Origin of the sequence: Rubripirellula amarantea, assembly GCF_007859865.1 — a bacterium.
Classification (GTDB): domain Bacteria; phylum Planctomycetota; class Planctomycetia; order Pirellulales; family Pirellulaceae; genus Rubripirellula; species Rubripirellula amarantea.
Window position 1 is genome coordinate 173,015 of the sequence record NZ_SJPI01000001.1, and the last position, 115,343, is coordinate 288,357.

Genomic DNA, 115,343 nt, shown 5'->3' on the forward strand with positions numbered 1-115,343 from the left:
ATACGTCGGTTCAAAACAACACGCATCTTGGCCGAGCGCGGTAGGGCTCAACGAAACTGGTCCGATCGCGCAATTCATCGCCGCCGACATTCCCACAGCGCAAAGGGTTGGCAACAGTTTGGACTTAGTGAAACGAATCATTTTGCAAATACACCTTGAATGGCTCGACAGTCGCTCGATGGGGGCGTCCAAGTATCCGTGAATCTTGAACATCGAGCAACAAATAGGGGCGCGCAGATCCTGCCAAAGCAGACAGCTAGCGCCACAATCAAGAGTACGCAAGAGTTAAGCCGAATGTGAAGAAAAGCCCGCAAAAAGTCACAATTTGAGGCTCAGGTAGCCGGGAAAATTCACCATCTTTCCCGGCCTGTTTATTTGACGCTGCGAGCGTTGCATTTTTGCCACGTCGGACACTTTGCCCAACTGTCAAAGGTGCCATCGTTACAAGCGTCACAAGTGGTACATCCGTTGCAATCGCTATTGGAAGCCAACGCTACGCTAGCTTCCCATCAACTAAAGTTTTCCTCATTCGTCCGCGACCGAGAACTCTCGCGAATACACGATTAGCCTGCTAAAGCAACAGGAATGAAAACCCGCTGATCACAGCCAATTCGGCAAGCGTCGCACATCCGTCGAATTCACCATCGCAGAAATGGTGGATTCCCCGGTCATGCGGATAGGATTCGCCACATCGACAATCACCCAACGAGGACACTTCGCATTGAGGCCGTTGACGAACCATTTGGTAAGGCAGCAATAACGCATCTCCAAGAAAGCGAACTGCAGAGACTGGATTTTGCAAACAGCCCCATCCCTTGCCGCAACGTTCGAGGTTCGGATCCTCGAAGTACAAGGGTCGATGACAAAAACGAATGGTTTGGCGAGAGTAAATAGGGAACGTCGATCCCGTCGACATCACCCATTCGGGTTCGCTGTGATTCATCAATGACGCCGCGACGCTAGCGGGTGTATCGACCGAAGAAGTGGAGTTGGAACCAAACTTTCGTTTGCCATCCGTTTCAGCATCCAGCGTTGTCGTGACAGCAATCTCGTGAAGTGGACGCTGCAACCGCCGAAGGGCGTCGACAGACCCCGTGTGTCGATTTGGCTTATCCAAAGAGCGAGAGTCGCGCTGATTGTCTTCATCAATGTCTGATAACGAGGCTGATACTTCATCCTCTTCATCATCTACGGATTCTAAAGCTCGATCACGATTGTTACGTCGCTTTGGCTCCGGCCGCTGTGGATCGTCTGCATTCGCTTCGGCCTCGAACTCATCTAGCATCAAATCACGAAGGGTCATGTCGTCCTCGACTAACTCCCCTAAGGTTGGTTGGTCGTCACGGGATGATTGAGAATCCTGACCATGGCTGGGTGCTGCTAATGCAAAAATGTTCGCTGCAATGATTGTCACCAAAACGACGTGGCGAACGACTGCCGAACAGGGGTAGCGACGGGTTAATGACATAGCAGCACTGCGAGTGGATCGTAGGGTCGTTTGCAAACGGTTGTTCGCTAGCGAGGGCCTGAGGTACAGACAGAGACCTGAAAAATGAGCGAAGGCCCGAGAAGCAGATCGCAATTCGGGCATAAAATTGCCGCGGCATAACCGCTTCAATCGGAATGATCGACCTGCAGGGCTGTCGGACAACAGAAAAACCGGTGGGACAAAGGTCCCTGGAATCGGTGCAGCTTTTCTGAACCGCGTAATCGGAAAACCCTCACACTTGGACTAAGATGACTATCAGGTGTCACCTGTGCACCTCCGACACCTTTTCCACCGAGTTTTGCTCGCATTCATGCCGAATTCCTCTCCCAAACCGTTGCTCCTTCGCGGGTCGCGTTATCGTGCCGGACAGAATCGTCTGAAGGAACTCATTACTGGCACAAAGGCCATGTTTTGGCGACGCCATCGAGAACCTCGTCGAGTCCCGCCAAACGTGAAGTCGACTTGGGTCCCCATGGTGCGGGTGCTCGAACCACGCCTGGTGCTAAACGCGTCAGCGGAACTTAACCCTTTGGGGCAACTGCTGATCTCGGGAACCAATTCAGCAGACTTCGTTCAACTAGCCATCAACGTCAACGACGAGCTAATTCTTCGTGACCAAGGTGGCGATCCCATCCCTATTGCAAACCATCCGGACGGAAGTGGATTTGAAACTAATCCGCTGGACCTAGACGACATCACTAGCAAACTAATTTCGATTGACCTTGGCGATGGTGACGATGACGTTGTGATGCGTGTCGTGCCTGGGATTAACGTTCAAGTGGCGGAATCTGGCGGAACCGACACGACCACTCTCCAGTCGATCCGTTCTCTATCGCCGGACGCTGGTCGACTTCGCGTTGATACTGAAAACATCGAACTGTCGGCTCCCGCATCGACGTTCCGCTTCGGTAACACGGACACTCGTTTAACGGGCAACGTCTCGATCTCAGATCCCGCTACAACGTACGTCGTACAAGCGGATGCTCCGTTGGCTATCGAAGGAACCTTAACTCTAGACAACGATCTAACCATTCGCGGGAACGGCTCGCTCAACCTTTCAACGGCAACACTTTCGGCTTCTCAGTCCTCGATTGATTTTCAAATCACACTTCCGCAAGGTGAAGTTCGGTTGGGTGAAGTGAATGAGACAGCAGGAAGCACCATCGAAAATCTTACGATTGAATCTGCGTCAGCGGTGCGATTGCTAGGGAATGAAGTAATCGTCAACAACGAGTTCATTGTTCGCGACGTAGAGTCTTTGCTTCGGACCGAATCGTCGATCGATGCCGAGTTTGTTTCCCTCACATCAAATCAACAAATCACGCTACTTGGTGACATCGATTCGGCACTGTCGACAAGTCTGAAGTCTGAAGTTGTGATCGTTGGCGCGGACATCGCATCGACTGACGGCGATATCACAATTCACAGCGGCCAGCGTTTTGAACTCATTCGTTCAGCAACTCTTTCGACGGCCGATGCTGGATTGATTCGAATCGATGGTGGCGGTGGGACGATTAGCACAATCGACGGTCACCTTGTCGATACTGGCACCGACAAGTCGTTTGTCTTAACCAATGCGTCTGAAGTATCGCTCGGTTCGCTTTCCGCATCTGACGGGACATTGAAACTCGGTGCACTGACAAGCCCTGTCGGAACAGTCGATCAGGCTGCTGGATCGCCGATCACGGTTAGCAGCATCGAGGGTGTCATCAGCCAAGACTTGAACCTAAGAAACACCAATAATCAAATTGGTTCGATTCGTCAGTTATCCGTCGCTGGCAACGTCAATTTGAACGACGCTATAGGAGATTTGTTCATTGATTCGTTGGTAGTTGGTGGCACCGAAGTTGAAATCGTAGCGGCGGGGGTGATTTCGCTTGGCCGAGTGGATGCACGTCAAGCGACTGTGCGTTTCCAGTCCGACAGGCTCATCGACGCAGCGACAGATCAAGCCACGGATATCTTCGCAACACGTCTGGACATTGATACCCAAACAGGCATGAACCGGTCTCTAGGAATTGAACTGGAAGGCGTTTCCGAACTTGCGATGCGGGTTGCTCAAGGCAATGTGTTCATTGAGTCGCTGGGTGACCAATTGCTCGATCTCACCAACGTCGCGCTTCAGAACGGTTCCTTTGAACTAATCGCAGAGGGCAACGTTGATGTATCACAGGTCGACCTTGTATCCGGAGACGCCAACATTCGCGCGACAGGAGAGTTGAGTATCAGTCGCCTTAACGCAAGTGCCGGTGAAGTCTGGCTAGACGGGCTAACGATTAACGATGCAGAGAGCGACGAGTTAACGGATATAACCGCGACAAGAATTACACTGGCTGCAATCAATGGGATCGGAGACCAACGAATTGTTGAGATTGATCAAGCGACCGAGCTAATTTCTGCGACGGACAATGGGGACATTCGTGTCGATTCGCTGACCCCTTCGTTGCTCGATGTGACTCAGACAAACGCGGGATCTGGTTTGATTCAAATTAACGCAGCCGGCGATCTGTTTGCTCGACAAATTGATTCTGCCGCCGGTAGGGTGACGCTCAAATCACTGGGTTCTCTTTCCATCGGTACTATCGAAGCGACCGACGGCTTGGTGAACCTTTGCGGCAACACGATTGATGATGCGGCGACCGATGACATCGCTGACGTGGTGGCGGGACAAATTGAGTTCGATGCTTCCGAAGGTATTGGGAGCGTTCGATCCATAGAAATCGAACAAGCAAGTTCGCTTTCTGCAGTTACGGCGACCGGAAACATCGACCTGATTTCGTTGGGTACGAATCCCCTTGTGGTCACCAACGGAAAGTCCGGTGATGGCTCGATACGGCTACAAATTGCTGGCGACGTTCGCACGGACCATTTAGCTGCGACCAACGGAGACGTTTCCCTGGTTTCAGACGGCTCTGCCGGCGTCGGTTCGATCGAAGCTCTGGCGGGAACCATCGAAGTTACCAGCCTTTCAATCAACGATGCGCAGAACGACACTGACGCGGACTTAACCGCGGCCAATGTCGTCCTGAATTCTGAAGAAGGTATCGGAAATCAACAGGCGATCGAGATTGACGACGCAAGCATTTTGGTTGCAAGTACGGTGACTGGGAATGTGGCGATCAATTCACTAGGATTTGGTCCAATCGATGTGACTCTATCCAACGCGAGTGACGGCACCGTCGAGATCACTGCCATTGGCGACGTGTACGCACGCGATATTCAATCAGCGGGGGGCGAAGTCTCGCTCACCGCACTTGGTGGTATCTCGATCGAAGAAATTCAATCGCTTGATGGTGAGATCATCTTAGATGGGCTAGCAGTGAATGATGCAATGGACGACGAAATTGCGGATTTGGTTGCCCAGCGAATCACCATCAATGCTGTGCAAGGCATCGGAAATGATCAAACCATCGAAGTCGATCAAGCGAAATCCCTCACCACGACTACGCAAGAGGGAAACATTCAATTGCAATCCCTTGGTGTCGACGGCCTCGTTCTTGAGAAGGGAACGACTGGCGACGGTTCAGTGTCGCTTTTGACACGTAGCGATCTTCGCGTCGATGAACTGACCGCGAATAACGGCGATGTGCGATTGACTGCCGGCGGATTGATTACTGTCGGCTCGATCGAAGCGTCTTCGGGAACCATTGAACTTACGGCGACATCCATCAACGATGCGCAAGCCGACCTTGATGCTGACTTGACCGCGACAAATATAATCTTGACTGCTGATCAGGGAATTGGCGAACAACGTGCGATTGAGATTGATGGCGCCAGCGTCCTCACGGCAACCACGACAAGTGGTGAAATTGAGATCAATTCGTTGGGTTCTTCGTTACTAGATGTAACTCAGACCATCGCAAACGAAGGACCAATTCGGATCGTTGCTGTTGGTGATGTTCGAGCCTCTCAAGTTTCATCGACCTTGGGAAACATTTCGATTCAATCGCAAGAGAACATATTCGTCGGTTCGATTGATAGCCAAGAAGGAATCGTTCGCTTAGATGGAAAAAGCATCGATGATGCAACCAATGACCAGGTCGCTGATATCTTCGCTAGCCGAGTTGATTTGACGGCTGAGGAAGGCATCGGTAGCGAACAAACGATCGAGATCGACCAAGTTCGTTTTCTAACCGCAGCGACGCTTTCCGGAAACATCCAGCTCGTATCTTTAGGCAGCGATAGTCTCGTGATCGAGGACGCGATATCGGGCAATGGTTCGGTCGAGATCGTGGCCAGCAGCGACGTTCGCATTGATCAAATCATTGCACGCGGCGGCGATGTTAGCTTGACCACGACCGGAACCGTTGACATTGGATCAATCGAAGCTTCCACCGGGACCATCGAGCTATTGGGTGCGTCGATCAATGATAACTTCGACGATTTGGAAGCAGATCTTGTTGCCGTCAATGTAGTGTTGACTGCCGGCACGGGCATCGGCAACGTGAGAGCTGTGGAACTAGATCAGGTCAGCTTCCTGACTGCGAAAAACACATCAGGCGACGTGAATCTTCGCTCGCTAGGCCAAGGCATTCTGACTATGGAAGAAGTCAGCACATCGATTGGCTCAATTGATATCGTTGCGACAGGCACGGTGGTAGCTGAGATCGTCAGGTTGGGAAGCCCCGACGCTACCGGTATGAACACGAACAATCCGTGTTCCATTTCGACTACCGATGTCGATGAAAACGAAATTCAGATCACGTTGACCGGATTGAACAGTGACTTGCTTGTCGGCAACATTTCCGCGTTTGGTGAAGCCGATGTAACTTTGACAGTGGGTGATGACATCCGTCACATAGACGCGGCCAGCGTGGATCAGCGAGTGATTGCGGATGACCTAAAACTGCTATCTTTCAATCGTAGCGATGACACCGATTCTGGGATTGAATTGCGAACCACCGTCAATCAATTGGTCGCATCGATCTCAGGGGCGAACCCCGGTGATCTAACCATTGTGGAATCAGACTCGATTTGCTTGGCAAGTTCTGATGAACACCTAGATTCCATTGTTGAAACCGGCAATGGTTTGATCAGTGTTACCGCAGCCAATGCCATTCGTGTCATTGACCATGCCAATACGGATCAAGACTCGAACTTGAAGGGTGACCCCGAATTGGTCGCCAATGGAGCAGCGAACGGTTCCGTATTCCTAATCGCTCCATCTGTCATCCTCGACGACAACGTGCAGATCCATGGATTCAAGGATGTCATGTCGCTAACGTCCGCAATGACGCGCAACTCTTTAGATGAACCTACCCTTGATTCGACTGAGCGAGCAATTTCGATCCGAACGAATGAACTCACCGTCGGCGACAACGTAGAACTATACACAGGCGAACAACAGGGTACGGCTCGCCAGTTCACCCAGCGTCCTATCGATGCCAGTGCTGCTTCATTCGCATTCTTCGATCCTAATTCGGTCAAAGTCAATGTGCTGACCCAGGCTTTGCAGAACGACGCGACGGGAGTTCTTACGTTCGACATTGGGACTCAGGGCGAACGGGGAATAACGGTCGTTGTGGATTGGGGCGATTCCAACCCACGACGCTTCCAACAAATCGACGGTTTGTCCGCTGACACCGGGTACTTCGTTGACATTGCTAAGAATGCTTCGGGCACTCCACTGGATCCGGTTGTCACCTCGGCCAACGCCAACCAACTCCAATTGACCCATTTGTACTTGCAGCAAGATGTCCTTAATAGCCAAGAGAATGGACGCAATGCAGCGACAAGCCCTTTCAATGTGCGTTTTGCCGTACGGTATCACGAGTCCATTATGGTTCAGAGTTTGGCTGAGGGTGAGGCGGCAACGGTCAACCAGAACGGTGTCAACAACACAGCCGTTGGCGGTGTGCTTTCGAGCACTGACAATCCCCTTACTCAACTGCAACTTAGCATCGGTACAAGTCCAGCACTTGAATCGGGAACCGCGTCCTTCATCATCCCCGCCCTGACGATTCCTTTGGCATTCGTTCCCGTGCGCGATGTGATCCCTGAACTTGAGACGACTGAGGTCGTGATTGTGGCCGAGACTTCCGTCGAGGTAACGTCTTCTAGCGTTGAGACTGTGGAAAGCCCTACCGCAAGCACGGTCACTCCGGAAGAGTTCCTTCAGTTGCGAGTGCTGTCGCCAGATCCCGATGGCGAAGATCTTGCTCGCCCCCAGAAACTCCCAAAAGACATTCTTGATGGCGACAAACTAACTGATTTGTTCTCGCGGTTGCCCGACGGTGCCTACGAAATCGAGTACGTCATTAGCGAAGGTGACGAGCGTTCGATCTTGCGCGTTAATGTTCGTGATGGCGAGGCAACCATCCCGGACAGCGAACTCGACGAAGGGTTATTGAGACTTCGCGAATTGAAGGACGACGATCGTCAGGAAGACCAATCTAGCGAGGATAACACAACCGACCAGACGAAGTCAGCAGTATCGGAAGACAGTCAGCCGATCAACGTTTCGGTCGAATTTGGTGCAATAGAAATGAACCAGAGCACGTCCAACAGCGTGTCGTCTTCACGATTGACCGCGGCCAGTCGATTTGCGAGGCGCCAATATGCCTAATAACAATGGCGATGATATGCCAAACGACGGCGAAGACGTCAACGATGGCGACGACTTGGACAAGACGCTGCCAGCGATCGAGAAAACTACCCCGGACATCGGGAATTCCAAAACCGGTGAACTGGACGCTACCGTCGTGTTCCCAATGCCGCCGAATTCGGAATTGGATCAAACCGTAGACGTTCCACCGTCGATCCTAACGAGCGAGAACATTGGTGCAACGATCAACCCTCGTGAACTGGGCCCCAGCGAAGCGAAAGCTTGGCAATCGATTGTGGGATCATCAGAGCCGAGTACGACTGCAACAACGCAACTGACGTTCAGTGAAAATCGTGAGGACATCAATAAAACGAAGATCTCCGAGACGCGAGTTGTACGTGGTAAAGGTCTCGCATCGAGCAAACCCGATGACCCGCCAACCTCAGGAATGGAAACGGCGGACATCGGTGACATGTCGCGGGGATCGGACAGCGGCATGCACATCGCGCAAACGAGCCAAGCTTTCGATTCGAGCTTGATGAAACAAACACCGGCGATTGAACGCACCGTTTCGGACAAGGCGTTTGGTCGGCTTCGCACCTGTGATGTCGTCGATTCCCGCACAAGCCCGCAGGTCAATTGCGATTACCAACTGGTCAAGAAGCTAGGCCAAGGCGGAATGGGTGACGTTTACGTTGCTCGTCAAAAGTCTTTGGATCGCTTACTCGCGCTAAAGCTCATCAAGCCGATTGTTGGCGACCGTAAGAAACGACTTGAACAAACGGGGCGATTAGAAGAAGTCGAATCGGAACGGCGACAGCAGTTTTTGTCCGAAGCCGAAGTGACCGGTGACCTTGATCACCCTAACATCGTCCCCATTCATGATATTGCGGTGACGACTAACGGTGAGCTCTTCTATTCGATGAAGAAGGTCGACGGGATCCCCTGGTCCGAGAAGATCCAGTCCTTCGACCTCGCCCACAACATCGAAGTGCTGCTAAAGGTTTGTGATGCGATCGCGCTTGCTCACCATCGAGGCGTTGTGCATCGCGATATCAAGCCAGAGAACATCATGCTGGGCGACTACGGCGTTGTCATGGTCATGGACTGGGGACTCGCGCTTCCAACGTCGTCCTACCCTAAAGAACGCCAAGAATCCATTTTGGCAACTTCCGGTCTTGGTGGCACGCCTGCCTTCATGGCGCCGGAAATGGCCATTGGACCGCTCACGAAAATCGGTCCCGCTGCAGACATATATCTGCTCGGAGCGACCTTGTTCATGGTCATCACAGGAAAACCGCCTCACCACGCAGCCAACGTAACAGAGTGCCTGCATGCGGTTCGATCCAATGCGATACGTGAAGTAGCACCGGACAAGCGCGGGGAGCTATTGGATATTGCGTTGAAGGCAATGGCGACTGATCCATCGGATCGGTACGCCGGCGTGCTTGAATTCCAACAAGCCATACGCGACTATCTCGAGCACGCTGACAGTATCCGACGAAGTCGCGAAGCACGGCTTCTGCTTCTCGCTGCGAGCGAAAATGGCTCCTACGAAACGTTCTCGCGTGCAACGTTCAAATTTCAAGAAGCCATCGAATCTTGGCCGGGCAATCAGGATGCGATTGAGGGTCTAGCAGACGCCAAATTGATGCACGCCGAGGCGGCACATTCGAAGGGCGACTTCGATCTCGGATTCTCACTGGTCGATGCCGAGAATGAAAGTCATGGCCCGATCATCAAGAAGCTTCAAGAAGGTGTTTGGCAACGTGAGTCTCGCGTAACAAGACTGAAGTTAATGCGACGCGTGGCGGCTGCGATGTTAATTTTCATATTGGTCGGCGGCACGTTTTCGTGGTTAAAGATTCGATCCGAAAAACAAAACGCAATCGCCGCCCGCGATCAAGAGAAGGTAGCCAAAGACGCTGCATTGGAAGCTCGAGATCGTGAGGAAAGTGCGAAACGTGACGCAATCAAAGCTCGAGATCGCGAAGTGGAAGCGACGAAGGAAGCGGTGCTTGCGAAACAAAATGCCGAGCAGGCCGAACAATCTGCCAGGATGTCAGCCGAACAAGAAAGATTGGCCAAGGAAGATGCCGTGGCTCAAAAACGGCGGGCTGAGATTTTGGCCGAAAGTGAGAAAGAAGCACGTCGAACTGCGGATGAAGAAAAGCAACGGGCAATCGCAGCCAAAGCACTCGCGGAAAAATCCGAACAGCGTGCTAGTTACGAAGAATACATATCTAAGATTGCCTTGGCCAAAGCCAGCTTGGAACGAAACGACACCGCCAACGCGAGAAAGATCCTCGACAGCCTAAGGGATTCGCAACACGCGAACGGTTGGGAATGGCGTTGGCTTTGGAAACAAACGAGCGGGGCAGAGTCCGAGTTTGACACGCATTCGGGTGTCAAGAAGTCCTCGATCTCGAAGGATGGCCGCGCGGTCGCGATCCTTGATGACAATGGACGAGTGTTTGTCATTGAACCTTCGAAGTCGATCGATGGTCAACAGCGCAAGCGTTTCATTCCTATTCCCGCTGACTTAATTGGCAAAGCGACTTGTGTTGCGATCGCTAAGCGTTCGAATATGGTTGCCGTTGGCTTTGATGACGGAACTGTGCTTATTAGCGACGGCCAAGAGCAGCAAACATTTTCGTCGCATTCGGATCGAGTGAACGATCTGCAATGGCTTGGAAACGATGTGCTTGTCAGTAGTTCATCAGACCGCACCGTACGGATCTTCGACAATCGTCGTGGGATCGAATTAACAGAGGAGAAGGCTCTTTGGCATCTCTCGTCAGTTGACTCACTGGCGGTCACTGGCGACTCGGAACAAGCGATGATTGCAGCGGTCATGTCGTCTGAATCTGCGGGGCGAGTAGCCGTCTGGCAGGTCACTCTTACAACGCCGCTAAAGTTTGAACAACAAGGCGTGTTTGCCGGACATGACCATCCAATCGCCGCCATCACAATCCGTGATGATGGCACCCTGGCTGCGTCGGGTGATATCGATGGAGAACTTCTTCTCTGGGACCCTCGAAAACTCACTAACACCAAGTACGAAGACGCAGTTCAGCGAGCTGTCTCGGCCATGACCGATGAAAAGCCCCGAGCGAAGCAGCGCCGAACCGAGAGCGAACGAGGAACGCGACTATCGGACCCTCAAATCGAGAGAAGCAGCTCTTTTGTTTCGACAATCGCTCCCTCGGCAGCCGACCCATCCGATTCAAAACTCGCTCACCGCGACACGATTCAAACGTTGGACTTTGATGACTCTGGTACGAAACTGCTTTCGGGATCGGATGACTTCACGATGAAAAGCTGGGACGTCGCTGCTGGGAAACTTCTCACCAAGTATCGAGGTCACGGCGGTTGGGTCATGAGCGCGGCATTCCGAGAAGATGATCCCGAACGGATCATGTCGGTGTCAGCGGATGGCAACGTCTTGGACTGGAACGCGAAAACCTACGTCAGCGATTCAGTAGCTCAAACGTTGGTGCAAGAAACGGATGGCGACGCGGCCGATCAATCTCGAACGAAGCCTGCCCATGCGTTTCCTATTTCGTCCGCATCTTTTTCGCCCGATGGTCGCCGAATCGTCACTGCTAGTGTCGACCATTCCGCGAAGATACTGTCGATCGATCCAACAACATTGGCATTCTTCGACGAAATCGAATTGAAAGACCAAACGTTGAGTGAAGGAACTTCGTTCGTTGCGATGTCAATGCAAACCAACCGTGCCGCCAGTGCCTTGTTCATCGGCAGCGCCGACGCAACCGTGCGCATCTGGGACGTGGCCAAAGGTGTCCAGAAGTCAGAGATTCGTGGAACGGGACTCAATGGAACCATTGCGGTCTCGCGATCGGGAAATCTGCTACTGACGGGATCGAGTTCGCCAGACTTCAAAACGATTCTTTGGCAAGTGGACCCGACCGGGGCGGTTAAACCGAGACGCCTCGCTCGAATGGTCGGACATGATCAAGCCGTCACCGCGATGGACATATCGCCCGATGAGTCAAGATTGTTCACCATCGACTCCATCGGCTTCGGAATTTTGTGGGACGCAAGAACGGGGAAAGCGATCGGCAAACCCTACGAAAACATTCGTGGCTTCCGAGCTTCGACGGCAACGTTTTCACCTTCTGGGAAGCAGATTTGGATCGGCGGCGATGATGGCCAGCTTACTGAAATCGACTTGCAAACCAAACAAACCCTTCGGCGACTGGATCACGACGGAGGATTGCGTGATGTTCACTTTGACGCCGAGCATTCTTACGCCGTCACCGTCAGTGAACTTTCTACGCTTACCGCCCGGACGTCCGTTGCAACGCTTTGGAATCTTCGCACAGGCAATTCAGTGGAGCTAGATCGGGCTGTGGACGCGATCGAAGGTGATCAGGGCCAATCGAAGCGTATCATGGCCGCTCGTATGGCTCCGGATGCCAGCACAGTTGTTGTGTCTCGACGTGAAACGTCCGGGCAATCGTCTTTGAGCGTCTGGCAAGACATTGCATCGATCACGTCGACAACCAGGCCTCAGCGTGTTCTTGGACTACCGAAACAACTCCAAACGACTCAGGCTATGGTTTTGCCAAATCAAGGTCAGTGCATCACGATGAACAAATCGGGTGCGTTTCGCTGGGAACTAGACACTGGCAAACTTGTTCGCAGCTATCGAGAGCACGCTGCTTTGACACACGCTTGTTTTTCGCCCGACGGAAAGTACGTGGCGACCGGCAGTCGTTCGGTCAAGATTTGGGATGCTACCAACGGGAAAGCAGTTGCCAAAATCGAGAGTCCTCACTTGGGTCCCGTTCGAACGCTTTCGTTTCTGGCACAACCCACGCGTGAGAACACGATTGCTTACGACCTAGTGACCGGTGGCGACGATGGAGTGGCACGGCAGTGGAAAGTGACTCCGACGATGGGCACCACACAACCTGTTCGTCAGTGGTTGGCAAACAATAACGGAGCCGTGCGAGCCGTAGCTACATCCCCGTCGGGGCAACGGTTACTCATCGCTGGCGACAACGGGCTGGCTCAAGTCATCGACACTGACGACTCGAGTATTCAATGGCGCATTGATCTGAATCAAACTGACGGGACCGAAGAGAGTCCTGCCGACTTCATGTGTGGCGCGTTTAGCGATGACGAGCAATTTGTCGTGCTAGGCGGCTCCGACAATCTCGTTCGCATGTATGCCATCAATGATCACAACCAGAACGGTGACGATTCACTCCGACAACTCACTTCCGTCCCCATTGAGTTTTCTGGCCATGCAGGCAACATCGATGATGTAAAAATTTTGGGAACCATTGATTCCGGCTTGCGAGTTTTCAGCGCATCGAGTGACGATTCTGCAAGAATCTGGGATTCGATGATCCGATTGGTCAACGGTAAGGCGGAAGTCACATCGAACGAAGGTAGGGAAGTCCTTTCACTCCAAAAGCACCGTGGCGACGTGACCGCGATTGATGTCACCGACGACGGCAGGCTCATGATGACGGCAGGCCGCGATGGGCAAGTGATCCTATGGCCGGCGACGGCCCCCGAGAACTTGTTTGAAGCAGTTCCCTAACGTCCGCCGAAGGACTCGCGAAGGGCTGCTTTCATCCGATCCCAAACGGATGCACGGTCCACCTCGATTGCTACCTTGGACTTACGATGCACCGGAAGAACTCTATCTCCGTTTGCAATGCGGATCCTCACGCGATATTGCGGGTCTAATGTCAGTCCATTCGAATGACGCTCTACCGGCGATGGGCTAATGGCGACGACAATTCCAGTCACTGCTCGCTTGCCATGATCTTTCAGTATCAATGAAGCTGCTTGTCCGTCACGCAGCAAGGCAACTTGGCTTTGATCAACCAGTGCAACCGCTTCTCGAGCGTGCGCGTGCCCAACGGATCCCAACACCGTTCCGACCGGAAGCCACATTCCCGATTTGAACGACTTCTTCATTTGAACCTTTGTCGAATCCGAGGAATACGAGACAGTTGAAATGGATGGTGACGGACTAGGTGGTGGGTAAAACACACCCGTCACCGGCGACCGCACGTCAAGCGATGACGCCTGACGCGTCAACAAATCAACACGGTCGGTACTGCTGCGAAGCGACTCTGCGATAGCGGGAATCTGTTCGCTCCATTGCGAATTCACATGCCGTGTTTGCTGGAAGACTCGCAATCGAGTTTGCCAGACAGACTGCTGAGAAACCGCTTCCGCATGTTTGCGTTGAGTCTCGCCATTATAGAGTTGGACAAGCGATTGCCCATCAGCGACGGTCGCACCGTGGCGTAGATCTTCAGTCAAGTAACCTGCTGTCGAAACGAACACGTCCTGTGATCCCGCTGCAACAATGTCAGCTGGCGCGACTACGAAGCGGGGTAGCGGTATTAGACAACCGGCAACAATGCATGCAGCACCCAGCAACCAGGAAATCCGAGCCAAACCCGAGGGACTCGCGACACTATTTCGCGATCTGTTCTGCCTTAGGAGCCTGACCAACTTGGACGCCAGCCCCAAAGCGATTGCTCCCACCACGGCAGCGCCGAGTCCAATCGAGTTCGCAGCCGAATAGAGCAATCCCACAATCACCGCGAGGATAACGACTCGGTACGCCATGCTAAGTGCAGCGTAGATTGACATTAGTATTGCCCTCCCCATTGCCACACCTGCCACACCCTCGCCTCCCCAATGATTTCGACGATCGAACCAACCACGAAGGATACGACGAGACTCGCTGGCAAGATTGGGCGTGCCGGTAGCGTCGGAAAGCAGGTAGTACCCGTCATAACGCAGCAAAGGATTACCGTTGATTAACAGCGTCGAAACCGAGCAAACCAGCATCAATACGATGCTGACGTGATGGATCACTCCGCTATCAGTTGCCAACCAGAAGAATGTGGCAAGTGTTGCGATCCAGCATTCCGCCAGGATCCCAGCCGCTGAGACCAACATTCGATCGCGTGTTTTTCGCAGGAGCCAAGCATCGGAAACATCAACATACATGCATGGGATTCCACACAGCAGCATCACACCGACTTCGCGGCAATCGCATCGAACGTGTCGGCATGCTAACGCGTGAGCAGTCTCGTGTACGAGCTTGGCTATGGACACCGCGATGGCAACAACAATCCAATTTGTTGTTGGGGTCAGGGTCGCATTTGCGACTTCCTTCATCCAAACGTCAAGTCGACTGAAGGTTAGCAATAGTGCCAGCGGACCGAGCACCCAAAGTAGGCGCCACGACCAAGGACTGAAAAAACAGGGTGTCAAAAAATCTAATCGCTCGAGTAGGCGATCGGGCGAAACACCAGGAAAGCGAACTGCCAGTAATCGTGACCACCACGGCGACGCAACAACTTCCGTTTGACCGCCGGCTCCTTCAAGCAAATGGCATACTTTGACTTGGTGGAAAAAGTTGGCAATCGATTGTTTCGAGATGATTTGGTCCGGAGATCGACTGCTGACCTTTGCATAAATCTCCGCGATGTCTCGCGTACCATCAGCCAGCATCAACAAGTCGTACTCTTCTTGCGAAAAATGGAAATAGCTTCCCGCGATGGGATCATAGACGACCCAACGCAACGAATCCCCCATTTCGATTTGGCGGCGTACTAAGTCAACTCGGACTTTAGGATTAGCACTCATCCCGTTCACGGCGTTCCTTTAGCCGCAGACGCTTTACGGGTTCCAACTACATTGGCTTGCATTCCCGGTCGAGCGGAAAAGTCTTGATTGTCAAACTCGATCCAGACTCGCACTTCCTGGTTGACCGGGTCCACCGTGGGGGCAACAAATATCACTTCGCCAACTCTTTGAATCGTCCGGGTTCCCGCCTGTACTTCAAGCTCTACCTCATCGCCCAACTGAATCGACGAAAGATCGTCGAGAGCGAGGTAGCCATCAACCCGAAGACGATCCAATCGAATGAGCTTCATCACTGGATCACCCGCATTCACCCAACCGCCGGAATGCTGGTGGCGTTCCACGATCGTCCCGGCGAATGGGGCTGTGAAGTGATGCTGATCAAGGCGAGTTTGAGCCAGTTCAAGTTGCTGTTTTCGAGCAAGGCTTTGCAACCGCTGGATGTCTTGCCCGGACTTTGCCGCAGCGATTTCGGTTTGCGATTGTTCAACATTTGCGTCGAATCGTTTGGCAGCCTCTACTTCCGCCTGGGCTTGCAGAACCGCGACGCGTTGTTCGAACTCTGCCTGCTTCGTTTCGAGTCGACTCTTTTCAAATGCAAGTCTTAGCCCTTCAATCTCCGATTGCGAAACACTCTCGCTATAGGAGTTGCGGGATTGGATCGCTCGTTCGAGTTCGTTCTTGCTTACCGCTTCCGCTTTTCTCGCCGCCTGGATACGTGTCTCGTTCTCGGACTGCTGCTCGGCAATTCGCCGCAAGATTTGTTGCTGACGAGATTGTTGGCGATCGGCCTTTAGCTTCGCTTCCGCATAGTCGATTCCCGAGTGATCCATGGTTCTTGCCTGGGCCACAGCGAGTTCTGTCTTGGCGAGTTCAACCGCAATCATAGCTTCACGATCGTCAAGCTTGCCGAGCACTTGGCCTGCTTGAACGATATCGCCCTCCCTAACATCGAGCGAAGCAATCTTCCCACTTCGCATGGACGGGACATCAACAGTGTCGATAGCAACGACCGAGAGGGACTTAAGCTGAATATCACCTTGGGCGATCGCCGCTGTGTCTGCGTGCGACAACCAAGACATGGCGAAGGCCGCCACGATGTTCACGGTTGTGTTCGACATCACTTTCATTCTTAAATCCAAACCAAAGTCCGCCACCATTCGACGAAGCCACGAAAGAGTACAAAGGCAACCGATCGTTCATCGCAGGGGACTCGCGCGATCACACCCGCACCCGGACGCAAAGATTCAGCGGACTGGGCATCAACTTCAAGCGTCACCTCGACCACGGATTCACCTTGCTCGTTTATCTTCGATGCGGACGCGATCTCACTTAATTTGCCGATGTGTGAAATCGTTGGCGACGAGAGCACACGGAACGAGCAGCTTCGCGTTCGATTGGTTGCTTTCGATGAATCGCTCAGGTAGCCGATCTCGTGGTCAGGAACTTCCAACTTCACTCGCCAACCGTCGTTTTCATTGACAAGATCCATCAGATGATGTCCGTGTGTGACGGGACGGCCAACCATCGAGTTTCGCGTGTCCCATTGATCCACGACACCCACGATGGGACTTCGCAAGAGCAGGCGATCTCTTTGCTTCGAGATGATCTTTAGTTGTTGCTTGAGACCGTTAATTTCGGCCTTCAGCACTTCCGCTTCTGCGGTCGCAAAAGAGTGGGAATCGCGTTTTGACGCCACCGTCGAACTCAGCTTAGTTTGCGCGGCTGCCAATCGAGACCGCGTGTCTTGATCGACAAGTTCCAACGCGGGACTCGTCAATTGCATCAACGGCGTGCCTTCAACAACTCGCTCGCCATCTTCCACGAAGACTTCGGAGATGAGTCCTTGATCCGGTGCATACACCGATGCGAAACCCACGGGTTCAACTTTCCCTTTGACAGCGATGGAAAAAGGAACAGGCAACCAGCACAAAATTGCACAAGCGACGATGAAGGTCGCCAGCAGAGCGGCAAGGAAAGCAGGACTCAAGCTGGTTCGCATCCGCTGGATCAAACCGGCGGTGGACTCTTCTCGCCGCATCGCCAACATTGTGGCTCTCGAAACCATAGGCAAGGCCACAGCAAGTTTCGACAACGCAACCTCCGGCTCAGCACGCTCATCGCTTTCGATCGAATCGGCGAACCATTCCAACACAACGTAAGCGAAAGACCCACCATCAGACCCACCATCGCAGGCTTGCAAGTCAACAACTCGCAAATCCAGAATCCCGAAGGTACTCATGTATTCGGATTTGTCCGCGTCGTTACTTACCACACGTTTGATGCTGCGGATCGTCCGGGCATCCTGATCAATTTTGGCAGCGGCAGAGCTCCCGACTACACGCAGCGAACTACCGCATTGAAGTACCAACGTTGCTCTTGGGGCTCCGCTCACCCGTGCGACCGTTGCGGCGATGGCGTGGTAGCTTTCGGTGGGGGAACCTCCCGAAAACAACTGCTCGCACTCGGATGCACGGTCTCGTGCCGCAATGAGTTCGCTTCGCAACAGTATCGGAATCGCGAGCCCGGTAAGTGCGTGCTGAAGTTCTGCCACAGGTTTGCGAACGTTCAATGCAACCGAGTCGTCAAATCGCTGTTCAATAAAAACATAGTCGTTTGAGGTAAGCGACTGGGTAGTTCGACAGATCTCGCCTTTGCCTTTGCCTTCTGGCTCGACGATCCAGTGCAAGGACGGATCGATTTCGAAATTGGCGTCAACAGGATCGGTAGTGGCAACGCAAACTCCGCTGCGACCAAGCGACTCAATCTGAAAACGGCCTTCGGAATCGCGGTGAGTTCGTCCGATCGTCGTCAACCGAGCCCCACAAATCGTCCGCAGGCGAACAACTAGTTCGTCGAATCCTCGTGTTTGGTCAAGCTGGTCCCCGTTCAGCTTTCCTCGTTCAAGCTGGTCAAGCAAGTCTTCGCCTTCTCGCCAAATTCGCTCGGCATCGAGTGAACGTTCCGTTGGGGGAATGCGGGACTGTGACATGACCGAGAGCGATTTACGAATTGAACGGAACAGGGCGAGGTTCCGTTCTAGTTTACCTAGAAACCCATTGATTCTCTCATTTCAACGAGGCGAAACGCGTGTGTTGGATGCAGTTTCACGCCCGAATGTTCCTGCGGATAGGCGAGTTGGGGAGGACTATTACGGTTATTCCGGTCGAATTGATTGAAACGAATGATCCGCGCCATGGTGACGGTACGAAAAAAGAGAACGTGCACGAATGCGCCCGGTTCACGCCATCGATGCGTGGCGTCATCCGTGAAACTTCACTTTTGCTTCGCTTCCTCCCAATCGTTCTTAGCCCGTGTCAAAACGTCACGATGTCTCACGATCGCAAAGAAGTGTCCCAGAGCGGACGCTGGCGGTGGTCTGTGCGCTAGGAATCGTAGTTCTTGGTTCGACCATGACGATAGGATGCCGAAGCTACCGAGACACCAAGAGCACGATCAAGAATGACACCGCCTGCTTAGATAGTTTGATGTGCAATGTGGATGCTGGCACCCCCGCCGCCGAGCCCATGCAAACCACTGCACCACCACTGACGCTGAAAACCAGTGACCTGGATACCATCGCCTACCGCGAAATGTCACTGAGCGAGGCAATTCAACTTGCGATGCAGAATTCACAGGTACTTCGCGATCTCGGGGGCACGATCTTAAGAGCCCCAGTGAATCTAGCAACGAACGAAACTCGTCCGTTGGCGGAAACAGATCCGCAGGCAAGTGTCGAAGCGGCGCTATCAGCATTTGATGCCCAGTTTTATGCACTCGGGAAATGGCAAAACAACGATCGACAATTCAACAACCGTTTTTTCGGTGGCGGAGCGAATGCGTTCAAACAAGACACCCATGACTATGTGTTCCAGTTGTCAAAACGTACGGCCACGGGCGCGCAACTGGCAATTCGAAGTGTCACCGACTACGACGCTAACAATGCGACCGGAAACGAATTCCCGAGTGCTTGGCAGACACAACTGCATGCCGAAGCTAGGCAACCGTTGCTGCAGGGCGGCGGGTTGTCGTTTAATCGAATCGCAGGTCCCGATGCTCAACCGGGCGTCTACAACGGGATCGTGATCGCGAAGGTCAACAACGACATCACAGCCGCCGAGTTCCGCAAGCAAACGCGAGACTACGTCAGCAACGTCATCAATGCGTATTGGGACTTGTACTTCGCTTATCGTGACCTCGATTCCAAACGCGATGCACTTGATCGAAGTCGTCAGACGTGGCAAAGCTACGAAGCTCAAAAGACTAGCAACCGACGCACGGGCGCTGCGGAAGCGTTAGCCCGCGAGCAGTACTTTCGGTTCGAGTCCGAAGTACAAGATGCAGTCGCCGGCAAACTGGTTCAACGCACCCAAGTCAACAACTCGACCACCGGTGGCACATTTGCCGGTGTCGGTGGCGTGTTGACTGCTGAACGACGGTTGAGATTGTTGATCGGACTACCGATTAGCGAATCAATGCTTTTACGGCCTGCTGACGAACCCCACGATGCGCCGCTGATCTTTGACTGGGAATCCATTTCGGTCGAAGCCATTCAGATGCGAACTGAACTGCACCAACAGCGATTGGAATTGAAGCGAAAAGAGCTTGAGTTGCTCGCCGCCAAGAATTACTTGATGCCTTCGCTCGATCTGGTGACAATTTACCGACTCAGAGGCCTCGATCAAAGCTTGGCTGGCGACGACAGTGCGTTTAGTGAAGTCGGCAGCTTGGAATACCAGGAATACGAGGCCAATCTTGAACTGCGGATGCCGATTGGTTTTCGCCAAGCACACGCCGCCGTCCGACATGCGAAGTTTGAAATCGCTCGAGCCAAGGCATTGTTGATGGAGCAGGAGCGGCAGATCTTGCATGACCTAGCCGCGGTGGTGGCCGAATGCGACCGAGCGCACGTTCAGATGGAAACGAACCTGAACCGATTCTTGGCCGCCAGTGATGCACTGAACGTACTGGAAGCCAACCGCGAAGCGGGCTTGCCAGTGAATTTGGAACAACTGCTGGACGCTCAGCGTCGCACGAGCGAGGCTCAAAGTCGGTACTATTTGTCGTTGGTTGAATACACGATTGCGGCGAAGAATGTGCAACTCGAAAAGGGCACACTTCTTGATACGGTAGAACTTTTTGTCGTCGATGAGTTCAGCAGTGTTTCAATCAACGAGAGCGGAATGAATCATTCCGAATTGCCCATTGTCGACCAAGCAGAGTTCACGGTTGAACAGCCTGACTGAATAGGCAGCGTTTTTCCGGTGACTGCCCCAGCATCGCGGTAGACTACACGAAGCACGATAGCCCGCTTTGAGTGATTTCTGGTACCAGGGCAACACTGCCTGCTGTGGTGATCTTGCCGGGGCGATATGCTGTTTCATCATGAGTACATCTGAACTAATACGTCAAATTCACCTGAAATCACCCTTCAATGCAGATCCGTCTTCGACAGATGAGGATGATGCTGCCAACGCTGATTCGTTGATAGGATTGTTCCAGAACTTCCGCCCTGACGGCAAAGGCCTGCAGGGTATTTTTAGCGACCTTGAGCCTCACCTTGATCGTGAAGTCGGGATACAACTGGAAGAGCGACTTGATCAATTGTTCACGGCAGCCGGCGACGATCGTCGGCCGCAGGGAGGCCGAGACGCTTACTTCGTCGTCAGGCAACCTCCTGAAGTTTCAGTCGCGCAAGCGTCGGCCTGGGCAACTCAGTGGATGGAGCAGCTCGCCGAGCTTGCAAACAATGTTGGTGATGCGGAAACAGCATCGGTACTCGATCCAATACCGAGCGTTCGCGTCCTTGAAGGAATCCCGCCCAAGCATCCCAAGCTGGATGAAGAAAAAACGTTGTTTTTGACAACGATGCAGCAAGACGTCTCGATCTTGTTGGAACGCATGGATGCTGGTCCCGCACCCGCCGCTTTGCGACAGGCGTACTATTTCATTTCCTGCGATGCGATGCTGCGGGACTACTTGATGTGGCCAATTTATAGGTCAGTATCGGCAGTCGAGGATCCGTTCCTGCCATACTTCGAGCTTTGGCGGCATGGAGTAAAGTACCGCATTTTCCAAGAGAAACAGATGGACTTGTACCTTCCGAGACGCTGAATGCATTGGCGGACCAGACGCCGAGACGGGTATCCCAACGATACCGTGTTCCTTTTGTGATCGCGGCCCGGTAAGGTGCCTTCTTCGATGTTCTGGTGACTGCACTTTTCTACTCCACGATCCAACGCTTGCCGATGCAACCTTTCGATTTTCAACCGCGAACACGGATCATCTTCGGTGAAGGCTCCATCTCTCGACTCGGTGAATTAGCAGCGTCCTACCGTCCGTCTTGCGTGTTGGTCGTCAGTGATCGAGGAATCATGGAAGCCGGGCACGATGCCGCGGCGGTAGGTTCCCTTCGCGATGCAGGATTGAGAGTCGAATCGTTTCATGACTTTGCCGAGAACCCTACGTCCGACATGGTTGACGCAGGCGTTCGCAAGGCGGCAGACGTCAAACCAGACTTGTTGGTCGGGCTCGGTGGCGGGTCGAGTATGGATTGTTGCAAGGGCATCAACTTCGTTTATTCCTGCGGCGGAACGATTCATGACTATCACGGCGTTGGTAAAGCCACCAGCGACTTGTTGCCGATGATCGCAATTCCCACCACTTCCGGCACAGGCAGTGAAGCTCAATCGTTTGCGTTGATCAGCGACGCCAAGACTCATGTGAAGATGCCCTGTGGAGACGCCCGTGCCGCATGCAAGGTCGCCATCCTGGACCCCGTGCTCACCATGACTCAGCCTGCTCGAGTGACGGCCTTAACTGGCATCGATGCCATTTCACATGCTCTTGAAACCTTTGTTACGCGGCGGCGAAACCTGATGTCCGTCACGTTCAGCAAACGTGCGATTGGAATGTTGGCAGAGGGCTTTCCCAAGGTTCTATCGAATCCCAAAGACCTGCAAGCTCGAGGCCAAATGCAACTGGGTGCTTGTTTAGCTGGCATGGCGATCGAGACCTCGATGCTCGGCGCCGCTCACGCAACGGCTAATCCGTTAACGGCCCGTTACAACATCACCCATGGACAAGCGGTTGGCATGATGTTGCCACCGGTGATTCGGATGAACGCGAGCGAGCACGCGGATTGGTATGCTGAAATTGTGCAAGAGATCGCGCCGAGTATCGCTCGAACCGATGCGACCGAATACCTCGCAACTCAGGTGACTCGTTGGCTAGAACTAGCTGGCTTGGCGACGACCCTGACGCAGTTAGATATCCAGGAATCTTCGATTGAAGCGATGGCTCAGGATGCTCTTCAACAGTGGACGGGGACTTTCAACCCGGTTTCGCTAACATCAGAGCGAGTTACGGAACTCTATCGCTCGGTTCTCTAGCGGACAACAAATTTCTAGCCAACGCCAAAAAAAACGCTGAGGCGTTTGCGGTCGGCAGCCAACTGGTTCACAATAAGGAAGCACGGTTCGCTTTCTGGCAACCAGGTCTCTTTGGTCAACCATGTCCGCAATCGATCCCCCCGAAACGAAAGTCTCCGTCGACAAGCTCGACCCTAAAGAGTCGTTCAATGGGGACCGAAAAACCGAGACTCATGCTGGCAAGCCTGGACACTGGCAAACGGTTCGCGTTTCCGACTTGAAACGAAAGCATGTCGATCCCGAAGCCGAACCCGAACAGAAGAAAACTCCGGCTGAACCCGATCGCAAGGTGGCACTGCACCGGCGGCAAGAACTGGAACATCACCTCAAAAGCAACCCCACGGATTTGTCGTCATTCCTGGAATTGGCGAGAATCTATCGTGCCGAACACAAGCCGATTGAAGCCAAACGAGTTCTTCAGCAAGCTATTCAGATTTTCCCCGACGATGCATCACTAGTCTGGGAACTTGAAGAAGCAATCCTGGCTCGTTCGCTACAGCAACTTCGTGAGGTAAGCGATCTAGCGAGTCGTTTGGATACGGCAGAGACGGATCGCGAACTTAAGCGGTGTCAGCAAGACTGGGCTCGCCAACGAATCGAAGTTTGTCGAGCACGACTCCGTCGTGAACCGAGCCATGTTCACCTGCGGCTTGCGCTAGGTGAGGCTTTGCACGATGCTGGAATGTACGAGAACTCAATCGAAGAACTCGAATCGGTTTTGCAAGACGACGAACATTCACCGGCGGCATATCTCATCCAAGGCAAGTGCTTGCTTGCGATGAAGAAAGAACTCGACGCCATGGTGAAACTACGAGCTTGCGCGTTGCGGCGCAGTGTCATCGCGCCGGTTCGCACTCGAGTCTTGGCACTCAAACTACTTTGCGAAACGGCTGAACGTTTGGGGATCACGCTGACGGCCAAACGATATCGTCAGCAACTTATCATCGCCGAAGAAGAACTTGCCAAATTGACTCCCGTTAACAGCTAGCCTCTGAGGATCGATTCGCAATGAATCAAGCTATCGTCGACCCCGAACAACTGCGCCAATTCGCTGCCCATTTGCATCGTTTCGCCGATGAATTGAAGCAGCAGTCGACGGGCCTAGCGACTCAGATGAATCAACTCGAGCAAACTTGGCGGGACGAGCAACAACGTAAGTTCAGCGAAGAGTTCACTGGGCAAATGCGGCAACTTGCTCGATTGATTAAAACGACCGAAGAGCATGTCCCTTATCTGCTTCGCAAAGCCGAGCAGATTGACGCTTACTTGGGGCGATAGCTCAGTGAGCAGCAGCAATGTCCGCAATATCGAATCCCTTGAAGCCTTCCAGGCTGGACTGATTCGTCTATCGAGCGATTGGGAACAAGCGATCCAAGAAGTTCGCATGATGGTTCACCGGGCGGAAGAATACTTTTCCAGTGATCGCCCCGCTTATTGGCGTCGACAAACGCAACTTGCCGAACGCGAATTGACGCAAGCCAAGGATGATCTTGTTGTAAAACGGTCTGCACCTCGGGCCGAAGACCGACCGGCAGCTACGGAAGCGGTCAAACGAGTCAAATTAGCCGAAGCTCGCCTCAGACTCTGCGAAGCGAAGAAACGGGCCGCGAAAAAGTGGTCATTGGAGGTCAAACAGCAATGCGACGACCTGCTTGGTCCCATTGCGGATGTGGCAGAACATTGCGAAGTGTTGCTTCCTAGTGCCGCAGCGGAATTGCGTCAATTGATCGAGCAGCTCAAACTCTACGCTGACAAGTCCGATACTTAGAGCCATATTTTGATGACGAATACCTCAACTGATTCTTCCCCTTCCGAAATCTTCGCTTCGCTCGACGACCATCGCGACCAGCCTGATGAAATGCTTGACCAGGCGATTGAGCATTTTCGCCAGAGTCGGCGAGCGATGGAAATGTTCGAGGCAATGAAGATGCGTGTTCGGCATCGTCTTGGTCTTCCGCTGATTGTCACCGAGCATGATTCGCCTAATTCAGATGCCATTGAACGACAACTCGAAGCTGGACTGCTTGATGCTTGCCGGGCGGCCGGTGCGATGCTGATTGAAGATGGTCATGTCGGCGAAGGTTGGATGTATTTGCGTCCGGTAGCCGACCTGCAACTCGCTCGCGATCTGATCAACAAGGTTGAGATCAACGAAGAGAACTACGACGAAATGCTACAGGTGCTGCTGCACGAAGGCGTGGATGTCGGACGAGGATTTCAGGCGATTCTTGAAAATCAAGGCACATGCAATAGCATCACTCTTTTCGAGCAGCAACTTGTCAGCCGCAGCAAGAGTGATCGTAGCGCCGCGGCAGCACGCCTGCTTGATCACTTTTACAGCGAGTTGTTAACGCTTGTATTGGCAGACGTGGAAAATCGTGATCAAGAAAACCCGAAAGCATTGAAAGCTGACGGCACTACTGAATCGCTTGCTGAAATCGTTCAATCAAGACCCTGGTTGCTGCAAGATAGTGGGTACCACCTTGATACCACTCACCTAGCCGCAACCGTTCGGATTGCGTCTGTTTTAGAGACTCCCGAGCAATGGGAAAAGGCTCGCGAATTAGCAGTCTACGGACGGAAACTAGATCACCGATTCCAGTATCCCGGCGAAGAGCCGTTCAAGGATTTTTATCCAACTTACGCTGCATACTACGATGTCTTGCTAGGAAACAACGTCGAGGCAGGGCTGAAACTGTTTGAACGCAAAGCGAGAACCATGGACGTCGCCGAACACGGCACGACGTGCATTGAAACCTATGTGGACCTTCTTGATCGAGTGGGGCGTCAACGCGAAGCCATCGAGGTTGCAATTTCGCTTGTGCCCGCTGATATTCCGGCTCAGCGTATCGTGCCTATGCTTTTGGAAATTGCAGGACGGGCTACCGATGTGTCCGCGTTTGATCCGATCCTGAACTACTGCCAAAGCAAGGACGATGTGCTTGGTTACGCAGCAGTGTTGCACGCGAAAGCTAAAGCGTAAGCGTAGAGGACACAGTCAAAGGCTTCTCCTCGTCCCACATTTCAAACCAGCTTCGAACCTGCGGCTTAAAATTGCGAGCAGTGCACTTTGCATGATGAGGCAGGGACATAGCTGCGAAGCAAAATTATCGAAACGGGTTTTGCTAACCCTCCAACATCGTTTCCCGAACCCGCCGGTATCGACCTAGCGGCGGCGTTTTACTTTTCGGTGCATCGGATTGAGCTTGGTGGGGACCTGCTTTTCCTTTTCCTTCACGACAGCAACGGGAACAGGGGCTGCTTCAAATCCGTCAATCTGGTCACGCTTAAGCTGCTTGTTGATGCGCTGCTCGATGCTGGTCAAGAATTCACCTTCGCCAGGAACGATAAAGGTAAATGCGATACCATCGCGTCCCATTCGGCCCGTACGGCCGACACGGTGGACATAGTCGTCGCAATCTTGCGGGACGTCGTAGTTGATAATGTGCGAGATCGTGCTGATGTCGATTCCACGACCGACGACATCGGTTGCCACCAGTATCTTTAGCTTCCCATCACGCAACCGCTGCAGCACTCGATCTCGCTCACGTTGCTGCATATCGCCGTGCATGCTACCGCATTCATCGAATTGGTGACTCAGTTGTCGACATAGTCGATCGGTACCGCGCTTGGTCCGACAAAAGACGATCGCTTGAGAAGGTTTTTCTCGGTGCAATAACTTTTCGAGCAGATCGGATTTCTTATTCTGATCGACCGTGAAATAGTGCTGCTCGATGGTCTCGACAGCCATTTCATTCTTGCTGCAATCAATCACCTCTGGTTCGACCATGTAGGATTCAGCGAGTCTGCGGACCGTGGTGGGTAGCGTCGCCGAGAGCAGCAACGTTTGTCGATCTCGTGGGCAATTTCGCAGAATGCGTTCAATTTGCGGGCGGAATCCGATATCAAGCATGCGATCAGCTTCATCGAGCACCACGCACCAAACCTTATTGGTTCGAAGTGATTTACGTTGCAGGTGGTCATGCAAGCGACCTGGCGTACCGACGACAATTTGCACGCCGTTTTCCAGTTGCCGAAGCTGACGGGTAATATTCTTACCGCCGGCCAGAACAGCAATTTCCGTGGGCTCACCATACGCCAGCCTAGCGGCTTCAGCACCGACCTGATCGGCCAGTTCGCGGGTCGGCACGACGATGATCGCCTGCGGATCACGACAATCTTCTAAGGAATCGAGCTGTTCCAAGATCGGAATGGAAAAGGCGGCGGTTTTTCCGGTACCCGTGCGAGCTTGGCCGATGACATCAAGACCATCAAGCGCCAAGGGAATGAGCGCGTGCTGAATCGGCGACGGCTTTTCAAAGCCTGCTTTCTTAAGGGCCCGACGCATCACGGGCGAAAGATCGAGGTCGTCAAACGACGCTTCTTGCGTTTGTTGTTCCTTATTCATAGCGAAAGTCTAACGTGATCGAGGCCCGGAGGTAAGCTCGCGTCGTATCTTCACATCGCGACTTTCCGTTCTGGAACCGCGAATCAGGTCGATTTTCGGCGGGCTGCATAGCGTTTGACCAATTCGTCGATGGTCACGCCGCCCAAAATCACGAGTCCAATGACCGCATATTCGACGGTCGTCGGCAACCAATCCACCAGCGTGATCGTGTTCTTGAGCACCTGCATGACCCCCGCCCCAATCACAACGCCGATCATTGTTCCCTCCCCGCCTCGGAGGCTACATCCGCCGAGCACGGCGCCAGCAATCGCATAAAGTTCGAAAAAACTGCCAAAGTCGACTGGCTGGGCACTGCCGATATCGAGCACCCAGAGGAGTCCGCCTAAACCGCTCATCAAACCGCAAATGACATAGGCCAAGATCGTGATACGGTCGGTCGCGATGCCACTGTAACGAGCTGCCTTTTCGTTTTGTCCGATCGCCAGCATGTAGCGACCATAAATCGTGTAGTTCAGAAAGATTACCGCTAGCACAACCAGTCCAGCCAAAATCAAACACGGGATCGGGATTCCAAAGTCGGTTCCGGGCAGGTCCAGCTTCCCCTGCGAAAGCCACCGCAAGGACTTGTACCCGCCCTGAAACCCTTGAGTCTGGTCCTGAACGATGCCACGAGTCGCACCGCGGTAAATCAGCAACCCGCATAGCGTCACGATGAAAGGCTGTAGCCGCAGCTTTGTGATCAATAATCCATGGAACAACCCTAGTGATAGTGAAATCAGCGTGACCAGCAACAGCACGACCGGGACGGGCAATTCATAGTCCACCAAAAACCATGGCGTTAAACATCCCACGAGGCACACCATCGATCCGATGGACAAATCAATGCCACCGGTGATGATCACGAACGCCGCTCCAATCGATAGAATGCCAAACAAGGCACTTCGTCGGATTAGGTTTTCGATGTTGTATTCCGTAAGAAACCGATCGCTCATCATGGCTGTGATGAGGCAAACGAAAACGAGCAAGCCAAAAATGCCAAGGATTTTTTTCATAAGTGCGTGAACTTTTTCTTAGTCTTCGTTAACGGCCAACGTGTGATTCATGCCCGTCGCCAAACGCATGACCGACTCTTCACTGGCTTCATCGCGAGACAGCTCGCCCGACAACTGGCCTTCATGCATGACCAACACCCGGTCGGACATGCTAAGCACCTCTTCAAGTTCGCTTGACACAAATAGGATCGCAACACCTTTTTCTGCGAGCTCTTCCATCAAGCGATAGATTTCCTGCTTCGCACCGATGTCGACGCCGCGGGTCGGTTCGTCGAGTAAAAGCACCTTCGGTTGCATGGCCAGCCATTTGCCAATCACAACCTTCTGCTGATTACCACCCGACATGTCTTCAACGGGCTGAAAGTCGTCGGATGCTTTGATTCGCATTTCAGCAGTCATGCGGCGAGACGTTTCTCGTTCTTGCGAAAGATTGATTCCGATGCCCGCTCGCTTGTTCGCTTCGAGCCCGGGCAGCGAAACGTTTTGCCGGGTTCCCCAAGCTAAGATCAAGCCCTGCTGCTTTCGATCTTCGGGAACCATAGCTAGTCCCGCATTGATCGCTGCGCGGCAGGACCCGAGCACCAAGTCTTTACCGGCGATACGAATGCTACCCGAAATCGCTGGTTCCACTCCGAAAATCGCAGCAAGCATCTCGGACCGTCCGGCCCCCACCAATCCCGCAACACCGACCATTTCACCAGCTCGAACGTCAAAGTTGACTTCATGTTCCGGTGACCGAGTGGTTCTTAGCCCACGGACTTCTAACACCGTGTCACCTACTTCATGGTCACGGCGAGCGTAGAACTGCGAAATGTCACGTCCCACCATGCCTTGAACCATCGCATCGTGGTTGATCTCATGCTTGTCGAGCGAACCGACAAAACGACCATCACGCAGAAAGCTGACTCGGTCAGCCAGTCTTGAAACTTCGTTGAGTCGGTGAGAAATATAAATCACCGTCACATTATCACGCCGAAGCTTTTCGACCACTTCAAACAACGCGTCGGTTTCGTGCTGCGACAAACTACTCGTTGGCTCATCCATGATCAGCACACGAGCGCGAGTGGATAACGCTTTGGCGATTTCGACAAGCTGCTGCAGCCCAATGGTCAGATCGCCGACCTTCGTCGCAGGATCGACATCAAGACCGACCATGTTCAAGAACTCTCGTGAGCGTTTGGTAATCTCAGCGAAATCAATCAACCCGAATTTGCGAGGCTCCCGTCCAAGAAAGATATTCGCGCCCACGTCCAAGTTGTCAGCAAGATTCAATTCTTGATGAATCAGTGCAACTCCGGTGGAAAGCGCATCTTGCACACTTCCCAATTCTACCGGTTTTCCATCGTACAGAATCTCGCCTTGATCGGGCGGTTGTACTCCGGCCATGATCTTCATCAGTGTGCTTTTGCCCGCACCATTCTCGCCGATCACAGCGTGCACTTCGCCACCGCGAAACGCGAGCGATACATCGTCAAGCGCCGTCACTCCAGCAAATCGCTTGGACAGATGACGGACTTCAAGGCGGGCGGGCTGGTCGGTATTCAAGTTCGCGATCGCTATTCTTGCCCGAGCGTCTTCTTGAGGTCCGCCCAATACTGATCGACATTCTCTTTGCGAATTTGCTCGGCGGGAATGTTCAAGAATTTGGAATTGGGAATTCCTAGCTCTTCAAGCGATTGCCCACGAGCAAGCCCCGCTAGAACGCGAACGGATTGTCTTCCGTACTCAAAGGGGTTCTGGACCACTGTCCCAAAAACGTGCCCGGCCTGGATTCCGGCGAGTGTTTCATCGGCTTCATCAAACGCGATGACTTGAATCTTCCCGAGCTTGTCAGCCTGCGTTAACGCTTCCAAAATCAGCGGTGGATTGTACGCGAACAAACCAACCATCCCTTGGATATCAGGGTGCCGCGACATCACGTCCTCAACATTAGCTTTGGCGGCACTGAAATTGGTCTTATCAGTGTACGTGCCAACGATGTTCCATTTGCCTTCAACGATTGCAGCATCTGGTGGATCCATTCGAGAAGCATCCTCGCTACGATCGAGCATTGCATCGATCACACCTTGTCGGCGACGACGGGCATTGTCTTGGTCCATGCGACCGATAAACAGCGCAACCTTTCCACCTTCTGGCATCGCTTCTTTGACAAGTTCACCACACAAACGTCCCGCCAAATAATTGTCCATCCCGATGTAACATTCGCGATCAGATCCAGGTGCGTCACTGTCGTGCGTGATCAAGTGAGTGTGCTGAGCGGCTTTATTGAGCAAGTCGATTTGGTTGTCTGGGTCAATCGCCGTAATCGCAATTCCATCAACCCCCTTTGTGATCAAGTCTTCGATCATGCGAGTTTGGTCGGTAATCCCTTCGGTGGGCATTAGGACTTCGACGTCTGAATCGAATTCCTGTCCCCCTTTTTCGACGCCTGCTTTGGCAATCACCCAAAACGACGCAACGCAATTGGTCACATAAGCAACCGAAGGCCGTTCACCGCTAGTTTCAGATGGGTTTCCAGAACTAGATGTCGACGACGAGCGACCTGAACAACCGACCGCAAGCGACGCGACAAGTAAGCAACTTAGAAATCGTTTCATAAAGAATTCGATCGGGACGATCGTCGTTGAGAAGGAATTCACTGAACGTAAATTCAAAAGACGGGGCGATGCAAAAGACAGGGCGATTCAAAGAACATTGCGAATCGCCAATTTTAGGTTGCCGTGACTACCATCGCAACCTTTCACGGGTGTCGTCGTGTCAATAACATTTCATGCGAATGGATCGCGTTGCTCACGCACAAGCATGCGATTGGCCAGATCGTCTCCCACGAACTGTTCAGACGCTGCGTCCCACTTCGCGACGCGACCCGGACCTGTTTGCGGAAACAGTCGAATCATCGCGTTGGCGATGTGGCAGAGCACAGCGGAGGCATGACCGACTTCGACTGGTGCGCGAGGCTCGCTGCGAGACTTAACGCAGTCGATGAAGTTTGCCAGATGGGAAGAATGGGGATCGTTCACTCCCTTGGTTTTCTCTGGCAAACCTTCCAGCAAATTTGGATCCGACGCCGTGGTGCCTCGATACCCAGTTTGCAGCCATCCATCGGTTCCTTCAAACCGCGTTTGAACTTGTTCTTCGCCACTTTCGCACAGGAGCTCTACTCCATTGGCATACTTACAGCGGAAGCGAGTTTCCGTCGCTGTGTTGAACAGACTGCCTTCGGGTAGGAACTTCGCATCCAGGCACTCAACCTCGGTTGGCCCACCGGTATCGAGTCCCATCCCCCAGTGCGCCATGTCGTTGCAGTGAGCTCCGAAATTGGTGATCTGGCCCCCGGAATAGTCATAGTTGAATCGGAATCGATAGAGACACCGATCTTCATGATAAGGTTGCTGAGGTGCAGGACCCAACCACGTGCGGTAGTCCAAATTCTTGGGAACCGGCATCGGCATCCAACCGGGTCCCGGCCCGACTTTGTTGTTGTACCCAACCTTGGTAATGATCTTGGTTAGTTTTCCGATCTTGCCAGCCTTCGCCGCTTCACAAACGAACTGGCTGATCGGATTGCTACGCTCATGGCTGCCCGTTTGAAGGATGCGATCGTTCTTCCTTACCGCATCGATCATGACGCGCCCGTCGGCGACCGAAAACGTCAGGGGCTTTTCACAGTAAACGTCTTTGCCAGCCTCCAAAGCCATGACAGTGATCACTCGGTGCCAATGGTCCGGGACCACGATCACAACCGCATCAATGTCATCTCGCTGCAGTACTTCACGAAAGTCAGAATAAGCGTGGCATTGAGCCGCAGCCCCGCTTTTGGATCGCTTTGCGTTGTTCGCTTCCACGAGTTGCTTTGCAGGCGTTGCTCCATAGAAGTGATCTGGTTCCTTGTAGCCGTAACTCCCTTCGTTGACATCGCAAACAGCAAGCACGTTGCCAAGTTCAGCATTCAGGAATCGTCGAAGCATTCCCATGCCTTGATTGCCGGTACCAATGAAGGCAACGTTGATCCGATTACTCGGCGAATCATCGGAAAACGCTTTCGCGTTAACGAGCATCGGTGCCGCGATCACGGCTGAAGACTGAAGAAACTGGCGACGTGTATTCATCTCATTCTCAACGACAAAGGCAAAACGAACTTAACTTTAAAGCGACTTTAAATAGGCAATCGATTTAGGAACCTGAACGTCGATGCTGGGACTTTCATCTTCGATGTAGTAATGCTCCACTCCCGCCTTCTTTGCCGCAGCCAAGACAGCGGGAATATCAATCTGACCATCGCCGAGCGCGACGTCATTTTCGACGGCGGTCTTGCCTGACAAATCTCCCACGACGCCTTTCTTAAGGTCTTTCAGGTGCATCAGCTTGATGCGAGAACCGTACTTCTGAAGAATCTCCACGGGATCCGCACCCGGAAATTGAACCCACAGGATGTCCAGTTCCACAAACACATCATTGGGATTGGTTTGGGCCATCAATACGTCGAACAGAGTACCGTCGCCGTGTTTGGCGAACTCGTAACCGTGATTGTGGTAACAGAACGTCAGGCCAAATTCATTCTTAAGTCGTCGCCCAATCTCGTTGAACTCTCGAGTGGTTTGTTCGGCTAGCTCGAGCGTGAACGGTTGACGGTTTGGGATCCAAGCAACTCGGACAAACGACGCGCCCAAAGTGGTAGCGTTCGCAGCGACTTCATTCGTCTTGGTCTGTAAGTCCACGTAGCTCACACCAAATGACGAGCACTGCATACCTCGTTCATCTAGCATTACGCGAATTTCAGCCGCGGTCTTGCCGAATAGATTCGAGAACTCAATGTCCGTGATGCCTAAGGAAACGATCTTATCGAGCGTACCTGCAAAATCTTTCGGAAATTCATTGCGATACGTGTACGAGACCACGCCCGGTGCTTGCGGGAACAACGGCTCGTCGGCAAACACCGACGTCACCATCAACCAACTCAGCAGCGATAAAAGTAGACGGCTTCTTATAGATCGATTCACTGGCATTCCAAATGATTGACAGAGGACAAAAACTCGTGAGCTAAACTGACCGAGAGTTTAATCGTTTGCACCGGGGCAGTGTAATCGAAGGGTCGACATTTCACACACCATCAGCGGCGAACTCACGGGAACAGTCCGAACGCCCCGTCAGACCTTTCGCCAACAACATGCTTCCAAACGTAGAAACTACTCGGCCAACAATGATTCCAAATAGGCGCGACTTCGGTTGATTTCGGAAGTCACGTCCGCAGTGGCTTCGAGAATGGGCACACCTCTCGGTACGGGATGCATAAAGATCTCAGTCCATCCCGAGAAACGAATATCTTTGAGCGAGTGGAGTATCGGATCGAAATCAAGATCGCCACGACCGGGCATCTGCAAAAGCTCTTGCTCTTTGGGCAACTTCTGGGTGCAGCCCAGCCCGTGTTGCCATGCGTAAAAGACCTCCAGTGAATCGCCCAGTGATTTAATCAATTCGGCGAGTAGCTTTGCGTCTTGCGGCAAGTGGTAAGGAGCTAATGCAATGCCCAAATGTTTCGACGGCCTCAGTTCCGACAACCATTTCAACGAATCGGGGGAATCAATCAGGTTGTTGCCATGATTCTCGATCGCAATCGTCACCCCCGTCTCTTCAGCGATCGCTAGGTGCGGTTTCAATTGTTCAACGAACATCGCCACTGCAGATTTCAACTCGCTACCCGTCAATCCAACCGGACCGCTTCCGCCGGTAACGATCGTTTGACAGCCAAAGCGCGACGCCATTCGCATTTCATCTTGCAACCCAAACGGGCCCAGCTTGTACTGCGTGATACAGCCCAACTGAACATTGTTGTCCTGCAACAGGGCAGCGAATTTCTCTTCCCCTAAGTCATCCATCTGTTCGCGTTGGTTGCCGTGCACTTTGGGCCAAATGTCGATTGCATTCGCTCCCGTCTTCCGAACTTCGGGCAAAATCTTCGCGACGTCTTGGTAACCGTACATGCAAGAACCGACCAAGTACTTCAGCCCAAACGGCTTAGAGTCATCGGCCGCGAAGCCGCTTTCGGGCATCAAAGCGTTTACACTTGCCGCCGTTGCTAATGCACTAAAAGCACGTCGGGAAACAGACAAACGAGGCATGATAGATTTCAGATTCGTGAACTGGAAAACGTATGATTAGATTCACCAAGTGTAGTTCAAAGCTCGATGCCAAAGTGCCAATCTCGCACGCACGTCCCAACAGTGTCGGGGCTTTGCAATGTCAACAAATGTCAATCGCCCCCACCTGAAAACGGTCCCAATCGAGAACCGTGACACGTCGACGGTTACACTAACACGCTTCGTACCCGCTGACAAAAATTGCATTACAACCATGAATCTTTTTCGAATCCTCAGCGCTATCGCGCTATTGGCAATCTTCAATAGCTCGCAAATTCATGGCGTCGAGCCTCATGAACGTACCGCTGACGTCGGCACTGTTAACGGCAACGAAATTCCGGCCTCAGCTCCGCCGATGCCCCGGACGGACATTCTGATCAGCGGCGTTTATCCCCATCTAACCACTTACGGCGTCTACAGTCAAAACGGTGCTCACTACAAAGCTGGGCACGACGAATGTGGCATCGGCGCCATCGTGCCTTGGGCTGGCAAACTCTGGATGGTTAATTACGCGCCTCATATGCCCAAGGGAAGCGAGCACAAGTTATTTTCGATTGATCCTGACCTATCAAAGCCGATGACGGTTCATCCCGAGAGTGTCGGCGGAACTCCAGCGGGCCGAATGATTCACGACGAATCCAACCAGCTCTTAATCGCTCACTACTTAATCGACTCGGACGGATCCATTCGCACCATTTCGCCCGCGAAGATGCCCATCCGAGTCACCGCGATTGCACGTCACCTGACCGATCCCACCAACATGGTTTACTACATCGACATGGAAGGTTCGATCTGGGAAGCGAATGTTCATACGCTCGAGGTGAAACGGCTTTTTGCCAAGCCGGTTCCCGGTTGGCACAGCAAAGGTGGATATACATCGCAGGGTCGGCTTGTTGTATCCAACAACGGAGAGCTACATGCGGGTGACTACAAGCAACTTTTGGTTGGGGGCGAAGCAAAGCACGAAGAGGAGCGTGGCGTGCTTGCGGAATTCGACGGCGCCCATTGGAAGATCATCGAAAGACGACAGTTCACTGAGGTTACCGGCCCTCGGGGAATCCTTGGCGGAAGTGATGGCGATGATCCCATTTGGACGATGGGTTGGGATCGACGCAGTGTGCGGTTGAAAGTCCTCGACGACGGAGTTTGGCACACGTTCTTGCTTCCCAAAGCCGCTTATTGCAACGACGCAAGTCATGGTTGGTATACCGAATGGCCTCGCATTCGGGAAATCACCGAAGGGCGTTGGATGATGGACATGCACGGTATGTTCTACGACTTTCCCGCAACTTTTTCGGCAAAGAATTCAGCAGGCATCAAACCGATCGGTAGCCACCTGAGATACATTCCCGACTTTTGCAACTGGAACGGCCAGCTCGTGTTAGCCACCGATGAAACGAGTATTCAAGGAAACGCACTGGCCGGTCAACCGCAAAGCGCACCGTGGTTCGGAACCTACGACGACCTAAAAACATGGGGACCAGCAAATGCGTATGGCGGTCCGTGGGTTGAAGACAACGTAAAAGCGAATACGCCATCCGACCCGTTCTTGGTGAATGGCTTTGAACGACGCATTGTGCACTTCGCCGTCGGTAAACACAGAACCAGTCAAGGCTTTGGAACACGGGCGTCTGATCAACAAGAAATTGTGGCGATCTCGAACAAACTAGCGACGTTGCCGCGAGTGACGGTGAGGCGAGGTGATTGGCACAAACCAAGCCAGGAATACGCCTTTGAAGTGAACCAGCCTGTGACAGTCTTTTTGGCAGTGGATCGTCGCGGCAGCCCAACCCTTGATGATCAATGGCAACCAACGGATTTGAACGTACGATGGGGAGAGAACTTTCACGATCAAGTGTATCGGCGAGACTTCGACGCTGGTGTAGTCCAGATCCCTCGTAACGATACGCAGCACACTCCAGGCTCCTACGGAATGCCTCACACGGCATTTATCAAAGCAAGTGGATCGAATCTAAAAATTCATCCGCTCGATGGTGCAACTCTTAACACCCCTAACAAAAAAGCTAATCTCGACAGCGGTCAGCCGGTCACGTTCACCATGCAAATCGACGCCGATGGAGATGGGCAATTTCGCAACTTTCGCTCGGTGACGCTTCCCGCCGAAGGATTCACGTCGGTCATCCTCCCCCGTGAACTGGACGCAGTTTGGATGCGGTTTCAAACTAGCCGTGATTGCATGGCAACGGTTTTCCTGCACCAAACATCATCTTATCCCAATGCCGCCACTTCAAATCTATTGACGCAATCCAGCGGTCAAATCTTCGACGGGCTTGCCAACGTTGACGATACTCGTGCCATCCACGCACTCGTTTATCCTGCCAAACGTAATCGCAACTTGCGAGTGATTGCGTCCGACAGCCGATCCTACGAATTCTTAAAACACAACTTTGAGTTCGAGTCTGATTCCTACGACCAAAAGCTAGAAAAGCACCTACGAGTCGAACCGGAGTTCACCGTTGACGAATCCTCCGTTGTCGTTGTGTCACAAAACAAACGATACCGCCTTCCCAAGGGTAACTCCGCGTATGACCAACCCTTTGCTTCGGGTTGGCCGCGAGCGGTAAGAGAAGTCGAATCGGAACGTCATCTAGCTAACATCCACGGTACGTTCTACGAACTGCCCCTTATAAGCAACGGATCACCACCGGCATGGAATCAGATCCGTCCGGTGTCCAGCCACAGCAAAAGGATTACCGATTTTTGCAGTTGGAACGGTTTACTTGTGCTCAGTGGCATCCGGCAGGAAGCAGCCAACGACGGCCACGTCTTTCGCGACGAGCAACTCGGGATCGGACTTTGGTTCGGCGGAGTCGACGACCTCTGGAAGTTTGGCAAACCCGTTGGCAGGGGCGGACCGTGGATGAACTCCGAAGCCAAAGCTGGCATCCCTTCGGACCCTTACCTGATGACCGGCTATGAACACAAGTCCGTTGAACTAGCGCATCGTTCAACGACCCCCGTTACGATCACTTTTGAAATTGACGTCGATGGAAGCGGTTTGTGGGTGAAGTACAAAGACTTCAGCATTCCCGCAAACGTAACGGCGACCCATGAGTTCCCACTCGGCTTTTCCGCATGCTGGGTACGCGCGATTAGTGACTCAGATGTGTCGGCATCGGTGCAGTTCACTTATCGGTAGCCGTGTTGTCATAGACCAAACGGCTTTGCTTTGACTAAGCAGCGAGTCGCTGATGAAGTTATCGAGTTACGTTTGGATCTAGTGGAACTCGAACTTCAGGCTTTGCAGCGGCTGGTTCACCGTTGAGCTGCGATGCAAGCCATTCGAGACCGTCTAGATTGTCTCGCAAGCGGAGTTCCACATCGTCTTGAGTATGACCAATGATTCCGATCGGTCCCTGATAGCCTGATTTGGCGATGATTTTCAACAGCGACAAATCCAAATCACCATGACCAAGCGTCTGAATTTTCATGCCACGCTGGTCGCCATCTGGCATCATGCCGTTAAGGTTCAAGCAGAGCAGGTAGGGTTCCATCGCCGCAATCGACTGGGCAAATCGTTCGACGTGGCTGTGGCCATGATGCTGGTTGTAAACAATACCCACGTTATTCGCGGCGTGATTTTCGCGAAGGTACTCGCATACGGCAATCATATTTTCGGGCTCGCCACCCCAGCCGCCATGGTTGTAGATCCCGACTTTGCAGCCAATCTTGGCCGCGTCGGCGATCACAGGTAGCAAAGCTTCGGCCGCCTGCTTCACTTTCTCGTCTTGGCCGCCAACTGACTCTTTCAGCATCACCCAAAGTTGTGGATGCAAGTCGTACTTTGCAAAGAGTCTCAACGCGTCCTCATGCACATTCCAAAACGCGAAAAACTCGATGCCGCGTTTTTGGTACTCGAGTATTTCTTGCTCGAATTGTGGCACATGCTCTTCTCGCCAATCGTAGGCGACCTTTGTGATCCCTAGCTTCTGGACCATATCCGCTCGCTGAGCGGGTCCACGCTTTTCTGAATCGAAGGGCACAATGCACCAAGCAACGATGTTGTCGCGCTGAAAAACCGATGGCGTGTCTTCTGCGGCGAGCCGACTCGGTGCAATCGCGAACGCGAAGCAACCGAGCAACCCAAACGTCAAGGCGATCAATGGACGACGTTTCATGGACTGTGCGTGACAAATCAGAGTAAAGAAGCTATGGAAGGGTAGGCAATCAGTCTACTCCTTGGAGCATTGCCTTGCTTCATCAAGCAGTTTGATCCAAGGACCGACGAAATGGCCATTGTCGTGGAACGTTCGCCCGGAAACTAAATTGCCGTCGATCACACAGGGTTCATTCACATAAGTTCCGCCGCATACCTCCAGGTCAAATTGGCACTTTGCGACCGTTGCCATTTTTCGGCCACGAACACGATCAGCTCGGGCCGGGATCTCGACGCCATGGCACACGCTCGCGATCGGAGCGTTCTTGTCAAAGAAGTACTTTGTGATGCGAATCAAGTCCGGATCGTCGCGAATGTACTCCGGAGCCCGACCACCTGAAAAGAAAATGCCCAGATAGTCTTCCGGATCAATATCAGCAAACGCGATGTCGGCCTCGATGGTGTAGCCCTCCCATTCTTTAGTGATTGTCCAACCCGGCTTCACCTCATGAAGAACCATTTGGTAACGCCGCTTTTCCGGTGCAGCGACCACGGGCTGGTAACCCGATTCGATCAATCGGTAAAACGGGTACATGGTATCGAGAGTTTCGCTGGCATCACCAACGATGATTAAGACTTGTGGCTGCATTGGATTGGATCTATCGAAAAGGAGAATAAGGGTGGGCACTGTCACCTGCAGTGCGGGCGAGAATTCGTCTTACGCGATTTCATAGCCCTTACGCTGCTCGCGACTTAGCAAGGCGTTCGCTTCATCGTCGCCGTCAAAAGTTTCATCGACTGGGTTCCAATTCAATGACCGATTCAAATGCATTGAAATGTTTCCCAAGTGACAAGTGCTAACGCTACGATGTTGGCTTTGGACATCTGAAATGGGAGTCTGTCGACTCGCAACGCAATCAAAAAAATTGCCCATGTGATTGACGATCGCATCGAGTTTCCCTGCCCGCGGTGGACGCTCAAGATTATCGTGCTGATACACTTGCCAGTCCTCGCGGTTCAGTGGATTTGCCCCCAAAGCTTCCACGGGCGCACCCGTGATCTTACCGCGATTGACGAACATTCGCCCCACGTCACCCGTGAACAGAATGCCGTTGTCACCAGTGTCGCTGACGGTCATCGTTACCCCATTGGCGTACTTATACTTGACGTCAAAATCAACCGCGACGTTGTATCCATTGTTGACCGATGGCATCGTTGCATTGGAATGGATCTCTACCGGATAGGAATCAATCGCCCATTGCGCGATATCGATGTGGTGCGCTCCCCAGTCGGTCATCTGGCCGCCCGAATACTCATACCACCACCGGAACGTGTAGTGCGAGCGTTCTTCGATGTAGGGCACGTCCGGTGTCTGACCTTGCCATAAGTCCCAATTTAAGTGGGAAGGAGGAGTACGAGGTGTAAATGAACCGCTAGTTGCATTTTTCCCCAGCACAACTTCGACCTTCTTCAAGTTTCCGATGCGGCCCGCTCGCACCATTTCAACGGCCAAGCGAAACCGATCATCGCTACGCTGCCAGGATCCAACCTGAACCACACGCCCGGTTTCTTTGACCACCGCGGTCAGCAGCTTGCCTTCGTCGATCGTCAGTGTCAGTGGCTTTTCGCAGTAAACATCTTTGCCAGCTCGACATGCATCGATGACCATCTTCGTGTGCCAGTGATCGGGACTGCCGATCGTAACAACATCGACATCCTTTCTTGCGAGCAGATCACGATAGTCTTCACTGCTATGCGGAGTGCTGCCAAACGCAGCCTTCGCTTGATCGCGCACATGCCGATCCACATCGCAGACAGCGACAATGTCGCCATACAACTGGGCCTTATTCGCAATCACGCTTCCCTGGTAACGCAATCCAATTGCCCCGACGCCAATCCGTTCTACCTTGTGACGAGGCTTCGCCAATTGATCAGACGCGTACGTGCGTGCCGAACCATCTTGCAATGAAGGCCCAAACAACGAACCTCCCAACACCGCGGCACCTAATTGTGTCGAAGTGCCAATGAATCCTCTTCGAGAGAGCGATGATTTTGGCATGGGATCCTCCGAGTGGTTGTTGAACTGACACGGGTCGATTCTAACGAGAGACGCCGCGAACCACATTCCGTATTTGCGTAATTCAATTACAGTATATTGTCACTCGTTCCCTGTTCGGATTCTGCCCATGCGACGTGTTGCCCTTCTAATTGAGACGTCGCGAACCTATGGCCGCGACCTGCTGCAGGGTGTGAAATGCTATGCTCAAGAACATGGCCCTTGGTCGCTGTTTGTCGAAGTCCGTGACCTCGAATCCAAGCCTCCGGTGTGGCTTAAGAACTGGGACGGTGATGGGATCCTCACTCGGTCCGGCAGTGCTGCAATCGCGACGGCGGTTCATCGTGCAGGAGTACCTACGGTTGAACTGCGTTCGACCCGGCGGGGTTCGAAGTTTCCTTTTGTTGGGATCAACAACACGGTGGTCGCGCAAATGGTTGCCGATCATTTTCTCGAACGGGGATTTCGCCACTTCGGCGTCTTCGCCTTAGATACAGAACCATTCTTCGTAGAAAGACGCGATGGCTTTGTCGAATACCTGAAAGCCCGCGGGTTGAAATGTTCGGTGCTTTACCAACCGGGCAGTTCCGAGAAACCTGAACAATGGGAAGCACAACAAAAGCGACTGATTCATTGGTTGCGAAAGTTGCCACGTCCAACAGCGATCATGGCCTGCACCGACCAATTGGGTTGCTGGTTACTTGACGCCTGCTCAAGATCATCGATTCGTGTGCCAGAGGATGTTGCGATCGTTGGAGTCGAAAACGATGAAACGATCGCAACGATGAGCACGCCTCCGATGAGCAGCGTTCGATTTGCGGGTGAACAAATCGGCTACGAATCCGCCAGAATCCTCGACGCGATGATGCGTGGAAAGAAGCCGCCTCGCCGTCCCAAACTTTTCCCGCCAATTTGCATTGAGACTCGTCAATCATCAGACATTGTCGCGATCGATGATGAGCATTTGGCAAATGCCATTCGTTTAATTCGACAGCGTGCCTGCGAGGGCTTGACGGTCAAAGGAGTCCTCGAAGTGGTTCCTATCTCGCGAAGTTCCTTCGAACGAGGCTGCCGAAGACTGCTGGGAAGGTCCCCCAACGAAGAGATTATTCGCGTACGAATCGAAAAAGCCCAAAGTTTGCTGCGAGATACCGATTTGGGGCTCGCCCCAATCGCCGTACGTACAGGATTCAGCACAGCTCAATATTTGCTGCAGGTGTTTCGCCAGTCCACAGGTATGACACCGGGTGAATATCGCCGCCAGTCGCGGAACACGCTTTAACTGATTCACCGGGATACGCCGATCCAATAGCTCAAAAAACTTCAAATAGCGAACTGAGTGCCGGCAACCAGTGGCACATTATCCTTCCATCGCTACGAATCCTTAAGCAGGCCAGTGCTGCGCAATCTTGCGTTTTAGGAAAGTGACGCTACGCGCAAGTTGATCCATGCCATCGACGCCATCTTCGATGCTGATCCATCCGTCAAATCCAACTCGAACAAGTTCCGAGAAGATGGCATCGTAATCGTTGAGTCCCTTACCAATTTCGCCATGACTAAGTCGCTTGGCATAACCTGTCGCCCCCGCTTCTTCACGACGCAAATCTTCGATCGTTCCTTCCTTCAAATAACGATCGCTGGCGTGCATCGTGACCACTCGATTGGAAACCCGCTTCAGCAACTCGATGGGATCTTCACCCGCGAGATAGGTGTTGCTTGGATCGTAATTAACACCAAAGTTTGGATGTTCGATCGACTCGACTAGCTGACAGAACACATCAGCCTTTTGAGCGAACTCGGGGTATTCCCAAAAATCATCTTTGTAGTGATTTTCGATGATGAGTGTGATGCCATGCTGTTGAGCGTAGGGTAAACAAGCTTTGATCGAATCAGCCGCCAACTTGACGCCCTCATCCGTTGAGAGTTCTGGACGACGTTGACCACTGAGCACTCGGCAATAACTTCCACCGAGCGCGTGCGTCATATCAATCCACTTCTTCTGCTTAGCAATCTCGTTGTCTCGAAACGCTGCATCGGGATGAGTGAAGTCGGGCGAGCAACACATCATCGGAATTACCATCCCATTATCTTCGACCTCCGCACGAAACCGCGCCCAGTTTTTCTGATCGGCCATTTCGAGAAACCCCGCATACCATTCGAGCCCCTGAACATCGAGAGTCGAAGCAAGCTCAATCCATTCAGACACTACCATCGTCCCGTCCTTACAGAGGGCATTCATGTAGGCTTTAGGAAAGGCAGCGAGTTTTGGCATGACAAAGCTGAGTTAAAAAAGAAAAGGTGGGTAGATTCCAACGAGGCTTGCGTCCTCGGGGGTACTGCTAGGTTTCGCGGTGGACTTACATTGTGACATGTCGTTTAACGTAGACGCCAATCGTTGATTGCAGGTGGATGGATAAATGACGTCACGCCGAAATAGGGAGCAGCCATGGCAAAAAACGAAGTCGAACATGCTAACGAACAAAGCTGGCTAGAAGTGAACTGCCTTTGGTCACAGGGGTTTCAAAACTGATTTTACGACTTCTCCATTGTGCATTTTCTCGAACGCTTCTTGCCACTGGGTAATGGGCCACACACCGCCAATGATGGGCCTGACGTCGAGTTGGCCGCTGGCGAGAAGTGCAATGACACGTTCCCAAATCGGCCAGTTGTGACTGAAACTTCCTTGCAACGTAACATTCTTTTGAACCAACGGATCCAGGCTAAACCCAAGCGGGTCTCGCCCCCAGCCCACTTTGGATATCCATCCCGCTGGTCGCACTATGTCGATCGCAATTTTGAGCGTGACGCTTGCACCCGCGGCATCGATGACCCCATCGCACCCAAGCCCGTCTCGTTCAATTGCCCATGGTTTTGCGTCGCCAACAATGGCTTCGCACCCATATTGCTTAGCAATTTTCAATCGATGCCGGTCGGAATCCAGGCCCACCAACGCGACCTCTGCGCCGCAAAGGCGAGCCATGGCCGCACATAGGATTCCGATCGTGCCAGGCCCCAACACCACGATCCGATCCCCCGGTTCGATTCGTGCATTCTTGACCACTGCGTTGTACGCAACACAGCACGGTTCCGTCAGGCACGCGTGTTCAAACGGCAACGCGTCAGGCACTGCATGCAAAATTCGAGAAGGAACCTTCACGAACTTAGTCATTGCACCGTTAACGCCGTAGCCGAACCCTTTACGCGTCGGATCAAGATTATAAAGTCCGCGCCGCGACATCGGATTGGTTTGATCAATCACGGCCGCTGTTTCGCTGACCACTCGATCGCCCTCTTTCCATGCTTCGACATTCGAACCAAGTTCGGCAATCACGCCCGCGAACTCGTGCCCGAGAACTACCGGATAATTGACTGGCCAAGAATGATCAGCGGTCCATTGATGAAGATCACTACCGCATACACCGATATTGGCGACTTCGAGGAGTACATCATCCGGGCCTATCACCGGTCGCTGGATTTCGCGAATTTCCACGGAGCCCTTTTCAGGAGCAAAATTGACAACGGCTGGTGCAGTCATGGCTGAGTTTCAGGCACAGAAAACTGGGATGAGAAATGGATAGGTTGGCAGCAGGACAAACGAATCAAGCAGCAGAACGATTAGGCAGCGCTAATCGAATCCACGCCCCGTCGATCATCACGCTCTAATTCGCACCTTGCGAATGAATAGCGTTGCAAATCATCCGCAGCGATGCTTCGAGGTTTCCGTCGGCGGTTTTGAATGAGTCAGCGTCAATTGTCAACGGAGCGCCGAGCACGACCAAGGGTGCGCCGTACTTTGGACATTCAATCGCTTGTTCAAGCGTTAGCCCTCCTACGGCTTGAACAGGAACTTTGACGGCTTGGCAAACTTCCCGCAGATCATCGAGAGGACTTGGCATTCGTTCACCGCGTGCCGCAATGCCGCGACGTTCATCATAGCCAATGTGGTGGATGACATAGTCGCAACCAAGATCTTCAAGCCACTTCGCGCCGTCTATCATGTTGGGCGAGACCATGTTGTCGCCCATGACTTTCACGCCGAAGTCACGTCCGGCCTTAACGACACACCGAATCGTTTCTTCGTGCGCTCGAGCCATGACCACAACGTGGGTCGCGCCAGCGCCGGCCATCATCTCGGCTTCAAGATATCCACCGTCCATGGTCTTCAAGTCGGCGACGATTGGAACACCAGGAAACTCTGCTCGCAGCGCTCTAACACCATGCAATCCTTCGGCCAAGATCAATGGTGTCCCCGCTTCCAACCAATCCACGCCAGCACGAATTGCCATATGCGCCGTTTCAATAGCTTCGCCAATGTTAGTCAAGTCTAGTGATATCTGAACGACCGGCTGCATGGGGACTCCGAATGATGAAGAACGATTGCTTGATGATTCCTAGGCTAGTGATTTGCTACCAAAGAATCGACCGTTGACCAAACCAGGGCTATAGGATATTCGTTAGGCAGTGCGCCGGATGATGGATTTGGACCGGCGGCTTGATTTTTCAATGAAACCGTCGATTCGACGAAGGTTGGCAGGATGCCCCGAATTCTTTGTGCCTGTTGTGTGGTTGCGTTTCAGCTCTTCGCATTGCCGGGCTTATCAGCGGCCGATCAGGAAACAGCGATTGAGCTAGTGGCTCCCAAGCTGTCGGCAAAAGCGGAAGCCGAAGCAAAACACGAAACGATTTCGTCTGAACTGCGCAACGCGATTGCCCAGAAAGAAAACACCGACGTGGCGGACTCTTCCGTCGCAAGCGGAGAGCCGAGCGAGATCGACTTGCTGAAGATGATCGAAGTGACGATCGCTCAGCAACGAAGTGCCACAGCAACGATGCAGCAACTTCAATCGACGAAGGTAGAGCTTGAAACGCAACTGAGCAAACTTTCGAGCGGCAAGCTCAACGAAGAACCGCCATACTCGATCTTGATGCTCGACCGACTGAACGATTCCATCGCTAGCGGAAAGGTCAAGCGAGAATCGCTGGAAGAAGCGTTACTCGCTGCACGGGGAGCGGTCGAACGCGCTCGATTCAATGTGGATTCGCGAGCCAAGACACTACGTCAACTCGGCGAAACGAACGCGACCGACATCAAGACAAACATTGCATCTCGCGAACTACGCCTAGCGGAAGAGATCCTCGTCCTCCGCCGTCAAGAATTGGGAATCGAAGAGGCAAGCGAAGCCGTGCGATCCCTAGAAGCTGACATCGACCTGCGGCAACGTGAACTGATTCTGCCGCATGTTGTCTTTTCAACGGACATCATCGAAGAGAAGAACAAAGAACTCGACGAACGTGAAGTCGAACTGAACCGCAAAGCCGACGAACTTCAGATTGAGTTGCAATACGCGGAACGCCGCTGGATGTCGGCGCGTCAACAACTCGACTCGACTGTCAATCGGACGGCTGAGATGCTGCAGAAAGTCGAATCCCTGCAACTTGCCCAGAAAACCATTCAAGTTGAACAGAGTGTTAACAACCAGCGCATCGAACGCCTTCCCATCATGCGTGCCAACTGGGATCGCCGATTCCGACTCGCTAACGGACAATGCACACGTCAAGAACGAACTCTTTGGCTCGAAGAGACGCTGCGGCAAATTGAGCAGTTTGCCAGAGAACGAAGGGCGAGAGAGCTAAAGCTTGATGAAACCAGAGCGAATATCTCTGCGATCGGAACTCAGTCCGAGGAAGGCGCCGCCAATTCACCCGAATTGACTCGCTGGATGGAAAGAGCGACGTCATCGCTAATTGCTCAAACGGACTTACACACCCGAGCGATCATCGGGATCGATAGCGGTAAACGAGCTTTGGAACGACTGCGTGTCGAAATTGAAGGCGAACCGAATCGAAGCGTTGGGGAATGGATGAGCGACGCTTGGGGATCCCTACGACGGATCTGGAATTACGAGATCACCAATGTCAACGATACGTCGCTTACCGTCGGCCGTGCGGCAAGCTGCATGTTATTCATTGTGCTTAGCTATTTCCTTGCACGTTTCTTAAGTCGGCTGCTCGGCAACAGATTGCCTCGACTGGGAATCGACGAAGCTGCAGCCAATTCGATTCAATCGCTAACCTTCTATGCTCTATTGCTAGGCTTCACGCTGGCGGCACTTCGATACGCCAATGTCCCCCTGACCGCCTTCACATTTCTCGGGGGTGCTATCGCGATCGGCGTTGGATTCGGAAGCCAAAACATCCTTAACAACTTCATCAGTGGTTTGATTCTATTGGCCGAGCGGCCCATCAAGACCGGTGACTTGATCTTGATCGATGGAACCTATGGCAACGTGATTCAAATTGGTGCCCGCAGCACTCAGATTCGCTCGGGTGACAACCTCGACATTATTGTTCCCAATAGCCGTTTCCTAGAAAACAACGTCGTCAACCTGACCCGATCCGACGACCGTCTTCGAACGTCCATCAAAATCGGAGTTGCTTACGGTTCATCACTCGACCTTGTGATGCAATTGTTGCAGGAGGCTGCTGATGAGAACGAACACGTCCACCGCGAACCCAAGCCATTCGTTTGGTTCAACGAATTTGGCGACAATGCCTTGGAATTCCAAGTCAACTTTTGGATCAACGTTCGATCAGTCGTCCAGCGAAAGACAGTAGAGACGCAAGTTCGACTATCCATTGACCAGAAATTCAGAGAACACGGTATCTCAATCGCTTTCCCACAACGCGACATACACTTGTCGTCCAGCGAGCCGTTGGAATTCCGGATGATTCGCGAGCAACATTCCAAGGCTTATAAAAACGCCGGTTAAAAGACTGGTCAGCCACCTTGGACGAGCGAAATCGTTTGGTCCACCTTCTCGACAGCAAACGTTTCGGAATCGCCGCCCGGCCAGTCCACGATCACCTCGTTGACCTCGGTGGTTTCTCCTAAACCGAACGTCACCGTGTTTTCGCATTGGCTCAGATAGCTACGCGTTGGCATGACCGTTCGCCAGACCTCTCGATCACCAATCTTGATCCGAACCGTTGCCCCAATCGCGTCTCGATTGCAGGTCTTCCCCTCCAAGTTAATTCGCAAGAAATGGTGCCCCGTGGTCTGGTCGTTGCGAAGAAGGACGGGTTTGGAATGGCTCGTCGAAATCACGACATCCAAATCGCCGTCCTCATCAAAGTCAGCGTAAGCAGCACCGCGTCCGACGATTGGATCGCAGAAAGACTCGCCGACACAGCCGGCGTCTGCCAAGACGAGTTCACTCTTGGATCCCTTTCCTGCGTTCCAAAATAACTGGGGGGCCTGCTCGTACGTTTGCGTCGCTTGTGTTTTGGAAATCTCGTCTTCCAGGTGCCCATTGGCCCCCAATACGTCGAGACGTCCATCCAGGTCCACGTCGAAAAAGAACAACCCGAACGTCAATCCCTGTCGCGTTGGCGGACCAAATCCGGTGTACATCGCAGCGTCGATAAATTGTTTCTTTCCTGGACGAGCCATGTACAAAGCGCTTGCTTCGTTGGCGAAATTTCCAATTCCAATCGCCAAAGTTCCGTCATCTCGAAATCTTGCCGTGTCGATTCCCATCGCACCGCGAGCGTTTCCGGTCGCACGATCAAACGCGATTCCAGTCAAACGCCCAACTTCGCTGAACGTGCCGTCTTTATTGTTTTCGAACAGAAAGTTGCGAACAGTGTCGTTGGCTACAACGATGTCCATCCAGCCATCACCGTTGAAGTCGACCGGGGCCAACCCCATTGCCTTGCCAAGGGGAACGTCGGTGTCATCGTTGCGAATTTCAATCCCAGCAGACTTCGAAACGTCTTTAAATTTCCCATCACCTTCATTGTGATAGAGATAGGAAAAGGTCCCCGAAAACGCACGCGGAGGTCCATAGGCTCGGCTTTCGCCATCAAGCGTAAAGTTCTGCGAGAAATCAATGTCGCGGTTCCACATCACATAGTTACAAACGAACAAATCGAGCAGACCATCGTTGTCGTAATCAAAGAATCCACAACTGGTGCTCCAGGCATCGTCAGTCCCCGCCACACCCGCGAGTTCAGTAACGTCCGTGAACTTGCCACCATCATTCTTTAGCAGTCGATTCTTTCCGACCGCAGACAGGAACACGTCGCTATCACCATCATTGTCGATGTCTCCCACCGCGACTCCCATCCCGTAGAGCGAGATATCTAAACCGGAATCGGCTGTGACATCATCAAATCCAAACTTACCATCGCCTTGATAGAGTCTGCAAATGGCGGGTTCGTTCTTCGTCTCGCTCCATGGCCAGTGTGCCGAATTAACGAATAACAAATCCGAGTGTCCGTCATTGTTGTAGTCCAACACGGCAACGCCACTTCCCATCGTTTCGGGAAGCAACTTCTCACCTTCACGACCAGATTCGTGAACGAAATCAATACCGGCGTCTTCGGTCGTATTGACCAACTCAACCTGAGGAAGCGTAAACTCGTCAAGGTTTCGCGTCTCGGGTAACGTGACTTCAACTTCCGTCGACTGCTCGATTTTTCGATTGATGTTCAGGTAGACCAACCAACCAATCAGCGGAAGCCCCATCAGCATTATCACGATTAGCGATCCACGAAACGCCTTTCCGATAATGTCATCGTTTTGCGCATCATCAGATTCGTCGTGAATAGGATCAGAATCAACTTGGGGTGGGGGCGATGAGGTCATAGAAGCAAAAAAGACGAGGGGCGGTTTGTACAGAAAGGACGACGAAGCGGATCAATCGTCAACGGGATTGGGCAAGCGGTGCCGTTGACTCGTCACGTTGCAGATCGTAGATCACCAGCGCCTCGGCTGCATGATTGGCAGCCGGGTACTTACGGCGTGCCACCGGCTGAGCTACTTCAGCCGCATTGTCATCGGGCTTGTATTTACTGTGAAGCCTACGGTGAATCTGTTCATTTTCCGTATCGCCCAACCACGCATAGACTTCGACCAAGTTGGCGTGCGCGGTCACGTTTTCGGAATCCACTTCCAAGGCACTTAGAAGTTCGCTGCGGGCCTCGTTCATAAGTGACTTCGCACGTTCATCATCGCCTTGCACGTCGGCTCGCTGCGCCAAGTCAATTAGCGTCAGTCCTAGTTCATTGCGAACCCGATAGTCCAGTGAAAAATCAAAGTCACGTTCGGGAACTTTCGTTTGCAAGACCGCTCGCAAGGAATCAGCGGCAGCTTCCAAGTTTCCTTGTTGTCGGTTGACGATGCCACTGAGCCACGAATGCGTCCAAGACGGCGGCGCAGGTTCCATCGTAGCCGCAACACTTAGCGACTCCGTTGCCCCGTCTAAGTCACCTTCGGAAAATTGCACGCGAGCTAGGTTCAACGGTCCATCAAAACGCCCCAGTTCGGCGACGTGTTGAAATGCCTCGGCAGCTTGCTTCAACTCGGCTTTCCCCTTTAGCAGCAACCCAATTCCATAGTCATTCCAACGTTGCCACGTGGGGAAACCGTCACTGTCTTTTTCGGCAACCTCCAAATCGGAAATCGCCGTTGTCGAATCGCTAATATTTAGCACCAACGAATCCGAGCTGATTTCGACAATGGGTAGATCGTTCGGGTCACCCGGTTGTCCTAGATCCAAAAGGTCTCGCTCGGGATCGCGGTCGCGACGGATGTAGTCGAGATACTCCGTATCAAACTTTCGGTAGAGCAATCTCGCAGTAACCTCGATCGGCTCTGTGGTTCCTTCGGGAATGGCAAGACGGTAGTGAAGGGTTTGCCCGGCCCCGGGTGGAAACTGATTCGTATAGAGCGGCGTAAAAATGTCCTGGGCGTTTCGTCGGTTGATGCGATTGCCGTTTCGATCGAGCATGAACGTATTGACAAAATGAGCCCACGAATCAACCGCTTCGCGATCATCTCGATGACCGCTTTTGCCAATGATCGTATCCCCTTGCTTCGCTGTCAGTTCGACCCAAATTTCGTTGGAATCGGTAGTGCCTTGGGTGAAGTGGTGTCCAAGCTTCATCGTTCGAAGGACTGTTTCGATCAAATAGTTTTCTCCAGCCACGACGCTGACTGAATCACTCAACGGGGCAACTAAGTTTCCGTTGATTGTGCCCTCTTCGCGAATTCCGAACAAATCAACTCGCACGGTATCCTTCAGGTAGGCCCGGTGAGCCTCGACCGTGGCATCATCGCCCATCCAATATGCGATCGCTGTATTTGCACTGGGAAAGGCATGATCGTGAACTCCAAGTTCACCGAGCTTTTCCATGTAGCGAGCCCCGAAGTCATTGCTTGCCATCGCAGGCATGTGGCATTCGTTGCAATTGGTTTGAGCTTTTGGCGGGTAATAGAAACTCGAGGCTCCGTGGCCGGAAACACCCGAAAGCAAATAGCTGTCGTAATGATTCTGGCCTCGCAAGAATTCTTTGTAGTCCGTCACTTCATTCGGCAACGACACCTTATGGCAAGTGCTGCAAAATTCCGCTGTTTTGTGAAATGGCTTTAACATTTCGTGCTTGTGATAAGCCGGCTTGGCTTTGACCATCAAAGAATTGAGCTGTTGAAGCAGTGAATTGTCGCTGTAGGCAAACGGGTAGTGCTTCGGTTCGTCGATCGTGTAGTCAGCATTACCGATGTTCGAATCAACCGACTGAATTGCATGGCACACCGTGCATGTGATTCCAGCGTGCGCGGATGAATCACTGACATCGTCGTAGTTGGGATCGTCAAACTTACCCGCGAAGAATGGCACCGGGTCATGGCAACCAGCGCACCATCGAGACGCCTGAACATCGCCCGCTCGCTCCGTAGCAACCTTGCGTGTTTCTCGCACCGACGCACGGTAAGCGGGATTATTAAAGCTGCTGAGCTTGTGAGCGCTGTGTAATGCCGAATTGTAAATGTCTTCATGACATCGCAGGCAATACGCGTCGTTGTGGAGCGTTTTCTCGTCGATGAATTTGCCCGTCGCCGTTTTTGCGAGCGACGGTTTGAAGTACTTGTCACCACTCGCCGGTGCAATGCCCTGGCTGACCGTGCCGTTGGACGCCTGGAAGCTGACCATCAACGCAACAAATCCAACGATCGCAATGGATACACGTCGACCAACGTGCCATTTGATGCTCGGTCCCACCAACCGGTGCAGCCAGTAAAGCCATATCGCCGCTAGCGGAGCAATGATGTGGGCCCAGTAGACCACGTTGCGGGTCGATGGACTGGTGATCGCGAACGAACCCACTCGCATCAACAACAGCCCACTGACCAGGATGGTGATCGAGATTGCGAAGAGTGCGTACCCGATTCTGACGGCTCGACGATTTCGACGGTGCCGACTGCGAATCATGTGCAGCACACCGAAACCCACCACGGGTGTGATCAACAACAGCCCTAGTCCAAGGTGGATCAAGAACATGAATTGGTAGAAATGAGTCTCATAGACCGCGTCAGTAAAGTATTGAAGCCAAGTGATTGACGTCAGGTACAAACCGTTGGCGGCCAACACACCAAAAAGTGTCAGCACGACGTACAAAACAATCCGTAGCCGCGGCGTAACCGGTCGGATGGGAGCCTTTTTCTTGACCGCAGTCGTTTCAGCGTGGGATTCAGCAACGGACATGAATGGGGCTTCCAAAGAAAAAACAAGAGTCAGCTATAACTAAGACGTCGGATTCGTCCAAAAGGTTTTACCTATCCGCTAGTCGCGAGATACAAATCGCATCGACCATCGGCATAAACTAAGGCTGCCACATCGGGGGAGCCACCGCTTCTCGGTACCAAAACCGCCGAAACGACTGTTCCCTTGACCGATGAACAGCATTCAATTCAACTCGACCCGCCGATTCGCGAGCTTGAGTGACCGATGGTGGATACTGAGTCATCTCTCGGTAGGGCAGGGGGCCGATCGTTTGACCTGCAAGCGTGTTCAGGTCCGCATCCTTGTCCCAGCCCACGCAGTGGAGCACAAAATCACGCACCCAACCCGGCGGTGGGTCCTGCTCTGGCTTTGTGAACTGCAAGCGAATCTCATCGCCAGCACTCATGACGACCATTGCATCATCCCATTGCCGAAGCAGGTCAGTACATTCGCCCAACCCTGTCATTTTGCCTCGTAACGGTGGCCAACGTGACGCTGCAATCGATTCATTGTAATCGTAGACCTCTGGTTCTCGATCACTTGACTTGATCCGTTTTGAAAAACCATGGAAGGTCACTTCCGCGTGCTGAAGCGACATGTCGTGGGTAACGAATTCAATGTCGTCCCTGGCGACCGCGAGTTCTGCAGCGTCCCAATAAATTTGTGCTGAAGTACGAACGCGCAGACGTTGGTCCAACGGATTGAGCACGTCAGTCACATCAATCACGATCGTCTTGGTCTTACCGCCCGGAAATCCGGTGAAGGGTATCGCATTTCGCCAACCGCCATCCACGGATGCATCGGGTACCCAAACGGATGGAAACTCGATCGGATCGAGGTCGGGATTCTGATCGATCTGGATATTCAGCGAAGTGTCCGTCGGCAGAATCCAACCGGTCAACACCAAGTAGGTCTTCTTGCCGTCGACGAGCTTTGCGTGTCGGAAGTCCAAATCAATCCAGTGCGGCGGGCAAAGACCTTGCCGAAGCCGGCGATCGAATCCCTGCACGAAGTTGCGATCAATGTCCGTGATCTGGGACGTTATGTCATTGCCATCGGTATCGACAGCAGACTGAACTGCAAACGTATCCTCGCGTTGGAAAGCGAACACCGTTGGCGATGCGATCTCGCCGGGACCGACTTTTTCGTTGGTCCAGATATCAACGCCGACTGGATGATCAACCGCCTGGATCGCGACCTTATCGAAGTAGGCGACCTCCCACAATTCTTCTGTGATCCTGAACTGATAGTGATCGCCCTGCGGCTGAATGTTCGCACCGTCGATCTTTAGGTATTCCCACGGCCGATCCTTCGCGACAACACCTGCGGCAACCTGCAACCCTAGCGGCGCGGCCCAAAGGCAGTCCGTCACGAAGGCATACTTTTCACCATCCCACGCATACAGGTAAGGGCACGACCCCTTCAGCGTCTGCTCCTCTTCAACCATCTGATCTGTTGCTGGATCGCGAATCGTTTGCGTTAAACCGTTCGGCAAGATAGCACGAACACTGCTCGCAGCATCCAAACCATCGATACCAAAATGAGTCGATGGTGACTTAATTATTCGAGCACGGTAGTGCGGGCCAAATCGAATTTCCAAAACACTTCCGATAGCAAAATGATTCACACGCCCCGAGACGTTATCGTCGATGCCTTTGAAACGAACGTTGAGGTAGTGGCCGACCGACTCGGTTCGATTGATACCAATTTGCAATCCGTCATCCGTCGTCGCGACATCCAAGCCACCGTCTCCATCGAAGTCCGCAATACATGAAACGACCGGCTCATTGTTTGAATCGGGAACGGGGTAACATCCCCACGGTCCCAAGCGAACCAGCCCCGACGACGTGGTGGCCTCGAACCACGAGTCGTTATCCAAATCGGCAACCAGCAATCCACTGGCATCCATTTCCAAGGACTCCACTCGATCGACCGTCCATGCGCCTGCGTCAGCCGTATGCGTGAACACGACCGCCATTCCGGTTCTTCCGCCGATGACCAGATCCCACGACACATTTCCATCGACATCTTCGACGAAAATCGCATCCGCACCTTCCACAGGTTCAACCTGCTCAAGAACGCGTCCTCGAAATTGCAAATGCAGTAAGTTTTCGATCATCCCAACTTTTCCACTTCGGTGTGTCGAGACCATGTCCAAATCAAGATCTCGATCGACATCGGCAATCGCAAGCGAGGTTACCATATCATCGCGACCAAATGCATCGTCACGGGTCGTCAGTTCAGTGAACGTACGGTTGCCACGATTGACAAACATGCGAACTCCATCGGACTCCGTTGCAAACACTAGGTCTAAGTCTCCATCGGCTTCCAGGTCACCTGCAACTGCGGCGGTTACGCCAGATAGACCTTCGAGACCGCTCGCCTTGTCGATGATCGACAATCGGCTTTCCTCGGTGGCTTCGCTTCGCCCGTCGACACGAATAAGCTTTACGCCGGCTTCACCGTAAACGATCATCGACATAAATGTATCATGTCGCCCCGCCACCGATGCCATCCCACTACGCAAACGTTCTGGACTGCTACTGTCGACAATAAACAAATCAGCGAACAGGATCCCCGCAGGGGAAAACCCAACGTCGACGGAGCCGACTCTCTGGAAATTCCCTTCGGAATCATTCTGCAATAGTTCAACTTGATTGTCGGAACGAATCACGACCAGGTCTTCGTCAAGATCAAGATCAAAATCCAATGGCATGGTGGATTGAATGCTGCTTGAACCTTCGGCATCGACTTCACGATACTCAAAGGCAAGCGACTGTTGTGCTCGCTCGATGGGCGACTTTCCCGCCATCGTCGTCGAAAGTGTTCGCAGCGAGTCGAAGGACAACAAATCCAACGGGTGAGGCGATGCGCGACGCCGATCGGTTTTTACGATTTCACTGCTATTGAGCACGTTGAACCACAACAGCATTCGATTATCGGCTTCGCTGAATTCGCCGTTCGCGACAGCTTCCGTGATGTTGTCAACAAGTTGCTCGGGCGTCAGGCCTAGCTTACGCGTTTCCGATGCCACCGACGGCTCAATCGCTCGCGTCAATTCTTGAACTCGCTTCACGTAGGGAACTGCGTCCGTTTGCTCAGTTTCAATCTTTAGGCGTGCTGCCTTAAGTGCGAAGAACAAATTGTCGTCATGGGCGTCTGATAGTGCTCCGACTGAATTGCTCGCGTCAGCAATAATGGCGCGAGGAAGACCATCGACGGGATCTTCCATTTGTTCAAGCAGTGTGATTAGCGAACCACCGAGCATCGCAGACGCGGGATCGTCTTTCATGTCGCCCTGAACAAGCGTCGACAGCTCATCGAAAATCTCCCGTCGCATCGATTTAGTCATGGACGGAATTAACGAAGCCTCGTGCATGTCGATCCTGGTCCTTAACCATATTGCCAACACACTATTCTCAACGAGGTTGGCGTATTGATCGATCGCCGTCCGCGCGGCCTCAATCGCGTCGGGCAATTCGGATCGTGCCGCTTTCTTAGCGGCATCATCGAGCGATGCATTCGTTGCTTTGCCAGCCAACGTATCGACCCAAAGAACGCGGTTGAGCGCCCGGTTCTTGGCGATGGAGACGTCCGAAGGCGACGCGACATAGAGTTGCTGCCACGATGTATCTGCCTCTACGACTTCTAAATTCTCGGTCGCCGCGAGTGCCGTCCTCGTCAACGAGAGCATCTCGCCGGTACTATCGCTTCCCCCGGCCGGTCCACCGCCATCCACCGGCAAAACAGGGTTATCGAGCCGCTGGGGCAAGAAGACCATCGCCGCGATCGCGATGGCAATAATTGCCGCAAAAACGGCAAGCCAAAATTTCTTATTCAATTGATTCACATCACTTACAGACGAGAAGCCGTGATCGTTAGGTCGAAGGCTTATTTCGGACCAGTCGCTTTCGCGATATTCTACCGTCTATGAACGTAACAAAATTCCTTGATGCTTCCGACTCGGTTCGTGTATGCCGTGTCGACGACGACCAAGTATTCCCACTGCAACTGGGCAACCTTGGCAGCTTGGCTGAGATCCTGGCGACTGAAAATCCAATCGCGACGGTAAATTCCCTAGCCTGTGATGACCCTATCGCTTTGTCGGATGTGAAGCTGCTGCCGCCGATCGACAACCAGGAGGTCTGGGCAGCCGGCGTCACGTACAAACGCAGCCAAACCGCTCGCATGGAAGAATCCGAGGCCGCAGCTTCGTGCTACGACCGGGTTTATCAAGCCGACCGCCCAGAGTTATTCTTCAAAGCCCCTGCGTATCGGGTTAGTGGACATGGTCAACCACTGCGGATTCGCGAGGACGCAACGTGGAATGTCCCTGAACCCGAGGTGACCTTAGTCCTATCGCCCGAGCTAAAAATCGTCGGGCTGACCGTAGGCAACGACATGTCGTCTCGGGACATCGAAGGCGAGAACCCGCTCTACCTGCCTCAAGCTAAGTGCTACGACCAATCGGCGGGTCTGGGGCCTTGGATCACGTTGTACAATGAACTACCGCCTGCATCTAAAATCACCGTCGAATTGAAAATAGCACGCAACGGCAAGACTGTATTCAATCAACAAACGGCGGCTTCGGAAATGGCTCGTTCGTTTGACGACCTTGTGGGATGGCTGGGCCGAGACATGACGTTTCCTGGCGGCGCGTTTTTAATGACGGGAACCGGCATCGTCCCCTCGAGCGATTTCACGCTTGAACGAGGCGATGTGATTGACATCACGATCGGCGGCGTTGGCACATTGTCCAATACCGTCATCCAGAAGTAGCCAGCCTGCTTGATACCCCACCGGGGAGTTGATTTGCGTCGCAAGCATCCTATTTCGGCTTCCCCGATCCCACCTCACCGACTTCTCCCTAATTCAAAATTCAATATGACTGCCACCGCAACCACTCGACCTGTTCTCATCAATGGCACTTGGCGTGATGCCGATGTCGCTAGCACTTTTCAAGCGACCGATCCCAACAGCAACACCAAACTTGAAGCTGAGTTTCCGGTCAGTTCGTGGAAGGATTGCGACGAAGCACTTGATGCCGCTGCGGATGCCGCTCGTCAACTTCGCAAGCTGCCGGCCGCTAAGATCGCTGAGTTTTTGGAAAGATACGCGGATCGGATCGATGATGCCAAGGATGCATTGGTCGAGGCCGCTTTTAGCGAAACTGGATTGGGCAAGAGTCCACGGCTAGCCGATGTTGAGCTGCCTCGAACGAGCAACCAACTTCGCGCCGCCGCTGCGGCGTGCCGTACGGGCAATTGGTGCATGCCAACGATCGATACCAAAGCCGGCATCCGCAGCATGTATGAACAGCTCGGTCCCGTTTGCGTGTTCGGCCCCAATAACTTTCCGTTCGCTTTTGGAAGTGTTTCCGGCGGCGATTTTGCGGCTGCCATTGCAGCCGGAAATCCCGTGATCGGCAAAGCCAATAGCTCTCACCCGGAAACCACCCGTCTATTCGCCGAGCAAGCCATCGAGGCGCTCAAGGAAACCGGCTTACCGCTCGCCACCGTGCAACTGATCTATCGCACCAGTCACGCCGATGGCGAAAAACTTGTCTCGGATCACCGTGTCGGCGCGACCGGCTATACGGGTTCACGAGGCGCGGGCCTGACGCTAAAGGCTGCGGCTGACAAAGCGGGCAAGCCCATCTACTTGGAACTATCAAGCGTGAATCCTGTGGTGATCACACCAGGTGCGCTGGCTGAAAGGTTCGACGATATTGTTGGCGAATTTGCGACAAGTGTGTTGATGGGAACGGGTCAATTCTGCACCAACCCCGGACTCGTGCTTCTGGTCAAAGATGCCAACAGCGAAAAGTTCGTCAGCGAAGTGGCTGAAAAGTTCAGTTCATCCGCAGCGGGGACCTTGCTGTCGCCCGCAGTTGCCAAGAGTCTGTCATCGAGCGTCACCAAACTTACGGAGTTCGGAGCGAAAGTGGTTACCGGTGGTGGCGAACCGGAATCAGGGCGGTGTGCATACTCGAACACGTTGCTAACCGCATCGGCCCAAGACTTCCTGTCCAACCCCGAAGGTTTCCAGACGGAAGCGTTTGGCAATGCATCGCTGATCGTGACCGCTGATAGTGTCAAACAACTCTGCGAAGTGATTGCCAATCTTGAAGGAAACCTGACCGGATGTATTTATTCAGCAGCATCCGGAGACGAAGACACCTATGACTCGGTCGCATTTGAACTGACTCCGAAAGTCGGCCGTATCCTTAACGACAAGATGCCCACGGGCGTGGCCGTTAGTGCGGCGATGAATCACGGCGGCCCCTATCCAGCGACCGGGCACCCCGGATTCACCGCCGTAGGCGTTCCCGGATCACTCTTGCGATTCGCCAAGCTCACCAGCTTCGATAACGTTCGCGCAAGCCGTCTCCCCGTCGTCCTACAAGACAAGAACCCGACCGGCGAAACCTGGCGATTGGTCGATGGAACCTGGACCACCAGCGATCTCGGCTAAGCCGGAGGCGGGAACCGATCGACGATCACCGGCGATCGGTTCATGTCTGACCAATCGAAACTTGCGGGATCGAGTCCGCTCGTTTGCATTGCCCAGTCGACGATGACTTCCGGTTTGATGCCTGTTTCGCGGTAGTGACTCAGGCGACTGTCGCCGTGCCGCTTGGCCAAGCGGCGTCCGTCGGTGCCGACCACCAGGGGAACGTGGGCGAACGTTGGTGCCTGATATCCAAGGGCGTGAAAAAGTTCGAGCTGTCGGTATGTGCTGGCAACCAAGTCGTCGCCTCGAACCACTTCCGTGATTCCCATTTCTGCGTCGTCGACCACCACCGCCAATTGGTACGACGGACTGCCGTTTTTTTGCGTGACAGGAAAGTCGCCGAGATCTTCTGCGGGAACACATCGGTTTTTCCCCAGAACCAAATCATCAAATTCAACCGTATGGTCCGCCAATCGGAACCGCCAGCAAAACGCACCTTGATCGGGCATCGGATCGCCATTCCTCCAGCCAGAGCAGGTTCCTGGGTAAATGGCGGGCTCATGATCGAAATGGGGTGCCGAGCCAGCCTCTTCGATGTCCTTGCGAGTGCAGGTGCAAGGATAGACCAGGTCTCCGTTAATCAATCGATCGAGTGCGTTCTCATACAGCTTCAGTCGCTGCGTTTGGATCACTGGCCCTTCGTCCCAGTCGATCCCCAACCATGCAAGGTCCTCAATCGCTTGCTCAATCGCCCAAGGCTTCACTCGGGGTGAATCAACGTCTTCGATTCGCAGAACTAACCTTTTGCCAGTCGACCGAGCCGCCCAAAACGCAATCAGGAAAGTCCTTGCATTGCCAAGATGTTGAGCGCCGGTAGGTGATGGAGCGAGCCTTCCAGCACTCATCGGAAACCAATGATCGAATAGGGTGACACGCACATTTTAGAAGTCAGCGTTGCCAGGAGTCCGAGGAAACGGAATCACATCGCGTATGTTCGCCATACCGGTCGCATATTGAACCGCACGTTCAAGCCCGAGGCCAAAACCCGCATGAGGAACGGTGCCATACTTCCGCGTGTCGATGTACCACCAATAATCGTCTTGGTTGAGCCCCGCTTCGTCCATTCGTGATTGCAACACATCAAGCCGCTCTTCCCGCTGAGAGCCACCGATAATTTCTCCTACCCCCGGCACAAGCACGTCCATCGCCGCGACCGTTTTGCCGTCCTCGGAAACACGCATGTAGAACGGTTTGATCGTCGAAGGATAGTCCGTCAAAATCACAGGACCGCCAACATGTTTTTCGGTCAAGAACCGTTCGTGTTCGGCTTGCAGGTCCGTGCCCCAGCTAATCGGATAGTCGAACTTTTCCGTTGTTGATTCGAGTATGGATATCGCTTCGGTGTACGGCATGTGGGTGAAAGGTTTTTCGACCACGGCTTTGAGTTGATCCACTTTGCCCTTTTCGATCATCGAATCAAAAAATGCCATATCCTCTTCGCAATGATTCAAACAGTCCGTGAAGATTCGCTTTAAGAAGTCTTCCGCCAATTGCATGTTGTCGTTCAGATCAAAGAACGCCGCTTCGGGCTCCACCATCCAGAACTCGGCCAAGTGTCGCGACGTGTTGCTGTTTTCAGCACGAAAAGTCGGGCCGAACGTGTAAATTCGTCCGAGCGCGGTTGCGTACGTTTCGCCGTTGAGTTGACCGCTAACGGTCAAGTAGGCCGGCTTTTGAAAGAAGTCGTACTCATACTTCACCGGCCCGCCTTTCTTCGCGAGCATTTCCAAATCAAGAGACGTCACGCGAAACATTTCGCCGGCACCTTCACAATCGCTGGCGGTAATGATTGGCGTATTGACGTACAGAAACCCTCGCTCGTGGTAGAAGTCGTGAATCGATTGGCTAATTTGATTTCGCACCCGAGCGACCGCGCCAAACGTATTGGTACGAGGCCGCAGGTGAGCCCACTCGCGCAGCTTTTCGAACGAGTGACGTTTCTTTTGCAGGGGATACGTTTCGGGATCTGCCCAACCAATCACGCGAACTTCGGTCGCGTGCATTTCGGTCGCCTGACCTTTCGCGGGCGAGGCGACCAATTCTCCGGTGGCGACAATGCTGCAGCCTGCGGACAACTTCTGGATCTCTGACTCATAGTTCGCCAATTCCGCCGGCGCAACGATTTGCAGATTGCCGAAGCAAGACCCATCGTTAACCTCGATGAAACTGAACCCACCCTTTGAATCACGACGGGTTCGTACCCAACCCCGAACTTCAGCACGAGGGGCGATTGCCTCTTCTTTACGGGCGTTAGCCACCGAAATCCAAGCGGTCATGTCGGTCATCCTTGGGAAACAAACGAGAGCGAACTTAAGCAGAAACACTCGTGGGTCGACGCAGGAAGAACCCTAGCACGACGGCCAACGAATAGAAGACAAAGATACCGATCACCACGTAAAATGCGACGGGATTACCCTTATCCATCGCCTTTTCGTACATGGCCACACCCGCTGCGGCAACAGCCCCCAGAACGGCCAACCCCATCATGATGTTCCATCCCCACAAACGTGCCCCCGTCGGTTTGTCATCACCGAGAATACGATGACTATTCATCATCAAGAAGAACGTGAAGTAGGCAATCGGAAGCAGCATCACCGCGAACGTACTGGCAAAAATCGCAAGCCAAAACCGCGTCGCATCGTCAGTCCAGAGCCATACCCAACTTGCTCCGGACAAACCCGCCACCAATACCCCAGCGACAAAGATGCCCTGGCTATCAGGCTTTCCGAACAGCTCACGAAAAGCGTATCCGTTGATTAGCATCAGGATGATGATGGTCGAGAATCCCATCCCAAACACACCCAACCCGAAAACCAACTTCGCTTTGCCTTCGCCCAACAACGGCGAAAGAGTCTGCGAGAGCTGAAAGGCATCTCGCTTAACCAGAGCAGCGGCAACTCGCTTCTCGGCTTCCGGAAGAGCAGCCATCATCTCTAGCTTTTGCGTTTCATCCGTCGCTGCACTCGCTTCACCAAGTTCGGCATCAACGCGAGCGAGAAGATTCGACTTCACTCCTTCATAGATGGGCGATTCCTGCATTTCAACAAGACTGGTTGAAGCCAACTGGTCATCAATGTTGTTGTGAAACGAAGCCGCAGCCGCGATCACGACGCAACTGGTGACCAACACAAACGGAATCGCCATCCCGGTCGACAAGTCGAACCGGGCTAAACCGCGAAACGGTCGGTCCCAACCTCGAGCCAGCATTGAATAAGGCAACAGGAACGTCATGTTGATCCCTACCGCCGTGGCGATCGCGGCAATCATGACCGAACGCTGAGTGCCCATCAATTTCCCCGTCCAGAATTCCTGGCCGGTGGGGGATAAACCATCGACCAATCCACGCAGGTCACCCGCCGGTTTTGCAAATTGACTGAAATCAGGAATCATTCCGGCAAATACCGCCCCGACGTCGATTTGCCCCTTGCCGAACAACAAAATGGCAACGCCGAAGAAGCAGATCACCACCATGCCGATAAGAGCTTTCAAGAACAAGTCGAAAAACTTGGCGGCCTTACCTTGGCGGGTGTTGAGCAGGACGACGAACCCAGCCGCTACCAACAAAGTGATGGTGACGATCCATTTTGTTGTCGCATCGCCCCCCAATCCAGCACCGCCACCGAGTGTCGACAAGTTCTTGTCCAGCGAGTCGTAACACAGACTGAACTGCGGCATGCAGAAAATCATGTTGGCCATGATGGTCGCGACCAGCCATCCCCATCCGAGTGCTGGATTGATTTCGCGATTGATGGCCTCGAAGGGGCGACGACCGGTGGACAGCGTGACGTAGCTGATCGCCGAAAGCATCACGACCCCTAAAACGATGGCTACGATTTGCAGCCACAACATGCTGGTACCACCCAACACGCCCAGGAACAACGAACCGGCTAGTGAACCACCGCCGAGCGTGATTGCGCTCTGCAGCCAGCCTGGTCCTGATAGACGCACGTACGTGCCCAGCACCTTGCCGTTGGCTTGAGCATCGCGAAGCAACTTGCGGTCGGCTTCGACCTTAGGATTGACGGCAACAGTGGATTCAGCAGGGCTCGGGTGAGGCATATTCGCGTCCGGGTGCGAAGGTGGGAATTCGTAACGGCCAACATCATAGCTGAACGCGAACCATGCCGTAGGCCGGAACTAACGAAACGTTGTTACGGCATTTTCGCTACGGCATTTTCCCCAGACGCGGTGACCAATTAGCACCGACGGATGCCTTTCTATTGCTGACTATTCTTGTTCCGCCAAGTAGCGTTCGGCGTCCAAGGCTGCCATGCAACCGGTTCCAGCCGAAGTGATCGCTTGGCGATAGTAATCATCCGCAACATCGCCAGCGGCAAAGACGCCCTCGACGTTGGTATTGGTGCGGAAAGGCTTCGTCCATTTGATGTAACCCGACTCGTTCATATCAATGGCACCGCCCAAGAACGCAGTGTTGGGCGTATGACCAATGGCAACGAACATGCCGCCCACCGCGAGGTCGCGAGTACCATCGTCAACGGTGCTCTTGAGCTTCAACCCGGTGACTAGTTTCCCATCACCGACCACTTCATCGACCACATGGTTCCAAATGATCTCGATCTTGGGGTGATTGAGCGCGCGATCTTGCATCACCTTGCTGGCTCGCATTTCATGACGGCGAACGACCATGTAAATGGTTGCGGCATCCTTCAAGTTGGCCAAATAGGTTGCTTCTTCGACTGCCGAGTCGCCTGCACCAATCACGGCCAACGGCTTGGCTCGGTAGGTGGGCAAGGCTCCGTCACAAACCGCACAGGCACTGACACCCTTGTTCTTGTATTCCTCTTCGGAAGGCAGACCAAGGTAATTTGCGCGAGCGCCCGTTGCGATGATCACGGTGCGAGCCTTGATGGCGTCACCCGAGGCAGGTTTGAGCGTATGAACGCCACTCATCGAGAAATCAACGCTTTCGATGTCGTCGCTGACCACGCGGGTGCCAAAGTTAAGTGCCTGTTGCTTCATCAGCTCCATTAACTCAACGCCCTGAACGGCGTAGTGTGGTTGTCCGTCGCGGACGTGACCTTCAGGCGCAGGCGGCAGATTGTAATGGCGAGACTTGTCGACGGCTGATTCCACGAATGCTCGGATATTCCCAGCAGGGAAGCCAGCGAAGTTTTCGACTTCCGTGGTGTAGGCCAATTGCCCCAGCGGAATCATTTCAGGCTTGTAAGTTCCCTCGTAAAGCACGGGATCCAAGTTGGCTCGTGCGGCGTAGATGGCGGCTGACCATCCGGCGGGACCACTTCCGATGATGACCGTTTTTTCTATTTGTTCCGACACAGGCGGAAAGCTCCTTCGTTAGACTGATGATTCGAGTTGAAGGCAGTATACGAACCTGGCCACGATTGACGTAGACCACAGCCGCCTTTGGAAATCGCACTAAATATTGTCGAAACCGAACAAAATTCATGACAACACTGCTGATCGCTGCCCTCACGATGGCTGGCTATTTCGTCGCCTATCACACTTATGGAAAATGGCTGGCCCGCACGATCTTCCGCCTTGATTCCGAACGTGTTACCCCAGCGGTGGAACTGAGCGATGACTGCGATTTTGTGCCTACCGATCGCAGCGTGTTATTTGGGCACCATTTCACGTCAATCGCTGGGACGGGGCCAATTGTCGGCCCCGCAATCGCCGTGATGTGGGGATGGCTACCAGCGCTGGTGTGGGTGCTTTTGGGCTCGGTTTTCGTCGGAGCGGTTCACGATTTCGGAGCGTTGGTCGTTTCCATGCGCAGCCGCGGCCAAACCGTGGGCGACGTTGCCGGTCGGGTACTCAACCGACGAGTCCGGCTGTTGTTTCTTTTGATCCTGTTCATGGCGTTGACCATTGTGCTGGCGATTTTCGGCCTCGTGATTGCTGCGGTCTTCAAGCAATACCCATCGTCAATCATCCCCTGCTTAGTTCAGATTCCAATCGCGGTCGCGATTGGTTCGTGGCTGCATCGAAAAGGTGCCGGGTTGTTGATCCCATCGCTGCTGGCGTTGGCGACGATGTACGTGACGCTGATCTTTGGCAACTCGGGTTTCCTGGGAACGCTCAACGAATGGATGGCGAGCTGGTCGATTCTGACGTGGGTGTTGATCTTGTTGGCCTATTCGTACGTCGCATCCGTGCTTCCCGTGTGGCTGCTGTTGCAACCCCGTGACTACATCAATTCGCTGCAGTTAATCACGGCGTTGGGCTTGGTGGTCATTGGATTGGTTGTCGCTGGTTTGGTCGGTGGGCTCGCCCCAAGCGGCGAACGCGTCCCGCTCGAAATCGTTGCTCCGATGGTTCGTTGGGCTCCCGAGGGCGCACCGCCAGTGCTTCCGTTCTTGTTCATCACCATTGCCTGTGGTGCCTGCAGCGGTTTTCATTGCCTTGTTTCGTCGGGAACCTCGAGCAAGCAAATTCGCACGGAAACCGACGCTCAGTTCGTTGGCTATGGATCAATGTTGACGGAAGGTTTTTTGGCAACGCTTGTGATCTTGGCGTGCGTGGCCGGACTCGGGCTAGGATCGCTTGATTCAGCAGGCGACGTGGTGTTCGGAAAAGAAGCGTTTGATGCTCGTTACGCAACGTGGGCATCAGCTAGTGGGCTGGGTGCAAAAGTCGGTGCGTTTGTCGACGGCTCGGCAAATTTCTTGAAGGCGATTTCGATTCCTGCTGAGATTGCCATCGCGATCATGGGCGTCCTGGTTGCCTCCTTCGCTGGCACGACCCTTGATACCGCTTGCCGACTGCAACGCTACGTTGTCCAGGAACTTGCCGCCACATTTGCGGGAGGAAAAGAAGCATCCGACGTTCACGTGTCGTCAAATCCGATCACATGGCTAACCAATAAACACGGCGCTACGATTTTTGCAGTGCTATTGGCGCTGGTGATTGCGGCCCTACCAGCTTCCAACACACCCGTTACGTTGTCGGATGCAATCGCGGGAAACATTTCACCAGAATTGAATCCGGGCGAAGCAGCCGAAGGTGGCATCGCCGGGGCAACTTGGTGGTTGTCAACTTATGCGGGCAAAGGCGGTCTGATCTTGTGGCCGTTGTTCGGAGCCACCAATCAGCTACTTGCCGGTCTTGCATTCTTGGTGATCTCGTTCTTCCTATGGCGACGTGGAATTCCGGTTTGGTTCATCGTGATCCCGATGATTTTCATGCTCGCGGTGCCTGCCTGGGCGATGTTGACCGACCTGCCCAAGTGGATAGATGCCGAAACGCCAAATTGGGTCGTGATCTTTGTGGGATCAGCAACCTTGATTCTGGAAGCTTGGATGCTGATCGAAGCAGCGATTCTTTGGCCCAAGGTGAAGGGCGTGTTAGAGGTCAGCGCCAAAGAGCAGGCTGCCTCGTGATTCAGGCTTACGGTTTTGTGACCGTATCCTGCTTTTTGAACGCAGCCTATTTGTGCACGTAACCCTGCGGCGCCAAACGCTCGTGGCGTCCGTTTTCTCGTTTCCACAATCCGGTGCGACTGGTGGTCCGGCCGATTTGGGTCAACTTCACGCCTAGGTCTTCTTCGGCAAGCTTATCCGCATCCGCTTGGCTCATCGTAACGATCAATTCAAAATCCTCGCCGTCGCTCCAAGCATGCTCAAATGGCGTACGTCCGGACGTTTCCGACATGGCGATCGCGTCTTCGTGAATGGGAATCGTGTCGATGTCAAGTTCCACACCAACGCCGCTCTTCGCGAGAAGTCGATCCATATCCAGCGACAATCCGTCACTGATATCAATCGCCGCGGTTACTTGCACGAGTTCACGCAGTCGATTGGCTAGTTCAATCCGCGCCTTCGGTCGCAAGTGTCGCCCTCGTAGGCTCCCACCCACCGCGCCACTGATTAACAACGCGTCATCGACCTGGGCTCCACTGCGCAACCAAGCGGATCCGGTCGGCACTTCTCCCAACAGCGTGACACTGATGGCAAGTGGACCGTCGTAAGTCGAGATATCTCCACCGGCGATCGCTACTTGGAACTCGGTCGCCGCTTCGAGGATCCCTTCGTAAACATCGCCCGCAATCCGCGTCGCATTGGACTTGGGCAACGACAGCGTCACCAGCGCTGACTTGGGAATTGCTCCCATCGCGGCAATATCACTCAGGTTGATGGCCATCGCCTTGTAACCAACGTCATGAAGAGAATGTTCCCCCGATACGAAATCAACGCCTTCAATAATCTGGTCGGTACAAGCGATGGTTTGACCACTCGAAGAATCGATCACAGCCGCATCATCACCGATCCCAACGGCAACTTGGGGAAGCGAACGACAACGACCACGTAGGTAGGCAAGAAAAGACTGTTCCATAGTTTCAGTGCAAGAATTTCAATGGTTAAGGAATGGCTGGGTCGTTGAGACCATGGCTCGGCTAAGTCGGCCACCAAGCGTAAACCGCAATTGGCCGTTACACTGAGCGTGTCGCATTTCGACGCCCTTATCAATCGGAGGCATTTTTGCCTCGTTTTGTTGACGACGCCCTTCATGAATGAATCTCTACGCGAATCGCTGCAAAACCAGTTTCAATGGCAGGTCCAACTTCCTTGGCTGCTGCTGATTCTGCTTGCTCTGCCGCTGGTATTGTCGGCTTGGAAACTGAAGATCTACCCTTCGATTTGGTGGATTGTTTTGCTGACGATTTCCGTTGCCTGCTGCATCGTCACGATCTTTGCTCCGAACTTCTTGGTTGTCACCGCGGCGATCGATGTTGCATTGCTGCTTCTAGCGAGCGCCGATCTGGTGCTGCTCTATGTCCAGTCAAATTACGGGATCCAAGCCAGTCGCTCGATCGCTCGGACGGTCTCTTTAGGAGTACCATTCGATAGCGAAGTGACGATCGAAAACCGCTCAGGAATGACGTTAGTCGGTGAGGTTCGCGACGACCTGCCCGAACATTTTAGTTGCACGCCGAGCGAGCACGCGCTCCGATTGGCTCCTCGATCGCAGATGTCAGCCAAACGAAAGCTAACGCCTGGACGCCGTGGATCGTTCGAACTTCAGCACGTCTACCTCAAGTTCAACAGCCTTTGCCGTTTGTGGGTTCGACACGTCCGCATCGAAGTCCAGGACTCGCTGAAGGTCTATCCGGACATGAAGCAACTTGCGGACTACGCGTTACTTGCTCGCACGAATCGACTGAGCCTGATCGGCGTCCGTAAGACGCGCCGCATCGGCCAGGACAGCGACTTCGAACGACTCCGTGATTATTCGCGTGACGACAACTACCGCCACATCGATTGGCGAAGCACGGCACGCCGTCGGAAATTAACGGTACGCCAATTTCAAAGCGACCAGAGTCAACGCATCATCTTTTTGCTTGATTGTGGCCGCATGATGACCAATAGCCGTGACGGTTACAGCTTGCTTGACCACGCACTCAATTCGATGTTGATGATGGCGTACGTCGCACTTTCGCAGGGCGATTCCGTCGGTTTGCTTTGCTTTTCCGACACCATTCATTCATACATTCCACCTCGAGGTGGCAGCAGCCAAATGAACCGGCTTTTGCAGGCCGGCTTTGATCAGTTCCCGCGGTTGGTGGAATCTCGCTATGACCAAGCGTTCCTTTATTTATCCACTCACTGCAAACGACGAAGTTTGGTAGTGTTGGCGACAAATGTAATTGACGAAGTCAACGCGGGTGCGGTAGCGGATTACTTGGGAAATATCAGCGGGCAACATCTGCCACTGGGGGTCTTGCTTCGCGATCGCCAAATGTTTGACGCCGCCGATAGCCCTGGTGAAGTCGGTGATGGAGACGATTTTGCTATGTACAAAGCCGCTGCGGCCGCCGACATTCTATTGTGGCGTGACCAAGTGATCCGTGACCTTGGACATCGTGGTGTCTTGACCGTGGACGCCTTTCCCGATGAATTAACGGCCCCACTGGTCAACCAGTATCTCGAAATCAAAGCCAAGCACCTGCTGTAGGCAGTGCGCTGGCAATCTACTTAGCAAAGCATCCTGAATGGCGATCACGACTCGAACCATAACCATAGACGCTCCACGCGTAGGGCGGCTCGATTTGGTCGTTCGTGAGCTCGCGGAAACCTCCCGTTCGCAAGTCAAAGGGATGGTCGATCAAGGCTGCGTCTCGGTCAACGGCAAGCCTTGCCGTTCGATCGGACAATCGGTTTCCGAAGGCGACGTCGTCTCGCTGACCTATGACGATGCAAGACGCTACAAAGAGAACAAGAAGTCGTGGGAAGACCGAACGTTCAGCATCGTCTTTGAGGACGAGCATTTGATCGTGGTCGAAAAGGCCGCCAGCGTCTTGACCGTCCCCACCGACTACAACGACCGCAACACGCTAGTCGAACGTGTTTCACTTTACCTGAGCCATTCACGTCGCAAGCGAGAAGCATTCCTAGTCCACCGACTCGATCGGGCGGTTAGCGGCTTGCTGGTTTTTGGGAAACAGGAAGAAGTCGCCGATGCGTTGATCGAACAATTCAAACAACGCAAACCCAAGCGTCTTTATTCTGCGATCGTCGCGGGCGTCATGCCTGACGACCAGGGAACATTCGATTCGCACCTCGCAACAGGTAACAACCTGGATCAGTACAGCACTCGGCCATCGAAAGACACCGAACGAGCAATCACTCACTATCGAGTCCTGAAGCGATTGTCCGATGCGACCCACGTCGAACTAACCCTAGAAACGGGCAAGCGAAACCAAATCCGCGTCCATCTTTCCGAAGCCGGGCATCCGGTTCTGGGCGACCAACGGTACGAACCGAAGAAGGCCACCCACGATGGTTGGGTAAAGAAACGGATCGCGTTGCACGCCAAGTCACTTGAGTTCGTGCACCCGGTTACTGGCGAAACATTGTCCTTCGAATCGCCGCTGCCAACGCCCATGCAAAAATTCATGGCGGGGGCAAGGTAAACGCTACCAATCGCGCCGCATTCGTTGCCCGTGGCAACTCAACCAAGCTGAACCAAGTTTTCAGGCGTCTTGTTTCGATTTGCCAAGATCGCTTTTTGTTCGAGTTCTTCATCAACCAAGTTGTAGAACACATCACGTTGCCGGGGCACAAACCCTAGTTCCGTGATCGCTTCGCGGATCTGATCGAGCGTAAGAAAGTGAACGGTACCGGCTTCGGCGACAACGTTTTCTTCGATCATTAGACTGCCCATGTCGTTGGCACCAAATGTCATCGCGAGCTGACCAATCTTGAGCCCCTGAGTGACCCAACTGCTTTGGATACTCGGCACGTTGTCGAGATACAAACGAGAAACCGCTTGTGTCTTGAGATACTCAAAGGCACCCTTGGGCGAGATGTTGTCCATCTCGGTGTTATCAGGCTGGAATGTCCAACAGATAAACGCCGTGAAGCCCCCCGTTTCATCCTGCAACGACCGAATACGATCAAGGTGTTCGATTCGCTCGGCTAACGTTTCCACGTGACCAAACATCATCGTCGCCGTACTGATGCCGCCTAACCTGTGCCAAACTCGCATCACGTTGAGCCAATCGTCAGTCATCACTTTGCCGCGCGTGATTTCGCTTCGAACTCGATCGACCAGAATCTCGGCTCCACCGCCAGGAATACTGCCCAAACCAGCAGCTTTCAATCGCGTGAGCACTTCCTCGATCGAGAGGTTGTTGACCTTCGTGAAATGGTGCAACTCGGGTGGACTAAAACCGTGAATGTTGACCTGTGGATACGCGGTTTTGATGTCGCGTAAGAGTTCTTCATACCAATCGAGTTTGTACTTGGGGTGGAGACCACCTTGCATCAAAATTTGGTCGCCGCCCAAGGCCACTGTCTCGCCAACCTTCTCAAGCAATTCTTGGCGAGGCAAAACGTAACCTTCGTCGCTCTTGGGGCCACGATAGAACGCGCAGAAATTGCAAACGGCGGTGCACACGTTGGTGTAGTTGATGTTCCGATCAACGTTGTAGGTGCGGTATTCCTCGGGGTGCATGCGTCGCGAAACCTTATCAGCCGCAGCACCGATGGCGGCCAAGTCGTGACTTTCCAAAAGAGCCAAACCCTCTTCGGGCGTGAGTCTTTCACCTTCAATAGCCTTGTCCAAAATATGGCGAACAGAATCAGTCGAAGTAGCAATCATGATGGGATTGTCGCTAGGGGATGGTGAGGGCACGAAGCCCATTTGAAACGCTTTTTGGTGAAACTTTTCCATCCCAAAACGCTCGCCGCGCCCGAGATGGAAATGAAGGTTCTCTGCAAAATAACGGTGAACGTCTTCTTTGGTCAGCCCATGCTTGGCCGCCTCGACGTCTGCAATCGACTCGAAACTCTCTAGCCCGCTGTCGCGTGAAGCCTGCAACATTGAAACCAAGTCGGATCGAGAGACACCTTTTTTGTCGAATCCCTTGCGAGCGACCCAGGCTGCGAAGACAAACGGAGTTTCCGTCCATCGGCACCAACGATCACCAAGATCCCAGATCGTTCGGTAGACCCCGCGAGCAGGGTGCATTGCACGGTCGCCAATCATCAAGATTGCATCAGCGTCAACGGACTCCGGCGATTGATCCATCGTCATCGGTACCGTTTCCGGCATCAGTCCGTGCATTTCCTTCAACAGAATTCGCACCATCGCGGCGCTGGTGCGACTGCCTTCATCCAAAGCCAAACGCTTAATTTGTTCAACCGGAACACGGCTAAGCAAACGAACGCTCCAAACCGGACCGCGGCAAGCGATCGCCGCATCAGAAATAATTTCGTAGTCGTTCCCACGAAAAAACTCGACAATTGGAATCAACGCCACATCGAGTTTGCCCGAAGCCAAATCGTCGGCCAACCGACTGGGCAAGTCCAACGTCAACTCACCGCGATCACCGAGTTGCTGCGGCAAGGTATGAATCAGCGGTTTGGTGTTCAGATAGGAAACAGCACCGATGCGGAGCATGACTTGGGACCAAAGGCGAAGGGAATTTTGTCGTCCAACTTTACTGGAATAACCGCTTAGCGGCACCGGTGGCAACGCGATTAAGCCAAGGGATCGGCTGAAACCGTAACTCGCTTCCCGCTTCTGGGATCATGAAACTCAATCGAGACAGCACGAAGGGCAATCGGGATCCCAGCATCCGAACTCGGACCGTAAATCGCGTCCCCATTGATGGGGAACCCTCGCCAAGCCGCCCCCACTCGCAGTTGATGCATCCGTCCGGTGAGGGGATTTAGCGTCAATCGCGTGGTCTGGGTCACCGTATCGAAATCGGCTCGGGTGACTCGGGTCTCGGCGAGTTGTGCTCCCGGATCGGATTCGCTCGCTCGCTCGACGCGGGGTTGCTGATCGACCTTTCGAATCCAATCTTTCCAATGGGCATCGATCTGGGTGGCGTCTCCGGCAACTACAGCTTGGTAAGTTTTGAGAACTTTGCGAGCCCGAAATTGTTCGCTGAGCAGCCGAGCCGACTTTTTGGTCAGTGCTACCAGGATCACTCCGCTAACGGGCACATCCAGGCGGTGGGGCATTGCGAGATAGCGAGCGTGTTCACCCAATTGATCTTTGAGTTGATCCTTGAGTGCATTTTCGAGCGACGGGAATTGTGGTGGTGCTTGGGTAGGCAGCCCCGCTGGCTTATCGACGGCTATCCAAGTTGGTTCGCTTTGAAGAATCGGTATCATTTTCCACTCGCCATCAGGGCTACAATCGTCTTGTGAACGAAAATCCGCCCCCTACCGAACCCACTCGCCACTTTGCAACACGCTGCGAGCCCAAACATAGCGAGCCCGAACATGGCGACGACCAGTGCTGTGAGGCCAACATTACTGAAACCAACGAGGGCGAACCGGTTCGGAATCAAGCTCGTTTTCAGTTATCGCTCCGAGAATACATCGGCCTGCTGACGATTGCGATGCTAGGGATGGGCCTGTTTGCCTCGATCACGCGATTGCGATCTGCGACCGATGAACTAGCACGATTGCGAGCGGAAACTGGATACCTATCGGATACCGAGGCAGGACAAATTGCCGCAGCGAGAGCTCCCAGCGATCAACCACTGACCTATCGCGTCCGAATACGCGTCCCGACACCGGAAGTCGGCAGCCCCCCTCTTAAGTATCGTTTGGCGTATAGTTCCGTGTGGCCGCGAAACTCAGCCAAGCCAGCTTGGTTTGGTGCGGTACCGGTGCCGCCAGGCGAGTCGCTGGTGACTTTACGAGTGATGGAGGACCCTCGCGACGATCGCTGGAAAATTTCCGCATTGATCTCGTCCGAATCCGGGAACAAGCGAATGGCGACCGCCTTGCCGCCGAATCAGGTGCGTATTTTCCGAGGCTCTCATGACGTCATCAGCACCGGAATTCCTCGCGGACAAACGTTCGCGGCCGCGGGTGATCAAACGATTCGAGTGTTGGACGAACGATGGCTGGTCGGCGAGGGCAGCCTAATGTTGTACGGTGATAAGCCGCCCGAAGAGGACCAAATTGGCATCTATGCAGAACTGCAACCCGATTTGGGAACGTTATAAGTAGGCACGGGGCGACACCGTGTGAGCCACGGCATTCCTGTGATTCACCGAGTTGCCTCTGCCTGTCATCTGAAACCTGCTACCAAAAAACCAATTTCCCCATGGCCAAAGACTTTCTCAAAGGTGCCTCTGACCAATACGACGTCGTTGTGATCGGAAGCGGTTTGGCGGGCATGACGTCGGCCAATATTTTGGGCCGCGCTGGTCATCGCGTGCTACTTCTCGAACAACACTACAAGCTCGGCGGACTAGCGACTTGGTTTCTTCGTCCCGGTGGTCATATCTTTGACGTCTCGTTGCATGGATTTCCGCATGGCATGATCAAGTCGTGTCGTCGCTATTGGAACCGTGATATTGCCGACCGAATCGTTCAACTTAAAAACATTCGCTTCGACAACCCGCAATTCTCGCTGACGACAACCTTCAACCGCGAAGACTTCACGCGGTTGCTGACAAGCGACTTTGGTATTGAAAAGAACACCGTTGACGAGTTCTTCGACACCGCTCGTGGGATGAACTTCTACGACGATCAAGCTACCACCACTCGCCAATTGTTTGACCGGTTCTTTCCCGGCCGCGATGATGTGGTGCGATTGCTAATGGAACCGATCACCTATGCGAACGGGTCCACGCTCGAAGACCCCGCGATTACCTACGGCATCGTTTTCAGCAACTTCATGAGCAAAGGTGTCTTCATTTACGAAGGCGGCACCGAAGACTTGGTCGCCCGCATGAAGAAAGAACTCGAATCCAACAACGTCGACATTCGAATCAATTGCCCGGTTGAAAAAATTGTCGTCAAAGATGGCCACGTCGCAGGCGTCGAAGTTAACGGTCGCACGATCGGATGCCGTGCCGTGGTCAGCAACGCGAATTTGCGCACGACCGTCCTTAAGTTTCTGGGCAAAGAAGTACTCGACCCCGGCTTTGTCGAGAAGGCTCAAGAGGTGCGATTGAACAACAGCAGCACCCAGGTCTACATGGCACTTAAAGAAGGGGAGACGATCGATGAGTCCTCGGGCGATCTGTTCTTCACGAGTACCGCTAAAGAGTTTCGCACCGACTTGTTGCTCTCGCGAGACATCACTAGCCGAACGTTTAGCTTCTATTATCCTCGCACACGTCCTCAAAAAGCCAAAGAACGCTTTGCAATCGTTAGCAGCACCAATGCCAATTGGTCGGACTGGGCGGATCTAAGCGAAGAAGATTACATCGCCAGCAAAGCGGACTTGGTGGAAACCACCATCGATGCACTTGAAAAATACATCCCGGGTGTTCGCAACAAGATAGACCGCGCCGAAGCCGCCACGCCGAAGACGTTCCACCACTATACGCAACATGAAATGGGCGCAAGTTTTGGAACCAAATTTGAAGGCTTGGGTGTCAGCCGAGAACTGCCACAGCAAATTGGTGGCATGTATCACGCGGGCAGCGTCGGAATCATCATGAGCGGCTGGCTCGGAGCGATTAACTACGGAGTCATCGTTAGCAACGAAGTCGACTCGCAACTGCACAATGAAAGTGTCCACGTCTAGCCATGAAACTTTGTCGTTTCCAAACCACCGACGGTCCTCGCACCGCGATCTACCATCCCGATCACGGGATTTGTCCGGTCGATCTGTCCGATGATCAGTTCTATACCACCAAGGTTGAACCAAACGATACGTGGCTGCCCATGCCCGAACGTTTGTTGCCCCCGGTTCCCAATCCCGAGAAAATCATTTGCATTGGGTTGAACTATCGCGACCACGCCATCGAGACTGGGTCGGATATCCCGACCGAACCAGTTGTGTTTAGCAAGTTCAACACCGCCTTGGTGGGACACGGCGATGCGATCATCCTGCCAAAGGTCGCAAACCGAGTTGACTATGAAGCTGAATTGGTAGTGGTGATCGGCAAGTCAGGTCGACACGTCCACGTCAACGACGCAATGGACCACGTATTTGGATTCACGTGTGGCCACGACGTGTCAGCGCGTGATTGGCAAAAAGGGCGTCCCGGTGGTCAATGGTTGCTGGGAAAGTCGTTTGATACGTTCGCTCCGCTGGGCCCGTGCTTGGTGTCCAAGGACGAGATCCCGGACCCAGCCAACGTCCGAGTGCGAATGCATCTCAATGGCGACGTGGTTCAAGACAGCACCACAGCTCAGTTGATATTTGACATCCCGACGCTGATCAGTCACCTGTCGCAGATTGTCACCTTGAAGGCCGGTGATTTGATTTACACCGGTACACCGCCAGGCGTTGGTGCAGCCAGGAATCCCCCCGTCTTCCTAGCCCCGGGCGACCAATGCGCCGTAGAAATCGACGGCATCGGTCGGTTAGAAAACGTTTGCCAAGCTGAGGCGTGACAACGCTTGGGCAGGGACGAATTGTCGTGTTGCCGGTGCAGTATTGCCGGCGCACTGTTGCCATGGCAGTATGCCAACACAACATCGACCCAGCTTTGCTGCGTCATCTTTAAATGACTTCGCAAGCTAGTCGCGATGGTGATCGACACTAACGTAGCGATCCCATCACGGCACTTCGCAGACGACTGCCGATCATTTCGACCTCGTCGGTGTTGCCAACCTTGCTTAACACTTTTGTTCGCATCTCTTCGATGGAAGCGTCTGCACTGGCTAATAACGTGCGGGCTTCGCCAGCCTGTTCGCTGAGCCATTGTCGAAGTGCCATCGTTTGCTCAGCGTGAACCTTGTTCACCTCGGCCGCCAACTTCTCTTTCGAAGCACGCAATTGATCGGCCACCGCATCTTCGCCAGCCCGACGCAAGATCTGGCCAAGGTTGGTGTTCATATTCAGATCGAGTTTTTTCCAGGTACCTGAAAAGTTTGCGTCGACTTCAATGCGATCAACTGCAGCAAGACTGTTGCGGAGCGATTCAACACCCGCCTTGCCGGCGAACTTATCAGCTACGTTGAGGTCAAGTTGTACTCCCGTTTGTTTGCTGACGAACCGACCTTCAACGGCATCACCTTCGGTGCGAATTTGAACCCACAATTCTCGCTTGCCGCCACTGACGGCGACCGCTGAACCACCCTTACCAAGTTTCATTGGCTTGGCATTCATTTCAGGCCAGTGCAGTGTCATCAGGTCAACATCGTTGCCCATTCGACGATCACGCACGTACTCCACTCGCATCGAATCAGGGCCATCTAAGTTCAAACGAGCTCGAGTCGGTTCGGCCAACAGGTCGGGGCTCGGCGTCATATTTTCAACCACGCCGGTCATTTCGTAGATGTCACCGCCCGCTCGCATGGTGCCACCAATTTCACATCGGCGGACCATCAAACTCGGACGAGCAACCGAACTCAAATCGTAATCTTCACCACGAGTCCGCTCGGTCTCTGGCGCGACGATGGTGTAGTTGGCAAGCGTCCGACCTCCATCGAGATACGATTTCACTTGAGCAATTTGATCTCGCACTGAACTGGCGATGATATCGACGCCAAATTCGCCGGCACCGGTTAAATCGCCGGGAACGTACCGGTCAACCTTTTCCATGTCGATTCGCTTGGCTTCGTCGAGTGCAGCAAGGTCCGTCTGCAGTTGCCCGGGCAGTCCATCGATCGTGGTGCGAATTTGAAGTAGTTCATCACGAGCGGCACGTGCTTCGGCGAGGGTGCGTTGCAATTCTTCCCAGTCGCGAAGAGGATTGTCGATGCCGCGAGCACGATCACGAATTTCGCGAATGCTTTGTTCCAAGGCTCGAGCGCGGTCCGTCATGTTCGCGTATTCGGTTTCCCAGCGAGCACGGATTTCTTTGCTGCGGCGAAGGGTTTCGAGATCACCGACAACGGCATCGGCGGTGTCAGATAGTTTGTCACTGGCATCGCCGACCAAGCGATCGAGCATCGATGGACCGGTGCTTTCGACTTCTTCCTCAGGCTCTTTTTCGAGGTGTCCCGAGCTCTCACGACGGGTGCCAATCTTCAATCCCGTGATGCGACCATCACTGGCAACCCAGCGACGTTGCATCAACGCTTGGCCATCGATGACCAATTCGATCGAGTCGGCAACCACGGCGTCACGCATTTCCTTGTCGTCACGCGGATCAGCGATATGAACATCGAGATACTGCACTCGAGGCGGGAACAAGCCCACCTTGGTATTAGCAATCTCGGCTTTTGCGCCAGTCGCTTGCTCGATTCCTCGAACCGTAACATAGCTGGCAACGGGACCGAGTCCGAAGCCCAACAATACAACAATGGCGACAACGACAATCAGCCGTGTCAAAACGAATGTCCAGCGAATCATGCTACGTTCCTTTGCTGCGAGTCTCGCAATTGGCGAAGCAGATAGTTCAGTGCTTCGTCCATCGGCTGAGCTTCATTGTCGGCGACCTTGCGATCCGCGACTGGCGATGCAGATGTGTCAGATGAATTTTGGTGGGCGTCCGCGGAATCTTTGACGCGGATGACGTCGATACGAGTTTCGACCGTGCTTCGGTGGTCACTATGCGAAGCAGGTGCAGCGATACCCACAGGTGGATCGGTCCGTTGGATCTCAACGAAATGAATCGGCTCGCCGTCTGCCTTTTCAGATCGCGTTGGGCGAGGACTTGGTTGGTCTTGCTGATCGCGTCGCGGCGATGGGACACCAACCTGGCCGTGATCGACGTAGGTGATCTCGTCGGACGAACTTCGCTGACGACGTTTTTTTGTGGTTGCTTTTGCTTCGCCCAAGTCACCTTGCTCAGTCTCGTCTTGAGCATTGACCTTGGGTGCGAACATCCTAAAAACGGGATACGTGATCAAGAAAATCGGCAGCAACGCGACCAAGCCGATGGTGAAACTTCCTAGCACGACGGTGTTGTTTAGATCCGTCCAAGGCACCATGGGAAATTCCCAAACCTGCATCGCGATGGGCGAGATCTTTTCGTGATTGAGCATGGTTTCGCCAAGTGTGTGCGAAACCGGATCAAGCTTGGTTGCCAAGAACGAGACACCGACGGCGGTAAGTGCTGCCATCGCATGGTTAAGCCTAAGCGACAGAACCACAAAAAGAATCGCGACAGCGAGCAAGTTGCCGTGCGGAACGATTCCCAGCAGCACGCCAAAGGCGACGGCCCAAGCGAGCTGCGACGGGTACTTACGTCCCGCAATCGCCTTTCGCACAAAGCCAATCAGTTTTATCGTCCAAAGGATCATCGAGCTTGCGCCTCCATGCGCTAGGATTGTTCCTCGAAATCACTCACGAACATGCGTACAGAGCCCTTTCGAGTGGACATTCATTCGTTGTTATCGGCAAACTTTGCCTGTTCATTCAATACAAGCCGCAAATTTTATCAGAGGAGCAGTTTCACGATGGTTTGCGGCAATGGGGTTTCGCAAGTGAAACTGCAATCACGTGCGTCCGTAGCCGAATACGTCTCGATTTGAGAGACTGTTACTGCTTTTGACCAAACGTGTCAAAGCGCTGGGCGACACTGTTCTGCCTGGATAGAAATCAATCCGGAAGCACGTTGTCCTCCTGAGGCTGACGTTAGTCGACTCGCAGACTCGATCGGTAGGGAACCGTGAAACAAAACTTACGTGAAACGATTTACTTGGGCTGGGACGCTCCCTTGTTGCCAGCGGCCGTGCAAACCTTGATCAGTCGGTTTCAAGTCGATGATCGAGTTGAGCTCGAAAACGTGCTGTGCGTTCTTCCAACCGCTCGCGGCGCCAATCGTTTGAAAAAGCTGCTCTTCGATGCGACCGCTTCAGCATCCTTAATGCTAGAGCTACCCACCATCATTACCACCGGCGAGCTTCCTGAACGGCTCTATCATCCTAACTATCCAGCCGCATTAGAGTTTGAACAAACGCTGGCCTGGGCGGGGGTACTGCGTCACACGCATGCTGATGATCTAAAGGTTTTGGTGCCGAGCCTACCAACGGAAGATGCCGTTGGCGCTTGGTTGGAACTCGCCGGCACCATTCGCAGACTGCACGGTGAGCTTTCCACTAGTATGCTTTCGTTTGACGACGTTGCCGGTCAAGCAGAAACCGACGGAGAAAAACGCCGCTGGGAACTATTGGCGACGCTTTCGCACCAGTACGAAACGGAACTCGAACGAGTGCAGCTTGCCGATCCCGACAATGCTCGGATCGATGCAATTCAAAAGCGATCATGCCGCTGCGATCAAACCATCGTGCTGATCGGAACCAGCGACATGAGCGATTTGTTGTTGCGGATGTTGGAGGTGGCCAAAGCGGACGTGATTGCGATGGTGGCGGCGCCGAAAAGCATGGCCAATCGATTTGACAAGTTCGGCTGCGTTCACACCGAGCGATGGCTCGAACACGAATTGCCACTTAACGATGAACACCTCGTTCCTGCGGACGATATTTCTGACCAAGCGGTCGCGGTTGCTCAATCGCTTGACGAACAAATCAAAGTCGTGGGCCATCGAGAAAGCGGCCAACGCGTCGTGATTGGCGTCACCGACGAAACTCACGTTGGGCCGGTAGAAATGGAACTTCGAGGATCGGGACATCACACTTTTCGTGGACTCGGTTGGACCGTTGCCTCGACTTCAATCGGAAGGCTGTTCGATTTGACGTCGGCTCACTTGCAGCTTCGCACGTGGCGAACGTTGGCTGCTTTGGTTCGTCATTCCCACGTGGCTCACCAGATTACTCAGTCGCTTGAACTGGAAAACTCCGCCAAGTGGATCGAAAACTTAGACGGGTTGTTGGCGAATCACTATCCTACGCGCATCGACGGCGAACTTCCCACGGTTGCGATTAGCAGGCACTCCGTAGCGATCGAGGTCGCGAAGTGGGTCGACCAATGGCTTCAACCGTTTTGGGGTGGCCTAGGTAAAACATCAGCAGGCAAAAAATCAGCGAGTAGAAAGTCAGCAACCAAAACGATCGGCGGCTGGTGTAGCACGATCGCAGATTGGCTGGACTCGGTGCCATCGCCGCTACCGGAGCACCAATCGCACCGCACGTCGATGGCTACTCACGCGGCGAAAACACTCTTGCAGAGGTTTGCATCACTCAATTCTGACTTGGACCTGACCGTGACCGGGGGAATTGCGATGGAGATGATGTCGGTACGACTTGCCGACCTGCGAGTGGTGGGCACGCCCGACGCCAATGACATTGAGATCATCGGTTGGCTGGATTTGGCTCTTGATGACGCTGATGCGATGACCGTGATCGGATTTAATCACCCGTTCGTCCCGTCGGCGGTGACCAGCGACCCGTTCTTGCCAGGTTCATTGCGCACGATGTTGCGAATGGCGGACAACGATCGACGATTTGCTCGTGACATTTACGCCGCGCAGTTGGTTCTTTCGACGCGACGGCACACGCGATTCATCGTTGGTAAAAACGGTGCCGACGGTTCGCCCACACCCCCAAGTCGTTTGATCGCCGCAGCTCCCAAACCCGACATCGCTCGACGTGTCCGCAATTTGCTTGAGGGGAAACGCGAACTGGCACAGGTTGTTCATAGCTGGGACAAAGGACCCGACGTTACTCATCTGCCCATTCCAAAATTTGACCTTTCCAAAGAACGGAAATCGGCCAGCGATCCGATCGTCAAGGTCATGAGCGTTACGGCGTTTCGCGACTACCTGACCTGTCCGTATCGCTTTTACATACGCCACGTATTGAAATACAAACCACTTGATGATGAAGGGCGTGAACTAGCGGCGAATCAATTCGGTGATCTCGTTCACGGAGCGTTAGAAGACTTTGGCAACTCGCCTTACAAAGGCGAATCAAGCGTTTCCAAAATTGAAGCGGCTTTGTTGGAATACTTACACGCTTACGCTGATCGCTACTATGGCGGGGACACGTCGATGGCAGTGACGTTGCAAGTCACGCAAGCTGAACGTCGGCTTAAGGCGGTTGCCATTGAACAAGCCCAACGCATTGAACAAGGCTGGACCATCCACGCAACCGAAGCATCGGTCAGCGAATCGGCGGGAGCGTGCATCACGGTCCCCGAAGGAAAGATGGGAATCCGCGGACGCTTCGACCGCATCGACTTTCATGCTCAAACTGGACGCTGGGCGATTTTGGACTACAAAACGCATGGACATTCACCCGAGAAAAAACACTTCAAAAAGATTGATGGTGTTCCCACTTGGATCGACCTGCAATTGCCTCTGTATCGGATGATGATTCCATATTTGGATCTTGGGAAGGATGCGTCGCCCGCTAACGTCGAACTGGGATACTTCAACGTTAGCGAGAAAGACGAGGAAACAAAAATCAATCTGGCAACGTTTACGCCAGAGCAATTAGACGAGGCCGATGAAATTATCTGTCGGTGTGTATCGGGTGTGCTTCGCGAGGAATTTGAACCGACCGACCAACACGTTGACTTCGACGACTACAGCATGATTCTTCAGACCGGCATCGCAGACCGAATGCTTGACCGAGATGAAGTGTGGGGGCAAGGCGAATGAGCAAATCGAAACCAGACCCCAATCAAACACTTCTTCAATGGGCTGATGAACGAGACGTTACGGTTGAAAACGAAGCCATCGAAGACCGACTCGGCCATCTACAACCGACGCTCGTGCGAGCTTCGGCGGGAAGCGGCAAGACTTACCAACTAACCGCAAGACTGCTTCGAATCTTGCTTCAAGGAGCCGCTCCGGAAACGATTCTTGCGACGACGTTCACACGTAAGGCAGCCGGGGAGATCCTCTCTCGCGTATTGATTTCGTTGGCCAAAGCAGCAGACGAGGACGACGACAAGGCACTTCAATCGCTTCGAGCTCAGGTCGACATTCCCTCGCTCCCGAGAAGCTCTTGCTTGTCGCTGCTCGACAACCTGATGCGAAACATTCACCGCTTACGTATTTGCACCCTCGATGCGTTGTTCGCCCAGGCGGCTCGATCGTTCCCGTTCGAACTCAATTTGCCTCCCGCGTGGCGTTTGACCGATGAAATAGAAGAGGTTTGGATGCGGGAACGGGCGATCGATCAAGTGATTGGAACGCTTGATCGCAGTGAAACGATCGCTCTGCTTTCGATGCTAGGGCGCGGTGAAGTCAAACGCTCGGTGGTTCGCGAATTGATTGGCGTCGTGGAAACAGCTTATTCGATTCAACGGCAAGCGGGCGAAGAGGCTTGGAAGAAACTATCGGCGCCGGCATTGCCCGAGAACGAAGTGATCACTCGGGCGGCTGGATTGTTGCTGACCGCCAAACCGAAGCAAAAGACGCTGAAGGCAAAACTCGAAAAAATGGGCGATGCTTTGCAAGCTCGACAGTTCGCTTGCCTGCATGGTGAAACGCTGATTACGAATATCGCCAAGGCTCGCAGGAGTGGTGACCCAGTCAAACTTGGTCGCAGTGTCTTCCCGGACGGTTTGGACGAAGCTTTTGACGTACTTTTCGAAATCGCTAAGAGTGAAACGCTACGATTGCTGCGGGCGCAGAACGAGGCAACCGGAAGCGTACTGCATAACTACGACTACCAAATCGACTCACTCAAACAGAGTGCACGAGCGTTGGGATTTGACGATGTCGCGATTCGCTTGGCGAGTCAGTTTGCAGCGTTGGACGAACAATCCGTGTCCTCTCGCATGGATGGTGCGGTCGATCACCTGTTGCTTGATGAGTTCCAAGATACCTCGCCCGTTCAATGGCAAGTACTTCGGCCACTCGCGATAGCTTGTGCATCGGATCGCGAGGAAGTGAACCCCAATGCGACCGAAGAGGTTCGTCAAATCCCTCGTTCATTCTTTTGCGTAGGTGACACGAAACAAGCGATCTACGGATGGCGGGGCGGGGTAGCCCAGATTTTTGACGCGGTCGCCATTGAGGTGCCTGACGTGGAAGAAAAGAAGCAAAACGAAAGTTTCCGCAGCAGCCCCGTGATTATGGATGGGGTTAACGCGATCTTCAGATGCCTGTCGAAACATCCGATCGTTTCCCATGCCGACAAAACGAATAAGGCGGACCGCGGCTATCACGAGGCATTTGCAATCGACAAATTTGCGAAAGACTTTCCCGTGCACGTTACCGCAAGGAAGGACTTAGCTGGACACGTTCAATTTGTGACATCACGTAAGTGCGAAGGTGATGCAACCGAAAAGCGTATGACTTGCTTTGAAGATGCCGCCCGAATCGTCCGGCATATCAATGCGGTCGCCCCTAACCGCAGCATTGGAATCTTGACTCGAACGAACCGCGGCGTTGCCGAGATGATCCTTCTGCTTGAAGCAATGGGAGTCGACGTTTCGCAAGAGGGTGGCAACCCGCTGACAGATTCGGCAGCCGTGGAAGTGATTTTGTCGGCGCTGATGATGGCCGACCATCCAGGTGACGGCCGTTGGGAACTGCACGTGTCCAGTTCTCCGCTAAGCGAACAGGAAGGGTTTGGGCCAGACTTCGTTCGCAACCTAGTGGAAGAACGCGGGATAGCTGAAGCAATTGAGTCATTGGCTGCGACAATCGCCCCGGTGTGTGATTCGCGAGATACCATTCGGTTGAAGCAGCTAACGCGATTGGCCTTGGCGTACCAATCCAACGTGGCCCCGCGACTACGCGACTTTGTACGGTTGGTTCGCGAAAAGCGAGTCGAGCGTCCTCAAGCGGCCAAAGTGCGAGTGATGACGGTTCACCAGTCCAAAGGGCTAGAATTTGACGCCGTCGTGCTGCCACAATTGGATGGCGATTTAGTTCGCGCCAGCGGTAAGCCTATCGCGATGTCGAAAAAGCTGGGGTCACCCCCAGAAGGTTTGACGCGTTATCTCAGCCACGACAACTGGCACTTCCTAACGCCGGCTTGGCAGAAAGCGTTCGGTGACGCCACGTGTGCGTCGATGACCGAAGCGATGTGCTTGATGTACGTCGCCATGACACGTGCGCGACAAGGCCTTTACATGGTAGTTCCGCCAGCGACGAAGAAATCATACGAGACCAAAACGGCCGGCTCGTTGATTTACCACGCGGTAGGCAGTCAGGAAGACCCCACTCAGCCCGAGACGGTGTTATGGGAATTGGGTCAGGATGACTGGTATGTTTAGTCGTCAAAACAAAACGAAAGTTGTCTGCGTCGCCGTTCTTGAACCCAGTTAAGCCCGACCGAGCAGAGACCTTGTTGGATCTATCAATCGACATCGAAGAAACCATTTCGCCCTATGCCCAACCCAAAAATCCTTCACTCAGCCGACATTCACCTCGATTCGCCGCTGCGAAATTTGGCTCAGTATGAAGATGCGCCAGTGGATCAGATTCGCGGCGCCACTCGACGAGCGCTTTCCAACTTAGTGGACTTGGCGATTTCCCAAGAGGTTCGTTTGGTTGTAATCGCAGGCGATCTCTACGATGGCGATTGGCCCGATCAAAACACGGGGCTGTTCTTTGTTTCTCAGGCAACCCGCTTGATTAAAGCGGGCATCCCGATGGTTATCATCCGGGGAAACCACGATGCCTTCAACAAGATGACTGTGAACCTGCGGTTGCCTAAAAATCCCGACGGCAGCGAGGTGATGTTGAGTGAAACGGAAGTCGATTCTCGCGAATTTGACTTGGGTGATGTCCGAGTAGCAGTTCACGGCCGCTCGTACCGCAAGCAGCACGAACGAGGAGACTTGGTCAAGCACTATCCCAAAGCACGGTCGGGTTTATTCAATCTTGGTGTACTGCACACAGGATTAACTGGGCTCGATGGTCACATCTCTTATGCCCCATGCACTCCGCAGCAGTTGGCGGATTTTGGCTATGACTATTGGGCCCTAGGACATATCCACAAACGAGGTGAGCACCAGATCGAAGGCGCCGCACCGGTGGTATTCAGCGGAAACATTCAAGGTCGAAAAATCACCGAACCGGAAGCCAAAGGGTGCGTGATCTTTGAAGTGGATTCCCAAGGTGCGGGCGAACGAGTGTTCCACCCTCTCGACGTTGTGCGATGGGAACAGTGTTCCATTGACATATCGGCGTACTCAAACACTGACGACGTGATGGATTATTACGAATCATGGCTCAGAACCAAAATCGAAGAAGTTGACGATCGTTTGTTGGTTCCGCGAATCGAAATGACGGGTCGCTCTGAATTGCACACCAAACTCTCTCGCGACTTTGACTCCATCGAAGCGTCCTTGCGAGCTGCGTCGATTTCGATTGGCGGCGGCCAAGTTTGGATGGAAAAATTTAAGCTGCGATCTAAACACCCGGATCGCAGTTCCACAGACTCAACTTTTTCGTCGATCGATCCCTCAGCGATAGCCTCCATCACAGCGGTCGTCGATGAGCTCACCAGCAAGACTCAAACCGCTAAACCAGTCACTAGCGCATCGGGAATGTTGTTCGACGACATCGAAGCCTGCGACGAAGAACCAAATGACCCCGAGGCAACTCAAGGCAGTCAAGCCTCCACAGCCGCAGATTGGATCAGCGAAGAATTATCGTTGCTGCTACACAAGCTGCCTAAGGAACTCAGTGGTGAAGATGCCGTAATCGACTTAAGCGACGACGCTAAGGTTGGTGAGTGGATCGAACAAGCGGCCGGCGAATTGATGAGCCGATTGCAGGGAGCGGAATCCGAATGAAAATTGAACGTCTTGATCTGATCGCGTACGGCCACCTGACTGATGTCACCATCGACCTTTCGGCCAAACCTTATCAATTCCATTTGATTGTCGGCCGGAATGAGTCTGGCAAATCAACGTCGATGCGAGCTATCAATGCATGGTTGTTTGGCTTCCCCGGCCAAACCCCCGACGATTACGTCCACACCATGAAAAAGCTGCGAGTCGGCGGCGTCGTTAGCGATGAAAAACAAAGCTTGCACTGTGTGCGTCGCAAAGGCAACAAGAACACATTGCTTGACGGAGCCGACGGCAAGTCGAGTATCAACGAAGCATCGTTGCAAGAAATGCTGGGTGGAATTGATGCGACGACATTCGCCTCGCAGTTCGCCATCAGCCACGAAGAATTAGTGGCCGGTGGCGAGATGATTTTGCAAGGGCAGGGCGAACTAGGCGAAATGCTCTTCGCAGCCGGAGCAGGACTCGGCAAACTTAAAAAGGTCCAAGAGCAACTCAAGCATGACTACGAGACTATCTTCAAACGACTGGGAAAGTCACGCATTGCCGATACGCTGAAGATTATCAAACAGATGAAGGAGGATCTGAAGAAAGCTCAAGTTCCACCCGCAGAGTACGCGAGACTGCAATCTGAATTGGCGGACAAGCAAGCCGAAATCGAGGAACTCAAACGCGAAGCCGATACATTGTCACATCGACGTGCTCGACTTCTGGCGCAGATCGAAGCTTTGCCGATCATTCCAATGTGGCATCAGGCGACCAAGGATTTCTCTGAAGTGGCTGGCACACCTATCTTGTCCGCTGACTTTACCGATCGACGTCGGAATCTTGCAGCAGAGATGAGCATAGCAACCAGCAACATCGAGCGTGTTGAAAGCACGTTGTCGCGTCTGCGGCTACAACTAAGCGAGGTGAAAGAGGACAAGCCAATTCGCGATAATCGTCGAGAGATCGAAACGCTTATCAAGGAACTGCCGGTCCGGGAAAAGGCCGAGGCTGATCGCAAGGGATTCATGTCCAATGTGCTTCATAGCCAAGAGCGAGACCTACGTGCGAAATTGGCGGACCTTGCGAAAGTCACGTCTCAATCATCGACTGACAACTCACAACGATCGAACCTTGAAGATCAGGTCCACCAATACCAACTCAATGAAAGCGAGCGTAAGAAAATCGTTCGCTTGGCGGGTGAGTACGCGAGGGTCGTGACGGGATGCGAAGACAAACGGCGGCAGGTGGAACGATTGCGGCAACGAATCGAATCCTGCGGTAAGGAACTTGAAGCCTTGCCTTTGGAATCACATGCTGAAGGGTTGTCGCAAGTGCTTGCGCAAATCGGCCAGCCTTCGGCGATGGTGGAAAATCTGCGTGAAGCCCAATCTCAAGTCCAGCGGTTCGAGGACCGTTGCGAAGTCTTTCGGTCGCGACTTCGACTCGATCAATCACTGGATCGGATCGTCACGATGGAACTACCGGACCCTGCGATCGTCAGTCAAACATCGGCCCGGATCAACTCTATCGACGAAGAGACGGAAATCGCTAGACGTCGAGTCTTAGAACTAAAACGGCAACTTGCCGACGAAGAAGCTGGCTACGAAGCGATTGAAACGAAAGCTCACCTACCTTCCCTGGGTGACTTGGACAAGGCTCGACAAGTGCGAGATCGCATGCTTGCGGCGATTCACAAACAAACACTCGTTCATGCGGAACGAGATGAATCCTCGCTTACCGACGCTAGCGTCGACACTTTCGAAACCGACAGCGTCATGCAAGCGGTGCGTCGGGCGGATGAGATCGCCGATCAGCTTCGAATGCACCAAAAGGAAGTTCACCAGCGGGAAACCATGGTGGCGACGATCCGCAAGTTGACCGCCAAAGTCCAGCAGGCGCAAAGCGAATGGGACAAGCAAAAGGAACTGCAAGCCAACATCCAGGAACACTGGAACATCGTTTGGACAGAAAAAGGGATCACACCGGGATCTCCGCAAGCGATGCGAGACTGGATTGACGAACACGAAAAACTTGTTGCGCTTGCTGAATCCCTGGAGGACGAACGGGCAAGCCTGAAGCGATTTGAAGCCTCGGTCGAAGACGCGACTCAAAGATTGGCCATGGCTTTGAAACTTAATGCCGATGCTTTGGAAGGGGCGAACTTGCTGGACCTACATGCTAAGGCAAGCCTGATTGCCGAGCAGAACGACGCTCTGGTTCAGCAGCGAAAATTAACGATGCAACAGATTGAGGGATGGACTTCGGAATTGTCGGAAGCGGAAACCACGCTCAATGCTCGTGAAGCTGATTTAGTGGCTTGGCAGGAACAATGGGATGTCGCCATGCATTCTTTGAGTCGAGACTCATCCGCTAAGTCGTCGCTTGCGCCCGAGGATGTGATCGCGATGCTCGATTCGATCAAGGATCTAAGTAATCTGAAGAAGGATCGAGACGACATGCTGCATCGGATGACTTCCATTGAAAACGAGACGCAAGCGTTCTTGAAATCAGCAGCTCGTACGGTTCATGCGGTCCACGGTGACGAAGTAAAGATCATGACCGAAGGCGACGACACCAGTGTTCTCTTGCAACATGCCGCGTCGTTAATCCAAGAACTTCATCAGCGGTCCAAGCAAGAATCAATCGACTCGGCCGCCCGGGATCGGCTGCGCGAGGACATCGCCAAAGCCGAACAGGAACTGAAGGCAGAGTCTTTAACGATGCAGCGTCATTTCGTGCTGCGAGATGAGCTTCTGCAGGAGTCCGGCAGTGAAAGCCTAGAGGCGCTACCAGCGATTGAGGCTCAATGGCGACGGCGTGAGACCGCAGCCGCCCAAGTCCGATCCACCGAGAATGACCTTCGGCGGTTGGCAGGTGGCGAGGATCTGGAACGGTTCATTGAAGGCATTGGCGACGTCCAACCAGCAATTCTGGAAGATCATCTCGCCGAAACGGATCGCGACCGAAAACGCATTTCTGATCAGCTCGAACTTGCTATTGAAGGACTTGGTGCGATCGGCCAGTTGCTGAAACAAATGGATGGAGGCGAAACGGCATCTGATATTTCGCAGGCGATCGCGGGGCAACTCGGACAGCTTTCCAGCGATGTTGAAGCCTACGTACGCTTGAAGTTGGCGGGTGCAATTTTGAATCGTGCGATCGAGCATTATCGAAGCGAAAACCAAGAACCCGTGTTACAGATCGCGGAGACGTACTTTCGGGAACTAACCGGCGGTGCTTATGTGGGACTTAACGTTGACTATCCCAATGAAGGCGATGTCCCAATTCTGCACGGTCGCCGAGCCTCCGGCGATGATGTTCCCGTCAGCGGAATGAGTTCGGGGACGGCCGACGCCCTGTATTTAGCCTTGCGATTAGCCTCGCTAAAACATCGCTGCGACAGCGGCAAACCAATGCCGTTGATTATTGATGACTGCTTGCAACGATTTGACGAAGTTCGTTCGGCGGCCGCGTTGCGAGTGCTTTCGAAGTTATCGGCGTCGACTCAGGTGATCATGTTCACTCACCATGATCACCTCGAAGGCCTAGCGAGAGAATCGCTTGAAGCGGGGGAGTTCCATGTTCACCGCTTGGCAACCTAGGGCTCGTTCCCACCAGCCTTATTGACCACGGGTTCATGCTGATCGGCGACTACCAGCCCTACTCATCAACGGCAGTTGCGATAACCTGAAGGTTTGGTTTTTTGTCGCTATTGGTAAAACGTCATGTCATCCGCTCAAGAACGAATTCTCGCCCAATACCATGGCCTCATGCAGGTCAACGCTTCATCGCACCTGTTGCGGTCAGCTCGCGAAATCGGCTTGATTGGCGAATTGCGTGAGGGTCAGCGGACACTGGAACAACTTCGTGACAATCTCAGCCTCAGTGAGGCGTCGCTGCAGCTTTTTCTTGATGGGCTGATGTCGATCGGGATTGTGGAAAAGTACGACGAAGATCACGCCCTTTCTCGCGCCGGTCATCTGCTTTGTCAGTACGACGATGATTTGGGCGATTCCACTTGGTCGAACTTACCTGACCTCGTTAGAGGAAAGATTGATCGCGAAAACATCGACGACCAGGCTCAGCATGATTACTTAGCGGCCACACAGTGGTCGCATACCGCATCAGCGATGCAGGCGGCTGAGATACTGGACATTGGCGGCCAGGACGAACCAGCGGGGCTGCGGATTCTGGATTTGGGGTGCGGATCGGCAGTTTGGAGTTGTGCGATGTCCTACCGGGATCCTGAATCAACGTTGACGGCGGTCGATGGCCCCGGTGCGATCGAAGCAGCGACCGCCACCGCCGAGTCGATTGAGCTAGGCGAACGTTTTTCGCCAATCACTTCACTGCCCGAAGACGCGGAATTGCCAGCGGAGTCATTCGATTTGGTGATTCTGGCTCAGCGAATTTCATGCTTGGACGAAGCGGAGGGTAAAAAGTTGATCGACAAGGCCGTCGCAGCAACGGCTCCCAACGGTCGATTGATTGTGATTGACCTGTTTCGCGGCAACTCGGCACCTAGTTTGTCAGAGAGCCTAGAGGCGCTCAAGCTGAACTTGGGGACCCGAGGTGGATACATTCGATCACTAGACGAAATTCAAGCGAACTTAGCTCAGGCCGGGTTGGGAAATGTCCAATTCACGTACCTAGCAGCAAGTCGAATCAATCTCGGCATGGCGGTGGGGCGGAAATGACCAGGGAAGTTTGCGATTTAGTCCCGGGATGTGGTTGACGAAATCGCTTAGCACTTCCTAGGATACGTGGCTCGAAACCAATCATTTCCCACCCTGACCCTTCGGACCCCAGACAATGGCTGTCCCAAAACGTAAACACTCCAATAGCCGAACTGGCAAACGCCGTAGCCACGACCACGTGAAAAAGCGTCAGATCGCTTATTGCCCACAGTGCAGCAGTGCTGTGCCAACGCACACGGTATGCCCAAAATGTGGCTATTACCAAGGCCGCACCGTAGTTGAGCCGCAAGAAGCGTAACGCTTTTTGCTTGCTTGCCTCGGAATCTACAAGACCCAAACACATTGGAGTCCAGGTTTTCGCGGCTGTCAGGTTCCTTGATTGAGATAATGACTCGATTGAGACGCCTGCCAGCGGTCAAAGCCTGGACTCATCTCTTTTCCCATGAACTCATCTGCGATTCTCTTTCCCGGCCAAGGCGCACAATCCTCCGGCATGGGCCGCTGGCTTTGCGAAGAACATTCCATTGCCGCTGACTTGTTTGCCCAGGCGAACGAGGTGCTTGGCTACGACTTGCGAGCGATCTGCGATCAAGATCCTGCCGAGGAATTGAACGCGACCGAGTACAGCCAACCGGCACTGTTCACCGTCGGAATGGCTGCCGCTCGAGTGCTTGAGCAGACGGAGCCTGATCGAATCAAGAGCATCGGTGCAGCCGCGGGGCTTAGCTTGGGCGAATACACCGCGGTTTGCTTCGCTGGGGGACTCGACTTCGCCGACGCATTGCGACTGGTTCAAAAACGCGGCCAAGCAATGCAGGCTGCCGCGGACGCGGTCGACTCGGGCATGGCAAGCGTACTGGGGCTCGAGCTGGAAGCCGTGGAAGAACTTTGCCAATCCTGCCGCGATGGCGATGAAGTCCTGCAACCCGCCAACTTGCTTTGCCCTGGCAACATCGCCGTGTCAGGACACAAAAGTGCTATCGAAAAACTCATTCCGGCGGCAACCCAAGCCGGTGCGATGAAAGTGATTCCGCTAGCCGTTGCGGGTGCTTTCCACACCTCGTTGATGCAACCGGCTGTTGCGACGCTCAAGGCTGCACTCGCCGAGATGCCGATTCAAGACACTCGGATTCCGGTTTACAGCAATGTCGATGCGGCTCCTCATACGTCCGCCGACGAAATTCGCGATCTCCTATCTCGGCAAGTCGTTGGATCGGTCCTTTGGGAAGCCTCCGTTCGCAGGATGATGGAGGACGGATTCGACAAGTTCGAAGAAGTCGGCACGGGTCGCGTTCTGCGAGGAACATTGAAACGCATTAATCGCAAAATCGAAGCTGATGGATTTGGCGACGGGTAGTCGAGTAGCGCCGGCAAACGCTGGCGATCTACACTCTGAAAAAAACGGCCGGTGCGAACCGGCACTTCAGCCCACATCAATCACACTAACTTAAGAACATCATGGACCTTCAACTCAAAACGGACCTGTCCGGGCAAGTCGCGATCGTCACCGGCGCTTCCCAGGGACTTGGGAAAGCGGTCGCCATCGCGTTAGGCATGAACGGAGCGACCGTGGTTTGCTTGGCTCGCAACGCCGACAAGCTAGCCGATACGGTCAAGGAAATCGAAGCCGCAGGCGGCAAGGCCGAAGCGGTTTCTTGCGACGTGACCGACCGCGAAGCCGCTGCCGCTGCGATTGAGGGAGCGAACAAGAAGCACGGTGGATTGCACATCCTGGTCAACAACGCCGGTATCACCCGTGACAAGCTCATGCGAGGCATGTCGGACGAGGAATGGGATTCCGTGATTGCGACCAACCTGACCAGTTGCTTCGTATGCTGCCGCACCGCCGCTGGGATCATGCGTCGCAAGAAATACGGCCGAATCATCAACATGGCCTCGATCTCGGGCATGATCGGCAACCCCGGCCAAGCAAACTACTCGGCTTCCAAGGCCGGCATGATCGGGTTCACTCGCACGATTAGCAAAGAATTGATCAGCCGTGGCGTGACCGTCAACGCGGTTGCCCCTGGATTTATCGAGAGCGATATGACCAAGGAACTCGGCGATGTGGTGCTGGAAGAGGCGAAAAAACGCATTCCAGCGAAAAAACTTGGCCGAGCCGAAGATGTGGCTGCCGCCGTGCTGTTTTTGGCATCCCAGGATGCTGGCTACATTTCGGGTCAAACCCTAGTCGTCGATGGCGGCATGATCGGCTAAAACTTGCTCATCGAAACATCCATGCGAATCGCTGGCGCCCGGGCAGGCTCTTAAGAATCATCGGCTCTTTCTAAGACCGACGGCTCATCAAAGACCAACGGGGCTAAACTAGCTTTAGCCGCAAGAAACGCAGATCGTATTGCGTGTATTGACGCGTTTCGCCTATTTCCCCTATGTTTTCCGCGAATCCCTGACAGCTTTTCGGCACTCGAAAAGCTTCGCAGACCATCCTTTAAGAATTGCTCATGGCTACAATCGAAGAACGCGTAATCGACATCGTTTCCGAACAACTCGGCGTTGATAAAGACAAAATCACCCGCGAAACGTCGTTTGTGAACGACCTAGGCGCGGACTCTCTGGACACCGTCGAACTGGTCATGGAACTCGAAGAAGAGTTCGATATCAGCATTCCTGACGAAGCTGCTGAAAAGATCCAAAAGGTCGGTGAAGCAGTCGAGTTCATCGAATCGGCTAAAGGCGAAGACGACTGATCGGCCGCTGCCGCGAAGAATTGGTGGCGATTGATTTGCGCAACTCACCTTGGTGAGGCAATGATCTTTGCACCACCCTCGACAACGTTGTTGCCGTCCGTAAGCTTCGAGCTCAAGCGATCTCGAAATCTCACGGGCGGCATTTGTCTTTCAAGTCATGCGGATAAGCTATCCGCGTTCTCAACCGTCGTTTAAACATCGGACACCGCGAGCAATCACGCGATGCAGACTCAATCAAATAACTTGCGCCGAGTAGTCATCACCGGCGTTGGCGTCGTCACTCCACTGGGCAGCGAAGTTGAATCGTTTTGGACTCGGCTGACTGCTGGCGAAAGCGGAATTCACGACCTGACCATGCTCGACACCGAGCGTTACAAGGTGCACTTCGGCGGTGATATTCCTGAATTCGACGTCACTGAGGTTGTGGACCCGCACGAAGCAAAGCGGCTTGACCGATTCACTCAGTTCGCTGTTCATGCTGGCGCCCAAGCGATCAAAGACTGCGGCATCGACTTCACTACCGTCGATCGACATAAGTGCGGTGTTGTTCTAGGCAGCGGCATTGGTGGGCTTGGCGAAATCGAAGTTCAAATTGAACGTATGCTGACCAAAGGTCCAGAACGAGTGAGCCCGTTCACGGTTCCCAAAATGATGGTTAATGCTGCTGGCGGAAACCTATCGATCACTTATGGACTGCAAGGCCCTAACTACGCCGTCGCTACAGCCTGTGCCAGTGCTACCAATGCGATGGGCGATGCGATGCGAAGTATCCGCTTGGGCGAAACTGACTTCATGTTGACCGGCGGTACCGAAGCGGCCATCACCAACATGGGCTTGGCTGCGTTCCAGAACATGAAGGCGTTGTCCACCCGCAACGATGATCCCAAGTCGGCTAGCCGGCCGTTTGACGCCGATCGCGATGGATTCGTCCTCGGCGAAGGCGGCGGAGTGTTGGTTTTTGAAGAACTTGAACATGCCAAAGCTCGCGGAGCCAAAATTTACGCCGAAGTTCTCGGCTACGGCACGACCAGCGACGCAGGGCATATCACGGCGCCCGATCCAGAAGGCAAGGGAGCAGCCCGTGCGATGCAGGCAGCCATCGAAGATGCGGGCATCGATACAACATCGATCGACTACATCAACGCTCACGGCACCAGCACGCCGCTTGGCGACAAGGCGGAAACACGAGCAATTAAGAACGTATTCGGCGATCATGCGCCGAAGCTCGCGATTAGCAGCACGAAGGGCGCCCTGGGGCACTCGCTTGGTGCCAGCGGCGGTATCGAAGCAGTAATCCTTTGCAAAACTTTGCAAACCGGATTGATCGCCCCGACGATCAACTACGACACGCCAGACCCTGAATGCGACCTGGATTACGTGCCTAACGAAGCACGTCAAGCAAACGTTAAGATTGCGATGAGCAATAGCTTTGGATTTGGCGGACACAACGCTTGCGTCGTGTTTGGGCAGTATTCCTAGCTCGTCCTATTGATCCACAACGTTCAGGCTGAACTCCACGACGTTCAGGCTGAACATTGTGTCGTGCTGGTTACCGCAACCGAACAAACGCGTCGGTGACGGCGGTGCGGGACGCTGCCGTGTCGTTCCCAGTGAGGTTCAGCCAGGCCCTGCGAGATCTCGCGACGTCCCTACCAGGCCCCAGAACGTATGAACCCTGCGTACAATGCGGCCATGGCAAATCTACTGGATCAGTCCGAATACATCGAACAGGGTTACCTGTTTCAATTGCTGCGCGAACGTTTAGCTGAGAACGCTCCGATGCAGGAGCTGCTCGAACAGATCAAATACGAGCTGCTGACGACCACCAACTTGCCGCTCGCGATCGACTACATGCTGACCGAGTTGAAGCACTCGGGGCTAATGTCCCCGGCGATGCTTAGGTTGTCCCACTATTTCACGGCCTTCCAGTCGTACCTGATTTCGCAGGCCGAACAAGAAACGGGTCGATTCACGATGGGGGCGGCACTGCAGGCACTTGAAGCAGAAGCCAAGTACCGAACGGCCGGCGGGTCGCCGCAAGGATTGTTCTTCTATCACTTTGAAGTTTTGTGCCGCAGCCGGCTCAATTACGACAAGGGTCTCACCGCCATTAGCAACGATCCCATTTATGATCTGACATGGAAGAAATGGATTTTGATGTTGCGAGCACAAATTGGTCTCGTCGACACCGCTGATCTAATTTTCCTCGCCAGCGAAGACTATCGCGACAAATTGATTGCTGCCGGAGAACCGGTCGAAGGCAAGGGGCCGTTTCTGTTTGGAACTCGCGAAGGAAGGATTGCGTTTGGCAATCGCCGCAAAGATCCATTGTTCTTGTTTGCTGCGATGCAGCGACATCTGGGCTACCCGAAAGTTCCACGGACGAAACCTCGCGATGAAAACCGTGACTTGATTCCTCAACTTGCTCGACGGATCGAACGCTTGGAGTCACGAATAAAGTTGATGGAAGAGGAGCGTCGAGGCGGACTCGACATCACGCGTTTCTACGAGAAGCACAAGAACAATCTTCCGCCCCTCGATGATTAGGAACGCACTATTTGTGATTCCCAGTTCCTGATTCCCAGTTCCTGATTCCCAGTTCCTGATTACCAGTTCCTGATTACCAGTTCCTGATTACCAGTTCCTGATTACCAGTTCCTGATTACCAGTTCCTGGTTCTCAGACCATGCTCCTGATTAACAGTTCCATGCTCCATATTTCGCGCGGGGCAAGGATGGCGGGAGTGATGGGATGCGGTCGGCGCATGAAAAACGCCGAAGCCACAGGGGTGACTTCGGCGTTTCGACTACATTTGAACGACTAGGCGTTAAGCACTTTTGGTCGTCGGCATTTGGAAGAGCTTTGTCTTTCCGGCAACGACATTTTCGTCGATGGTGAAGACGGTGCCTTCTTCTTGGTCAGGAAGGTCGTACATGATGTCCAACATGACCTCTTCAAGGATCCCGCGGAGACCGCGAGCTCCCACACCCTTATCGAGTGCTTTGCGAGCGACAAAGTGAAGTGCCTCGTCTGTGAAGACAAGTTCACACTTTTCCATCGCGAACAAGGCTTGGTACTGCTTGATCAGCGAATTCTTAGGCTCAGTCATTACCTGAACCAATCCGGCTTCATCGAGCGGTTGCAAGTAGCTGACCACTGGCAAACGTCCGACCAATTCAGGAATCAACCCGAACTGCATGATGTCTTCGGTTTGAACTTGGGCCAACAAGTCCGACGTGGACTGATCGTTGCGAACCGTTTGTCCACCGCCGAATCCGAGCGTCTTGTGCCCAAGACGCTTGCGGATGATGTCTTCGATTCCCACAAACGTTCCCCCGACGATGAACAAAATGTTGCTCGTGTCGAGTTGAATGTATTGTTGTTCGGGATGCTTTCGCCCACCTTGCGGTGGAACGTTGGCGACGGTGCCTTCGAGCATCTTCAATAGGCTCTGCTGGACACCTTCTCCTGAAACATCTCGAGTGATCGAAACATTGGCACTGGTCTTACCGATCTTGTCCACTTCGTCAATGTAGAGGATACCGCGTTGGGCGGCCTCGACATCGAAATCAGCGGCATGGAGCAGCTTAAGCAACAAGTTCTCGACGTCTTCGCCGACATAGCCAGCTTCGGTCAAGGTCGTCGCATCACCGATCGCAAACGGCACATTCAACATACGAGCGAGTGAGCGAGCGAGCAACGTCTTCCCGCTACCGGTTGGACCGGCCAGCAGAATGTTGCTTTTCTCAATCTCGACTTCGCCTTCACCTTCCCATTCGCTGGTCAATCGCTTGTAGTGATTGTGAACAGCGACCGCCAGAACACGCTTCGCGGCATTTTGGCCGATCACGTACTGGTCAAGGTGAGCAACAATTTCCCGAGGTGCGGGAATCTCATTAAACAAGGTCTTGCTTGGGCCACGGCGACGCTCTTCTTGATCGAGAATCGATTGGCAAAGCTCAATGCATTCGCTACAGATGTAGACGTCGCCAGGACCTTCTACGAGAGGTCCCACATCACGATAACTCTTACGACAGAAAGAACAGAATGCGTTCTTCTTGGTGGAGGAGGTTCCGCGGCGGGAGGTTGGGTTATCTTTCGAGGGCATACACGACTCCGGTTGGGGCGACTTTCGGCATCACTTCGCTTCGCTGGCAAAGCACGACCATGTTCTTGAGCTTTCGCTCGGTCGCGGTAATCTTCGTCAGTGAAACGACGTGAAGCGTTAGGTCACGCATCATGAAGTTTCGGGCCACGGCTCGAATGCTTTCTCTCATCCAAAGATGATCAGATGAGAGATGAGTCATCCGTATCCTCGAAAGCTCGAGCCAATCGTGGTTGGTTCAAAACGGTTTATGGTTTCCGATTGCATGCCCACATGGATGGGAGGCAGACAGGCGGATAGGGTTGTCCTTCAAACAGTAACACGGAACGTTTGGCCGTTGATGATTGCCGACCATGGGAGTTAACGATTCACCGAGGTGGATCGTTTGGTTCGGTCGGCGACTCTGTTTCGGTTGATGGCTTTGCATCATCCGATCCCCGAGCATCGTCAGTCAAACCCGTGCAGTGTTGCTGGGTTCTTGCTTGTATAGTTCGGAATTCTTCGTCCGTGATGTCACCTTTGCGGTGCATTTCTCGCAAGTTTGCGAGGGCGTCGGAGGCCACTTCCTGGTCTCCAGCGACATAGTCCCGATAGCTTGCCACGATATAAAATGCGGCTGCGATTAGGACGCATAGGATCACTACGCCGATGCTAGACTGCACCATAGGTCCAAGTTGCAACAAAGGCGAAGTAACCAAAATAGGCATAACCCTTAGCTCGGTCTTATTCCTTCGTGGGCTGGGTCTTGGTTGGATTCAAACACGTTGTTTACTCCCTCCATTAATTGGGAGACTTACCAACCCGGGTCCCCAGACCCGCGTCGTCCTCCGCCAACTTCATGATAGGGGTGTCCAGTAAAGGTGGTCCAGCAATTTGGTGATGGATCCTCTGGTTTTTCCGGTTTCACGCGTTTCACGACTCCTTCAGCATATCCCATAGTGGCAAATCAGACCTAGGCCAGAATGCTGATCACTCGAAAACCCCCATTGCCTCCTGAGCGGGCAGCAAACCCAACTCGGGGAACCCCTCGACGCGTACAATGCCAGGCCCGGTGAATCCGACTTTTGCCAATGACTGCACAATTCGATCGACGGCGACTTCTCCATGCCCGATCCTGATGTCGCGTGATCGGCCCGAATCCTGAGAAACCGGCTCAGCCCGCCGATCGCACAGGTAGACACAAGCCAGCCGATCGAGGTTCCTTTCCAAACGATCGACAATTGGAATTTCTCCCGCCGCGATCATTTCGCCCACGTCAGCGGCCAATCCCAAACGCGCAAATACACTTGGATCAAGCCACTGCAACAAACGCTCAAACTTTGCAACGGAATCGATAAGGTCCAAATGTCGGGGACGAATGGCCAAGTGCACGTCGGGGGCGACCAACTCGCATAACGAATGCAATTGTGTCGACAAGTGCTCGAGGTTCTCTTCTTCCAATGCATAGGGTCTTGCTGGCCCGCTGGAAAACGTCAGGCATGGCATCGCAGACCATTCCCTCGCCACCACTGCCCATTGCTGGATCCATTCTCTTGCTCGCTCTGCCGCTGCGTCCTCGGTATCGGTCAGTGTGGATGCTCTTGATCGAAACGGATGTTCAACAAATGCTCCGTCGATATCTAAGACCAACTTCATCGAGGTCCGCTCGAGCACGTCTTGAATCCGCAACGACTGGATCGAAAACAACGGATGTTTCGGATGCAGCGCCGCAGCGTGAGGACGAATCGCAACGCAACGATATCCTAGGTGCGCTAGTTCTTCGATCGCGATCACAGGATCGTGCAACAACAAGCCAGCCGTGTGGTATCCCGCCAGCATCAGGTCACATGGAATTGCTTTGACAATAACATCGCAGGAACGACCAACGCGAAGATGACTAATCCCCAAACTTGACCGGCACCTAAAAACGCAAATGAGGCGGCCAAGGGAATGATGGTCAGGATTCCAATCTTCATCGTCGTTTGTATCTTCAACGGCGTAGGGTCTTTGACCGCTCGATAGGCGCGAATGACAACGGGAAAGGCCACCAATCCAATCAAGATCGGAAAGGTCATCTGCGTCGACACGTGCCATCCAACCGGCACTCTTTCCAGCCGGGGCGCAAAGGCCAACATGATGGCTCCCAAAAGCGTGACGAATGTTCCTGCAGCAAGCGGAGGACTCCCGGCGCCCGATTCATCGGCTTCGCGACTGCCGAACATGGTCAGTCCCATGATGTAGGTCCCCATGCCGATCGCAATGGCAAAAAGGTACTTGGGAATCTCGAAACCTTCGACGGTTCCTAACAACGGCGAAGCACCTAAAAGAAAACTGAGGACCCGACAGGCCCCCATCGCGATCGGTCCTAGCAGCGTGTTTTTCAACGGTCCGTCGTACAACAGTATCGCCATCGATAAGACGATTGCGATTGCGGCCGGCAACCAAGTACTAGGATAGGTGTCGTCGGCCACATAACCACTCACGCCCGCCAACACGCAGCCACCGAGCATTGCAACGAAGCCGGCAATTCGGGCATTAGCGATAGATATCTCGCCGGCAGCAAGCGGACGTGACGATCGTTCACGTTTGTCCTTCTCGACGTCGAACACGTCGTTAAGAATCATCCCTGCCCAATACAACAAAATCCCGGCCAACACGACACAAACCAATCGCCCAATCGGCTCCGGCCCATGGGCGACCAAAAGGAAGGCTGCTGAGACATCCGCGATAACGGTAAATACGTTGGGCAGACGCACCAATCGCGCCCACGACATGGGCGTTGAAGAACTCTTAGACAAAACAAACTTTCATGAGACGAGTAGCGAAGTTCGTCTCGATTGTAGTCGGTTTGTATTTCCCCCGCTTGATGCCTTTCCGGTTCAACCGCGAAGCAAGCGAGCCGAAGAAAGCAGCCGATCAACGTCTCAGTTGGATCCGTTCCCGTTCGGTCAATCGGACTCCATAGCTTTCCATGTACCGATCCGTTTCGTTGGTGAACATTACATCGGCATCTTGATTGTCAAAGCGAAAGCGATCCGCAGGCGGCGGTTCGATCGGTCGAATTGAATAGAGTTCGATCAGCGTAATCAGCGCGCCATTGGTCATCCGAGTGGTCCCATCTTCCGAAGTGATCTGTCGAGGTTCGCTACGGTATTCCCAACGAATCGGTAACCACTTTCCGACGCTGCTTTCTGTGTCATTCTTCGTGGCAATCGCCACTTGGACCCGGCTGGGATAAAGATCGGGCAAGCGATCGCTGCCTGAACTGTTGAGGATTCGCGTCCTCGCCTGGGCATTCAGATCGCCCACGATCACCATCACTGGGTTGCCGGATAGCGTTGCCGAGTCGAGCCGTAAGTCATAGTCACGTTCAAGCGACACGAGCATCTCTGCCCAACCGCCGACCAATAGTCGTGGCGGCAATCCTAATAACCGTTGGTCTTCGGCGATCCACTCGTCGAGCCGAGCAACATCAACGCGTCGCAAGGTAATGGCTTCAGCGATTTCTTGGCGAGTCCACGCTAAACGCCCATCGTTAATTTGGTCGAGACGGTGTTTTCCGTCGCCGTCGTGCATGGTTAGCTGCATGTGATAGCGTCCCGAACCGCCCCCGGTCTGTTCGTACGTTCCAACACCGATGACTTTTCGTTTCGATGCGTGAACCGTTTCACGAACCTTGGCGTCAAAAGCTGGACCGTTGACGAGGTGCCCTAAGATTTGATGAAGCAGCCGTTCAGCTTGCAAAGAAGTCGATGGCGTTTCGGCGGGCTGCGGTTGAGAGGACGCGGGAGCAGGACTCATCGCCCCAAGGCTGGGGGTCATTGAAGTGGAACCAGGAACGCCCGACGCGGAGTCGGCGGCGAAGTCTGTTCCTGAGGCAAAGCGCTGTCCTGAGCCTGTGACTTGGTCTTGGCTAGGCGAGGCCCCTGCGTCGGAAGCCGAGGCCAATAGCCCCGATGTGTCGCTCGCGCGGGGGACGTTGGCGGTTGTGGATGAAGATATTTGCTGAGCTGTGGTTTCCAGGGTGGGTACCAACACCAGCAATGTCATTAACAATAGGTGCGAAGCTTCGATGCTTCGTCCCGGAAACATGAGTTTCACGATGTGGCGATCACAGTTGGGGATGTAACGATGAAACTTCATGGGACGGTTGTGACGGTTTTTTCAAAGATTCCGGTGGCAACTTGCCGATGACCAACCAAGCAGCCGGTCTGGTAACACCTTTTCGATTGCATTTGGACAACCCTGTGGGATGAATCATTGCCAACGATGATCCGATCCTAGAGATCATCCCTATGGCGAGTCCAGCCAAAAACAATGTGGCTGCCATGACGGCACGCCCACCTATCCCATTTGCATTTTGTCTGTGGACGAGTGGTCCCAGCGTGATGCCCACGAAACCACGGGCTTTTGCCCACGATACCCAAGGAACGGGGGAAACGATGAAACGAATCGTCACTCATTTGTCGCTACTGGCGGCCGCGGCGATATTCGCCACCGGGTGTGTGCCGGTTCGCCACAACCTGCCACCCGATCAACGCATGATGGAGCCCGGCCCTGGCGTCGGTGGTCCTGGTCCCGGCATCATGGGAGCTCCAGCAATGGCCCCCGGGATGATGGGCGGCCCGATGAGCGGTGGCATGCCTGGCGGCGGCATGATGATGGGAGCCGGTGGAATGATGGGCTCAGCAGGCCCGATGGGCGCGATGCCCCCAGGTGCCATTGGAGCAGCTCCCCTTGAAGCGATGCAAAGTGCACCGCTTCCTATGATGGGAACCCAAGCATCCACTGGCCAAGGCGAAATCGACCTCGTCAACTACACCTGCAGTTGCGGCGGCGGAGCATGCGGCGGCAGCGGCGGATGCATGGCGGGCGGTGGCGAAGGTGCCATGATCCCACAAGGCGGTGGTGTGATGGACATGGGCGCGATGATGCCTCATGTTGCACCGACCGTACAAGTCACTTTTGGTACTCCCGAAGGAATGCAGGTTCGTTACGACGCAACCGGTGGCGGCATGTTCGACAGCGATCCACTTGTGGTTCCTGCTCGTCAGAACTTCCCTCAAGGTGGCCTGTACCGCTTGAAGATTACCAATATCCAAGCTCGCGAAGGTGTTGAACTGTACCCAACGCTTGAATTGGCCTATGCCAATCCTCGCACTGGAGCCTACCTGGCTCACAACTCGGTACCCGTTCAATTCACCGAAGAAGACTTCGACCAAGTGTTGACTGGCAACTTCGTTACCAAAGTCATCTACCTTCCAGATCCCGATTTCCAAGGACCAGCACTCGCGGGCATTGACACTCTTGTCAGCACGCGTCTTGATCCAGGCATCGACCCGATTGTGGAAGCGGACCGACGTGGTTCGATCCTGGCCATCATCCGCTTGGGTGACAAGGATATCGAAATGGGTGGAGCCGGTGGATACGCAGCGGGCGGCATGATGATGCCACCAATCGCTGGTCTCCCCGCACCTTTCGCATCTGCGATGACGGATGGTTGCGGCGGCCCGGGAATGAACGGCGGCCAATGTGCCACCGCTCCTCCATCACTGCCTGGCATGATCGCCGGTGTAACGGCTCCTCAGTACGGAATGCCCATGTCGGGAACTCCGATCGGTTTGCCTGGACCACCTCACATTCCATTGGGTGTTCCCGCCGGACTTCAAAAGCATGTGATCAAGAACCATACGCCAATGCACATTCCACGACCTGTGGAAGACGTAAAGATGAATGTTCGACTGCAACCTGGATACAGCTATCCCAACCCAGTCAGCCGCGTGAAAATCACCGAGCAGAACTTTCATCCAGGTGTGCCTAACGGACGTGGTCTTTATCAACACGCCAGCCAGCGAGTTGATCCGAACTGCAACCCGTAGTGGGTCTTGAAGCCTGAACTATGAAACAACAAACGCGGTGTCGATGTTCTCTATCGCACCGCGTTTTGTTTGATCGAGTCGAAGCGTCCTCCACGAGCGTCGAAAAACCGGATTGAAGATGTTCCTCCCCTCAAGACACTTGCTCACCACCGCGCTCTTTGGCTTCGCCATCGCTGCATCGAGCATGACGAACCAGACGAATCAAGCGAGTGCTGCTGATCCATCGCAGTTCCTTGGTCCTAGCGGTGGCCAACACCGTATTCTCAATGGCGACATGCCACCGGGATTCGTCGGCGGCGCACGTCTTCGAGGCCGCGGACCAGGCCCCGTGATTGGTTACTTCCAACCGGTCGCCTTCCAGGGTCCCCAAGGCACCAGGTTCGCACTTGCTAATCAAAGCGGATTCTTTGACTCCGAAGAGAACCTGCAAGCCGGCCTGATTGTTGGAAGCGTTTACCGTTTCAAGATCACTGATATTCCCGGTCGCGAAGGTGCCGAAGTTTACCCCACGATCGAAGTCATCGACCGGACCTACCCACCACCTGGGCTTGCCACTCGTTATCCGATCACGGTCCAAATCGATGACAGTGATTTACGAGCAGCGATCGCGGGCCAACTCGTCACACGCGTCATCTACTTGGAAGATCCTCAATCAGCCGTCGCGCTTGAACAAACGCCAGCTTCCGAGCGTCCGATGGACATCGGGGAGTATCAAGACGCGTTAGAAGTAGCCGATCGTTTCGGTCGCCCCGTCGCGATCCTTCGCATGGGAAGTCTAGCTCCACCGCACTCGCATGAGCTGATGCCTAGCTTCCTTTTCGGCTCACCCGCCTGGGCGCCCATCATGCAGGCCGAATCGGTCTCTCACACCGTGGGTTCCGTTCCCGTGAACTTGCACACGCAGCCATGACCCCAGTCGCCAACTTGAAAACCAACATGAATCAAGCCAACGCTTTCCTTGCTCCCATCGGGGCAGGCATGAAATTGACGGGACACCGACGTTGCGTCGCAACCATTGGTGCCTTGGTCTGCGGATTGATGATCGGCTGCGCCACCTCAAACAAACCGAGCCCATCGGGTTTCCGGATGCCCGGCGGCAAGGCACCGGCGATGCCTACCAGTACAGGATCTGGAATGCCCGGCTCGCCCGTCCATCCCGTGACTCCCAGCTATCCAGGCCCAACGGATTCGACGCATTCAACATCGACGCAAGGACCTAGTGGCATTCAACAAGTGAACTACGAGTACGTAGGCGACTATCCCTCGTCCGATTGTGGGACCCCAGACTTGTCGTTCGGCGTTTCCGGTGGTTGCACCGCGGGATGCTGTGCTTCGGGATCTTGTGCATCCGGTTCTTGTGCTCCTGCCCAAGTCATTCCTCATGGCTATGCACCTTCTGCGGGAATGATGAACGTCTACGGAGTCGACCCGCAAGAGTTTCTATGCGACGGTGGCGATCAACATGGTGATGCTCGTGTGCTTCGGGACGAATCCATCGATGGCTTGCAGCCCGAAGACACGATCGTTCACTACACGACCGAAGCGGGCGACATCGAAGTTGTCCCCAGCAACCGAGTTTGCGTGTACGCGCCTCGATTCAAATCCGTTCGTAAGATCACCGGCGTACGAGCCGGCGAACATGCAGTGGGACTAGCAGGTGTCGATTTACCCGTGGGAACCAACCGCATTGAAATTGAAGAAGGTGGCGTGATGATCGGTGAATCGATTGAACTAGGTCATGCCGATGTTGCACGCCGTCTCGATGCGATGCGAGAACGCAATCGCGGTGTTCCGGTCGAAGGGATCGCCCAAATCGAGCAAGCAACGGATGTGTTGGCACTGCTTGTCGGCATGAAGTTCGACCAAATCAGCCTTCTGCAAGAAGATCAAAAAGCGATGCTTGAAGAACTCGCACTCGCAGCAGTCGCTTGGACCATCGACGAATCAGTCGAGGTTGAAATCCAAGATCTCAAAACGCCAGTGCTGACGCGAGACCAGAGTGTTGAAGGATTCACGATCTATGAATTCCCAGACGCGGGACGCTTGCGAATATGCAAGCTTGCTGATCGGCACGATGCTCTACCAGGCGAGCTTATCAACTTTGCGATCCGGATCGAGAATGTAGGCGATTCCGCTGTCGATCAGGTTCTGATCACCGATAACTTGGTCACTCGACTTGAGTACGTTGCCGAGAGTCAAACCTGCAGCGTCGGAGCTGAATTCGAAACAGTCGTCAACGAGGGTCAATCGTTGCAACTGATTTGGAAGCTGACTGATAAGTTGCGAGTTGGCGAATCAGCCACCATGCGATTCCGCTGCAAAGTGCGGTAGTCGAAAAGCGTAGCGGCAATTGAAAATTGCGTAGCGGCGATCGACAAGCGTAGCGGCAATCGACAGGCGTAGCAGCAATCGAATAGGGAAGCTCAATCGAATAAGCTGCTAGAGATCAGTTGATAACTAAGTGGTGCGTAAAGGTGCCGGAATCCACACTTGGCATTCTTGTGATGGCACCTTTGTTGCAAGTCGATTGCGGCGGCCCGTGGGCGTTGGCATCACATCAATCGAAATCGCTTGGGCAACTTTGGCACCGACTTGACACTTTGTGTCCCGTCCTGGGATGCCGTAAACTGCATGCATGAAAATCATGCTTGCCTTTCTAGGCGTCGTTATTGTTGCAGTGCTGGGTTGTGGAGTGTCGTATCGAGACGACCTGGACTACTCATACGCCGTTGAACAATCTTATTCACTCGAAGAATTTGAATTCGGGGACGGCGAACATGCGGAACTGGTCCAATACGAATTCGTCGGCCTCGACCTGATTGCGATGTCGCCGATCCGAGATGCGATCGCAAAAGACCGAATTGCCGATGGCAGGAAAGTCTTGGAAATCAGCAGCGGTACCGGGCTGCTATCAGTGCTATGTCTTTCTAATGGTGCGAAGCAAGTAGTCGCTACGGACATCCAGCCCGCCGCCGTCGCTAACACTCGATACAACGCGGCGAACTTGGTGAGCGACGGCAAGATCGACGCCCGTTTGCGACCAGCCAGTAGTTCCCAAGCGTATTCAGCGATCGCTAGCGAAGAACGATTTGACTTGATCATCACGGACGCCAATCGTGTTCATTATGATTCTTCGTCGACTCCCCAGAGCGAGGCAAACGACAAGCAGGAGTCGTTTGTTAAGTCACTGATCGAGGGGCTACCATTACACCTTACGAGCAATGGGCGATGTCTCGTGCTGAGCGACCGTAAGAAAACGTTGGATCAGGTCATCGAACTGGCTCAGGCCAATCAAATCACTCTTAAGACGCTCGATTCGCGAGATCCAGAAATTTTGGGCGAAGATTTTTCCCCCTCGTTCATGGTCGAATTACGAGTCCCGCCGAGCGCCAACGAGTAGCTAAGTTTGATCGCGACGGATGCGAATTTCCTCTCGCACGACTGCTAACGGACCCAATTCCGTTCTACGTCCACGGGCGTGTTGAAGTCGCAAAGGGATTGCTATGTCAAGTCCCTTTCTCAACATCTTGAAAGTGCGGGTTATTTGACTTGCATGTGCCGCGCAGCCGTCACTACCATAAGGGTATCTCAGGACGTTCTTATCTGTCTTTTATTCGACCGTGCGTCGTGTCGGTCGCGCCGTGAGATTTTCCCTGGTGGGATGCCTTGTCTATGATCCATTACATCTGCGATCGTTGTAAGCGACAGATCAACACGAACGAACAACCACGTTACGTCGTGCAAATTGAAATCCATTCAATGGCTGACGAAGTCACGCTGGATATCGACGATGACATCGATCAGCTAAGCGAACTCCATCAGGCTCTCGAGGGACTCGCTTGCGATCACCTCGATGATGAGCCCGAACTTGACCATCGGGGCAGCTACGATCTTTGCGCCGATTGCCATCGCCAATTCTTAAGAAATCCACTCGGTCGCGATGCAGTCGCTGCTTTTGGATTCAGCAACAACTAGTACTGCTTCAGGCGATAAGTACTGCTTCAAGCGATGGCTGATGTGAGACTGTGTTCCTTCATGTTGGATTCTCGTTTGGTAGCTTTGATGCCCTGAGTATCGTTGGCCTGAATTGCTGACTTGAATCACTGAACTGATTTGCGGAATTCAATCGCTGACTCGCGAGTTTTCACACCGAATCGCCTCGAGCTTCTTTTTCGAACTCAGTTTCTGAACTGAACTCAGTCGTCGAATCCCGTTTCCGAATGGGGCGTTGCGACGAGTACCTCGTCTCTCGGATCCATCGAAGGCATCTCGACCTCTCGGCTAAGCCAAAGGAAGTCATCGCGAGCATCAACGTAGTCGAGCGTTGCAATGCGAACGGCCATGGGCAAACTCGCGATCCGCTTGTCCAAATGCGGATCGGCTCGACCGGACAACAAACGCGACAACCACTTTCGATCTTCTTGAGGTTGATCAAAGTCCAACTTGCCTGCAACATGACGAAGTATTGCCGGAAACGAATTGAGTTCTGGCTTGAACGCGGAATGCCGCTCGGCAATCATTCGCAACTGATATTCCGCTTCGGCAACCTGTGAGGCCTGTATCCGAGCATCGTCGTCACCCTCGCGATAGGTAGCGACGGCAAACCTAGCTTGACCGACGTTGATGGTTTTCTTTTCGAGCCCGCCATACTTGATTTGCTTCGCATCCGCAGAAACCGCAACGTCCAACAATCCACCTCGCCAATTCGAGGGCACACGGAAGGTAACCTCAAACACTTTTTCGCCTTCCAATACTTGCTTGGCTGTCCACCTCAATTTGAAATAAACACCTCGCCCGCGATCAATGGTGCCGGCGGCGGATACGGCTTGCATCGGTGCTTGCCGATCAAACTCAACCGTGTTGATGTCCTTGTTACCTTTGTCAGCGCCTAAGCTTGCACTAGAAATTGGACCATAAGCACCATTGGTAGCTAAACCAAACGATTCGGATCGTTCCGTTATCTCTTTAACTTGTACCGGCGATGTCACGTCACTATCGGTCGCAGTCTTCGGTGCATAGTCCACGACAGCCATTTGCAAGTCACGCGGATGGCAAGTCATCAACCATTGATCGACTTGCGGCATGTTGGGATCGGCGATCATTGCAGACAATCGCAACTTCACCGTAATAAGCGAGGGGTCATTGCAATGGGTTTCCGCGACTGCGGTTGGCGGCAAATCGAATCGAACCGAATCTCCTGCATCGGCATTGGTTGCGACGCCAAGGACAAACACTACCGAAAAGATCACCAAAGATTGATTCATTGTATTTCTTCCATCGAAACAAAGGCTTCCTACTGCATCCCGCAGCATGAACCGATCCCATCGCGGGCTCGATTGGCCTTTCCTTCCTGGAAAGTGTGCATCGACCGTCTTGCACACAGGAAGGATAGATAGCGCTCGGAGACCGGCAAGCGACCATTTCGAAGGTCACTTTTCAAGAATCACGTACGATCAAATGTGAAACCGACGCGTTCGGCAACTTGTCTATGGTTCGCCGCTTTATCACCGTGAAACAATCCGCGTCCTCGGAGTCCTTGGGTGATTCACAGCGAATCGTTATCGAGCGGACAGTTGGGATATCAAGCGTTTGTTAGTTGCCGAATCACGAATTCGTTGGCTTCATGAGTGAACGGCCGCGAATCCCCAAAGCATCGCCATGCACGATAATCCGTGATGCAGTGGTCCTACTTCTCTGTCCTGTTAGCTGTCCAATCCGCCAGATCCAGGCCTACCAGATCCAGGCCTACCGGATTCCTGCCTACTAACTTCCAGCCTACTAGGTTTCGCCCCAGTAACTTCTGGCCTAGTAACTTCTGGCCTAGTAACTTCTGGCCTAGTAACTTCCGGTTGTGTCAGGCCATTCGCGTCGAAGACTTTCACTTCAAAATCGCGATTCCTGTATTGGTGGCAGGTATCTAGCCGGCAACCGGAAACCTCATGCAAGGTTTGACAGATTGAGTTCTCGCACTCGATCGCAAAGGCGCACTGCTTGCCCCTTACTGAAACAGGGCTTTGGCGAACGATTGTGGATCAAATTTAGCAATGTCTTCGATTCCCTCACCGAGCCCTACAAACTTCACGGGAAGCTGAAACTGATCCTGGATGGGTAAAATGACGCCGCCTTTGGCTGATCCATCGAGCTTGGCCAATACAATTCCAGAGCAACCAGCGGTTTCGCTGAAGCCTCGCGCTTGGCTGATTGCGTTTTGCCCTGCGGTCGCATCGAGCACCAACAACACTTCATGAGGTGCATCTTCGATTTTCTTACTGATGACGCGTCGGATTTTGTCGAGTTGCTGCATCAAGTTCGACTGAGTCTGCAATCGTCCGGCGGTATCAATGATTGCTATGTCTGCACCCATTTCGACGGCTCGATCGACCGTTTGAAACGCGACACTGGCGGGATCAGCTTCGTGCTTACCGGTCACGATGTCACATCCGATTCGACCGGCCCAGACCGTTAGTTGTTCGACCGCAGCAGCTCGGAACGTATCGCCAGCGCCCAAAACGACTTTATTACCAGCATGATGAAGGTAATAGGCAAGCTTTCCGATCGACGTCGTCTTTCCACTTCCGTTGACTCCTACCACCAAGATCACCGTAGGACCGGAAGCAGCACGGGTTAGCTCCGTCGACTTTTGCTCGAGCATCGCCGTGGTCTGCGAGGTGATCGTGTCCAGAATTTCCTCGAGATGCACAACGCGAGCGCGATAGTCTTTGCCAATGCGGTCACGAATTTCTTCGGCTGGGCCAACACCCATGTCCGTCCGGATCAATCGCTCGAACAGATCGGTCAGAAACTCATCATCTACCAACCGGCCTTCCGCTTTGAAAAGGTCACGGATGTCGGTGTTCAGCGCTTGGCGAGTTTTTGAAAGCGCCCCTCGGAACTTAGAAAACAGACCGCCACTGGCTTTTTCGGGTGCAGGGTCGGCATCCGGTGTTGATGCGGCCGCCGGGACTGGGGATGCCGCCGGTGCTGGGTTTGCCACAGGCGTCGGTTCAGCTTTCAGCTCTGTCGCTGCGTCGGCATCAGCTTGTGGACTCGATTGAGCGAACGATGAAACAGACGGATTGGTCTGTTCCACGGCTGGGTCTGCCTTTTCGGGTGCGTTCTCCGGCACCGGTGGGGGGGCCGGGGTTTCGGGATTGTTTTTCTTGGAGCGCCAAAACGCCATCGCAGCAAAATTCCAAAGGGAGTTCGGGGGTAACTAAGGTGCCTCAAAGTGTGACCGATGATGCCTTCAGGGGGTAGGTCGGCGACTGAAACGTCACTCATCAGCAGCGCACGTTGATCTCGCAAACCTAGCAATATGCATAGCGGGAACTATCAATCCCTAGACTTTTGCAATCGCTACAGTTTACCAGATTGGAGCAAATTCGCTGATCCAATCGACAAGAACAGAGAGAACGACCGTACGAAACAGTACGCTTTTCCCGATATGCATTTGTGGAGTGGCGATCGATGCTTCTGCGAATAGTTTTCATAGAAACAGCGGCATCGCCCCAGGTGGCCTCCGATAGAAACCTTCGATGACTGAACGTGGTTCGGGACGTCACGAGAAATCCACGACGGAGATCTCCGGCCTCAACCACCGAATGTGAGAGCGTTCTCACATTCCGACGGCTGAAGGTCGTTCGGATTCACGTTTATACAATTGTGCCTAGCACGATCACCCAAAACGGATAACTGGGGAGTTAATAAAGCATATGAAGCTTAGTAAATTGGCGCTGATCGCAGCAATCGCCTGCGGAACTTACGCTGGCAACGTGTTTGCTGATCAGACAAACGACATTCAATTGGTATCTTGCTGCGAAGCAACTAGCTGCGATTGCGGCGAGCCTGCTTGCGGTTGCGAAGCCGCTCTTCCTTCTTGCGGTTGCGAGATGGGCTGCGACGGCGGATGTGATTCCTGCGGCGGTTGCCCCGTCGGCGGAGCACTTGATTGCCTAACCGGCGATTGCTGCTTGGGCGATCCCTACTCGCTCTTCGGCGAGCACTGCGGCTGGTCCGCTGGTGGTTGGGTTTCGCTTGGATACCACAGCAAGGGCAATGCCCTTTTCAACAGCCGTCCTGACGAGCTGCAACTGCACCAAGCATGGTTGTACGCTGAAAAAGCGATCGACACGAGCTGCGGTTTCGACATCGGTGGTCGCATTGACTACTTATACGGTACCGACTCGCAAGATACCCAATCTTTCGGTATCGACAACGATCACTGGGACAACGATTGGGACAACGGTCCTGACTACGGTCACGCCTTGCCTCAGTTGTACCTAGAAGCTGGTTACGGCGACCTTTCGGTCAAAGTTGGTCACTTCTACACCATCATTGGATGGGAAGTTGTGCAAGCGACCGGTAACTTCTTCTACAGCCACGCGTACACCATGTACAACAGCGAGCCTTTCACCCACACCGGTGCTTTGGCTACGTACGAAGCCAGCGATGACTTGTCGTTGTTCGGTGGATACGTACTCGGTTGGGACAGCGGCTTCGAAGACAATGGCGACGCGTTCTTGGGTGGTGCATCGCTCGGTTTGACCGACGATTTGACCCTGATCTACGCTACGACCTTCGGTCGCTTTGACGACGGAGACGCTGGAGTCGAAAACGGCTACATGCACTCGATCGTTGCTGACTACGCCGTTTCGGACAGCGTTCAGTACATCCTGCAAAGTGATTACTTGAGCACCGAAAACGCTAGCGGTGCAACCGTTCGCGACACCTTCGGTATCAACCAGTACCTGATCAAGACGCTTAGCGATTGCTGGGCTGTTGGTGGTCGTTTCGAGTGGTACAACCAAGAAGGCGTGTTCTCGGCAGCAGAGTCAGACATTTACGCTCTGACTCTTGGTGCGAACTACAAGCCTCACGCCAACGTGACCGTTCGTCCTGAAGTTCGCTTCGACTGGGATGACGATCAAGTTGCTGGTCTTGAAGACGGCGAAGATCAAACGACCTTCGGCATCGACACCATCTTCACCTTCTAAGGTTTAGATACGGTAAACCGAGGCTGGAAGAATCCGTGCGAGGGAGAGCCGAACGGTTATCCCCGACGTTCAAGAGCCACCCGTGCTACGGGTTCACGGCCAAACCCATGCCGGCCGCTTTGGAATTTCCAAAGCGGCCGGTTTTTTTATGCGCGCACGGTTCTTTGAAGAAACGCGATGCTTTGGTCGTGCCAGCAACGCCGTGTTCTAGATACGCCAGCCCTGGGTGCGACATCGGGCGTCTTGAAGCCCCACCTCTCATAACCCGCACAGCTTGCCAATTGACAGTCATTCCGGTCACTCAGGTGCTCTTGCTTTTCCGGGTGTGGTTAAGTTTGCCGGTCTTAGCGGCCGATACCTCTCCCAGACGAAGCTCCTTGGACATAGTTTGCTCAGGATATAGCTCTCGTCACCAATCCGAATCAACAAGACCCAGCCGTGTGAAACACGGCTGTCGATAGGGACGGGAGTCAATCGCGATGAAACTAAGCAAAATGGCCCTAATGGCAGCGATCTGCGGAGCCAGCGGACTGTGCTTTGGTGACGGCAATTTGGGTCTTGGCACCGCTGCCGCCCAAAACCCGTTGCTGGTTCATCCAGCAAGCTCCGAATTCTTGCAGCCGGTGAACCTCGAAGCAGATTCCATTGGCAGTGGTTTGTCACTAGTAAACTATTGCGATTGCGGCGAACCCGAATGTGGCTGCGAATCCATGGTCCCCGCCTGCGATTGTGATGGCGGATGCGACGGTGGTTGCGGTGCCGGATATGGATTTGGCGACTCAGGCTGCGACGACGAGTGCGGTGGCGGACTGATGTCCTGCGGCAGCATTGGACAATGCGACCTTGGCGACCCCTTCCAACTGCTTGGCGGTTGCTGTGACTACCAAGCCGGTGGTTGGGTTCAGATGGGCTATCACAACAAGAACACAATCTTGTTCAACAGCCGCAAGCACGAATACAACTTGCACCAAGCATGGATCTACGCCGAAAAGGCAATCGATACATCCGATGGTTTTGACCTCGGCGGTCGCATCGACTACGTCTACGGCATCGACGCACAAGACACTCAAGCGTTTGGCATCGCCAACGGTCACTGGGATAACCAGTGGGACCACGGAGCCTACGGTCACGCTCTGCCGCAACTCTACGGCGAAGCGGGTTACGGTGACTTCAGCATCAAGTTTGGTCACTTCTACACGCTCATTGGCTATGAAGTCGTCACCGCTCCGGACAACTTCTTCTATAGCCACGCCTACACGATGTACAACAGCGAACCGTTCACGCACTCCGGTGCGATTGCAACCTACGCTATGACCGACGACATCAGCTTGTTCGGCGGCTATGTCCTTGGTTGGGACAGCGGTTTCGAGGACAACGGCGACGCGTTCTTGGGCGGCGGTTCGGTCCAGTTGACCGACGACATCAACGTTACTTCCACAGTCGTGGGTGGTCGGTTCGCTGATAACTTTGGCGGTGACGAACGTGGCATCATGTCGTCAACGGTTGCCAACATTCAACTGACCGAAGACCTTAGCTACATCTTCCAAGCGGACATTCTTGATTCCGAAGATCACAACGGTGCGACAGTTCGCGAAACTTACGGCATCAACCAGTACCTGATCAAACAAGTCAGCGACTGCCTTGGATTTGGTGCTCGATTCGAATGGTGGAACGTGAATGCCGACAGTGTTGGTCTTTACGGCGACAACGCGACTGCGGGTGCCAACTTACCGGGCGACTTTGACATCTACGCATTGACGTTGGGCATGAATGTCAAACCTCACGCCAATTTGATGTTCCGCCCCGAAATTCGCTGGGACTGGGCTCAGGGCAGTGAAGCCAACTACGCCGCAGCCGACTTCCAAGTGCTAGAAGACGGGGCCGAACGCCAAACCACCTTTGGCATCGACACAATTATCCTGTTCTAAACAGGAATCCTATTGATGAACCACGAAAAGGCGGGCCGCATGGCTCGCCTTTTTTCGTTGCTGCTCGGTGTTCGAATCAACATGCGACCCGACCACCAACGTTTGCCAACACATTCAGCAGGCGATGCCCACAACCAAGGCACGCCAAAGCATTCCAACCTGAGAAACCGGCGCAAACGGAAAACGCAAATTTTATTTAAAGCGTTTACATCAAAGACCTTGCGCACGGAAGCAAGCGGCGAGCTAACGGCTTTGGCCTACCGATTGCTTTCAATGCCATCAACGCGAGCAGCGGGGGAAAGGCCCTCGTCGCCTTCACTCTCGAGCGATTTTAAAGATGGCCCGGGCAGGAGTAGATGGTGACCGACATTGGCACACGCTCGCGTTGTGCGTGTGAACGTCAAGCAATTGGTGCTTGGCCCCGCAAAATATCGTCGATCATCCTACGAGAAGGTGGATTAACAATGGTTGAGTGTTTCCGAGCGACCTCGCTCCGAAAGTTCGTGCTCCCCAGCTTGGTGCTGGCCGGAGTGATTGGTTTTGGTTTCTTCGATTCCGTCCCTGTGTTTGCCCAAGAGGCTGTTGAAGCGGCTGCCGAGGCTGTCGCTGAAGCTCCTGCAGAAGAAGCAGTGGAAGAAGCGGATCTCGGCGTTGGCTATGCCCTTGATAATGCGATCTTGTTCTTTTGTGCCGTTCTAGTTCTGTTCATGCAGGCTGGATTCGCCATGGTCGAAGCCGGTTTGAACTCGGCTAAGAACACCGTCAACATCCTGTCGAAGAACGTGATGGACCTTGCCGTTGGTGCATTGCTGTTCTTCGCAATCGGCTTTGGCCTGATGTACCCAGACAGCTACGCGGAACCATCTGTCGCTGGCAATGGTTACTTTGGTTTCGGTGGAACCGGAATTTACGAGACATCGGATGTTGAGCGTACATTCAGCCCTCAAGTTGACTGGTTCTTCCAAGCCGTGTTCGCTGCGACTGCCGCAACGATCGTTTCTGGTGCTGTCGCCGGACGCATGAAGTTCACTGCCTACTTGGTATACAGCGCTCTGTTGACCGGTTTGATCTACCCGATCGCTGGTTACTGGAAATGGGGCGGCGGATGGCTTGCTGAAATGGGCTTCCAAGACTTTGCTGGTTCCGCTGTGGTA

77 protein-coding genes and 1 pseudogene (2 of these 78 running past the window's edge) are annotated in these 115,343 nt (G+C 53.6%); 39 read left to right on the top strand and 39 right to left on the bottom strand.

The features are described 5' to 3' along the window. Together Pla22_RS00740 and Pla22_RS00745 are read right to left on the bottom strand one after the other, a co-directional pair. Positions 1–141, bottom strand: the beginning of a protein-coding gene (locus Pla22_RS00740) for a hypothetical protein (RefSeq protein ID WP_146512883.1). The gene continues 1,539 nt to the left of window position 1, outside the view; 141 of the gene's 1,680 nt are visible here — the first part of the coding sequence; the start codon lies at positions 139–141; the stop codon falls past the left edge of the window. A 430-nt stretch (positions 142–571) separates the two neighbouring features. Then, the gene (locus tag Pla22_RS00745; RefSeq protein ID WP_146512884.1) at positions 572–1,303 is read right to left on the bottom strand and encodes a hypothetical protein; all 732 of its coding nucleotides are present in this window, start codon (positions 1,301–1,303) and stop codon (positions 572–574) included. A 592-nt stretch (positions 1,304–1,895) separates the two neighbouring features. On the opposite strand from Pla22_RS00745, the gene Pla22_RS00750 reads away from it, so the two are divergent. Beyond that, positions 1,896–8,054 (top strand): beta strand repeat-containing protein, encoded by a 6,159-nt coding sequence (locus Pla22_RS00750; RefSeq protein WP_146512885.1) that lies wholly within the window; start codon positions 1,896–1,898, stop codon positions 8,052–8,054. Beyond that, entirely contained in the window at positions 8,047–13,611 is a 5,565-nt protein-coding gene (locus tag Pla22_RS00755; protein ID WP_146512886.1) for a protein kinase domain-containing protein, read from the top strand. Before Pla22_RS00750 ends, Pla22_RS00755 begins: the two co-directional genes overlap by 8 nt. Here Pla22_RS00755 and Pla22_RS00760 read toward each other — a convergent pair. Genes Pla22_RS00760 through Pla22_RS00770 form a run of 3 tightly spaced genes read right to left on the bottom strand, consistent with a single transcriptional unit; the run spans position 13,608 to position 18,675 of the window. Next, the gene (locus Pla22_RS00760; RefSeq protein WP_146512887.1) at positions 13,608–15,686 is read right to left on the bottom strand and encodes an HlyD family efflux transporter periplasmic adaptor subunit; all 2,079 of its coding nucleotides are present in this window, start codon (positions 15,684–15,686) and stop codon (positions 13,608–13,610) included. The two genes, Pla22_RS00755 and Pla22_RS00760, sit on opposite strands and share 4 nt — an antisense overlap. Before the next feature lie 5 nt (positions 15,687–15,691). Next, positions 15,692–16,804, bottom strand: coding sequence for an HlyD family secretion protein (locus Pla22_RS00765; RefSeq protein WP_165440456.1), 1,113 nt, complete (start codon positions 16,802–16,804; stop codon positions 15,692–15,694). Between the two features lie 11 nt (positions 16,805–16,815). Continuing rightward, entirely contained in the window at positions 16,816–18,675 is a 1,860-nt protein-coding gene (locus Pla22_RS00770; RefSeq protein WP_146512889.1) for an efflux RND transporter periplasmic adaptor subunit, read from the bottom strand. A gap of 421 nt (positions 18,676–19,096) precedes the next feature. Between Pla22_RS00770 and Pla22_RS00775 the strand changes: the two genes are divergently transcribed. The 7 genes from Pla22_RS00775 to Pla22_RS00805 all read left to right on the top strand — a co-directional run bounded on the left by Pla22_RS00775 (position 19,097) and on the right by Pla22_RS00805 (position 26,096). Next, positions 19,097–20,929, top strand: a complete 1,833-nt coding sequence (locus tag Pla22_RS00775; protein ID WP_146512890.1) for a TolC family protein — start codon at positions 19,097–19,099, stop codon at positions 20,927–20,929. Positions 20,930–21,068: 139 nt separating this feature from the next. Further along, the gene (locus Pla22_RS00780; RefSeq protein ID WP_242631715.1) at positions 21,069–21,797 is read left to right on the top strand and encodes an apolipoprotein acyltransferase; all 729 of its coding nucleotides are present in this window, start codon (positions 21,069–21,071) and stop codon (positions 21,795–21,797) included. Positions 21,798–21,931: 134 nt separating this feature from the next. Continuing rightward, positions 21,932–23,074: an iron-containing alcohol dehydrogenase gene (locus Pla22_RS00785; RefSeq protein ID WP_146515151.1), complete on the top strand. Its 1,143-nt coding sequence runs from the start codon at positions 21,932–21,934 to the stop codon at positions 23,072–23,074. A gap of 121 nt (positions 23,075–23,195) precedes the next feature. Then, positions 23,196–24,101: a tetratricopeptide repeat protein gene (locus Pla22_RS00790; protein WP_242631717.1), complete on the top strand. Its 906-nt coding sequence runs from the start codon at positions 23,196–23,198 to the stop codon at positions 24,099–24,101. Positions 24,102–24,121: 20 nt separating this feature from the next. Further along, complete coding sequence (locus Pla22_RS00795) at positions 24,122–24,391, top strand: WXG100 family type VII secretion target (protein WP_146512891.1); 270 nt, start codon at positions 24,122–24,124, stop codon at positions 24,389–24,391. Beyond that, positions 24,369–24,881 (top strand): hypothetical protein, encoded by a 513-nt coding sequence (locus tag Pla22_RS00800; protein ID WP_146512892.1) that lies wholly within the window; start codon positions 24,369–24,371, stop codon positions 24,879–24,881. Before Pla22_RS00795 ends, Pla22_RS00800 begins: the two co-directional genes overlap by 23 nt. A 12-nt stretch (positions 24,882–24,893) precedes the next feature. After that, positions 24,894–26,096, top strand: coding sequence for a hypothetical protein (locus Pla22_RS00805; protein WP_242631718.1), 1,203 nt, complete (start codon positions 24,894–24,896; stop codon positions 26,094–26,096). Positions 26,097–26,279: 183 nt separating this feature from the next. On the opposite strand, the gene Pla22_RS00810 is transcribed toward Pla22_RS00805, so the two are convergent. The 7 genes from Pla22_RS00810 to Pla22_RS00840 all read right to left on the bottom strand — a co-directional run bounded on the left by Pla22_RS00810 (position 26,280) and on the right by Pla22_RS00840 (position 34,692). Then, positions 26,280–27,521 (bottom strand): DEAD/DEAH box helicase, encoded by a 1,242-nt coding sequence (locus Pla22_RS00810; protein ID WP_146512893.1) that lies wholly within the window; start codon positions 27,519–27,521, stop codon positions 26,280–26,282. A gap of 83 nt (positions 27,522–27,604) precedes the next feature. Then, positions 27,605–28,573, bottom strand: a complete 969-nt coding sequence (locus Pla22_RS00815) for an ABC transporter permease (protein WP_146512894.1) — start codon at positions 28,571–28,573, stop codon at positions 27,605–27,607. An 18-nt stretch (positions 28,574–28,591) separates the two neighbouring features. Continuing rightward, positions 28,592–30,166, bottom strand: a complete 1,575-nt coding sequence (locus tag Pla22_RS00820; protein WP_242631719.1) for a sugar ABC transporter ATP-binding protein — start codon at positions 30,164–30,166, stop codon at positions 28,592–28,594. Then, positions 30,130–31,170: a sugar-binding protein gene (locus tag Pla22_RS00825; RefSeq protein ID WP_146512895.1), complete on the bottom strand. Its 1,041-nt coding sequence runs from the start codon at positions 31,168–31,170 to the stop codon at positions 30,130–30,132. The genes Pla22_RS00820 and Pla22_RS00825 overlap by 37 nt, the downstream gene beginning before the upstream one ends. 171 nt (positions 31,171–31,341) lie before the next feature. After that, entirely contained in the window at positions 31,342–32,682 is a 1,341-nt protein-coding gene (locus Pla22_RS00830; protein ID WP_146512896.1) for a Gfo/Idh/MocA family protein, read from the bottom strand. A 36-nt stretch (positions 32,683–32,718) separates the two neighbouring features. After that, positions 32,719–33,573, bottom strand: a complete 855-nt coding sequence (locus Pla22_RS00835) for a sugar phosphate isomerase/epimerase family protein (RefSeq protein WP_207310280.1) — start codon at positions 33,571–33,573, stop codon at positions 32,719–32,721. 186 nt (positions 33,574–33,759) lie between these two features. Continuing rightward, on the bottom strand, positions 33,760–34,692 hold the full coding sequence (locus Pla22_RS00840) for a sugar phosphate isomerase/epimerase family protein (RefSeq protein WP_146512898.1): 933 nt from the start codon (positions 34,690–34,692) through the stop codon (positions 33,760–33,762). A gap of 232 nt (positions 34,693–34,924) precedes the next feature. Between Pla22_RS00840 and Pla22_RS00845 the strand changes: the two genes are divergently transcribed. Then, positions 34,925–37,870: a hypothetical protein gene (locus tag Pla22_RS00845; protein ID WP_242631720.1), complete on the top strand. Its 2,946-nt coding sequence runs from the start codon at positions 34,925–34,927 to the stop codon at positions 37,868–37,870. A 58-nt stretch (positions 37,871–37,928) separates the two neighbouring features. Here the strand turns inward: Pla22_RS00845 and Pla22_RS00850 are convergent, their stop codons facing one another. The 3 genes from Pla22_RS00850 to Pla22_RS00860 all read right to left on the bottom strand — a co-directional run bounded on the left by Pla22_RS00850 (position 37,929) and on the right by Pla22_RS00860 (position 40,886). Next, positions 37,929–38,849 (bottom strand): apurinic/apyrimidinic endonuclease family protein, encoded by a 921-nt coding sequence (locus Pla22_RS00850; protein ID WP_207310281.1) that lies wholly within the window; start codon positions 38,847–38,849, stop codon positions 37,929–37,931. 54 nt (positions 38,850–38,903) lie between these two features. Beyond that, complete coding sequence (locus Pla22_RS00855; protein WP_146512899.1) at positions 38,904–39,476, bottom strand: DJ-1/PfpI family protein; 573 nt, start codon at positions 39,474–39,476, stop codon at positions 38,904–38,906. 69 nt (positions 39,477–39,545) lie between these two features. Then, positions 39,546–40,886: a Gfo/Idh/MocA family protein gene (locus Pla22_RS00860; RefSeq protein WP_146512900.1), complete on the bottom strand. Its 1,341-nt coding sequence runs from the start codon at positions 40,884–40,886 to the stop codon at positions 39,546–39,548. A gap of 127 nt (positions 40,887–41,013) precedes the next feature. On the opposite strand from Pla22_RS00860, the gene Pla22_RS00865 reads away from it, so the two are divergent. Further along, positions 41,014–42,165, top strand: a complete 1,152-nt coding sequence (locus Pla22_RS00865; protein WP_165440457.1) for an AraC family transcriptional regulator — start codon at positions 41,014–41,016, stop codon at positions 42,163–42,165. Between the two features lie 102 nt (positions 42,166–42,267). On the opposite strand, the gene Pla22_RS00870 is transcribed toward Pla22_RS00865, so the two are convergent. The 3 genes from Pla22_RS00870 to Pla22_RS00880 all read right to left on the bottom strand — a co-directional run bounded on the left by Pla22_RS00870 (position 42,268) and on the right by Pla22_RS00880 (position 45,235). Next, positions 42,268–43,095 (bottom strand): sugar phosphate isomerase/epimerase family protein, encoded by an 828-nt coding sequence (locus Pla22_RS00870; RefSeq protein WP_242631721.1) that lies wholly within the window; start codon positions 43,093–43,095, stop codon positions 42,268–42,270. Between the two features lie 297 nt (positions 43,096–43,392). Next, entirely contained in the window at positions 43,393–44,418 is a 1,026-nt protein-coding gene (locus Pla22_RS00875) for a zinc-binding dehydrogenase (RefSeq protein WP_146512902.1), read from the bottom strand. A gap of 124 nt (positions 44,419–44,542) precedes the next feature. Then, complete coding sequence (locus Pla22_RS00880; RefSeq protein WP_146512903.1) at positions 44,543–45,235, bottom strand: orotidine 5'-phosphate decarboxylase / HUMPS family protein; 693 nt, start codon at positions 45,233–45,235, stop codon at positions 44,543–44,545. A gap of 183 nt (positions 45,236–45,418) precedes the next feature. On the opposite strand from Pla22_RS00880, the gene Pla22_RS00885 reads away from it, so the two are divergent. Beyond that, on the top strand, positions 45,419–47,653 hold the full coding sequence (locus Pla22_RS00885; protein ID WP_146512904.1) for a mechanosensitive ion channel domain-containing protein: 2,235 nt from the start codon (positions 45,419–45,421) through the stop codon (positions 47,651–47,653). Positions 47,654–47,661: 8 nt separating this feature from the next. Here the strand turns inward: Pla22_RS00885 and Pla22_RS00890 are convergent, their stop codons facing one another. The 3 genes from Pla22_RS00890 to Pla22_RS00900 all read right to left on the bottom strand — a co-directional run bounded on the left by Pla22_RS00890 (position 47,662) and on the right by Pla22_RS00900 (position 56,285). Continuing rightward, positions 47,662–49,530, bottom strand: a complete 1,869-nt coding sequence (locus Pla22_RS00890) for a CRTAC1 family protein (protein WP_146512905.1) — start codon at positions 49,528–49,530, stop codon at positions 47,662–47,664. Positions 49,531–49,588: 58 nt separating this feature from the next. Continuing rightward, the gene (locus Pla22_RS00895; protein ID WP_146512906.1) at positions 49,589–52,426 is read right to left on the bottom strand and encodes a multiheme c-type cytochrome; all 2,838 of its coding nucleotides are present in this window, start codon (positions 52,424–52,426) and stop codon (positions 49,589–49,591) included. A 118-nt stretch (positions 52,427–52,544) separates the two neighbouring features. Beyond that, the gene (locus Pla22_RS00900) at positions 52,545–56,285 is read right to left on the bottom strand and encodes an FG-GAP repeat domain-containing protein (protein ID WP_242631723.1); all 3,741 of its coding nucleotides are present in this window, start codon (positions 56,283–56,285) and stop codon (positions 52,545–52,547) included. An 89-nt stretch (positions 56,286–56,374) separates the two neighbouring features. On the opposite strand from Pla22_RS00900, the gene Pla22_RS00905 reads away from it, so the two are divergent. Continuing rightward, positions 56,375–57,223, top strand: coding sequence for a fumarylacetoacetate hydrolase family protein (locus Pla22_RS00905; protein ID WP_146512907.1), 849 nt, complete (start codon positions 56,375–56,377; stop codon positions 57,221–57,223). A 105-nt stretch (positions 57,224–57,328) separates the two neighbouring features. Beyond that, complete coding sequence (locus Pla22_RS00910; protein WP_146512908.1) at positions 57,329–58,918, top strand: aldehyde dehydrogenase (NADP(+)); 1,590 nt, start codon at positions 57,329–57,331, stop codon at positions 58,916–58,918. On the opposite strand, the gene gluQRS is transcribed toward Pla22_RS00910, so the two are convergent. The 4 genes from gluQRS to Pla22_RS00930 form a co-directional block, all read right to left on the bottom strand. Next, positions 58,915–59,802 (bottom strand): tRNA glutamyl-Q(34) synthetase GluQRS, encoded by an 888-nt coding sequence (gene gluQRS, locus Pla22_RS00915; RefSeq protein ID WP_146512909.1) that lies wholly within the window; start codon positions 59,800–59,802, stop codon positions 58,915–58,917. The genes Pla22_RS00910 and gluQRS overlap by 4 nt on opposite strands. Before the next feature lie 36 nt (positions 59,803–59,838). Beyond that, positions 59,839–61,233: an asparagine--tRNA ligase gene (gene asnS / locus Pla22_RS00920; protein WP_146512910.1), complete on the bottom strand. Its 1,395-nt coding sequence runs from the start codon at positions 61,231–61,233 to the stop codon at positions 59,839–59,841. A 34-nt stretch (positions 61,234–61,267) separates the two neighbouring features. Next, the gene (locus Pla22_RS00925) at positions 61,268–63,016 is read right to left on the bottom strand and encodes a divalent metal cation transporter (RefSeq protein WP_146512911.1); all 1,749 of its coding nucleotides are present in this window, start codon (positions 63,014–63,016) and stop codon (positions 61,268–61,270) included. 168 nt (positions 63,017–63,184) lie between these two features. Beyond that, on the bottom strand, positions 63,185–64,255 hold the full coding sequence (locus Pla22_RS00930) for an NAD(P)/FAD-dependent oxidoreductase (RefSeq protein ID WP_146512912.1): 1,071 nt from the start codon (positions 64,253–64,255) through the stop codon (positions 63,185–63,187). 128 nt (positions 64,256–64,383) lie between these two features. Here Pla22_RS00930 and Pla22_RS00935 point away from each other — a divergent pair, with 128 nt between their 5' ends. After that, positions 64,384–66,318, top strand: a complete 1,935-nt coding sequence (locus Pla22_RS00935; RefSeq protein WP_146512913.1) for a carbon starvation CstA family protein — start codon at positions 64,384–64,386, stop codon at positions 66,316–66,318. Positions 66,319–66,364: 46 nt separating this feature from the next. Here the strand turns inward: Pla22_RS00935 and thiL are convergent, their stop codons facing one another. Continuing rightward, positions 66,365–67,270, bottom strand: coding sequence for a thiamine-phosphate kinase (gene thiL / locus Pla22_RS00940; protein ID WP_146512914.1), 906 nt, complete (start codon positions 67,268–67,270; stop codon positions 66,365–66,367). Positions 67,271–67,444: 174 nt separating this feature from the next. Between thiL and Pla22_RS00945 the strand changes: the two genes are divergently transcribed. Further along, positions 67,445–68,890, top strand: coding sequence for a DUF58 domain-containing protein (locus tag Pla22_RS00945; RefSeq protein ID WP_146512915.1), 1,446 nt, complete (start codon positions 67,445–67,447; stop codon positions 68,888–68,890). Positions 68,891–68,927: 37 nt separating this feature from the next. Beyond that, the gene (locus Pla22_RS00950) at positions 68,928–69,848 is read left to right on the top strand and encodes an RluA family pseudouridine synthase (RefSeq protein WP_146512916.1); all 921 of its coding nucleotides are present in this window, start codon (positions 68,928–68,930) and stop codon (positions 69,846–69,848) included. Positions 69,849–69,886: 38 nt separating this feature from the next. On the opposite strand, the gene mqnC is transcribed toward Pla22_RS00950, so the two are convergent. From mqnC to Pla22_RS00960, 3 genes and pseudogenes are all read right to left on the bottom strand, one after another. After that, positions 69,887–71,038 carry a cyclic dehypoxanthinyl futalosine synthase gene (gene mqnC / locus Pla22_RS25460; RefSeq protein ID WP_207310357.1) on the bottom strand — a complete coding sequence of 384 codons (1,152 nt, stop codon included), beginning with the start codon at positions 71,036–71,038 and terminating at the stop codon, positions 69,887–69,889. A 57-nt stretch (positions 71,039–71,095) separates the two neighbouring features. Next, positions 71,096–71,839 (bottom strand): annotated as a pseudogene (locus tag Pla22_RS25465) (menaquinone biosynthetic enzyme MqnA/MqnD family protein); the annotation flags it as partial. Positions 71,840–71,919: 80 nt separating this feature from the next. Next, positions 71,920–72,561, bottom strand: coding sequence for an RluA family pseudouridine synthase (locus tag Pla22_RS00960; protein ID WP_242631724.1), 642 nt, complete (start codon positions 72,559–72,561; stop codon positions 71,920–71,922). Between the two features lie 32 nt (positions 72,562–72,593). Between Pla22_RS00960 and Pla22_RS00965 the strand changes: the two genes are divergently transcribed. The 3 genes from Pla22_RS00965 (at position 72,594) to Pla22_RS00975 (ending at position 75,756) form a co-directional block, all read left to right on the top strand. Further along, the gene (locus tag Pla22_RS00965) at positions 72,594–73,406 is read left to right on the top strand and encodes a hypothetical protein (protein WP_242631725.1); all 813 of its coding nucleotides are present in this window, start codon (positions 72,594–72,596) and stop codon (positions 73,404–73,406) included. Between the two features lie 101 nt (positions 73,407–73,507). Continuing rightward, a complete protein-coding gene (locus tag Pla22_RS00970; RefSeq protein ID WP_146512918.1) occupies positions 73,508–74,941 on the top strand; it encodes a phytoene desaturase family protein in 1,434 nt (477 codons plus the stop codon). Between the two features lie 2 nt (positions 74,942–74,943). Beyond that, a complete protein-coding gene (locus Pla22_RS00975) occupies positions 74,944–75,756 on the top strand; it encodes a fumarylacetoacetate hydrolase family protein (RefSeq protein WP_146512919.1) in 813 nt (270 codons plus the stop codon). A 148-nt stretch (positions 75,757–75,904) separates the two neighbouring features. Here the strand turns inward: Pla22_RS00975 and Pla22_RS00980 are convergent, their stop codons facing one another. Next, positions 75,905–77,662 (bottom strand): TIGR03545 family protein, encoded by a 1,758-nt coding sequence (locus Pla22_RS00980; protein WP_146512920.1) that lies wholly within the window; start codon positions 77,660–77,662, stop codon positions 75,905–75,907. Next, positions 77,659–78,555 (bottom strand): DUF2062 domain-containing protein, encoded by an 897-nt coding sequence (locus Pla22_RS00985; RefSeq protein WP_146512921.1) that lies wholly within the window; start codon positions 78,553–78,555, stop codon positions 77,659–77,661. Before Pla22_RS00985 ends, Pla22_RS00980 begins: the two co-directional genes overlap by 4 nt. Before the next feature lie 368 nt (positions 78,556–78,923). On the opposite strand from Pla22_RS00985, the gene Pla22_RS00990 reads away from it, so the two are divergent. The 11 genes from Pla22_RS00990 to Pla22_RS01040 all read left to right on the top strand — a co-directional run bounded on the left by Pla22_RS00990 (position 78,924) and on the right by Pla22_RS01040 (position 95,852). Further along, positions 78,924–81,815: a PD-(D/E)XK nuclease family protein gene (locus Pla22_RS00990; protein ID WP_146512922.1), complete on the top strand. Its 2,892-nt coding sequence runs from the start codon at positions 78,924–78,926 to the stop codon at positions 81,813–81,815. After that, a complete protein-coding gene (locus Pla22_RS00995; protein ID WP_146512923.1) occupies positions 81,812–84,388 on the top strand; it encodes a UvrD-helicase domain-containing protein in 2,577 nt (858 codons plus the stop codon). Before Pla22_RS00990 ends, Pla22_RS00995 begins: the two co-directional genes overlap by 4 nt. A 114-nt stretch (positions 84,389–84,502) precedes the next feature. Continuing rightward, entirely contained in the window at positions 84,503–85,915 is a 1,413-nt protein-coding gene (locus tag Pla22_RS01000; RefSeq protein WP_146512924.1) for a metallophosphoesterase family protein, read from the top strand. Further along, positions 85,912–89,502 carry a YhaN family protein gene (locus Pla22_RS01005; protein WP_146512925.1) on the top strand — a complete coding sequence of 1,197 codons (3,591 nt, stop codon included), beginning with the start codon at positions 85,912–85,914 and terminating at the stop codon, positions 89,500–89,502. Before Pla22_RS01000 ends, Pla22_RS01005 begins: the two co-directional genes overlap by 4 nt. 123 nt (positions 89,503–89,625) lie before the next feature. Beyond that, complete coding sequence (locus tag Pla22_RS01010) at positions 89,626–90,597, top strand: class I SAM-dependent methyltransferase (protein WP_242631726.1); 972 nt, start codon at positions 89,626–89,628, stop codon at positions 90,595–90,597. 115 nt (positions 90,598–90,712) lie between these two features. Then, positions 90,713–90,895 (top strand): 50S ribosomal protein L32, encoded by a 183-nt coding sequence (gene rpmF / locus Pla22_RS01015; RefSeq protein ID WP_146512926.1) that lies wholly within the window; start codon positions 90,713–90,715, stop codon positions 90,893–90,895. Between the two features lie 132 nt (positions 90,896–91,027). Next, the gene (gene fabD, locus Pla22_RS01020; RefSeq protein ID WP_146512927.1) at positions 91,028–91,954 is read left to right on the top strand and encodes an ACP S-malonyltransferase; all 927 of its coding nucleotides are present in this window, start codon (positions 91,028–91,030) and stop codon (positions 91,952–91,954) included. Positions 91,955–92,055: 101 nt separating this feature from the next. Beyond that, positions 92,056–92,814 (top strand): 3-oxoacyl-[acyl-carrier-protein] reductase, encoded by a 759-nt coding sequence (gene fabG / locus Pla22_RS01025; RefSeq protein WP_146512928.1) that lies wholly within the window; start codon positions 92,056–92,058, stop codon positions 92,812–92,814. Positions 92,815–93,059: 245 nt separating this feature from the next. Continuing rightward, the gene (acpP, locus tag Pla22_RS01030) at positions 93,060–93,305 is read left to right on the top strand and encodes an acyl carrier protein (protein WP_146512929.1); all 246 of its coding nucleotides are present in this window, start codon (positions 93,060–93,062) and stop codon (positions 93,303–93,305) included. Between the two features lie 222 nt (positions 93,306–93,527). Beyond that, positions 93,528–94,784: a beta-ketoacyl-ACP synthase II gene (gene fabF, locus Pla22_RS01035; protein ID WP_146512930.1), complete on the top strand. Its 1,257-nt coding sequence runs from the start codon at positions 93,528–93,530 to the stop codon at positions 94,782–94,784. Positions 94,785–94,997: 213 nt separating this feature from the next. Further along, positions 94,998–95,852 carry a hypothetical protein gene (locus Pla22_RS01040; RefSeq protein ID WP_146512931.1) on the top strand — a complete coding sequence of 285 codons (855 nt, stop codon included), beginning with the start codon at positions 94,998–95,000 and terminating at the stop codon, positions 95,850–95,852. Positions 95,853–96,132: 280 nt separating this feature from the next. Here the strand turns inward: Pla22_RS01040 and clpX are convergent, their stop codons facing one another. The 6 genes from clpX to Pla22_RS01070 form a co-directional block, all read right to left on the bottom strand. Next, positions 96,133–97,413 (bottom strand): ATP-dependent Clp protease ATP-binding subunit ClpX, encoded by a 1,281-nt coding sequence (gene clpX, locus Pla22_RS01045; protein ID WP_146512932.1) that lies wholly within the window; start codon positions 97,411–97,413, stop codon positions 96,133–96,135. Continuing rightward, entirely contained in the window at positions 97,397–97,612 is a 216-nt protein-coding gene (locus tag Pla22_RS01050) for a hypothetical protein (RefSeq protein WP_146512933.1), read from the bottom strand. The genes clpX and Pla22_RS01050 overlap by 17 nt, the downstream gene beginning before the upstream one ends. A 166-nt stretch (positions 97,613–97,778) precedes the next feature. Beyond that, positions 97,779–98,117: an SHOCT domain-containing protein gene (locus tag Pla22_RS01055; RefSeq protein WP_146512934.1), complete on the bottom strand. Its 339-nt coding sequence runs from the start codon at positions 98,115–98,117 to the stop codon at positions 97,779–97,781. A gap of 262 nt (positions 98,118–98,379) precedes the next feature. Next, the gene (locus Pla22_RS01060; RefSeq protein WP_165440459.1) at positions 98,380–99,198 is read right to left on the bottom strand and encodes a sugar phosphate isomerase/epimerase family protein; all 819 of its coding nucleotides are present in this window, start codon (positions 99,196–99,198) and stop codon (positions 98,380–98,382) included. Between the two features lie 29 nt (positions 99,199–99,227). Then, positions 99,228–100,163, bottom strand: a complete 936-nt coding sequence (locus tag Pla22_RS01065; protein ID WP_165440460.1) for a UbiA family prenyltransferase — start codon at positions 100,161–100,163, stop codon at positions 99,228–99,230. Between the two features lie 142 nt (positions 100,164–100,305). Then, on the bottom strand, positions 100,306–101,532 hold the full coding sequence (locus Pla22_RS01070; RefSeq protein ID WP_146512937.1) for a hypothetical protein: 1,227 nt from the start codon (positions 101,530–101,532) through the stop codon (positions 100,306–100,308). Between the two features lie 299 nt (positions 101,533–101,831). On the opposite strand from Pla22_RS01070, the gene Pla22_RS01075 reads away from it, so the two are divergent. The 5 genes from Pla22_RS01075 (at position 101,832) to Pla22_RS01095 (ending at position 107,243) form a co-directional block, all read left to right on the top strand. Beyond that, entirely contained in the window at positions 101,832–103,268 is a 1,437-nt protein-coding gene (locus tag Pla22_RS01075; RefSeq protein WP_146512938.1) for a hypothetical protein, read from the top strand. A gap of 118 nt (positions 103,269–103,386) precedes the next feature. Continuing rightward, positions 103,387–104,178 (top strand): hypothetical protein, encoded by a 792-nt coding sequence (locus tag Pla22_RS01080; protein ID WP_146512939.1) that lies wholly within the window; start codon positions 103,387–103,389, stop codon positions 104,176–104,178. A gap of 26 nt (positions 104,179–104,204) precedes the next feature. After that, positions 104,205–105,599 (top strand): DUF11 domain-containing protein, encoded by a 1,395-nt coding sequence (locus tag Pla22_RS01085; protein ID WP_165440461.1) that lies wholly within the window; start codon positions 104,205–104,207, stop codon positions 105,597–105,599. Between the two features lie 304 nt (positions 105,600–105,903). Next, on the top strand, positions 105,904–106,668 hold the full coding sequence (locus tag Pla22_RS01090) for a 50S ribosomal protein L11 methyltransferase (RefSeq protein WP_146512941.1): 765 nt from the start codon (positions 105,904–105,906) through the stop codon (positions 106,666–106,668). Positions 106,669–106,940: 272 nt separating this feature from the next. Next, complete coding sequence (locus Pla22_RS01095) at positions 106,941–107,243, top strand: hypothetical protein (protein ID WP_146512942.1); 303 nt, start codon at positions 106,941–106,943, stop codon at positions 107,241–107,243. Positions 107,244–107,464: 221 nt separating this feature from the next. Here the strand turns inward: Pla22_RS01095 and Pla22_RS01100 are convergent, their stop codons facing one another. Both Pla22_RS01100 and ftsY read right to left on the bottom strand, forming a co-directional pair. After that, a complete protein-coding gene (locus Pla22_RS01100) occupies positions 107,465–108,532 on the bottom strand; it encodes a hypothetical protein (RefSeq protein WP_146512943.1) in 1,068 nt (355 codons plus the stop codon). 734 nt (positions 108,533–109,266) lie between these two features. Further along, positions 109,267–110,448, bottom strand: coding sequence for a signal recognition particle-docking protein FtsY (gene ftsY, locus Pla22_RS01105; RefSeq protein WP_146512944.1), 1,182 nt, complete (start codon positions 110,446–110,448; stop codon positions 109,267–109,269). A 532-nt stretch (positions 110,449–110,980) separates the two neighbouring features. Between ftsY and Pla22_RS01110 the strand changes: the two genes are divergently transcribed. From Pla22_RS01110 to Pla22_RS01120, 3 genes are all read left to right on the top strand, one after another. Beyond that, a complete protein-coding gene (locus Pla22_RS01110) occupies positions 110,981–112,261 on the top strand; it encodes a porin (RefSeq protein ID WP_146512945.1) in 1,281 nt (426 codons plus the stop codon). Between the two features lie 479 nt (positions 112,262–112,740). Beyond that, positions 112,741–114,189: a porin gene (locus tag Pla22_RS01115; protein ID WP_390620233.1), complete on the top strand. Its 1,449-nt coding sequence runs from the start codon at positions 112,741–112,743 to the stop codon at positions 114,187–114,189. A gap of 464 nt (positions 114,190–114,653) precedes the next feature. Further along, positions 114,654–115,343, top strand: partial view of an ammonium transporter gene (locus Pla22_RS01120; RefSeq protein WP_146512946.1) — the 5' end (the start) only. It continues 753 nt past the right edge of the window; 690 of the gene's 1,443 nt are visible here — the first part of the coding sequence; it begins with the start codon at positions 114,654–114,656; its stop codon lies off the right edge, out of view.

Coding starts and splice junctions, on each gene's coding strand:
- Pla22_RS01080 (WP_146512939.1), top strand. CDS start 103,387: ATGTTCCTCCCCTCAAGACACTTGCTCACCACCGCGCTCTTTGGCTTC.
- fabF (WP_146512930.1), top strand. CDS start 93,528: ATGCAGACTCAATCAAATAACTTGCGCCGAGTAGTCATCACCGGCGTT.
- Pla22_RS00875 (WP_146512902.1), bottom strand. CDS start 44,418: ATGACTGCACCAGCCGTTGTCAATTTTGCTCCTGAAAAGGGCTCCGTG.
- Pla22_RS00815 (WP_146512894.1), bottom strand. CDS start 28,573: ATGAAAAAAATCCTTGGCATTTTTGGCTTGCTCGTTTTCGTTTGCCTC.
- Pla22_RS00935 (WP_146512913.1), top strand. CDS start 64,384: ATGACAACACTGCTGATCGCTGCCCTCACGATGGCTGGCTATTTCGTC.
- Pla22_RS01110 (WP_146512945.1), top strand. CDS start 110,981: ATGAAGCTTAGTAAATTGGCGCTGATCGCAGCAATCGCCTGCGGAACT.
- Pla22_RS00960 (WP_242631724.1), bottom strand. CDS start 72,561: ATGATACCGATTCTTCAAAGCGAACCAACTTGGATAGCCGTCGATAAG.
- asnS (WP_146512910.1), bottom strand. CDS start 61,233: ATGACCGCTTGGATTTCGGTGGCTAACGCCCGTAAAGAAGAGGCAATC.
- thiL (WP_146512914.1), bottom strand. CDS start 67,270: ATGGAACAGTCTTTTCTTGCCTACCTACGTGGTCGTTGTCGTTCGCTT.
- Pla22_RS00895 (WP_146512906.1), bottom strand. CDS start 52,426: ATGTCCGTTGCTGAATCCCACGCTGAAACGACTGCGGTCAAGAAAAAG.
- ftsY (WP_146512944.1), bottom strand. CDS start 110,448: ATGGCGTTTTGGCGCTCCAAGAAAAACAATCCCGAAACCCCGGCCCCC.
- acpP (WP_146512929.1), top strand. CDS start 93,060: ATGGCTACAATCGAAGAACGCGTAATCGACATCGTTTCCGAACAACTC.
- mqnC (WP_207310357.1), bottom strand. CDS start 71,038: ATGATTGCTACTTCGACTGATTCTGTTCGCCATATTTTGGACAAGGCT.
- Pla22_RS01090 (WP_146512941.1), top strand. CDS start 105,904: ATGAAAATCATGCTTGCCTTTCTAGGCGTCGTTATTGTTGCAGTGCTG.
- Pla22_RS00850 (WP_207310281.1), bottom strand. CDS start 38,849: ATGAAACGTCGTCCATTGATCGCCTTGACGTTTGGGTTGCTCGGTTGC.
- Pla22_RS00880 (WP_146512903.1), bottom strand. CDS start 45,235: ATGCAGCCGGTCGTTCAGATATCACTAGACTTGACTAACATTGGCGAA.
- Pla22_RS00770 (WP_146512889.1), bottom strand. CDS start 18,675: ATGTCACAGTCCCGCATTCCCCCAACGGAACGTTCACTCGATGCCGAG.
- Pla22_RS00945 (WP_146512915.1), top strand. CDS start 67,445: ATGAATGAATCTCTACGCGAATCGCTGCAAAACCAGTTTCAATGGCAG.
- Pla22_RS00785 (WP_146515151.1), top strand. CDS start 21,932: ATGCAACCTTTCGATTTTCAACCGCGAACACGGATCATCTTCGGTGAA.
- Pla22_RS01000 (WP_146512924.1), top strand. CDS start 84,503: ATGCCCAACCCAAAAATCCTTCACTCAGCCGACATTCACCTCGATTCG.
- rpmF (WP_146512926.1), top strand. CDS start 90,713: ATGGCTGTCCCAAAACGTAAACACTCCAATAGCCGAACTGGCAAACGC.
- Pla22_RS00970 (WP_146512918.1), top strand. CDS start 73,508: ATGGCCAAAGACTTTCTCAAAGGTGCCTCTGACCAATACGACGTCGTT.
- Pla22_RS00865 (WP_165440457.1), top strand. CDS start 41,014: ATGCGACGTGTTGCCCTTCTAATTGAGACGTCGCGAACCTATGGCCGC.
- Pla22_RS00760 (WP_146512887.1), bottom strand. CDS start 15,686: ATGAGTGCTAATCCTAAAGTCCGAGTTGACTTAGTACGCCGCCAAATC.
- fabG (WP_146512928.1), top strand. CDS start 92,056: ATGGACCTTCAACTCAAAACGGACCTGTCCGGGCAAGTCGCGATCGTC.
- Pla22_RS00755 (WP_146512886.1), top strand. CDS start 8,047: ATGCCTAATAACAATGGCGATGATATGCCAAACGACGGCGAAGACGTC.
- Pla22_RS00810 (WP_146512893.1), bottom strand. CDS start 27,521: ATGAATAAGGAACAACAAACGCAAGAAGCGTCGTTTGACGACCTCGAT.
- Pla22_RS01055 (WP_146512934.1), bottom strand. CDS start 98,117: ATGCCTATTTTGGTTACTTCGCCTTTGTTGCAACTTGGACCTATGGTG.
- Pla22_RS01115 (WP_390620233.1), top strand. CDS start 112,741: ATGAAACTAAGCAAAATGGCCCTAATGGCAGCGATCTGCGGAGCCAGC.
- Pla22_RS00765 (WP_165440456.1), bottom strand. CDS start 16,804: ATGTCGAACACAACCGTGAACATCGTGGCGGCCTTCGCCATGTCTTGG.
- Pla22_RS00910 (WP_146512908.1), top strand. CDS start 57,329: ATGACTGCCACCGCAACCACTCGACCTGTTCTCATCAATGGCACTTGG.
- Pla22_RS01100 (WP_146512943.1), bottom strand. CDS start 108,532: ATGAATCAATCTTTGGTGATCTTTTCGGTAGTGTTTGTCCTTGGCGTC.
- Pla22_RS01050 (WP_146512933.1), bottom strand. CDS start 97,612: ATGACTCATCTCTCATCTGATCATCTTTGGATGAGAGAAAGCATTCGA.
- Pla22_RS00805 (WP_242631718.1), top strand. CDS start 24,894: ATGACGAATACCTCAACTGATTCTTCCCCTTCCGAAATCTTCGCTTCG.
- Pla22_RS00795 (WP_146512891.1), top strand. CDS start 24,122: ATGAATCAAGCTATCGTCGACCCCGAACAACTGCGCCAATTCGCTGCC.
- Pla22_RS01070 (WP_146512937.1), bottom strand. CDS start 101,532: ATGAAGTTTCATCGTTACATCCCCAACTGTGATCGCCACATCGTGAAA.
- Pla22_RS01075 (WP_146512938.1), top strand. CDS start 101,832: ATGAAACGAATCGTCACTCATTTGTCGCTACTGGCGGCCGCGGCGATA.
- Pla22_RS00995 (WP_146512923.1), top strand. CDS start 81,812: ATGAGCAAATCGAAACCAGACCCCAATCAAACACTTCTTCAATGGGCT.
- gluQRS (WP_146512909.1), bottom strand. CDS start 59,802: ATGAGTGCTGGAAGGCTCGCTCCATCACCTACCGGCGCTCAACATCTT.
- Pla22_RS00840 (WP_146512898.1), bottom strand. CDS start 34,692: ATGCCTCGTTTGTCTGTTTCCCGACGTGCTTTTAGTGCATTAGCAACG.
- Pla22_RS01040 (WP_146512931.1), top strand. CDS start 94,998: ATGGCAAATCTACTGGATCAGTCCGAATACATCGAACAGGGTTACCTG.
- Pla22_RS00780 (WP_242631715.1), top strand. CDS start 21,069: ATGAGTACATCTGAACTAATACGTCAAATTCACCTGAAATCACCCTTC.
- Pla22_RS00870 (WP_242631721.1), bottom strand. CDS start 43,095: ATGGTAGTGTCTGAATGGATTGAGCTTGCTTCGACTCTCGATGTTCAG.
- Pla22_RS01005 (WP_146512925.1), top strand. CDS start 85,912: ATGAAAATTGAACGTCTTGATCTGATCGCGTACGGCCACCTGACTGAT.
- Pla22_RS01010 (WP_242631726.1), top strand. CDS start 89,626: ATGTCATCCGCTCAAGAACGAATTCTCGCCCAATACCATGGCCTCATG.
- Pla22_RS00825 (WP_146512895.1), bottom strand. CDS start 31,170: ATGAAACGATTTCTAAGTTGCTTACTTGTCGCGTCGCTTGCGGTCGGT.
- Pla22_RS00860 (WP_146512900.1), bottom strand. CDS start 40,886: ATGCCAAAATCATCGCTCTCTCGAAGAGGATTCATTGGCACTTCGACA.
- Pla22_RS00950 (WP_146512916.1), top strand. CDS start 68,928: ATGGCGATCACGACTCGAACCATAACCATAGACGCTCCACGCGTAGGG.
- Pla22_RS00890 (WP_146512905.1), bottom strand. CDS start 49,530: ATGACCTCATCGCCCCCACCCCAAGTTGATTCTGATCCTATTCACGAC.
- Pla22_RS00750 (WP_146512885.1), top strand. CDS start 1,896: ATGTTTTGGCGACGCCATCGAGAACCTCGTCGAGTCCCGCCAAACGTG.
- Pla22_RS01085 (WP_165440461.1), top strand. CDS start 104,205: ATGAATCAAGCCAACGCTTTCCTTGCTCCCATCGGGGCAGGCATGAAA.
- Pla22_RS01095 (WP_146512942.1), top strand. CDS start 106,941: ATGATCCATTACATCTGCGATCGTTGTAAGCGACAGATCAACACGAAC.
- Pla22_RS00885 (WP_146512904.1), top strand. CDS start 45,419: ATGCCCCGAATTCTTTGTGCCTGTTGTGTGGTTGCGTTTCAGCTCTTC.
- Pla22_RS01065 (WP_165440460.1), bottom strand. CDS start 100,163: ATGTCGTGGGCGCGATTGGTGCGTCTGCCCAACGTATTTACCGTTATC.
- Pla22_RS00855 (WP_146512899.1), bottom strand. CDS start 39,476: ATGCAGCCACAAGTCTTAATCATCGTTGGTGATGCCAGCGAAACTCTC.
- Pla22_RS00975 (WP_146512919.1), top strand. CDS start 74,944: ATGAAACTTTGTCGTTTCCAAACCACCGACGGTCCTCGCACCGCGATC.
- Pla22_RS00830 (WP_146512896.1), bottom strand. CDS start 32,682: ATGAATACACGTCGCCAGTTTCTTCAGTCTTCAGCCGTGATCGCGGCA.
- Pla22_RS00980 (WP_146512920.1), bottom strand. CDS start 77,662: ATGATTCGCTGGACATTCGTTTTGACACGGCTGATTGTCGTTGTCGCC.
- Pla22_RS00905 (WP_146512907.1), top strand. CDS start 56,375: ATGAACGTAACAAAATTCCTTGATGCTTCCGACTCGGTTCGTGTATGC.
- clpX (WP_146512932.1), bottom strand. CDS start 97,413: ATGCCCTCGAAAGATAACCCAACCTCCCGCCGCGGAACCTCCTCCACC.
- Pla22_RS00925 (WP_146512911.1), bottom strand. CDS start 63,016: ATGCCTCACCCGAGCCCTGCTGAATCCACTGTTGCCGTCAATCCTAAG.
- Pla22_RS00745 (WP_146512884.1), bottom strand. CDS start 1,303: ATGACCCTTCGTGATTTGATGCTAGATGAGTTCGAGGCCGAAGCGAAT.
- Pla22_RS00985 (WP_146512921.1), bottom strand. CDS start 78,555: ATGATCCTTTGGACGATAAAACTGATTGGCTTTGTGCGAAAGGCGATT.
- Pla22_RS00775 (WP_146512890.1), top strand. CDS start 19,097: ATGACGATAGGATGCCGAAGCTACCGAGACACCAAGAGCACGATCAAG.
- Pla22_RS00790 (WP_242631717.1), top strand. CDS start 23,196: ATGTCCGCAATCGATCCCCCCGAAACGAAAGTCTCCGTCGACAAGCTC.
- Pla22_RS00845 (WP_242631720.1), top strand. CDS start 34,925: ATGAATCTTTTTCGAATCCTCAGCGCTATCGCGCTATTGGCAATCTTC.